Annotated in this window: 109 protein-coding genes and 1 pseudogene; 44 read left to right on the top strand and 66 right to left on the bottom strand. The window is 33.0% G+C overall.

Features of this window, described 5'->3' with window-relative positions; all coding sequences use genetic code 11:
- Positions 1-53: 53 nt before the first annotated feature.
- Complete coding sequence (locus MVE07_RS03170; RefSeq protein WP_297453879.1) at positions 54-419, bottom strand: hypothetical protein; 366 nt, start codon at positions 417-419, stop codon at positions 54-56.
- Between the two features lie 164 nt (positions 420-583).
- Here MVE07_RS03170 and MVE07_RS03165 point away from each other — a divergent pair, with 164 nt between their 5' ends.
- From MVE07_RS03165 to MVE07_RS03135, 7 genes are all read left to right on the top strand, one after another.
- Positions 584-1,864: a replication-associated recombination protein A gene (locus tag MVE07_RS03165; RefSeq protein WP_297453876.1), complete on the top strand. Its 1,281-nt coding sequence runs from the start codon at positions 584-586 to the stop codon at positions 1,862-1,864.
- A 32-nt stretch (positions 1,865-1,896) separates the two neighbouring features.
- Positions 1,897-2,259 (top strand): NifB/NifX family molybdenum-iron cluster-binding protein, encoded by a 363-nt coding sequence (locus tag MVE07_RS03160; RefSeq protein ID WP_297453873.1) that lies wholly within the window; start codon positions 1,897-1,899, stop codon positions 2,257-2,259.
- A gap of 72 nt (positions 2,260-2,331) precedes the next feature.
- Positions 2,332-4,827 carry an adenosylcobalamin-dependent ribonucleoside-diphosphate reductase gene (locus tag MVE07_RS03155; protein WP_297453871.1) on the top strand — a complete coding sequence of 832 codons (2,496 nt, stop codon included), beginning with the start codon at positions 2,332-2,334 and terminating at the stop codon, positions 4,825-4,827.
- Entirely contained in the window at positions 4,824-5,378 is a 555-nt protein-coding gene (locus MVE07_RS03150; RefSeq protein WP_297453868.1) for a cob(I)yrinic acid a,c-diamide adenosyltransferase, read from the top strand. The genes MVE07_RS03155 and MVE07_RS03150 overlap by 4 nt, the downstream gene beginning before the upstream one ends.
- A 101-nt stretch (positions 5,379-5,479) precedes the next feature.
- Positions 5,480-5,689 carry a hypothetical protein gene (locus MVE07_RS03145; RefSeq protein ID WP_297453865.1) on the top strand — a complete coding sequence of 70 codons (210 nt, stop codon included), beginning with the start codon at positions 5,480-5,482 and terminating at the stop codon, positions 5,687-5,689.
- A gap of 28 nt (positions 5,690-5,717) precedes the next feature.
- Entirely contained in the window at positions 5,718-9,953 is a 4,236-nt protein-coding gene (locus MVE07_RS03140; RefSeq protein ID WP_297453862.1) for an RHS repeat-associated core domain-containing protein, read from the top strand.
- Positions 9,954-10,479: 526 nt separating this feature from the next.
- Positions 10,480-11,031 carry a hypothetical protein gene (locus tag MVE07_RS03135; RefSeq protein WP_297453859.1) on the top strand — a complete coding sequence of 184 codons (552 nt, stop codon included), beginning with the start codon at positions 10,480-10,482 and terminating at the stop codon, positions 11,029-11,031.
- 37 nt (positions 11,032-11,068) lie between these two features.
- On the opposite strand, the gene MVE07_RS03130 is transcribed toward MVE07_RS03135, so the two are convergent.
- On the bottom strand, positions 11,069-11,344 hold the full coding sequence (locus tag MVE07_RS03130; RefSeq protein ID WP_297453858.1) for a hypothetical protein: 276 nt from the start codon (positions 11,342-11,344) through the stop codon (positions 11,069-11,071).
- Positions 11,345-13,440: 2,096 nt separating this feature from the next.
- On the opposite strand from MVE07_RS03130, the gene MVE07_RS03125 reads away from it, so the two are divergent.
- On the top strand, positions 13,441-14,079 hold the full coding sequence (locus MVE07_RS03125; protein ID WP_297453855.1) for a hypothetical protein: 639 nt from the start codon (positions 13,441-13,443) through the stop codon (positions 14,077-14,079).
- 3 nt (positions 14,080-14,082) lie between these two features.
- Positions 14,083-15,903, top strand: a complete 1,821-nt coding sequence (locus MVE07_RS03120) for a DUF255 domain-containing protein (RefSeq protein WP_297453852.1) — start codon at positions 14,083-14,085, stop codon at positions 15,901-15,903.
- Here the strand turns inward: MVE07_RS03120 and MVE07_RS03115 are convergent.
- From MVE07_RS03115 to MVE07_RS03085, 7 genes are all read right to left on the bottom strand, one after another.
- Positions 15,887-16,729, bottom strand: a complete 843-nt coding sequence (locus MVE07_RS03115) for a tetratricopeptide repeat protein (protein ID WP_297453849.1) — start codon at positions 16,727-16,729, stop codon at positions 15,887-15,889. The genes MVE07_RS03120 and MVE07_RS03115 overlap by 17 nt on opposite strands.
- Positions 16,730-16,790: 61 nt before the next feature.
- Complete coding sequence (gene pgsA, locus MVE07_RS03110) at positions 16,791-17,339, bottom strand: CDP-diacylglycerol--glycerol-3-phosphate 3-phosphatidyltransferase (RefSeq protein WP_297453846.1); 549 nt, start codon at positions 17,337-17,339, stop codon at positions 16,791-16,793.
- A gap of 1 nt (position 17,340) precedes the next feature.
- The gene (gene rfaE2, locus MVE07_RS03105; RefSeq protein ID WP_297453844.1) at positions 17,341-17,796 is read right to left on the bottom strand and encodes a D-glycero-beta-D-manno-heptose 1-phosphate adenylyltransferase; all 456 of its coding nucleotides are present in this window, start codon (positions 17,794-17,796) and stop codon (positions 17,341-17,343) included.
- Positions 17,797-18,096: a hypothetical protein gene (locus MVE07_RS03100; RefSeq protein WP_297453842.1), complete on the bottom strand. Its 300-nt coding sequence runs from the start codon at positions 18,094-18,096 to the stop codon at positions 17,797-17,799.
- Positions 18,097-18,170: 74 nt separating this feature from the next.
- Positions 18,171-18,500: a LysR family transcriptional regulator gene (locus tag MVE07_RS03095; protein WP_297453839.1), complete on the bottom strand. Its 330-nt coding sequence runs from the start codon at positions 18,498-18,500 to the stop codon at positions 18,171-18,173.
- The gene (locus MVE07_RS03090) at positions 18,501-19,283 is read right to left on the bottom strand and encodes an A24 family peptidase (RefSeq protein WP_297453836.1); all 783 of its coding nucleotides are present in this window, start codon (positions 19,281-19,283) and stop codon (positions 18,501-18,503) included.
- 2 nt (positions 19,284-19,285) lie between these two features.
- Entirely contained in the window at positions 19,286-19,615 is a 330-nt protein-coding gene (locus tag MVE07_RS03085) for an ATP synthase subunit I (RefSeq protein ID WP_297453833.1), read from the bottom strand.
- Positions 19,616-19,776: 161 nt separating this feature from the next.
- Between MVE07_RS03085 and MVE07_RS03080 the strand changes: the two genes are divergently transcribed.
- Positions 19,777-20,256: a TraR/DksA family transcriptional regulator gene (locus MVE07_RS03080; protein WP_297453830.1), complete on the top strand. Its 480-nt coding sequence runs from the start codon at positions 19,777-19,779 to the stop codon at positions 20,254-20,256.
- Complete coding sequence (gene gatA, locus MVE07_RS03075) at positions 20,253-21,710, top strand: Asp-tRNA(Asn)/Glu-tRNA(Gln) amidotransferase subunit GatA (protein WP_297453828.1); 1,458 nt, start codon at positions 20,253-20,255, stop codon at positions 21,708-21,710. Before MVE07_RS03080 ends, gatA begins: the two co-directional genes overlap by 4 nt.
- Before the next feature lie 6 nt (positions 21,711-21,716).
- Here gatA and MVE07_RS03070 read toward each other — a convergent pair whose 3' ends face one another.
- The 4 genes from MVE07_RS03070 to MVE07_RS03055 are packed head-to-tail and all read right to left on the bottom strand — an operon-like array spanning position 21,717 to position 26,594.
- Positions 21,717-23,366 (bottom strand): methyl-accepting chemotaxis protein, encoded by a 1,650-nt coding sequence (locus tag MVE07_RS03070; protein WP_297453826.1) that lies wholly within the window; start codon positions 23,364-23,366, stop codon positions 21,717-21,719.
- A gap of 50 nt (positions 23,367-23,416) precedes the next feature.
- Positions 23,417-24,643 carry an ABC transporter permease gene (locus MVE07_RS03065; RefSeq protein WP_297453823.1) on the bottom strand — a complete coding sequence of 409 codons (1,227 nt, stop codon included), beginning with the start codon at positions 24,641-24,643 and terminating at the stop codon, positions 23,417-23,419.
- Complete coding sequence (locus tag MVE07_RS03060) at positions 24,640-25,851, bottom strand: ABC transporter permease (RefSeq protein ID WP_297453820.1); 1,212 nt, start codon at positions 25,849-25,851, stop codon at positions 24,640-24,642. Before MVE07_RS03060 ends, MVE07_RS03065 begins: the two co-directional genes overlap by 4 nt.
- Positions 25,851-26,594 carry an energy transducer TonB gene (locus tag MVE07_RS03055; protein WP_297453817.1) on the bottom strand — a complete coding sequence of 248 codons (744 nt, stop codon included), beginning with the start codon at positions 26,592-26,594 and terminating at the stop codon, positions 25,851-25,853. The genes MVE07_RS03060 and MVE07_RS03055 overlap by 1 nt, the downstream gene beginning before the upstream one ends.
- A 39-nt stretch (positions 26,595-26,633) precedes the next feature.
- On the opposite strand from MVE07_RS03055, the gene MVE07_RS03050 reads away from it, so the two are divergent.
- On the top strand, positions 26,634-27,632 hold the full coding sequence (locus MVE07_RS03050) for an NAD(P)H-dependent glycerol-3-phosphate dehydrogenase (protein WP_297453814.1): 999 nt from the start codon (positions 26,634-26,636) through the stop codon (positions 27,630-27,632).
- Here the strand turns inward: MVE07_RS03050 and MVE07_RS03045 are convergent.
- The 10 genes from MVE07_RS03045 to MVE07_RS03000 all read right to left on the bottom strand — a co-directional run bounded on the left by MVE07_RS03045 (position 27,629) and on the right by MVE07_RS03000 (position 38,728).
- Positions 27,629-28,165: a hypothetical protein gene (locus MVE07_RS03045; protein ID WP_297453811.1), complete on the bottom strand. Its 537-nt coding sequence runs from the start codon at positions 28,163-28,165 to the stop codon at positions 27,629-27,631. The two genes, MVE07_RS03050 and MVE07_RS03045, sit on opposite strands and share 4 nt — an antisense overlap.
- Before the next feature lie 100 nt (positions 28,166-28,265).
- Positions 28,266-29,693 (bottom strand): CsgG/HfaB family protein, encoded by a 1,428-nt coding sequence (locus MVE07_RS03040; RefSeq protein WP_297453809.1) that lies wholly within the window; start codon positions 29,691-29,693, stop codon positions 28,266-28,268.
- A 68-nt stretch (positions 29,694-29,761) separates the two neighbouring features.
- Positions 29,762-30,184: a hypothetical protein gene (locus tag MVE07_RS03035; RefSeq protein ID WP_297453806.1), complete on the bottom strand. Its 423-nt coding sequence runs from the start codon at positions 30,182-30,184 to the stop codon at positions 29,762-29,764.
- Positions 30,174-31,052 (bottom strand): ROK family protein, encoded by an 879-nt coding sequence (locus MVE07_RS03030; protein ID WP_297453803.1) that lies wholly within the window; start codon positions 31,050-31,052, stop codon positions 30,174-30,176. The genes MVE07_RS03035 and MVE07_RS03030 overlap by 11 nt, the downstream gene beginning before the upstream one ends.
- The gene (locus MVE07_RS03025; RefSeq protein ID WP_297453801.1) at positions 31,049-31,567 is read right to left on the bottom strand and encodes a type 1 glutamine amidotransferase domain-containing protein; all 519 of its coding nucleotides are present in this window, start codon (positions 31,565-31,567) and stop codon (positions 31,049-31,051) included. The genes MVE07_RS03030 and MVE07_RS03025 overlap by 4 nt, the downstream gene beginning before the upstream one ends.
- Positions 31,568-31,578: 11 nt before the next feature.
- Positions 31,579-33,891, bottom strand: coding sequence for an endonuclease MutS2 (locus tag MVE07_RS03020; protein WP_297453923.1), 2,313 nt, complete (start codon positions 33,889-33,891; stop codon positions 31,579-31,581).
- A gap of 78 nt (positions 33,892-33,969) precedes the next feature.
- Entirely contained in the window at positions 33,970-35,352 is a 1,383-nt protein-coding gene (locus tag MVE07_RS03015; protein WP_297453798.1) for a sigma-54 dependent transcriptional regulator, read from the bottom strand.
- Position 35,353: 1 nt separating this feature from the next.
- Positions 35,354-37,300 (bottom strand): ATP-binding protein, encoded by a 1,947-nt coding sequence (locus tag MVE07_RS03010; RefSeq protein ID WP_297453795.1) that lies wholly within the window; start codon positions 37,298-37,300, stop codon positions 35,354-35,356.
- 81 nt (positions 37,301-37,381) lie between these two features.
- A complete protein-coding gene (locus MVE07_RS03005; protein WP_297453792.1) occupies positions 37,382-37,894 on the bottom strand; it encodes a FliM/FliN family flagellar motor switch protein in 513 nt (170 codons plus the stop codon).
- Positions 37,895-37,981: 87 nt separating this feature from the next.
- Positions 37,982-38,728, bottom strand: a complete 747-nt coding sequence (locus tag MVE07_RS03000; RefSeq protein WP_297453790.1) for a hypothetical protein — start codon at positions 38,726-38,728, stop codon at positions 37,982-37,984.
- Positions 38,729-38,789: 61 nt separating this feature from the next.
- Between MVE07_RS03000 and MVE07_RS02995 the strand changes: the two genes are divergently transcribed.
- Complete coding sequence (locus MVE07_RS02995) at positions 38,790-39,938, top strand: anthranilate synthase component I family protein (RefSeq protein WP_297453788.1); 1,149 nt, start codon at positions 38,790-38,792, stop codon at positions 39,936-39,938.
- On the opposite strand, the gene MVE07_RS02990 is transcribed toward MVE07_RS02995, so the two are convergent.
- Positions 39,918-40,796 carry a tyrosine-type recombinase/integrase gene (locus MVE07_RS02990; protein WP_297453786.1) on the bottom strand — a complete coding sequence of 293 codons (879 nt, stop codon included), beginning with the start codon at positions 40,794-40,796 and terminating at the stop codon, positions 39,918-39,920. The two genes, MVE07_RS02995 and MVE07_RS02990, sit on opposite strands and share 21 nt — an antisense overlap.
- Positions 40,797-40,861: 65 nt before the next feature.
- Between MVE07_RS02990 and MVE07_RS02985 the strand changes: the two genes are divergently transcribed.
- A complete protein-coding gene (locus MVE07_RS02985; protein ID WP_297453784.1) occupies positions 40,862-41,401 on the top strand; it encodes a Uma2 family endonuclease in 540 nt (179 codons plus the stop codon).
- Here MVE07_RS02985 and MVE07_RS02980 read toward each other — a convergent pair whose 3' ends face one another.
- On the bottom strand, positions 41,402-41,974 hold the full coding sequence (locus MVE07_RS02980; RefSeq protein ID WP_297453783.1) for a UbiX family flavin prenyltransferase: 573 nt from the start codon (positions 41,972-41,974) through the stop codon (positions 41,402-41,404).
- Between the two features lie 139 nt (positions 41,975-42,113).
- Here MVE07_RS02980 and MVE07_RS02975 point away from each other — a divergent pair, with 139 nt between their 5' ends.
- Positions 42,114-42,617 (top strand): DedA family protein, encoded by a 504-nt coding sequence (locus MVE07_RS02975; protein ID WP_297453782.1) that lies wholly within the window; start codon positions 42,114-42,116, stop codon positions 42,615-42,617.
- On the opposite strand, the gene MVE07_RS02970 is transcribed toward MVE07_RS02975, so the two are convergent.
- From MVE07_RS02970 to leuS, 3 genes are read right to left on the bottom strand one after another with little or no spacing between them, the layout of a single operon-like run.
- On the bottom strand, positions 42,618-43,052 hold the full coding sequence (locus tag MVE07_RS02970) for a universal stress protein (RefSeq protein ID WP_297453780.1): 435 nt from the start codon (positions 43,050-43,052) through the stop codon (positions 42,618-42,620).
- Between the two features lie 60 nt (positions 43,053-43,112).
- A complete protein-coding gene (locus MVE07_RS02965) occupies positions 43,113-43,940 on the bottom strand; it encodes a hypothetical protein (protein WP_297453778.1) in 828 nt (275 codons plus the stop codon).
- An 18-nt stretch (positions 43,941-43,958) separates the two neighbouring features.
- Positions 43,959-46,643: a leucine--tRNA ligase gene (gene leuS / locus MVE07_RS02960; RefSeq protein ID WP_297453776.1), complete on the bottom strand. Its 2,685-nt coding sequence runs from the start codon at positions 46,641-46,643 to the stop codon at positions 43,959-43,961.
- 91 nt (positions 46,644-46,734) lie between these two features.
- Here leuS and MVE07_RS02955 point away from each other — a divergent pair, with 91 nt between their 5' ends.
- Entirely contained in the window at positions 46,735-47,532 is a 798-nt protein-coding gene (locus tag MVE07_RS02955) for a hypothetical protein (RefSeq protein WP_297453774.1), read from the top strand.
- Positions 47,532-48,359, top strand: coding sequence for a 16S rRNA (cytidine(1402)-2'-O)-methyltransferase (gene rsmI, locus MVE07_RS02950; protein WP_297453772.1), 828 nt, complete (start codon positions 47,532-47,534; stop codon positions 48,357-48,359). Before MVE07_RS02955 ends, rsmI begins: the two co-directional genes overlap by 1 nt.
- A 7-nt stretch (positions 48,360-48,366) precedes the next feature.
- On the opposite strand, the gene MVE07_RS02945 is transcribed toward rsmI, so the two are convergent.
- The 9 genes from MVE07_RS02945 to cysS form a co-directional block, all read right to left on the bottom strand.
- Positions 48,367-49,566 (bottom strand): AAA family ATPase, encoded by a 1,200-nt coding sequence (locus MVE07_RS02945; protein WP_297453762.1) that lies wholly within the window; start codon positions 49,564-49,566, stop codon positions 48,367-48,369.
- A 159-nt stretch (positions 49,567-49,725) separates the two neighbouring features.
- The gene (locus MVE07_RS02940) at positions 49,726-52,983 is read right to left on the bottom strand and encodes an efflux RND transporter permease subunit (protein WP_297453759.1); all 3,258 of its coding nucleotides are present in this window, start codon (positions 52,981-52,983) and stop codon (positions 49,726-49,728) included.
- Positions 52,984-53,008: 25 nt separating this feature from the next.
- Entirely contained in the window at positions 53,009-54,175 is a 1,167-nt protein-coding gene (locus MVE07_RS02935) for an efflux RND transporter periplasmic adaptor subunit (RefSeq protein ID WP_297453756.1), read from the bottom strand.
- A complete protein-coding gene (locus MVE07_RS02930) occupies positions 54,175-55,569 on the bottom strand; it encodes a TolC family protein (protein ID WP_297453753.1) in 1,395 nt (464 codons plus the stop codon). The genes MVE07_RS02935 and MVE07_RS02930 overlap by 1 nt, the downstream gene beginning before the upstream one ends.
- A gap of 108 nt (positions 55,570-55,677) precedes the next feature.
- Positions 55,678-56,361: a Crp/Fnr family transcriptional regulator gene (locus tag MVE07_RS02925; protein ID WP_297453750.1), complete on the bottom strand. Its 684-nt coding sequence runs from the start codon at positions 56,359-56,361 to the stop codon at positions 55,678-55,680.
- Positions 56,362-56,376: 15 nt separating this feature from the next.
- Positions 56,377-57,927 (bottom strand): MlaD family protein, encoded by a 1,551-nt coding sequence (locus tag MVE07_RS02920; RefSeq protein WP_297453748.1) that lies wholly within the window; start codon positions 57,925-57,927, stop codon positions 56,377-56,379.
- Between the two features lie 14 nt (positions 57,928-57,941).
- Positions 57,942-58,937: a 3-dehydroquinate synthase II gene (locus MVE07_RS02915; protein WP_297453745.1), complete on the bottom strand. Its 996-nt coding sequence runs from the start codon at positions 58,935-58,937 to the stop codon at positions 57,942-57,944.
- A gap of 32 nt (positions 58,938-58,969) precedes the next feature.
- Positions 58,970-59,644 (bottom strand): class I SAM-dependent methyltransferase, encoded by a 675-nt coding sequence (locus tag MVE07_RS02910; RefSeq protein WP_297453741.1) that lies wholly within the window; start codon positions 59,642-59,644, stop codon positions 58,970-58,972.
- Position 59,645: 1 nt separating this feature from the next.
- Complete coding sequence (gene cysS, locus MVE07_RS02905) at positions 59,646-61,109, bottom strand: cysteine--tRNA ligase (protein WP_297453737.1); 1,464 nt, start codon at positions 61,107-61,109, stop codon at positions 59,646-59,648.
- A gap of 84 nt (positions 61,110-61,193) precedes the next feature.
- Between cysS and MVE07_RS02900 the strand changes: the two genes are divergently transcribed.
- The 4 genes from MVE07_RS02900 to MVE07_RS02885 are packed head-to-tail and all read left to right on the top strand — an operon-like array spanning position 61,194 to position 65,725.
- Entirely contained in the window at positions 61,194-61,667 is a 474-nt protein-coding gene (locus tag MVE07_RS02900) for a BCAM0308 family protein (RefSeq protein ID WP_297453735.1), read from the top strand.
- A complete protein-coding gene (locus MVE07_RS02895) occupies positions 61,668-63,638 on the top strand; it encodes a hydantoinase/oxoprolinase family protein (RefSeq protein ID WP_297453732.1) in 1,971 nt (656 codons plus the stop codon).
- Complete coding sequence (locus MVE07_RS02890; protein ID WP_297453729.1) at positions 63,639-64,160, top strand: DUF3592 domain-containing protein; 522 nt, start codon at positions 63,639-63,641, stop codon at positions 64,158-64,160. It begins immediately after the preceding gene.
- A gap of 2 nt (positions 64,161-64,162) precedes the next feature.
- Positions 64,163-65,725, top strand: coding sequence for a hydantoinase B/oxoprolinase family protein (locus MVE07_RS02885; RefSeq protein WP_297453727.1), 1,563 nt, complete (start codon positions 64,163-64,165; stop codon positions 65,723-65,725).
- Here MVE07_RS02885 and MVE07_RS02880 read toward each other — a convergent pair.
- Positions 65,715-66,278, bottom strand: a complete 564-nt coding sequence (locus tag MVE07_RS02880) for a peptidylprolyl isomerase (RefSeq protein ID WP_345781538.1) — start codon at positions 66,276-66,278, stop codon at positions 65,715-65,717. The two genes, MVE07_RS02885 and MVE07_RS02880, sit on opposite strands and share 11 nt — an antisense overlap.
- A 72-nt stretch (positions 66,279-66,350) precedes the next feature.
- Between MVE07_RS02880 and radC the strand changes: the two genes are divergently transcribed.
- From radC to MVE07_RS02855, 5 genes are all read left to right on the top strand, one after another.
- Complete coding sequence (gene radC / locus MVE07_RS02875; RefSeq protein ID WP_297453721.1) at positions 66,351-67,052, top strand: DNA repair protein RadC; 702 nt, start codon at positions 66,351-66,353, stop codon at positions 67,050-67,052.
- Between the two features lie 45 nt (positions 67,053-67,097).
- Positions 67,098-67,577, top strand: coding sequence for a fasciclin domain-containing protein (locus MVE07_RS02870; protein ID WP_297453719.1), 480 nt, complete (start codon positions 67,098-67,100; stop codon positions 67,575-67,577).
- Positions 67,578-67,774: 197 nt separating this feature from the next.
- On the top strand, positions 67,775-70,585 hold the full coding sequence (locus tag MVE07_RS02865) for a hypothetical protein (protein WP_297453717.1): 2,811 nt from the start codon (positions 67,775-67,777) through the stop codon (positions 70,583-70,585).
- Positions 70,586-70,598: 13 nt separating this feature from the next.
- Complete coding sequence (locus MVE07_RS02860; RefSeq protein WP_297453715.1) at positions 70,599-72,095, top strand: hypothetical protein; 1,497 nt, start codon at positions 70,599-70,601, stop codon at positions 72,093-72,095.
- 229 nt (positions 72,096-72,324) lie between these two features.
- Positions 72,325-73,638 (top strand): hypothetical protein, encoded by a 1,314-nt coding sequence (locus tag MVE07_RS02855; RefSeq protein ID WP_297453713.1) that lies wholly within the window; start codon positions 72,325-72,327, stop codon positions 73,636-73,638.
- Here MVE07_RS02855 and fabZ read toward each other — a convergent pair.
- From fabZ to MVE07_RS02840, 3 genes are read right to left on the bottom strand one after another with little or no spacing between them, the layout of a single operon-like run.
- A complete protein-coding gene (gene fabZ / locus MVE07_RS02850; protein ID WP_297453711.1) occupies positions 73,625-74,074 on the bottom strand; it encodes a 3-hydroxyacyl-ACP dehydratase FabZ in 450 nt (149 codons plus the stop codon). The genes MVE07_RS02855 and fabZ overlap by 14 nt on opposite strands.
- A 12-nt stretch (positions 74,075-74,086) precedes the next feature.
- Positions 74,087-74,950, bottom strand: coding sequence for a UbiA-like polyprenyltransferase (locus MVE07_RS02845; RefSeq protein ID WP_297453708.1), 864 nt, complete (start codon positions 74,948-74,950; stop codon positions 74,087-74,089).
- Positions 74,943-75,737, bottom strand: a complete 795-nt coding sequence (locus tag MVE07_RS02840; protein WP_297453705.1) for an HAD hydrolase-like protein — start codon at positions 75,735-75,737, stop codon at positions 74,943-74,945. Before MVE07_RS02840 ends, MVE07_RS02845 begins: the two co-directional genes overlap by 8 nt.
- A gap of 83 nt (positions 75,738-75,820) precedes the next feature.
- On the opposite strand from MVE07_RS02840, the gene MVE07_RS02835 reads away from it, so the two are divergent.
- The 3 genes from MVE07_RS02835 to MVE07_RS02825 are packed head-to-tail and all read left to right on the top strand — an operon-like array spanning position 75,821 to position 78,189.
- Positions 75,821-77,233 carry a Do family serine endopeptidase gene (locus tag MVE07_RS02835; protein WP_297453702.1) on the top strand — a complete coding sequence of 471 codons (1,413 nt, stop codon included), beginning with the start codon at positions 75,821-75,823 and terminating at the stop codon, positions 77,231-77,233.
- Positions 77,234-77,276: 43 nt separating this feature from the next.
- Entirely contained in the window at positions 77,277-77,906 is a 630-nt protein-coding gene (gene nadD / locus MVE07_RS02830) for a nicotinate (nicotinamide) nucleotide adenylyltransferase (RefSeq protein WP_297453699.1), read from the top strand.
- A 4-nt stretch (positions 77,907-77,910) separates the two neighbouring features.
- Entirely contained in the window at positions 77,911-78,189 is a 279-nt protein-coding gene (locus MVE07_RS02825; protein WP_297453697.1) for an ATP-dependent Clp protease adaptor ClpS, read from the top strand.
- Here MVE07_RS02825 and MVE07_RS02820 read toward each other — a convergent pair.
- From MVE07_RS02820 to MVE07_RS02800, 5 genes are all read right to left on the bottom strand, one after another.
- Positions 78,186-78,971, bottom strand: a complete 786-nt coding sequence (locus tag MVE07_RS02820; protein WP_297453695.1) for a hypothetical protein — start codon at positions 78,969-78,971, stop codon at positions 78,186-78,188. The two genes, MVE07_RS02825 and MVE07_RS02820, sit on opposite strands and share 4 nt — an antisense overlap.
- Positions 78,958-79,503 carry a hypothetical protein gene (locus tag MVE07_RS02815; RefSeq protein WP_297453692.1) on the bottom strand — a complete coding sequence of 182 codons (546 nt, stop codon included), beginning with the start codon at positions 79,501-79,503 and terminating at the stop codon, positions 78,958-78,960. Before MVE07_RS02815 ends, MVE07_RS02820 begins: the two co-directional genes overlap by 14 nt.
- Positions 79,504-79,651: 148 nt before the next feature.
- Positions 79,652-79,780 (bottom strand): hypothetical protein, encoded by a 129-nt coding sequence (locus tag MVE07_RS02810; protein ID WP_297453688.1) that lies wholly within the window; start codon positions 79,778-79,780, stop codon positions 79,652-79,654.
- Positions 79,781-79,805: 25 nt separating this feature from the next.
- On the bottom strand, positions 79,806-81,230 hold the full coding sequence (locus tag MVE07_RS02805; RefSeq protein WP_297453685.1) for an FAD-dependent oxidoreductase: 1,425 nt from the start codon (positions 81,228-81,230) through the stop codon (positions 79,806-79,808).
- A gap of 123 nt (positions 81,231-81,353) precedes the next feature.
- Complete coding sequence (locus MVE07_RS02800) at positions 81,354-82,562, bottom strand: glycosyltransferase (protein ID WP_297453682.1); 1,209 nt, start codon at positions 82,560-82,562, stop codon at positions 81,354-81,356.
- A gap of 94 nt (positions 82,563-82,656) precedes the next feature.
- Here MVE07_RS02800 and MVE07_RS02795 point away from each other — a divergent pair, with 94 nt between their 5' ends.
- From MVE07_RS02795 to MVE07_RS02770, 6 genes are all read left to right on the top strand, one after another.
- Positions 82,657-84,186: a glycosyltransferase family 2 protein gene (locus MVE07_RS02795; RefSeq protein WP_297453679.1), complete on the top strand. Its 1,530-nt coding sequence runs from the start codon at positions 82,657-82,659 to the stop codon at positions 84,184-84,186.
- A 6-nt stretch (positions 84,187-84,192) separates the two neighbouring features.
- Positions 84,193-85,053, top strand: coding sequence for a flagellin (locus tag MVE07_RS02790; RefSeq protein WP_297453675.1), 861 nt, complete (start codon positions 84,193-84,195; stop codon positions 85,051-85,053).
- 96 nt (positions 85,054-85,149) lie between these two features.
- On the top strand, positions 85,150-85,527 hold the full coding sequence (locus MVE07_RS02785) for a flagellar protein FlaG (RefSeq protein ID WP_297453672.1): 378 nt from the start codon (positions 85,150-85,152) through the stop codon (positions 85,525-85,527).
- Positions 85,528-85,530: 3 nt separating this feature from the next.
- On the top strand, positions 85,531-86,856 hold the full coding sequence (gene fliD, locus MVE07_RS02780) for a flagellar filament capping protein FliD (protein WP_297453669.1): 1,326 nt from the start codon (positions 85,531-85,533) through the stop codon (positions 86,854-86,856).
- Positions 86,857-86,866: 10 nt separating this feature from the next.
- Positions 86,867-87,226, top strand: a complete 360-nt coding sequence (fliS, locus tag MVE07_RS02775) for a flagellar export chaperone FliS (RefSeq protein WP_297453666.1) — start codon at positions 86,867-86,869, stop codon at positions 87,224-87,226.
- The gene (locus MVE07_RS02770; protein WP_297453662.1) at positions 87,208-87,456 is read left to right on the top strand and encodes a hypothetical protein; all 249 of its coding nucleotides are present in this window, start codon (positions 87,208-87,210) and stop codon (positions 87,454-87,456) included. The genes fliS and MVE07_RS02770 overlap by 19 nt, the downstream gene beginning before the upstream one ends.
- Here MVE07_RS02770 and MVE07_RS02765 read toward each other — a convergent pair whose 3' ends face one another.
- The 5 genes from MVE07_RS02765 to MVE07_RS02745 all read right to left on the bottom strand — a co-directional run bounded on the left by MVE07_RS02765 (position 87,457) and on the right by MVE07_RS02745 (position 94,879).
- Complete coding sequence (locus tag MVE07_RS02765) at positions 87,457-88,404, bottom strand: flagellar hook protein (RefSeq protein ID WP_297453659.1); 948 nt, start codon at positions 88,402-88,404, stop codon at positions 87,457-87,459.
- Between the two features lie 66 nt (positions 88,405-88,470).
- A complete protein-coding gene (gene flgK / locus MVE07_RS02760; protein WP_297453657.1) occupies positions 88,471-89,931 on the bottom strand; it encodes a flagellar hook-associated protein FlgK in 1,461 nt (486 codons plus the stop codon).
- 63 nt (positions 89,932-89,994) lie between these two features.
- Positions 89,995-90,366: a hypothetical protein gene (locus MVE07_RS02755; protein ID WP_297453654.1), complete on the bottom strand. Its 372-nt coding sequence runs from the start codon at positions 90,364-90,366 to the stop codon at positions 89,995-89,997.
- Positions 90,367-90,458: 92 nt separating this feature from the next.
- Positions 90,459-91,736: an ATP-binding protein gene (locus tag MVE07_RS02750; RefSeq protein ID WP_297453652.1), complete on the bottom strand. Its 1,278-nt coding sequence runs from the start codon at positions 91,734-91,736 to the stop codon at positions 90,459-90,461.
- 83 nt (positions 91,737-91,819) lie between these two features.
- Positions 91,820-94,879 (bottom strand): CusA/CzcA family heavy metal efflux RND transporter, encoded by a 3,060-nt coding sequence (locus tag MVE07_RS02745; RefSeq protein ID WP_297453649.1) that lies wholly within the window; start codon positions 94,877-94,879, stop codon positions 91,820-91,822.
- 32 nt (positions 94,880-94,911) lie between these two features.
- Here MVE07_RS02745 and MVE07_RS02740 point away from each other — a divergent pair, with 32 nt between their 5' ends.
- Together MVE07_RS02740 and MVE07_RS02735 are read left to right on the top strand one after the other, a co-directional pair.
- A complete protein-coding gene (locus MVE07_RS02740; protein ID WP_297453646.1) occupies positions 94,912-95,145 on the top strand; it encodes a hypothetical protein in 234 nt (77 codons plus the stop codon).
- Positions 95,138-95,260 carry a hypothetical protein gene (locus tag MVE07_RS02735; RefSeq protein WP_297453643.1) on the top strand — a complete coding sequence of 41 codons (123 nt, stop codon included), beginning with the start codon at positions 95,138-95,140 and terminating at the stop codon, positions 95,258-95,260. The genes MVE07_RS02740 and MVE07_RS02735 overlap by 8 nt, the downstream gene beginning before the upstream one ends.
- Here the strand turns inward: MVE07_RS02735 and MVE07_RS02730 are convergent, their stop codons facing one another.
- From MVE07_RS02730 to MVE07_RS02705, 6 genes are read right to left on the bottom strand one after another with little or no spacing between them, the layout of a single operon-like run.
- Positions 95,261-96,328, bottom strand: a complete 1,068-nt coding sequence (locus MVE07_RS02730) for an efflux RND transporter periplasmic adaptor subunit (protein WP_297453640.1) — start codon at positions 96,326-96,328, stop codon at positions 95,261-95,263. It abuts the gene before it with no gap.
- Positions 96,328-97,509, bottom strand: a complete 1,182-nt coding sequence (locus MVE07_RS02725; protein ID WP_297453637.1) for a TolC family protein — start codon at positions 97,507-97,509, stop codon at positions 96,328-96,330. The genes MVE07_RS02730 and MVE07_RS02725 overlap by 1 nt, the downstream gene beginning before the upstream one ends.
- A gap of 57 nt (positions 97,510-97,566) precedes the next feature.
- Positions 97,567-97,872 (bottom strand): hypothetical protein, encoded by a 306-nt coding sequence (locus MVE07_RS02720; RefSeq protein WP_297453634.1) that lies wholly within the window; start codon positions 97,870-97,872, stop codon positions 97,567-97,569.
- A gap of 54 nt (positions 97,873-97,926) precedes the next feature.
- Positions 97,927-98,883 carry a magnesium/cobalt transporter CorA gene (corA, locus tag MVE07_RS02715; protein WP_297453628.1) on the bottom strand — a complete coding sequence of 319 codons (957 nt, stop codon included), beginning with the start codon at positions 98,881-98,883 and terminating at the stop codon, positions 97,927-97,929.
- A 14-nt stretch (positions 98,884-98,897) separates the two neighbouring features.
- Positions 98,898-99,665 carry a R.Pab1 family restriction endonuclease gene (locus MVE07_RS02710; RefSeq protein ID WP_297453625.1) on the bottom strand — a complete coding sequence of 256 codons (768 nt, stop codon included), beginning with the start codon at positions 99,663-99,665 and terminating at the stop codon, positions 98,898-98,900.
- Positions 99,662-100,828 (bottom strand): Eco57I restriction-modification methylase domain-containing protein, encoded by a 1,167-nt coding sequence (locus MVE07_RS02705; protein WP_297453621.1) that lies wholly within the window; start codon positions 100,826-100,828, stop codon positions 99,662-99,664. The genes MVE07_RS02710 and MVE07_RS02705 overlap by 4 nt, the downstream gene beginning before the upstream one ends.
- A 171-nt stretch (positions 100,829-100,999) precedes the next feature.
- Here MVE07_RS02705 and MVE07_RS02700 point away from each other — a divergent pair, with 171 nt between their 5' ends.
- From MVE07_RS02700 to MVE07_RS02685, 4 genes are read left to right on the top strand one after another with little or no spacing between them, the layout of a single operon-like run.
- A complete protein-coding gene (locus MVE07_RS02700) occupies positions 101,000-101,590 on the top strand; it encodes an HNH endonuclease (protein ID WP_297453618.1) in 591 nt (196 codons plus the stop codon).
- Positions 101,583-102,827 carry an epoxyqueuosine reductase QueH gene (locus tag MVE07_RS02695; protein WP_297453615.1) on the top strand — a complete coding sequence of 415 codons (1,245 nt, stop codon included), beginning with the start codon at positions 101,583-101,585 and terminating at the stop codon, positions 102,825-102,827. Before MVE07_RS02700 ends, MVE07_RS02695 begins: the two co-directional genes overlap by 8 nt.
- 40 nt (positions 102,828-102,867) lie before the next feature.
- Entirely contained in the window at positions 102,868-103,596 is a 729-nt protein-coding gene (locus tag MVE07_RS02690; protein ID WP_297453613.1) for a helix-turn-helix domain-containing protein, read from the top strand.
- Positions 103,593-104,261 (top strand): N-glycosylase/DNA lyase, encoded by a 669-nt coding sequence (locus MVE07_RS02685; protein WP_297453611.1) that lies wholly within the window; start codon positions 103,593-103,595, stop codon positions 104,259-104,261. The genes MVE07_RS02690 and MVE07_RS02685 overlap by 4 nt, the downstream gene beginning before the upstream one ends.
- On the opposite strand, the gene MVE07_RS02680 is transcribed toward MVE07_RS02685, so the two are convergent.
- The 7 genes from MVE07_RS02680 to MVE07_RS02650 all read right to left on the bottom strand — a co-directional run bounded on the left by MVE07_RS02680 (position 104,262) and on the right by MVE07_RS02650 (position 111,634).
- Entirely contained in the window at positions 104,262-106,187 is a 1,926-nt protein-coding gene (locus tag MVE07_RS02680) for an ATP-binding protein (protein ID WP_297453609.1), read from the bottom strand.
- Positions 106,184-106,510 (bottom strand): response regulator, encoded by a 327-nt coding sequence (locus MVE07_RS02675; RefSeq protein WP_297453607.1) that lies wholly within the window; start codon positions 106,508-106,510, stop codon positions 106,184-106,186. The genes MVE07_RS02680 and MVE07_RS02675 overlap by 4 nt, the downstream gene beginning before the upstream one ends.
- Entirely contained in the window at positions 106,507-106,932 is a 426-nt protein-coding gene (locus tag MVE07_RS02670; protein WP_297453605.1) for a hypothetical protein, read from the bottom strand. Before MVE07_RS02670 ends, MVE07_RS02675 begins: the two co-directional genes overlap by 4 nt.
- The gene (locus MVE07_RS02665) at positions 106,932-107,927 is read right to left on the bottom strand and encodes a hypothetical protein (RefSeq protein WP_297453603.1); all 996 of its coding nucleotides are present in this window, start codon (positions 107,925-107,927) and stop codon (positions 106,932-106,934) included. The genes MVE07_RS02670 and MVE07_RS02665 overlap by 1 nt, the downstream gene beginning before the upstream one ends.
- Before the next feature lie 82 nt (positions 107,928-108,009).
- Positions 108,010-109,749, bottom strand: a complete 1,740-nt coding sequence (locus tag MVE07_RS02660; RefSeq protein ID WP_297453601.1) for a hypothetical protein — start codon at positions 109,747-109,749, stop codon at positions 108,010-108,012.
- 120 nt (positions 109,750-109,869) lie between these two features.
- Positions 109,870-111,189: a sigma-54 dependent transcriptional regulator gene (locus MVE07_RS02655; protein WP_297453599.1), complete on the bottom strand. Its 1,320-nt coding sequence runs from the start codon at positions 111,187-111,189 to the stop codon at positions 109,870-109,872.
- Positions 111,182-111,634: a hypothetical protein gene (locus MVE07_RS02650; RefSeq protein WP_297453597.1), complete on the bottom strand. Its 453-nt coding sequence runs from the start codon at positions 111,632-111,634 to the stop codon at positions 111,182-111,184. Before MVE07_RS02650 ends, MVE07_RS02655 begins: the two co-directional genes overlap by 8 nt.
- Positions 111,635-111,697: 63 nt before the next feature.
- On the opposite strand from MVE07_RS02650, the gene rsmG reads away from it, so the two are divergent.
- The 3 genes from rsmG (at position 111,698) to MVE07_RS02635 (ending at position 114,179) form a co-directional block, all read left to right on the top strand.
- Positions 111,698-112,303 carry a 16S rRNA (guanine(527)-N(7))-methyltransferase RsmG gene (rsmG, locus tag MVE07_RS02645; RefSeq protein ID WP_297453595.1) on the top strand — a complete coding sequence of 202 codons (606 nt, stop codon included), beginning with the start codon at positions 111,698-111,700 and terminating at the stop codon, positions 112,301-112,303.
- Positions 112,304-112,422: 119 nt separating this feature from the next.
- On the top strand, positions 112,423-113,394 hold the full coding sequence (gene moaA, locus MVE07_RS02640) for a GTP 3',8-cyclase MoaA (protein ID WP_297453593.1): 972 nt from the start codon (positions 112,423-112,425) through the stop codon (positions 113,392-113,394).
- 32 nt (positions 113,395-113,426) lie between these two features.
- Positions 113,427-114,179 carry a glycosyltransferase family 2 protein gene (locus MVE07_RS02635; RefSeq protein WP_297453591.1) on the top strand — a complete coding sequence of 251 codons (753 nt, stop codon included), beginning with the start codon at positions 113,427-113,429 and terminating at the stop codon, positions 114,177-114,179.
- Here the strand turns inward: MVE07_RS02635 and MVE07_RS02630 are convergent.
- Both MVE07_RS02630 and MVE07_RS02625 read right to left on the bottom strand, forming a co-directional pair.
- Entirely contained in the window at positions 114,165-115,049 is an 885-nt protein-coding gene (locus MVE07_RS02630) for a glycosyltransferase family 2 protein (RefSeq protein WP_297453588.1), read from the bottom strand. The genes MVE07_RS02635 and MVE07_RS02630 overlap by 15 nt on opposite strands.
- Before the next feature lies 1 nt (position 115,050).
- A pseudogene (locus tag MVE07_RS02625) lies at positions 115,051-115,343 on the bottom strand (O-methyltransferase); the annotation flags it as partial.

Raw genomic sequence — 115,343 nt, 5'->3', positions numbered from 1 at the left:
TTATATATGCAAATTCTCGGCGATGTCAAGAATAAAAAAGCTTAAAATTTACCCTATATCTTGCTTCTGATAAAATTTGTAGTCTTTAAAGCACTTAATAAAAATACAATGCCTCCAACCAGTGTATAAAGAATCTTATGGCACAAAAACGGGAATAGATCTATATCTTTTATAAGATTAACCAATAGATATAAGAAAACCCATACATCAATTGCAAATAGCATAAAATATAAAACATTTTGTAAAGGGAATTCCCTATTCTTTATCAATAACAAAGCACCGACTGTATTTAAAACGCCAAAAAGAAAACTTGCCGGATTAAAATTAACAACGCCTAACCATATTGCCATGCTAAAAATAACCAAATAAAATACCGAAATCACAGCAAAGGCAACAAGCAGTTCTTTATATACTCTCATCTTCTCCCATGGTTTATATTAAGACAACAGATTGTCTTTAAAATTTATAGTTTTATAAATATAATTTCGGAAAATAAGCAAAAAATTTCAGATAAAAAGACAAACCCTTGAAGAAAGCCTCAAATAGTTTATTATTTAAAAAACCTTCTTTTAACTGAGGCAAAATGAGTAGAACTCCACCACTAAGTGAAAGATTACGACCTGAGAAAATATCGGAAATAATAGGTCAGGAAGAAATCATCGGAGAAGGAAAACTCCTGAGACAAATGATAAAATCAGGAAATCTTAAATCTATGATTTTATGGGGCCCTCCCGGGACTGGAAAAACAACCCTTGCCAGAGTAATAGCAAAAGAGACAAACTGCCAATTCTTTGAACTTAATGCAATATCATCGGGAGTTCAGGATATAAGAAAAGTTATAGAAGAAAGCAAGAAAAATCCTCTGTTTTCAAAAGGAACAATCCTATTCATAGATGAAATACACAGATTTAATAAAGGACAGCAGGAAGCCTTATTATCTGCAGTAGAAAAAGGAGAAATTATTCTGATAGGTGCCACAACAGAAAATCCATCCTTTAGCCTTGTTTCTCCTCTACTCTCCAGATGTCATATATTCCAGCTTAAACCCCTTTCCTATGAAGCGCTGGAAAATCTAATAGACAGAGCTTTAAAACAGGATAAAATCCTATCTAAACGGGATATTAAAATTCCTGATAAAAAACTACTGATAAATCTATCCGGTGGAGATGCAAGGGTTTTGTTAAATGCTATAGAAACTGCAGTTAACATAATAGAAAAAGACCCTGTAATAATAGATAAAAACCTTATAAAACAAATTTTTTCCAGACCAAATTTACTTTACGACAGAAATCAGGATATTCATTACAGTCTGATATCTGCATTTATAAAAAGTATCAGAGGTTCAGACCCTGACGCAGCAGTATATTATCTGGCTAAAATGCTTGAAGGAGGAGAAGACCCTGTATTTATTGCAAGAAGGCTTGTTATTCTTGCAAGCGAGGATATAGGAAACGCAGAGCCCTATGCTCTTACCCTTGCAACAAGCTGTTTAACAGCAGTAGAAAAAATTGGAATGCCGGAAGCACAGATTATTCTATCCCAGACAGCTACATATCTTGCCAGCTGTCCAAAAAGCAACGCAGCATATAAAGCTATAAAAGAAGCTATAAAAGATGTTAGACAAAATCCGAATATTCCTGTTCCCCTTCATCTTATAAATCCTTCAACAAAACTAATGAAAAAGTTCAGATACGGAAAGGATTACAAATATCCCCATGACTATCCTGAAAATTTTGTGGTGCAAAGCTACCTTCCAACTGAACTAAAAAATAAGCAATATTATCTTCCAACTGAAAATGGTCGTGAAAAAAAGATTAAAGAAAGACTAAAAAATCTGTGGAAAGGAATTAAAAAATATATATAATATGGTTAGCAAATACTAACCGGAGGATACCAATGAAAATAGCAATGCCTGTAAAACCAAAAGGAGATGATTATGTCCTGTCAACTGCTTATGGAAAAGCAAAATTTTTCCTAATCTATGATACAGATATACAGGAAGCTAAAATAATTGAAAATAAAGCCTTAAACGGCAAAGGAATTGCACAGGATTTAGCTGCTGAGCATGTTGATGTGGTAATTACTAATCACATAGGTGGTGGAGCATATAATGCCCTTGTTGAAAAAGGGATAAAAGCCTATTTCACAAAAGATAAAAATCAAAGCTATAAAAAAATCATTCAAGACTTTCTCCAAAATAAACTAAATGAGATTACTCCCCAAAACTTTTATCTAATACCACAGCATCATCATCACTAAAACAAAAATCCCCCTGCATTTTGAAAAAATCTAACTAAATTTATGGATATAACCCTTTTGCAGGGGGTTGTTATGATTAAAAAAATAATCAAAAGGGACGGTAGAGCAGTAGATTTCAATCCTGAAAAAATCACAAACGCCATTTTCAAAGCAATGATTTCTGTAGGTAAACCGGACAGGGAACTTGCAGAAAAACTGACCCAGAAGGTTGTCCAAAAACTCCAGAAAACCCTAAAAAAGAACCAAATTCCAACAGTTGAACAAGTTCAAGATGTTGTTGAACAGATTTTAATTGAGGCAAATTTAGCTAAAGTAGCAAAAGCATATATACTCTACCGTCAAAAAAGGGCAGAAATCAGAAAAGAAAAACAGAAAATACTGAATAAAGATAAATTAGATGAGATAGATAAAAGATTTGATGTGAATGCCTTGAGAGTCCTTGCAGCACGGTATCTTTCCAGAGATAGAGAAGGTAATATTATAGAAAGCCCCAAACAGATGTTTGAAAGAGTAGCAATAAACACTGCGATACCATCGATACTTTACGACCCCCAAATTTTTTCTTTGAAAAGACTTCCCAAAAAACAAAAAAATGAAAATATTGACCCGGAAAAACTTGCAGGGAAGCTCAAAATCGGTCAATACAGCTTAAATAAATACCACATAGAATCACTTATAAGGGTTTATAACAGGCTTAACAAAAACAGACACATGAAAAAGCCTTTATTCCAGATTATAAAAATGATTCAGGATGGAAAACTTGATAAATACGAAGAAGAAATTAAGGAATACTTTGATATTATGACCAGCAAAAAATTCATGCCCAATACCCCTGTCCTTGTTAATTTTGGTAATCCACTTGGAATGGGAATGGCCTGTTTTGTTCTGGATATAGAAGATAGCATTGTATCTATTATGGAAACATTAAAAAGAGCTGCACTGATTTTTAAGGCAGGGGGAGGTTGCGGATACAATTTCTCCAAACTAAGACCAAAAGGGGATTATATCAGCACAACCCACGGAAGAAGTTCAGGGCCTATAGCCTTTATGACGTTATACGATAAAATGACAGATGTTATAAAACAGGGGGGAGTCCGGAGAGGAGCCAATATGGGCATCCTTAATTCTGACCATCCTGATGTTGAGGAGTTCATAACAGCAAAAAAAGGAAACAAGCAGCTAACCAATTTTAATATCTCTGTTTTTTTAAAAGAGGATTTCTGGGAGTATTACGAAAAAAACAAACCTTATCCACTTATAAATCCAAGGGATGGGAAAGTCTGGAAATATGTTAATCCCAGAACACTATTTGATATGATTGTTTATCAAGGATGGGAATCAGCTGAACCTGGCCTGTTATTTGATGACAATATCAACAAATACAACCCCCTCATAAAAGCATTTGGCAGAATATATGCAACAAATCCCTGTGGAGAAGTGGTTTTATATCCAAATGAAAGCTGTGATTTAGGTTCACTTAATCTATGGGCTTTTATAAAAGAAGAATACCACGACGGAAAAAGAAAGGTTTATTTTGACTGGGAGGACTTCAAAAAAAGCATAAGAACAGCCACAAGATTATTAGATAATGTCCTTGATGTGAATAAATACCCTTTTCCTGAAATTGAAAAAATGACTCTGAAAAACAGAAAAATTGGTCTTGGAATTATGGGTCTTGCAGATATGCTTTTTGAACTTGAAATTCCGTATAACAGCGAAGAAGGTAGAAAATGGATGGAAAAGGTGATGGAATACGTTAATTACTACTCTAAAGAGGAATCTATAGAAAGGGCAAAAACAAGGGGTAAATTCTCAACATACAGAAAAAGCTTTTACCCTGAAGGAAAAATGCCAATAAAAGGATTTGAGGAAAGAGAAAGCTGGAATTTGGACTGGGATAAACTGGTCAAAAAAATAAAAAAACACGGCCTTAGAAATGCATTTACAACAGTGGTTGCACCTACAGGCTCAATAAGCATGATAGCAGGAACATCTTCAGGAATAGAACCTGTTTTCAGTCTGGTATATGAGAAAAAGGTTAGTCTGGGAACATTTTATTATGTTGACCCTGTTTTTGAAAAAATAATGGAAAAGGAAGGCCTATATGATGACAATCTGCTAAAAGATGTTTCAGCTAATAAAGGAAGTATACAGCAAATAAAATATATACCGGACAAATGGAAAAGAATATTTGTTACCGCCCTTGATATCTCAGCAGAAGACCATGTCAGAGCCCTTGCTGCAATCCAGAAATGGACAGATTCCTCTGTATCAAAAACAATAAACTTCCCAGAACATGCAACAGCTGAAAATATGAGAAAAGCTTATTTACTTGCACACTCCCTTGGCTGCAAAGGATTAACCGTCTACAGATATAAATCAATAAAAGGTGTTTATATTCCCGGAGAAGAGGAGGAAAAGGAAGAAAAACCCCAATCTGTTAAAATAGAAGAAACCAAAGGAAATGAAGAAAAAATAGAAAAATGCCCTATATGTGGCACACCGCTAATCAAGTCTGAAGGATGTAAAAAATGTCCGGTATGTGGATGGAGTGTGTGTGAGCTATGATTTATATATTTACAGGAAACGGAAAAGGTAAAACCACAGCGGCCATTGGAACAGGTATTAGAGCTGTTGGTGCAGGTTTCAAGGTTTTAATGGTTCAATTTATGAAAGTCAAAGAACTTTCATCAGAATACAATGTTTTGAGCAAACTGGAAAATTTTGATATAGAAAGCTTCGGTAGAAAGGGATTTTATCTTCCACAAGAAGAGCTGGAAAAAAATCCTGAGCTTAAAGAAAAAGGTTTTAAACCCTTTTCAAAAATTGATTACCAGATGGCAAATGATGGAATAGAATTTGTGATTAACGCAGTAATAAATCAAACCCATGATGTAATTATAATGGATGAACTCTGCGTGGCTTTAAACTACAAACTAATAGAAGAAAACAGAGTTGAAAACTTCCTGAAGGAATATAAAAATAATTTTCATTTTATAATTACCGGTAGATACTGCCCTGACTGGCTTATGGAAATAGCAGACCTGATAACAGAGATGAGAGAAATAAAACATCCTTTTCACAAAGGTATCCCCGCCCAAAAAGGCCTTGATTATTGATTTATAATATCTGGTTTAAAATTTATTACCAATACTTGACAACATATAATCAATAGTTATAGTTTAATAGTAAAGTTGTCTCCTGCAGGGGAGGGAAGGTTATGTATAAAAAAATCATCCTGCTGACAATGTTATTTATATCGGCATCCTTTATCTCCTGTGGAACTGATTTCTTTGAAGATAAATATTCCTACGATAACCAAGATAGACTACAAAAAGAAAATTATATAAATGCCTTAGAAAAAAAGAACATAGAGTATATCTACGATAACAATGGCAATATTATTGAAATCCGTATGAATACTGATTAGTTATCTAAAGTTACAGGAGGGAGGGACGATGAAAAGGTTCTTTCCTTTACTATTTGTAATTTTTGCCATCTTTTTTAAATTTTCCTATTCAACAGAGTTTTCAGGAGCATACATAAACTATCCTGATAATATCATAAAGAAAATAGATATCCTGTTTGAAAAAGGGAAATTCCCAGAAGCAGAAGCCATAATAAATAAAATCCTGACACATCCGGAAGAATATACATCTGACGAGGTTGCTTTTGCTAATCTACGTAAAGGTTTAATTTACAAATACAAATGGGATTTTGATAATGCTATATACCATTACAAAAAAGCAATGGAAATCTCCAGCAACACAAAAATAATCAATGATGCTAAAACTCATCTTGCCAGTGTTTATTTCTATATGGGACGTATAGATGATGCTGAAAAATTAATTCAAGAAGTTCTAAAAAATACAAACGATGAAAGACAGATTAAATTTTGTAATTATTGGCTCAGATATATAAAAAGAATAAAAGAGTATGAAAAAAATTTTGGACCTGTAGCTTTTGCATGTGGAAAAGGTTCTTTACTGGCAGTAGTAGAAAAACTTAATTTACCTATAGTATGGGAAGAAATTGTTGAGCTATCTGTAAACAATAAAGGTCTTAGTCTTGCACAACTTAAAAACTTTCTTGAAAAGAAAGGAGTTCACGTAAGAATTGTAAAAGCTTCAACAAAAGATTTAACCAAAACTAAAAAGCCTAAAATTGTTCTACTGAAAAACAAACATTATGTCGTTTTCTTAGGAAGAAAAGGTGCTGACATAGCATACATAGACCCTGCAAAAGGGAAAAGAGTTTTAGTAGAAAATATAAAACTATTTAAAGAAAAATTTACCGGATATGCTTTAGTTTTTGATAATGGCAAATATAGTGAAGTTAGTCAGGAGCTTGCAAATAGCCTTTTTGGTGCTTACTGCTGGTGCTGTCCACCAGGAGAGCTTGGAGGTCCCGAAGACAATAAAAATACCGAGTATGACAAAACCAAATGTGGAACCTCTATGGGACTACCGGCTATTTTAACAAATACAGCAACTTTAAACCTGGTCATTTCAGACGTAGATTTTAGATACAAACATTTTGGAATAGATTTCACCCTTAAAAGAACTTATAATGCAGATTCTCCTCATGTTTCTATATTTGGTAAAGGATGGAGCTGGTATTATGGAACAAGGCTTAGGAAAACACCTTCAGGAGAAATTGACTGGTATACCCCAACAGGAAGAATAGTTCATTTTTATTATGACCAGACAAATAATACATTTATACCAGAATATGGAGTCACCGATGAACTCAGAAAAGAAGGAAATCAGTATGTCCTTTATAGAAAAATAGACAGAATATACTGGATTTTTGATGAAATTGGAAAATTAGTTGAAATTAGAGATAGAAATGGGAACTACATAAAATTTGAGTATGAAGATGATAGTATCCCATTTAAGCCTGTAAGAATTATAGACTCCTCTGGAAGAGAAATTTCAATAGAATACAATGACCAGGGATTAGTCAGTGCAATATCTACTTTTAATGGAATAACAATATCTTATGAGTATGATTCCAAAGGACATCTTATAAAAAATATAGACGCTTATGGAACGGTAATAGAATATCAATATGATGACAAAGGATATCTTGTTGGACTTAAACTTCCTAACGGGACTTATAAATTCAACTATTACACAACGTGGGAAGGTTATGCATTAACTGCAATAGAACTACCTAACGGAAAAATCAAAAAATATAGAACATGGAGAAGTGATTACAACACAAGAATAGATTATCCAGATGGAACATGGGTTTCTTACTGGAATATATATCCCGGTTGGACCGAAGAAATATTTAATGAAAAAGGAAGAATAGCCTTATTTGGCTATAATTCAGATGGACTGAGAAGTATATTTGTTGATGCAAAAGGAAACAGAACTGAGTTAAGCTATGATGAAAAAGGGAATATAACCAAAATACAATATCCAGATGGCAGTTATGAAGAATTTTCTTATAATGAATATGACTTTCCAACAAGGTTTAAAGACAGAAATGGCAATGAATACATATTTACTTATAATAGCAACGGTAATCTGACCTCAATACAATATCCGGATGGTTCTCAAAAACAGATTATCTATAACGATAAAGGTTTAGTAGAAAAAGTCATACTTCCTGAAAATAGAACTGTAAGCATACAATATGATGATTTCGGTTATCCTTCTGAAATTACACTTCCAAGCGGAAGAAAATGGAAGTTCAAATATAGTAATATTGGCGATTTATTAGAGGTAACAGACCCTCAAGGAAATAAATATGAATACAGCTACGATACCCTAAGGAGAGTTACCCAGATTAAAGACCCTGAAGGAAATATTTATTCTTTTGAATACAATCATAAAAACTTAGTCAGATATATTGACCCTTTAGGAAAGGAAACAACTTATACCTATAATCCATTAGATTTACTTGTGCAGGTTTGTAAGGAAGGCAATTGCTACTCTTACGAAAAAAATGAGATAGGAAGAATAACAGGTTTTATAGATTACAACGGAAATAAATGGAAATTTTTGAGAGATATAGCCGGTTATCCTGCAGGTCTACAAGACCCATTAAACAACACAATAAAAAAAGATTATGACAATAATTTCAGACTTACTTCTATAACGCTCCCTAATGGAGAAAAGATAACCTATGAGTATGACATTTCAGGCAGATTAACAAAAATCAACTATCCAGATGGTAGTTATAAAGAATTCCAGTATGATTTCAACGGAAATATAATAAAAGCCGAGAATCCAGACTCATCTATAGAAATAGAATATGACGTTCTAAACAGACCTATAAAACTGACAGAGAAAACATTAAACCTATCAGTTTCTTATAAATATTCACCTGGTGGATTTGTGGAATCTATAAATTATCCAGGGAACTTTGAAGTTAGGTATGATTATGATAAAGATGGCAATGTAGAACAGATAAAATTCAAAAAGGGGAAAATTAGATATAAATATAACAAAAGAGGTTTACTTAAAAAGATTAAATTCAAAGGAATTAAAATTAAGTATAAATATGATAAACGTGGATTAGTCAGTAAAATTAAAATTTTAGGACATAGGTTTGGAAAAATATACATAAAATACGAACGTGATGATATGGGAAGAGTTATAAAACAAGAACATATAGGAACTATTGGAAATCTTAATACTATAAAACCTTTTATTTTTAGAAATGCGGTATATGATTCTGCCTCTCAGCTTACAAGCTTAGAAACAGATTCAGGTCAGGAAAACTTGGAATATGATTCCCTGGGAAATCTTATTTTATGGGAAAGTAATTCTGGGAGGAAAGAACTTGTTTATAACTACGACAACAAACTGAAAGCTGTAAAAATCGGCAACAAAGAAATAAAATTTTCATACAACCCATTAGATTACAGATTAAAGAAGGAAACAAATAACCAGGTTTATGAGTATTTCTACGGAGTAGATGGGAATTTACTATATGAGAGAATATTCCAGATAGGAAATCTCAAAGAAGAAAGATATTATGTTTATATCCCTGGGAAACTGGATAGGCCTGTTGCAATGGTAATAAAGAAAGGGAACAGATACAAAACTTACTATTACATACATAATCATCAAGGTTCGGTGATAGCCGTTGCTGATAATAAAGGTAAAATTGTAAATTTCTATGACTACTGGCCAGATGGAAATATCAGAAATATAGATGAAAAAATAGAACAACCTTTCTTATATACTGGAGCATATTACGACAGAGAAACAGGCCTATACTACTTAAGAACCAGATATTATTCTCCACAGCTCAGAAGATTTATTCAGAGAGACCCCATACTCTTTGAAGGAGGGATTAACCTTTATGGCTATACAGGCTGTGATTTTGTGAATTATGGAGATTGGTGGGGTTTATTTGGAACAGAAAGCTGCCAAATTTATGAAGATGCTTGTAAAGAAACGGGAGATTTTTATCCATGTCGTGTAGCCTCCTTTTTCTGTCCTCTATTTAGAAAACTCGGTTTCTGGAAAGTTACTGATGAATGGGAAAATTGCGTCAGAGCTTGCTTACAAATTTTTTATAAGATAGAGTGTGAAAAAAACAACGGTAATATAACAGCAATAATAATGTATACCTCTGAACATGGATATTGTTTCTTACATTGTATTAATACAGAAAATCCTTTTGATTTTTTTGGAAGTCCTTTACCTGATTTTGATGTGAAATGGAGAAAATAGTATATATGAGAAAATTTAGAGAGCTCATATATTTATACAATGAGTTATATATAAGATACATATTATATGTTCATTTTATATTAGTTGTTTTAGGTTTTATATCTTTCTTTTATTTTTTTATATCAAATCCTTATGCAAAGTTTAGAATTTTCAGTTGGTATATTCTACAGGGCGGGTTCGTGCTTTCTTTAATAATGCTTTGTTTTCTAAATCTAAATTCCAAGTTTACTTATTATGCATGTAAATTTCTGTCCATAGAAAGGGGGCTTTTTTATATTCTCACATTTATCATTCCTTTGGATCCTATAGCAGTAATACTCTTTATCGAAGGGATTCCAATAATGGATTCTTATTATAAACTAATTTCTTTATTACTGAATTCGGACGCATCAAAATACATGATAATTCTTACTTTGATAATAAACTATGTAATAGCATTAATTCTTTTATATGGAGAGAATGAATACTTTAAGACTCTACAAAAAAATGATTACAATTAAAAATGTTTATTTGAGGAATAATTATTGTGGATACATTTAAGTATATTAACGAATTTATAGAATATGGACATAAGACTTTAGAAAGCTTGCACAAATTTGCTGTGGATATGGAAAGGGAAAATTTGTTAAATAATTTACAAAATATTTATTTAAATTATTCCAATTTTAGTGCATATGCTCTTTTTATTCTTACAGATAAAAAACTTTTAAAAGCAACATTTTACGAAATAAAAAAGCATGAATTTACAAAAGAAGTATATAAACCTGACAATTTTTATGTATTCTTAAGGGAAATAGATGAAATTTTTAATACAGCTATAAATAAGCCTGAAATTTTAGGATCCTTCTTTGGTTTAGAGTTCGAATTATTTCATAATAATACTGGTGCTTTAACAGCAAATGCTGGAGATATTTATGAGGAATTATACAGAATTTTTATTATTAAAAATAAACATATAGCTGAATTTGAAGTATCTTTAGAACATATACTATATAATCATGATACTTTTCTTAAATTGGAAATTAAAAAATATATTATATTTTTGTCTTTTTATGTTAATCTTTTTGACCAAAAATAGTAATTTTTTATGAATATACAGGCTGTGATTTTGTGAATTATGGGGATTGGGAAGGAAGGTTATTTGGTCCACCTATGGGACCTCCTATTTGTGAACAATTAGGAGCATGTGGATGTGAAGAACCTAATACTGGATGTGAAATAGAATTTGCAGATATAACCAGATGTTTAGCTAAAATGGCAACAGAGAGATGGAGACAAGCTGCTTCTTGTATTGAGTTATGCACAGGTGCAATATTAGTGCGCGGAAGAATAAAGAATCTTAATATTTCGTGTGGTTTATGTATCGGTGCAGGTATTTTTCTTATTAACAATTGTATTTCACCAAATATCAAATGTAAACAATGAAGAAAAAATGAAGAAAAAGATGGAAATTATCGAACTATTTATTGCCTTCACGATGATATTTTATTATATGGACTTGTTAATTCAAGGTATTAGTTATTTATCAAAATCTAACAATAGTAAACACTTTATGTTTGTTGATATTATTCTTTATATCGCCTTTTCCTTACCTTTTTTAAATATAGTAGATAAATATTTAGGTTTGATAAAAAGTTTAATTCTTTTCCTGATACCTACTTCATTAGCATTAATACTGTTATATTTAAATCCACACATAACTAACAAGTTGATTATAACTATTTTTTATATTACTTTCATAACCGGAATTATTGCTTTGATTTATCTTTTTGTTAAGATACCTATCTGGATAACGAAAAAAACAGAGTGAATTTATTTACAAAATAAGAATTATTATGTTGTTATCTTTTAGGAGGGAGGCTTGTTATTATTAATTTTTCAGATTTTTGAGTTACTGGTTTCCTTGTTTCAAACACTTAGAGGAGTGTCTCTTCTCTCTATACATCCAGTAACTATTTTTATTTTATTAATCCTTTGGAATACATTAAAATAAAGACAAACCTCAAATTGATTCTCAAATGATGTTATATATAACCGCTGTTTTTACATATTTAGATTCCTTCTACATAAGAGCTTCCAAAGATGAAATTTCATTCCTTGTAACTGTCTCTCTTGCATTTTTTATCGTTTTTAAAAATTTTTATAAATTAAAAACTGATTATATCTATATCCTGGCTATTACTATATTATTTTTACTTATCAATTTATTGGCAGATTCCTTTGCCATATTTAAACCTGAAATTTTAAACGGAAAAATCAATTTCATAAACATGACAGAATATATCTTTATAGAATTAATAAGTTTTTTGTTTTATGGAGAAAGAAAAATAACTACCTATTTAAAGTTTTTCCTTAATATGTAGGAGAATAACATGCATAAATTAATAAAATCCTTCTTTAAGATTTATGCTAAATATGTGAATAAAATACATCTTACTTTAATTTTAATCGGGTTTTCCGATGTTCTTTATCTATATGTTTTTAAGCTAAGAAATTTTTCAAAATTTATGCAAACTCCTCCTTTCATAGAAAGTATAATAATGATTCCTGTTTTACTGGTATGTATTTTTAAGAAAAATAGAATCTTCTGTAAGATAGCTTCTGTAGAACGATTTATATTTTATATAATAGTTTTTATTATTCCATTTCCTCTTAATCCAGCCGGTCTTCTCTTTGCGGAAGGTTCACCTTTGATTAAAAGTTTCATGTTTGTGATAACTAATCTAACAAAATTACTTTCCAGTCTATCAGATATTACTTATTGGAATTTGATATTTATTCTATACCTCCTATTACTTTTAATTTTAAATTATAGCATTATGACTTTGCTCATGTTGGCCGAAAAACAAGTATTGAAAAGCATACAATAGCCATTAAAAATTGAAAAATGAAATTAAGTGAAAACTTGATGAGATTAATTATGGGATGGACAGAAAATATAAATTTTTAATTTTGATGGCTTTGTTTTTGTTTTTTTTCTTCACCCTAATTGTGCTTCCTGACAATATTTGTATAAATTTTGCAGGTTCTATTTTATGTGCACTGATTTTCATAATAAATTTGTTTCCGTTTTGGAAAAAAGCGAACAAAATAGAGAAATTATTTTTAATTTATGCATTTTTTATGGCATTTGTTGTAATTGGATTTTTTATTTATCATTTAATAAAAAATTGCAGGTAACCCTGGAGGAAACAAAATATACAGACTAAAGTATCCAAAATGGTATATTTATATTTTTGGGCTTATTTATATAGGCCTTACTATCAATTTTTTTCTTATACAAAGGCATAATAAATGTTTATCATTTTTTATTTATTCATTTATTTTGCTTATTATTAACATAGTTAGTGTGTATAACTTAAAATCTATTTATAAGCATCTTAATAATCTTGAGAGAATAATTAGCTTTATATGGAGCCTTGGCTTTTTGACACTGCTTTTAATTTTTACTAAAAGTTTTATGGGGTGTATTTTAAAATAAAAAACAATGATAAAAATAGAAAAAGATACAGTTTTAAGTAAAATTCAGGATTTTGTTTCTTATGTATATTTTCTTAGCTATCCATATAACAAAATCTCCATTTCTTATGAAGAAACAATTAAAGAAAATATCATCCATATTAGGGCTAAATCTATTGGTTTTATTAATGCTTTAGCATGGATTATCAGGTTAAATATTCCAAAAATTTTTGTCGCAGAAATTAAAGATAACGAACCTTTAAGAGGATGTTTAAATACAATTTGTAACTGCTTAGATGTCAAAAGCATAGAACCTGATTATGTAGTATATCTCTTAAAAAAGAAAAATTACTTAAAACTCATCTCCAAATTAATGCCTTATGGTTTTTTAGATAAATTTCCACTTGAATTATATAATTTAGTGATACTACATCCACAAGAAAATTTAAAAAATATTGAAATAAAAGAAATTATCTCAAATCTTTTTGATAACAAAAATTTTTCAGACTATCTAAACAACCACAAACTTGATTTTGTAATATACCTGCATGATTACATCTTGCATTTATGGCTGTCTCAAGACTCACAAACAGCAATAAGATTGAAAAATTTAGTTGAGAAATACATTAATAACTTAAAAACAATTGCAAAAAATGATATTTTATAGACCATGAATAAAATTATATTTTTTCTTTTACTTTTTATCTCCATAGCTTTTGGGTCAGAGATTAGATGGCTTTCCTTTGAGGAAGGTCTGAAAAAGGCAAAGCAGGAGAATAAGCTCATATTAATGGATATCTATGCCCAGTGGTGCCACTGGTGCAATGTGATAGAAAATACAACATACAGAGACCCAAGGGTTATCAAACTAATTGAAAAATATTACATACCTGTTAGGGTAGATGCAGAAAAAAGACCTGAAATTAACAAAAAATACAATCAGGGTGGCCTTCCATCAACGTTAATACTGGACAAGAACGGAAATATTGTATGGGGTGGAATTTATGTATCCCCTGATGAGATGGTTAATCTGCTGAACTATTTTAGAACCCTATCTCCTCAAGAAATACAGGAACTTGTAAAAGAAAACCAAAAACGAATGCAGCGACATCAAAAAAGATTTTTGAAAAAAATCCGTCCCAAAAAACCATCCCAGAAATATATCAAAAAAACCTTTAAATCTGTAAAGCTTAGATTTGACTGGGACAACGGCGGATTTTATGGCCACCCAAAATTCCCTGAAGAAGAACTTCCACACTTTTTGATGCTTTATTCTTTATTTTTCAACAACAACGAAGCCAAAAAAATGCTGGACAAAACCCTTGAAGGATATATGAAACTTATAGACCCTGTAGAAGGGGGAATTTATAGGTATAGCGTAAATGAATTCTGGACACAGCCCCATTATGAAAAGCTCCTGAAAGACCAGGCAGACCTTTCAACAATGTTTTTTGATGCTTATGCATTTACATCAAACAAAAAATATCTAAAAGCAGCCCTATCACTTGTGGATTTTGCTGTAAACAGACTTTATGACACTAAAAAAGGCTTTTTTTATAACTCTCAGGGTGCAGACATAATAGATGAACACGGCACGCTGCTAATGACAGGAGAAGACTATTTTGTTTTAGACAAAGAAGAAAGAGAAGAAGTCGTCAAAAAACTGGGTTATGCCCCAAATATTGAAGAAGTTGTGTATTTTAGAACAAATGCCCTTATCTCAAAGGCTTTATTTTATGCTTATGCATTTACTAAAAATCCCAATTATCTGAACATAGCTGAAAAAATTCTTGGAAATATACTGAAAAAAGGCTGGACAGAAAAGGGAATTATATACTCTCCCCATATAAAAAAATATTTTCTCAACTCAAATGTTTACACACTGGAAGTCCTCTTGACTGCATACCAGATAACTGGGAACAAACAGTATCTCAAAAAGGCAGAGGAGTTATTCAAGATCTTGGATAAATACTATTTTTCAAAAAAAATAAATCTGTTTACAGATATGGCAGATGTAGGGCTGAACTACAACAGGATTTCTTTTATTGATAATATAGTTGTTTTAAATAGGAGATTATCTATAGCTCTTTATCAGCTTGCATCATTTACCGGGGGTATGAATTATGCAGATATATATCGGAAAATCATTTCACATTTGCCATCTAATATAAACCTGAATACTGCAATTGGATTTATGCTTGAGCTTTATCCACCAACAGTAGTTCATATAATCGGAGATAAAAAGGATAAAAACAGATTTATTCTTTCCTCATTTATCGTTTTTCCTTACTGGAACTATACCCAATTTATAGATAAAAAAGATAAAAAAATGCTATCAAAAATTGAGTATCCAGCAAAAAAAGAAACAACTGCCTATTTATGCAATATAGATACTTGCTTCTTTGAGATTAAAAAACCTGGGGATATTAAAAAGCAGGTTTTCAGGGTATTTTCCAGCTACAAAAATTCTATTTTTATTCAAAAGTATTAGTTTTCATATAAAGATCACAAGGGAACCCAGAATTTCCCATCAGTTGAACTTTAGCTTCTATTGGTAAGCTTACTTTATGCGTATGAATATCTATCTCTAAAGGAACAGGTGTCCAGCCTGTATAACCACCCATTCTATTTCTGGCATTTACCTTTACACATGCTTTCCAGAAATAACGACAGGAGCTTTTATCTGGACCTTTACACTCATAGGCTTTCTTAGGTGGATATTTAAACTTTATCTTTGGTTCCGGGTCAATAAATATTTCCGCATCATAAAAATAATCTTTTACAAGTTTTTTCCAGTTTTTAGGATATTCTCCGTAATCTACTTTCTTTAATTCTTCTAGAGTCGGCTTATATTTAGGTATTTTCTTCAAATCATCGCATCCTTGGTAATACCCAAGATTACATGCTTTATCTAAATACTTCCACGCAGTTTTTAAATTAGATTTTGCCATGTATATTGAGCCAATATTATAACAACCAACTCCAAGATTTAAATCACATGCTTTCTGGAAATATTTCATGTATAAATCTTTGTTCTTTTGTTGGTCTAATCTGTAATAAATGATACCTACCAAATTGCAACTTTCGGCATCATTTAAATTACATGCCTTGTCATAATACTGGAGAGCTAGATTTACATTTTTAGGAACTCCATATCCGTTGTAATACATGTTCCCAAGATTACGACAGCCTACTGCATTATTATTTCCACAGGCTATTTCGTTCTGCTGTTTAATTTGGGCATAATCTACCATAGGAGCACAGGATAAAATAGCTGAAGAAAATCCAGCTGCCAGAAAAACAAATAACTTTTTCATTTACTTTCTCTCTTATTTAGTTCATTAATAATTCTAAATGAACTATAGGAAGAAATCTTTCTCATTTTATATATGGATTATTTAATTGTTGTATTCCATCATAAGTATATGTAATAGTTGAAAGCACTGTAAAAAATGCAGCGGTATATATACAGCATTTAACCGCAAGTTCAGGAATCTGGATAATGTTTGCCACCAGCACGACCACAACAGAAAGAATCTGGAAAAATGTTGTTGCTTTCCCAAAAATAGAAGGTCTAACATCAAGGTATCCCTTCAGCAAATATATCAATGCACTTCCAAGAAGAATATAAATATCTCTGCTAATCACAATCACCACAAACCAGTAAGGAAATCTAACAGGCAGGTCAGAGGTGTATATAAAAACAAAACTACTTATTAATAAGGCTTTATCTGCAATAGGGTCTAAGATTTTTCCCAGTGTGGTTATCTGATTAAATTTTCTGGCCACAAAACCATCAAGGGCATCTGTGATACCTGCCACAATAAAAGTAATTAAAGCATACAGCGGTTTTCCATAACCTAAAAAGATTATAAAAACAGGAATAAGAAATATCCTTAAAACAGTTATATAGTTTGCAATACTCAATTTATTTTCCTGATTTTCTGGCTTTTTCTATTATTTTAGTAGTTGATATATCATAAACAAAATCAATAGTCTTTACCTCTCCCCCATAGGATTTAACAAAATCTGCACCAACAATATTTTCAATACTCCAATCTCCACCTTTTACAAGAACATCAGGTTTTATCTCCTTTATAAGCCTTTCAGGTGTATCCTCTTCAAAAATAATAACCAGATCAACTGGCTTTAATGCCTCTAAAACTCTTTTTCTATGTTCCTGAATATTTACAGGCCTATCTTTTCCTTTTATTCTTCTGATAGATTCATCACTGTTTAGCCCCACCACAAGCACATCTCCAAGGGCTTTTGCCTTCTCCAGATAATCCACATGGCCGGCATGGATAATATCAAAACAACCATTTGTAAAAACAATCTTTTTGCCTTCTTTTTTCCATCTGTTAATTATTTCCATATAATCCATTTATTTTCCCTCTACAGCTTTTTTGGTAGGTAAGAGCAGTAAATATCCCAGTAAAAAAACAGGATACGAAATAATAAGATAAATACCGTTATCTCTGACAAGAGAATAAATAAAGCCTATAATCAGCGGAATTTCCCCAAAAACCAGCATCACAAAATAGAAGTTTTTTTCATATACGTATCTTACTTGCTTTACAAAAAATATAATCGCAGGCACAAGGGAAATAACTCCGAGCACAACATAATCTATCATCGAAAACTCAACAGGATGAACATTTTTCCCTCTAAAAATAATTATCAATAAAGCGATATAAAATAGTGAAAAATACAGAGAAGCAAAGTAAAATCGCCTTAGTTGAAAAAGTTTTTCTGACATCATTTTGATAGCTTTCTGGATAATTTTTCAAATTCTTTATTTATTTTTTCAAATTCAGAAAGGAGTTTTTTTGCCTCTTCTGTTAATCTGGTTCCGCCACCACCTTTGCCGCCTCTCTGGGTTTCCACCAGTTTTATCCCCAGTCTATTTTCCATTGTTTTCAAAAAACTCCATGCTTTTTTATAAGACATACCTACTGCTTTTGCAGCCTTTGCAATGGAACCGGTTTTCTCTATCTCTCTGAGGAGTTTATCCCGTCCCAATCCCATAACAATATCCTTATCCTTTTCAAGCCATATCTTGTATCTAATTTTATATCCTTTAGCCATTTATCCACCAAAATACCAGCTTTTTATGGTTTCACCAAAGAACAGGTAAATTACAGCTGCAAGTGCCAAAAATGGCCCAAATGGAATTTCAAATTTGCCTTTATCCTCACTTTTTGAAAGATAAGCCCCTAAAATTCCAACAACAGCCCCCAGCAAAGAACCAAAAAATATTGTAAACAAAGAACCAAACCAGCCTATATATGTTCCTACAAAGGCCATCATTTTAACATCACCCATTCCAAGCCCTTCAATACCTCTAAATTTCAGGTAAAAGTAGGCTATACCAAATAAAAATCCTGCACCGACAGCAGCACCAATTAATGCATCTATCCAGCTAAAATCTGTTCTGAAAAATGAATAAACAATTCCTGATACAAATCCTATAAAATTAATCTCATCCGGAATGATTTTAAAATCAATATCTATAAATGTAATGGCTATCATCAATGCCAGAAAAAGGAAGATAAATATATAATCAACAGAGACACCTGTTTTCCAGAATGCTGCTACAGAAGCAATACCTGTTAAAATTTCAACAAAAGGATACCTTAGACTAATTTTACTGCCGCAATATCTACATCTACCTTTTAGCACAAGATAAGATAGCACAGGAATATTGTCATACCACTTTATTTTCTGGCCACAGCTTGGACAGAAGGAAAAAGCTGGACTGGCAACAGACTTGCCCCTCGGCAATCTATATATAACCACATTAAGAAAACTCCCCACAATAAGCCCAAAAATAAAAGCAGCAAACAGATAAAAATAAAACAGATTTTCCATTTTTATTTATTTTCTAAATTATTTTCTTCTTGTGATAACTTTTCGGCTTCTTCTTCAACTTCTTTTTTAAGCTGGGTTCCTACTTTTACAAGGAAATATATCTGGAACACTGTAAAACCTATCATAACAGAGATTACTCCCCCTATTCCTGCAAGACTTCCGATTAAAACGGCAACAATAGGTATGGGAAGCCTGATTATCATACTTCTGAGGACTTTACCTTTATCTGTGCCAAAATTATTAACACTTTTAAACAGATGGGTAAAATAAAAAAAGCTTGCAATAAGCCCTAAAATAAAAAGTGGAAAATAAAAAAGAACCTCTATTGACATATACCTCTCCAGTTTGGGATAACTGGCCAATATTCTATCATATCAGAAGGTATAAATCCTATTTTCCATTGGAAATACCCAAAAATCAGACATAACTTATAAAAACAGGTTTTTTATAAAAATTTTTTGTAAAATAACATTAAAAGATAAGGAGGGCAAAAATGGCTGTAAGTCCCTATGTTGCTGATAAGAAAAAATTGGAAAAATTCAGAAAATTACTTCTTCAGGAAAAGAAAAGAATTTTAGATAGGGTTTTCCAGAAGGAAGATATAATCAAGAAAATGACAGAAGAAGGTCTTACGATACCTGAAGAACTTGATGATTATGCAAGAATAGATTACACAGAGTTTATACTTTCTGAACTTGAGGATATAGAAATTGAAATTCTTCAGGAAATAGACAAAGCATTACAAAGAATGGAAGAAGGGACTTATGGACTGTGTGAGGTTTGCGGAAAGCCTATTGAAGAGAAAAGGCTTGAAGCACTTCCCTGGACAACTCTCTGTATTGAACATGCTGCAGAAGCAGAAAAAACAAGGGATTTAATAGACCACAGATATACTGTTTATCTTAGAGAAAGCCTTATTCCTTATTACGAACCTTTAGAGGAAGATGTAAAAGAGGAAGGAGAGGATAAATGAGTCTGTGGAAAAAAAGCCTTACTGAACTTTCTAATGCAGTAAAAAATAAAGAAGTTAAACCTTCTGAGATTTTAGAAGCTTTTTTAAATAGGACACAGCAAGTGGAACCTGAAATTAAATCTTACGTTACAAATCTAATTGACAAAGCCTATGAAGAGGCGAAGAAAAAAGATGAAGAATTATTAAAATTAGATGAAATTCCGGATTTGTTTGGACTTCCAATAGCCATTAAGGACAACATAATAACAAAGGATATCAGAACAACATGTTCCTCAAAAATACTTGAAAACTTTGTTCCACCTTATAACGCAACTGTAATAGAAAAACTAAACGAGCAAGGATATATTATCACAGGTAAAACAAATCTTGATGAGTTCGCAATGGGTTCTTCCACAGAAAACTCTGCATTCTTCACCACCAGAAACCCATGGGATTATGAAAGAGTTCCAGGAGGCTCCTCAGGTGGTTCAGCTGCAGCAGTTGGTGCCGGAATAGTTCCTGCAGCCCTTGGTTCTGACACAGGAGGTTCCATAAGACAGCCTGCAGCTTTTTGTGGAGTTGTAGGACTAAAACCCACTTATGGAAGGGTTTCCAGATACGGACTGGTAGCATTTGCATCTTCCCTTGACCAAATTGGTCCAATTACCAGAACTGTTGAAGACGCAGCAGTGCTTATGAACATTATATCTGGATGGGACAGGAGAGACAGCACATCTTCAAAACAGGAAGTTCCAGATTTTACTTCATATATTGGCAAAGATATAAAAGGTTTGAAAATTGGTGTTCCAAAAGAATTTTTTGTTGAAGGATTAGATCCCCAGGTTAAAGAAACAGTTGAAAATGCCATAAAACAACTGGAAAAAGAAGGGGCAATTATTGAACAGGTATCACTGCCTACAACAAGATATGCAATTGAGGCCTATTATATAATTGCACCTTCTGAAGCATCATCTAATCTTGCTAGATACGATGGTGTTAGATACGGATACAGAACTTCAGATTATAAAGACCTTGAAGAGATGTATTCTAAAACAAGGGATGAAGGTTTTGGTGCTGAGGTTAAAAGAAGAATAATGCTGGGAACTTACTCCTTATCTTCCGGATATTACGATGCCTATTATCTAAAAGCCCAAAAGGTAAGAACACTTATTTATCAAGAATTTATGGATGTATTTGAAAAGGTTGACCTTCTTGCAACCCCAACAACACCGGACGTTGCATTTAAAATAGGAGAAAAAGTTTCTGACCCACTTCAGATGTATCTATCTGATATATTCACAGTTTCAGTTAATATGGCAGGTGTTCCGGGGATAAGTATTCCTTGTGGATTCAAAGATGGTTTACCTGTTGGTCTTCAGCTAATAGGAAAACCTTTTGATGAAGGAACATTGCTTCAGGTTGCCCATTATTACGAAAGAATGAATGATTTTTATAAAAAATTCCCTGGGGAATAGGAAATCCTATTCCCTGTCTAATTTAAATTTTTTAACCTCTTTCTGAACCTTTTCTGCTGTTTCATACATTTCTTTTATTTCTTCTGTTATATACTGGTTTTCCTGTGTTGTTTTATGGGAAATCTCTGATATTTTCTCTATATTCTGGTGCATTTTGGATATATGTTCAGACTGGATTTGAATTGCCTTTGCAATCTCATCCATTAAACCTGCCATATGGTCGTAGTTTTTAGCCATCTGGGTGTATCCGGTATGGGTCTTTTCAAGGGAATTACGGGATTTTTTGATATTTTCAAATACTTCATCAATCATATTTTGAACCTGTTTAGCAAAATTAGATGTATTTTCTGCCAGCTGCCTCACTTCATCTGCAACAACAACAAATCCTTTTCCAAATTCACCTGCCCTTGCAGCTTCTATAGCAGCGTTTAAAGCAAGGAGATTTGTTTGATTTGCTATATCAAGAATATTTTTGGTCATAGATTTTATATTTTCTCCGGCTTCTATTAGTATTTCTATGTATTTTTCTAACTCTTTTATGTTTTGTTCTCCTTTATTTATTTCATCTTTTATCTGGATACCAAGTTTTTGCGCTTTTTCTGCATTTTTGGATATTGCCTCAATTCTTTCCTTTATCTCATTTATAGAATTTCTAATTTCCTGTATATTTTTATCCTCTTCTTTTATATCATCCGAAATTTTTATTATCTGGTCTGTGATTTTTTCAAGTTCGGCTAAAATTGAACCAAAGCCTTTGAGGGTGATCTGAAGTGTTCCTGCCAGAGATTGAATGCTTTTGTTAATATTCTGACGAAGGATTTCAAATTCTCCCTCCATTTTTCTGTTTATTCTTTTTGTCAAATCAGCTTCTGATAAAGCCTGCATTACTTTTTTTATTTCATCAAAATTTTGATTTAACTCCTCCATAAAATTATTAAATTCAATTGCTGTTTGCCCTGCCTCATCTTTAAGATTTGTGTTTATCCTTGCTGAAAAATCTCCTTTTATTGCCTTGCCCATAGCAGTTTTAAGTTTTTCAAAAATATCAACATATCTGCCAATAAATCTATACATATACAAGCCTGCCAGAATGAAGATAATAGCTGAAGATAGTAAAATCAACTTAGTTGTTGAAAAGGCAAAAGCCCTAACATCAGAAATGTCTGTAACTATACTTATAGCTCCTAAAACTTCCCCTTCATTAACCTGATGGCACTGAAGACAATTTATCTTTCCATGGGAGGTGGCTATATACGGAATAGTTATTCTGTATTTGACTGTATCCATATTTTCTATTAGTTTTCTCTGGATTTTTCCTGTCTGAATCGCCTTTAAATCAAGTTCATCCTTTGGAGCTTCGTAGCTGTTTCCTTTTCCAAACTGTCTTATAACAGGTTCACCTCTTATAATCCAGAGTTTATCTATTCCATGTATATTTCTTATCTGATCTAAAAAATAATGCCTCATGTTCATCGTTCCTGTCATCATATGAGCTGTAAGACCGCTTTTTACCAGTTCTGCTACTATTCTTCCTGTTTTGTCTGCGTTATGGATACCATATTTTCTAAAGAAAAAGGCATTTATGGCTATAGTAAAACCAAGGATGAGCACCAGAATGATTACAATCCTGATTATAAATTTTTTTCTAAGAGTCATAGCAACCCCACCGGAGTTTTTTTTAATAATCGGTATTTATTTAGAAATTTTCAAATTCTTTTTAAAGCCTGAACAGGTTTTATGGTAGAAGCCCGATAAGCAGGGTATATTCCTGCTAAAACTCCTGTGATAATTGAAAGGGCAAATGAGAATAATATCCAGCTATAAGATATAGCCACAGGTAAATTAAAGACTGTAAATACTAACAGGGATAAGGCTGTCCCAATTATTGCTCCTAAAAAGCTTCCTGTAATTGAGATAAAGGCAGATTCAAGGATAAACTGCAGCATAATATCTATTTTCTTTGCCCCGACAGCTCTTCTTATGCCTATTTCTTCTATTCTCTCATTTATTATTAAAATCATTATAGACAGAATTCCTATTCCTCCTATAACAAAAGATATAACAGCAGAAACACCACCTAATATGCTGAATATATGCATAGCCTGCGTTTCCATCCTCATATAATCATCTGGAGAAAGAACAGTAAAATCATCTTTATCCGATGGTTTTAGATGATGTCTTTTTCTGAGAAGTTCTTTTATTTTTTCTTTTACATAGGGGATATTTTCCTTTCTATCAACTTGAACATAGATAGTATTTATATAATCAACATTCGCCAGTCTTCTCATTGCAGTTTTTAAAGGAGTGTATATAAGACTATCCTGGTCTTCTCCCGATATATCTGCTCCTTTTTCTTCCATAACACCTATTACTTTACAGGGAACCCTGAATATTAGTAGTGTCTTGCCTATAGGAGTTTCATTTTTAAAAAAATCTTTTGCTATCTTATAACCTAAGACTATTACTTTTTCTCCTGTTTTTTCTTCTTTGGGAGTGTAAAATCTACCTTTCCAGATTTTTATATTCCTTACCTCAGGGTATTCTCTTCCCACACCTATAATAGTTGCAAAAATAGTTGTTCCACCTCTTCTAATAGGATAAGAAATCTGAAAAGAAGGTAAAGCCTTTACCACATGGTCTATCTGTTGTTTTATTGCTATTGCATCTGATATTTTCAGAGTTGTTGCAGTAGATATTGTTCTGGATATATTCCTGAAAACTCTTATTTTCCCAGCTTTCACCACAACAAGATTTTTACCAAACTTTTCAACCTCAAGTTTGCTTTTTTCTTTTAGGGAATCAGATATGGAAACCATCATAATAAGGGCAAAAGTTCCAAAACCCACTCCAAGAATAGACAAAATAGATCTTGCCTTGTATTCTTTGAAAATCCTTGATATTACGGCAAGTAAAAGCAAAAATTTATCTATCATCCCCGGATTGCCTCAATTGGATTAAGATTAGCTGCTTTCATTGCAGGACTAAGTGCAGACACTACTCCAACTATTACAGATACTATTACCGCTGCTATAAAGGCTATAACCGAAAACTTTATTGGGAACTGGGCTATATGTGTAAGCATTTTTGCACCGACAATGGCAAGTCCAAATCCTATAACCGCACCGAATATGGTTATTATTACAGCTTCAAATAAAAACTGGAATAAGATATCCCCTTTTTTTGCCCCGATAGCCCTTCTTATCCCTATCTCTTTTTTTCTTTCATTTACAGAAAGCAAGAAAAGATTTGCCAGAACAAAACCACCAACAGTTAGAGAAATAGCTGAGGATAATCCAAGAAACAATACCAGTGTTCCTGTTAAGCTAACAAGAAATCTAATTATTTCTGTAGGCGAAAGAATAAAAAAATCATCATTTTCATCAGGTTTAAGATGATGCCTGTAGCGGAGTATCTGTCTTATTTTTTCAACCAGTCTATCAACAGGTGCACCTTTTATAAACTTTATTCTTATGGCATCAACATAGGTAAAGTCATGGTTTATCTTAGCCATAACCGTTGTATAAGGCATTAAAACCCTGTCATCCAGATTTCTACCTGTAGGTGTTGTTCCCCTTTTTGATAACAGTCCTACAACTTTACATGGCAGCCTGTTTACCAGTATCATTTTACCTACAGGGTCTTCTTTTCCAAACAGTTCTTCTTTTATATAAAGTCCGATAACACAGATATTTTGCTTTGTTTTAATTTCCTTTTTATTGAAAAATCTTCCTTCTATCAGATACCAGTTCCATGCTTCTTCATACTGGTCAGAAACACCGTAAATTTTTGTGGTTGTTATATTACCCCGGTAATAAACTGAACCATCTACAAACAAAATAGGCATTATCAGTTTTATCTCCGGTATAGCCTGTTTAAGTGCTTTTAGGTCTGATATTGTAAGGGTTTTTTTCCTGTGTCTGATTCCTCTCTCTTCCCGAGAACCGCTGAAGATAATAATACTTTCTGGACCAAAAACATCAATTATTTCATAGGCTTTATTGTAAGAACCTTCAACAGCGGCCACAATAATAGAAAGTGAGGCTATTCCTAAAGCTATACCGAGTAAAGAAAAAAATGTTCTTAGTTTATAAGCTTTAACGGCTATAAATGACTGATTAAATATTCTAAGTAGTCTTTTCATCAGGATGATGGTTTAAATCTGATTGTGGTTATTGCCCATTCTTCTTTGTTTTCCTTTATCTCATTGAATTTCCAGCTTTGAACGTATCTTTTTATAATCTGGTCTATTTTATTGTTTCCTGTAGTTTCAAGGAGAACTACTTTTGATACTGTTCCATCTTTGTTTATCCACAGTTTTACCCTTACAGGTGGTGGTGGAACCTTTGCTTTAATCAGGGGAGGTGGAGGCCTGTATATCAGTTTTCTACCGATAGCTGTTCCTGTTGCTGTTTTATCTACTTTGGATAATTCTGTTCCAAATGTTGGATTAAACTCTCCCTTTGTTATAGCTCTGAACTCTTTTATCTCTCCTGTTTCCACAGGAATATCAGAAAAATCTCCTGTGTCCATTTCATTTTCAGGAAGGGATATCTCCTCTTCTGGTAAAGTTGCAACTTCGGGGAGTTCAGGCGTTATTGCAGGCACTGCAGGTTTTGGGGCTACTTTTTTGCCTTTGGCAATTTTTTGTTTTTGGGGTTTTTTGACTGTTTCTTTTTTTACTTTTTTCTTTACTACCCTTTTCTTTTCCGGAGGTTTTATCTGTATGTATTTAATCTTTACCTGTTTTTGCTTAATCGGCTGAACATTTGCCGTCCAGAATCCAAGTAAATACAGAAAAACAATATTGACAACAAATCCTATCAGTAGTGAAATAATAAGTAATTTCTTATTTAGATAGCTTTTTTGAGGAAAATAGATATCCATAGCTATATTTTATGACAGAGGAAAAGTGCAGGCAAGGATATGGATTTTAAGAATTTAACAGTTTTAGGTTCAGGAAGCTGGGGAACAGCACTTGCACAGGCATTTGCAAGCAGGTTTGAAAATATTTTTATTTGGGGAAGAAATCAACAAATAATAGACGAAATAAATAAAAACCATTCCAACACAAAATATCTACCTGCTGTTGCCTTAAAAGAAAATATACAGGGAACCACAGACCTGAAATTTGCCTTTGACAAAGGAGATATTGTAATTGTAGCTATCCCAACCCAGTTTATCAGGCAAACATTGGAGCGGATAGATTATACAGTTGATAAACCGGTCATCTCAGCTTCAAAAGGAATAGAGATAGAAAGTCTTAAACTTATATCAGATGTAATTGCTGAAACTATTAAAATAAACAAAAAACTGGTTTTTGCTTTGTCCGGACCATCATTTGCAAAAGAAGTAGCTGCAGGCCTTCCAACAGCTGTGACCCTTGCAGGAGATTTAGAAATAGGAGAAAAACTTCAGTCTATTTTGAATACAGAAAATTTTAGGCTGTATTTAAATGAGGATATAATAGGCGTTCAGATTGGCGGTGCAGTCAAAAATGTTATAGCCATTGCAACAGGTGCAAGTGATGGGCTGGGTCTTGGGAATAATGCCCGTGCAGGTCTTATAACCAGAGGCCTCTATGAGATGACAAAAGTGGCAAAAGTATTCGGTGGCAAACCTGAGACTTTATACGGCCTTTCAGGTATGGGTGACCTTGTTTTAACTGCAACAGGGGATTTATCAAGGAACAGAACATTTGGTAAACTACTTGGTAAAGGTCTTTCTGTTGAAAAAGCTCTTCAGGAAGTTGGACAGGTAGTTGAAGGTATAAAAACCGTTAAAGCCTTAAAAAAAATAATGGAAAAAGAAAATATAGAACTTCCTATCTCAGACGTGGTTTATAGGGTAATATATGAAAACCTTTCTCCTATTGAAGCTGTGAAAATACTTATGAACAGACAACCAAAAAAAGAGGAACTTTAGATAATTTTTTCCTTTTTGGCAATTGTAAACAGGAGATATCCTATTCCACCTCCTACAAACACGAAAAACAAAATAAATCCATAAGGAGCATATTTTAGGATATTATTGATTAATTTCTGTTCTAATTTTTCTGATTTTTCTACCTCTTTGAGATAGTTCTGATATTCCTGTAATGTAGCTGTAAGCTGTTTTTGTAAATATTCATCTTCAGCCTTGAGGGATTTTTTTATAAAGTTATGCATAACATAGTAATAAACTTCCCTGTTATATGCCTCTGAATAACCTAATTTCTCAAATCCTTTTCTTGGGTCAACAGCTTTGTATCTATCATCAAGTTTATCGTAATATATCAGACCAATACGAAGGTCTGGATATTCTTCTTTTAGTTTTTTAGAAAGGTAGTTATTTTTATCAAGAGTGTTTAGTTGCTGCACTAAACTACCTATAAAGTGAGCTTTTTGCTTTTCTTCAGTATTACAACCGTATAAAAAAGTTAAAAATATTCCTACAATTAGAAGTATTTTTTTCATCATACAGATAATTTAATGCCAGTTTTTGAAATAAAAAATGGGTTTTGTCAGAGTCTTGATGAGTTTAAGGAAAGCCCCTTAAAAAAAAGGGGCTTAAAATCTCCTATTTTTCTATTTTGTAGATTTTTATATTATCTATATAAAATTCAGGTCCGGCTTCTATGCAAAAATAACCTGCTTTTTGCATACCTTTGTCATTGTCTACTATATCTATAATAGGCGTATTATTTGCATATACTTTGATATTACCATCTTTTAAAACTATCTTGACATGAGTCCATCCATTAATAGGTTCCACACCTTTTACTGAATTCTCACCAATTTTCATTTCTGTATTACCTGCTACTTTTTTAACATTAGCATACCCAATCTGATTTACTTCAATTTTATATGCTATAAAAGGTTGTTTGTGCACCCTTAACAGAAAGTTTACTGTTTCATCTTTATAGATTTTATTTTGAGCCCTAAAATCAGCCTCAAATACCAGATTTTTCAAGGAAAGATTCTCATTACATGCTATTCCTCCACGGGGCTCTAAAAATAGAACCTTTGTTATAGCTTTATTTATCCCTACAGATGTTGAAACACTACCTTTTCTACCTTTAAAGTTACCAAAAGGTAATGCCTGTCCTACACCGTAACTTTCAAAGTCTTCAGAGAAAACAAGTTTAAGATTTGATGCTGGTTTTTGTGTTGCTTGAGTTGCTGCTGTGGCTCCTGCACCAGCACCGGCAGTAGCTGCTCCTGTCGTCTGTGCTGTAGGTTTAACAGGAAGTCCTTTTGCATTGTATCTGTAATAGCTTTCAGGAACATACTTTTCTATCGCTTTAACTGCATTGTCTATAAGCACCATTACAGCCTTTTCCATAGGTGTGTTTTTGTATACTTCAAGACCTCCCCCCAGAGGTATTGTCCCTAGCAATCCCCCTCCAAGTCCTCCTACATTAAAACTTGAAGCTTTTCCTTCAACCCTTGTTGAATTTATTATTCTTCCTGTTCTTACATCTATAAGTCTAATGACAAGCGCTATATATGCATCTTCTTTTCCAAGTTTAACTCCACCAAGAATAGGAATTTTAGGAATAAGACCACCAATACCACCTTTTATTCCCCCTGCATTTGGTTCAAAAGCAACAATTGAACCGACAACAAGTATATCAGCACCTTCCAACATTCCCGGTTGTGGGGCTTTTCCCGGTTGAACCAGACCGGACTGACCAAGTTCAAGCTCTTCTTTTATAGCTCCCAGACCTTCCCCTCTTTCAAGAACAATAAATTTTCCTGTCTTTACAAGGGCATCAACAAGCATATCCCTGATACCTTCTCCTATACGGCCACTACATTTAGCTGCTTTACATTTGAAGGTTGCAACAGCAATTCTTGCTTTTGGCCCCTCGTATTTTACAGCTTCATTAAGATTTTGTTCAGTTGTTTGAACTGATGTTGTTGACACTCCTGCACATCCTGTTAAGTAAGCCACAAAACCGATAAATAAAGTCAAAATTGAGATTTTTTTAATCAGATTAATCATAATTTTTCCTCCTTAACCCTGTCCTATCAATAAATTTACTGATTTTTTAATAAAAGGCAATAAGGTTTTTAGCCTATAACAGAAAATATAGAGGCTATATTTTTGAAAAAATCCTGTTGATGAATTTTTATTGAGTTGTTCTGAAGAAGAGCTGATAACTCAGGATTCATCCCGATTTTAAATAACAAATCTGGATTTTCAATCTCCCAGATATATCCTTCATCATATGGCTCAAGGATATATTCATCATTTATTTTGAGAATATCATCTGTAAAACTAAAATTCAGACTTATATCTCCTGTGTTTCTGTATATAACCAGCTCCAGATTTAATTTATCCTGAAAATCTACAGCTATACTTTTAATCTCAACATAACCATCATTTATATTGAATTTTACCTTATCCCATATCTGTATCTGGAATTGGGGATAGTCAATAAGAATAGATATATTGTTTCCCAGTCTGTTAAAAACCAGATTTTTAACTTCCATATCTCTCCTCTGCAAGTGCTAATGCTCCAAATGCTCCGCTGTATTCCCCAAGTTCTGCTTTTTTTATCCGGCAGGAGGCAAAGGGAATCGAAAATGCTATTTTTTTCAGATTTGCCACTGCCATATCTATAACTGCAGGATAGTTTTCCGGGATACCTCCACCAATAACAACAAAATCGGGGTTAAATATATGAAGAATATTCATAAGACCAATTGATAAATATTCTGAAAATTCTTCCAAAGCCTTCATTGCATTAGTATTTCCTTCATTTGCAAGAAGAATAATTTCTGAAGACTCAAGTTTTTTGTCTGTGTGGAAAAAATAAAATCTCTCAAGTCCGTAGGAAGATACATAAGCCTCTAAGCAGCCTTTTCTTCCGCAATGGCATTCCCAACCGTTTATATCAATGGTTGTATGGCCTATCTCCATTGCTGTCCCTGAAACGCCATCAACAAGCTTTCCATTAATAACAAGACCACCGCCCAGCCCTGTTCCAAGGGTTAGGCATACTACTACTTTTCCGTTTTTGGCAGCTCCATATTTATATTCACCGAAAGCTGCTGCCGAGGCATCATTTTCCACTATAACAGGAATTTTAAATTTATCTTCTACTAAGGATTTAAGATTAATTCCTTCAAGAAATTTAAGGTTAGGGGAATCTTCTAATTTTCCGGTTTCCTTGTTTACAAGGCCTGCAACACCAATCCCAATTGCTTTTGGATGAAAATTTTTAATCAGTTCTTCTATTTGGGACAGAATACTATCTATGTTTCTTTCTGTGGGAACTTTTCCCTTTTTTATATCCTGTCCTGCCTTTCCACAGTATTTTATAAATGTTCCACCTATATCTATTCCTAATATACTCATACCCTTTCTCTAAGCATTGCTGTCATTATTTTTAACATTTCAGGCATGGCTTTAGGGTCTGTGGCTGTAATTAGGTTCCCATCAACCTCAACAGGCTTTCCTGTATATATTGCACCTGCATTCTGGATATCGTCTTTTATTGAGAAAAATCCTGTAACCCTTTTCCCTTTTATTATTCCGGCAGAGATTAAAGCCCATGGACCGTGACATATTGCACCTACAATTTTTCCTGCTTCATACATTTTTCTGATAAATTCAATTGTTTCTTTATCTCTTCTAAATCTATCAGGGGCATATCCCCCGGGAATAAAGACTGCTATATATTCATTTACAGTATCAGGATCAACTCTATGGGAGGAATGAAAGACTAAACCTTTTTTACCTTTAAACTCTCCAACTCTTGGTGCAAGAACATCAACAATATATCCTTCTTCTTTAAACCTGTAAAAAGGATATATGAACTCAACATCTTCTACAAAATCCTCAAGTAAAATAGCAACTTTTTTTCCATCCATGGCTATTCCTCCTATTGTATATGGGCTATTGTAACACCCATTCCTCCTTCATTATAAGGGGCATCTTCGTAGCTTATTTTATATGGCAGTGTATCCAAATACTCCCTAACTGCTTTTCTCAGTATACCAGAACCATAACCATGTATTATTCTAACTGTCGAAAAGCCTTCTGTTATAGCCCTATCTATAAACTGCTCCAATTCTTTTATTGCCTCTTCTTTTGTTTTTCCAATCAGTTTAATCTCAGGCTTAAATGAACTATTCTTTTTTCTACTAAAATTAAATTTAACTTCTGTTTTTTTCTTTTTCTCTACTTTCTCAAGGTCTGATTTTTTTGTCCATATTTTTATACCGTTAAAGTTTACATGGACTTTGTTCTCTCTTACAGATATAACCTCTCCTACAGTGCCTTTCCCTTTTAGACGAACAAAATCTCCTATATCTATATCCTGAGAAATTTCTTCTTCCTGCTCTTTTAGAGGCAAATTTTTATGCTCTTTTAAAAACTGCTCAAGATTTTTTCCGGATTTTGTTGTTTTTAATTCCTGTAGTATCTGATATCCTTCTTCTCTAAGCTGTTTTAGATAATCTTCAGCCTCTTTTTTTACAGTTTCCCATCTTTTTTCTTTTTCTTTTTGAAGTTCTTTTAGGAGTCTGTCGTATTTTTCCTTTTGCTCTGATAAGCTATTTTTTAGCTGTTCAAGTTCCTTTAATTCCTCTTCATATTTTGCCTTATAAACTTCAAGCTCTTGAATTGCCTTTTCAAGTTGGAGGAATGTTTCATCTATATATTTCCTTGCAATATCCAGAACCTCTTCATTAATTCCAAGTTTTTCTGCAATATAGAATGCCATACTTTCTCCGACAGAGTTGTAGTGAAGGGTATATGTTGGTGAAAGTGTTTCTTTATCAAATCCCACCGAAGCAACTTCAAAATAATCATCAGAAAGGGCAAAAATCTTAATCTGTTTGAAATGGGTTGTTGCCATTACATAGGCATTTAATTCTTCTATTTTATGAAGTATTCCAATACCTATTGCTGCACCTTCATCCGGGTCAGTTCCAGGAATAAGCTCATCAAGGAGTAAAAGGCTTTTCTCTCCGGCTTGCTGGAGTATTTCTTTGATATTTTTTATATGGGCTGAAAATGTGGATAAATTCTGCTCTATTGACTGCATATCTCCGATATCTGCAAATACCCCTTCAAATACAGGAATTTCACTTTCTTCCTCTGCAGGAACAGGAATTCCGGATTGCACCAGTAATGCTGATAAGCCTGCTGTTTTAAGGGCTATTGTTTTTCCTCCAGTGTTGGGCCCCGTAATGATTAAACCTTTTTTCTTTTCTCCTAATCTAAGATCTATTGGTTTAAATTCTTTTCCCATAAACAAAAATATAGGATGTCTGACCTGTTTTAAGTCCATCCTATCCTTAAGCTTTGGAAATACACAGCTGAACTCTCTGCTGTATTTTCCTATTGTGTAAAGAAAATCAAATTCTATAATAGCCTGATATGTCCTTGAAATGTGCTGATATTTATCCCTGAGTATATCTGTTATAAATTTCAAGATTTTCCTTATCTCAATATGTTCCTGCAATTTCAGGTCTGAGAGCTTATTATTTAGCTCTACAACGCCAACAGGCTCAAGATATACCGTCTGTCCGGAAGATGACCTGTCCTGAATAATACCCTGAATTTTTCCTGCAAAATTATGCTTAACAGGAATAACATATCTATCCCTTCTTATTGTGATAATCCTATCCTGCAGAACATCTGCAAATTTTGAGTTATTTAATAGCTTTTCAAGAATTGTTGTGATTTGTTTTTCAACCTCTTTTATATTCTTTCTGATGTTATAAAGGTCTCTACTGGCTGAGTCCTTTATCATTCCTGATGGGTCTATGCTATCTGTAATAATTCTTTCCATTTCCCGTGAAGAATAAAGGTCTTTGTATATAATTTGTAGTTGCTGGGTTTCTTTTATGTAAGGGGATAAAAAGTTTTTTATATCCCTTGATATTTTTAGAATACTGCCTATATCCAGTATTTCCTGTGGAGAGAGAATACTCTCTTCTATTGAAAGTAGTTCAAGGGCAGTATCCACTTCAGGAAATTCAGAAAGTGGAAAATATCCTGCATGATTAAGAATATTTAAAAATTCCTGTGTTCTGGTAATTCTGTTTTCTACAGGATATTTATCTGTTGCAGGTTTTAGTCCTTTTATTTTCTCTTTTGTTTTTTCATTTGGGGTAAGTTGTGATAGATAATCAAGGAATTTAAAATATTCCAGTGTTTTCAGGTCTTCTGTTCTTTGTTGAACCATTGTTTTCAAATTTTTCCATAACCTCCAATAATTTATAACTGACAGAAAAATAGTATCTTTTGAGATAAATTTCAATAGCTATTTTCTGTATTTTGCAGGGTCTACATTATATTTTTTTAGTAATTTTTGCAGGGATTGTCTTTCTATATTTGCCATTCTAGCGGCTTTTGAGATATTTCCATTTGTCATAGAAAGCAAAACCCCGAGATATGTTTTCATAAATTTTTCCATATACTGTTTTTTAGCTTCTGAGTAACTTAACGGGAATTCCGAAGTACCTTTTATTTCAGGGTCTATATTCTTAATATCTATAGGTTGTCCCGGTTCAGTTAGCATACAGGCTTTATATATCATATTTTCCAGCTGCCTAACATTTCCCGGCCAGTCATACTCAACTAATATTTTTAGAGCCTGCGGAGTTATTCCCTTTACATCTCTGTTATATTTTTCATTAAATTTCTGGATAAAATACTCAACAAGTAGTGGAATATCATCTTTCCTTTCTCTAAGCGGCGGAATTTCTATTTTGAAACCACCTATTCTAAAATACAGGTCTTCTCTGAATTCTCCCTTTTTGACCATCTCTTCCAGATTTCTATTTGTGGCAGCAACTATACGAACATCTATTTTTCTTGTCTTTTCCTCACCAATTCTTCTAACTTCTTTTGTTTCCAGAAATCTCAGGAATTTGGCCTGCATATCATAGGGTATTTCTCCTATCTCATCTAAAAATAATGTTCCACCGTTAGCCTTTTCTATTAACCCTGCACTGTCTTTATTAGCCCCTGTAAATGCACCTTTTTTATATCCGAAAAATTCAGCTTCCATAAGCTCAGGTGATATATTTGCACAGTTTACAGGGATAAATGGCTTGTCCTTTCTGGGACTAAGTTTATGAATAGCTTTTGCTACAAGCTCTTTTCCTACGCCACTTTCACCATAAATCAAAACAGTATTATCAAACAAAGCTATCTTTTTAATAAACTCAATTATATTTTGCATTAATGGATTTCTTGTAATGATAAAATCAACCTCGGCTTTAACAACTTCAAGCTCTTCTTTAAGCCTTTGATTTTCTTTAAGAATCTGGGCTTTTTCAACAGCTTCCTGTATTAATTTCCAAACAGATGGGTCATTAAAATCAACAGGTTTTGTAAGATAGTGAAACGCTCCTTCCTTCATACATTCAACAGCATTCTGTATAGTGCCATAAGCTGTCATTACAATAAAACTTGTTATTTTATTAAAAGTTCGGAGTTTTTTTAAAAATTCCTCCCCTGTCATTTCAGGCATACGCATATCAGATATAATCAGGTCATATAATTCCTGCTTTGCTTTTTCCAGTCCTTCCACAGCACTGTTTGCAGTATCTACAGAATAGCCTTCGTCTTCTAATATTATCTGAAATGAAGTAAGAATATCTTCTTCATCATCTACCAGAAGAATTTTACCCTTTTCCATATTAGTCCTCTGCCAAAGGTAGTTTTACAATAAATTCTGTTCCTTCATTTTCCTGACTTCTTACTTCAATCTCTCCTCTATGGTCTTTAATTATTTTACTTACAACAGAAAGACCAAGACCTGTTCCTTTTTCTTTTGTGGTAAAAAATGGGTCAAATATATGTTCTATCATATCTTCGGGAATTCCAGGACCGTAATCCTTTATAGATATAACGGCATAATGTTCATTTTTACTGAGTTTTATATCTATTTTTCCTTCATTGTTCATCGCTTCTATTGAGTTCATTAACAGGTTGATAAATACTCTCTGAAGCGCAGTTGCATCTCCATAGGTATAGATGTTTTTGTTTAATCTTTTGCTGATTTTTACTTTTCTTTTTAAATTTTCAGGCAAGGCAAGGTCAAGAGCGGAGAGTAGAATTTCCCTTAAATCCACCTTTTCTATTTTGTAATAAGAAGGCTTGGCATAGTTTAATAATCTTGTGATAATATCTGACGCCCTTTGACTATTTTTTTCTATTTTCTCAGAAAGCTGGATTATTCTGTTATCATTAAGAGTCTTCGCCCTTTTCTTAATTGCAAAAGCTGAAGCTGCAATAGCTGCCAGTGGATTTTTAATATCATGGGATAAACCTGCTGCCATCTTACCAATAACTGCATGTTTTTCTGTCTCAAGAAGCTGTGCTTCTAATTTTTCTTTCTCAGTTATATCTTCAATAATTAGAACAATATTTTCAGGATCTTCAAAATCTCCTGATATCAGGGGAAGGGCTTTTACCCTATAAATTGAACCTTTTTTACTGATTGATGAAAGCACTGTATCTATTGTTTTTCTTTTCTGGATTACCTCCTTGAAATCCTTTTCAAGGGGCTGTAACTCAGGTATTAGGCTAAATATATCTGTATCTGGCTTTTGTCCCACTATGTTTATCAGGGCTTTATTGGCCTTTTCAATTCTAAAATCTTTATTTACAATGGCAATTCCAATATCCACAGATTCAAATGTTTTTTCAAGTAGTTCTTGAAGCTTATTAATCTCTCTAAAGTAGATTGTTTTTGTTATGGATATAGCAACAGAGTTCGCATAAGTGGATAAATATTCTATCTCTTTGGGCATTATGCCTTCTTTTTTATATACCCCTAAGACTCCTAATTTCCCTTTATCACTTTTTAGAGGAAGGAAAATATGTTTTTCATCCGGTGAGATTGTTATTTTTTCAATACTCTGGAATTTGTCACTTAAATAAGAATTTATATTTGGGAAAAATCCACTTTTTCTATAAATATTTTCCTCCCCTGTATCCACATAAACAACAACACCTGAATATCCCAAGTTATGTAATCCTTCAACAACCCTTTCAGCAATATCCTCTATTTTTGATGGTGAGAGGGTATAGTTACTTAGCTTAAAGATTTCCTTTAGTTTTTTGTATGTTATTTTAAGTTCATCATCAAGCTGAGCATACTGTTTTTGAATTTCACTGTTTATAGCCCTATCAACAAAATCTCTATATCTTCTTTTTTCTTTCTCAAGTTCAATATAAAGTTTTTGGACACTCTCTTTTATAAAGAACAAAGCAAATAAAATATTCAAAATATAAAAAACTTGATGACTTATTGGATAACTAAAGGCAACAGATAGAACAATCAAACCCCATAAGATAGTATCCGTTCTACTGTAATTTTTTTTGAACAAAAGGGGAAAAGCAGCAAATGGAACAACAAAATTCAGATATTCAGGCTTATAAAAAAAAATTCCCAGATAGGCAGCAAAAACCATTAAGTAGTATATAGATACATATCCCTTTAACTTCCAGCTTTTGTCAGAAAAAATATGTAGAAAAATAAAGTAAAAATACAGAATAAAAAGTGAGTTAAGCAGATTATGGTTTAACGGAAAGCTACTTAGGACAAAAATTGCAACAAGGGTAAAAAAACTACCTGCCAAATACTTAACATTCTTTAATCCTTTTTCTAAAAAAACAACCCCTATCAGAAAGGTAAGCCACGAAAATAACAATGCCTGCATTTATAGATATAACTCTGAAATCTTTAGTTTATATTTGTCTTCAATCTTTTTTAGTGTACCTTTACCTATAATATTTCCATTTACAAGGAGTTCAACATCCATTTCTTTATTCTTGGATAAAAGAATTTCTGAAGTTTCACCTAATTTGTCTATCTCAGATAGAGGTATTTTTTTGTTAAACAATCTTATGACCACAGGTAAAGATATCTGTGGTGATACTTGCTTTACAGAAGGTTGTTCTTTTTTTACCGGTTTAGCTTGTATATCAGGAAGTCTAACTACTATTCCATTTTCAAAATATTCATCGGGAGTTTTTATATTAAATGCTTTATCTCCAGGTTTAAGTTCTATAGTTTCAAGAACTTCTGTTTGAGGGTTTTCCGAACCAAATACCTCTTCAAACAGTTTCTCTCCCCAGTTAGAACCTTTAGAAAAAAGGAGCTTTACCAGCAGTTCTCCTTTAATAAAAAGAGTGTTTTTTCCGTCTGTTACAGCAAAATAAGATTCATTCAAAACTTGAGGAGTTTCTATATCTATAACCTGAATATCATCTACATCATTTGATAAAAATCTAATTATTGTATCTTTAATGATGGCCTCCTACCTTATTTGCTTTATAAATTCAGGTGTTATCTCTATTTCCTGACCGGAATTGAGCATATCTACAGAAATATTAATAGGTTTTGAAACAACTTCAAATGAAACTGGAAGCATATCCTTTAATTTCTTAACTTTCTTCTTCCCAATTGTTGTAGGCGGGGAAAAAACAAACGGTGATATATCAACAGCATCAACCATTGTTTTTTCAATTAACAAACTTATTTGGGTTGTTTTCCCTTTTATATCAAGTTTATATTCCAGTTTTACAAATTCATCTTCATAAAACTGGATAACAGGTCTATTTATTTTTCTAAAAGTGAAAGGAAAATCATTTTTTAGCTGGGAAACCATTACATCAGATAAATTATCAAGAAAACTTTGAATATTAAATTTATCATTCAATAGCTTATTCACATCAAAATTAAGATGCTGGTTTATTATATCCTCAATACTTTCAGAAGCACATACATATAGTCTGTATTTCTTTTCAACATCATATCCATTTATATAAAAGTTCTTCTCCGAAATTTGATTACCTACATACGAATTAAATGAAATAATATTAAACTGGACAGGGATATTTGATATTAAAAAGTTTTTCAAAGCATATTTATACTTATACGCCAGAAATTTATACTCTTCTTCAATTTTTAAAGAAGGTGTAGTATAATCTTTCTCTGCTTGAGGAGAGCTATAAACTTCTCTAAAGAGGGCGTCTAACTCCTCTTTAGAAACCTTGTATTTCATCATCCCCCTCTTAGAAAATTCCTTAATTATAATTATATATGATTTTTTATAGGAAGGAAGGGTGAAAATAGAATTTTTTTCAGATAAAGAAAAATGGCTTTCCGGGTATAAATATATAACCATAAATAAACCCGTATATAGGGCTATTTATAAAAGTAATATATTAATCATTAATAATAAAATTATAAAAACAACCAATCCTTTACCAATACTTGAAAAACTTATCCTGAAAAACAAACTCTTTGCAGCAGGTTTTATCTCCTATGATTACAAAAAGCATTTATTCCCTGAAAAATCCCATAAGAAAGATGATATCGGATTACCTGAAATTTACATGATCTTTTTCAAAAATTTTGAACCTCAACTAAAAAAAGAAAAAAAACACTCCTCACTAATAAAAAAGATAAAATTCCCAGACAAAAACAGATTTATCAAAATGGTTCAAAAGGCCAAGAAATACATATCAGAGGGAGATATCTATCAGGTAAATCTCTCACACAGAATAGAAATAGACGGATTTTTCAACATCGATAAAATATTTAGAAATCTAATTAAATACCAACCTGCTCCTTATTTGATGCATATACAGGAAAAGAATTTTTCCCTGATATCAGGTTCAATGGAGCTTTTTCTGGAAAAAACAGGTAAAAAAATATACACAAAACCTATAAAAGGGACCCGTCCTGTCGGGAAAAATTACTACAACGAGCTTTTAAACTCAGAAAAGGAAAGAGCAGAAAATTTAATGATAACAGACCTTATGAGAAATGACCTTGGGAGAATAGCCGTTGCTGGCTCCGTTCATGTTGAGAAACTATTTGATATTGAGGAATATAATTCCTTGCTGCAGATGGTCTCCACTATATCTGCGGAAATAAATGAAAATACACTGTTTAGCCATATAATAAAAAATACTTTTCCTCCCGGTTCTGTGACAGGTGCACCTAAAAAAAGAGCAATCGAGATTATTGATGAACTTGAGGAACACAGAAGAGGAGTTTATTGTGGAATAACATTTTTAATCAAACCTAATCTTGATTTTGTATCCAGCGTAGCCATCAGACAAAGTATATTCAAAAAAAACAAAACCTATGTCTATATAGGAAGCGGAATAGTAGCCGATTCTGACCCAGAAAGCGAGTATCAGGAAACAATTTTAAAGGCAAAAGCAAATTTGCACGCAATGGGATTAAAACTTGATATTCTCTGAAAGGGCTTTTGTGGCTTTTAAAAGCTGCTTTTGACCAACTTTTGCATATCTTGCAGTTGTAATAGGAGAAGCATGGCCTAAAAGCTCCTGAATAATCCTCAATTCAGCCCCGGATTGCAATGCAATAGTTGCAGCTGTATGCCTGAGTTTGTGGGGATGTAAGGATAAACCGGCTCTTTTACCGATATTTACAATCATCTTCCAAAGAGAATAGTAAGAAATAGGAAATACCTGTGGTGAATTATTAAACTTCAGATACTCTATAAACAATTTCATAGGCTCTCCTGTTATTGGGACTTCCCGTTCTTTATCCCCTTTTCCTGTAACCCTGATATACATAATATCTTCTTCAGAAAAATCTGTGTTATAAATAGCATCAACATTAAAAATCTTTCCCTCTTTTTCCAGCAAAATATTATCCCGTTTTATCCCAAGCAGTTCAGATGCCCTAAGCCCTGTTGTAAGCATAATAACCACAATAACCCTTTCTGTTAATGTTTTTGTTGCATTTATAACTTTTTTAATTTCTTCATGGGAAAGGGCTGAAGGTATTTTCTGGGATATTTTCGGTCTATGGGAGCGAGTTATTGGAGAAGAGCTTACTATCTCTAAATCTATTAAATACTCAAAAAATGAGTTTATACATGCAAGTTTTCTTGCTATTGTTGAGGATTTTTTCTTATGGGATTGGAGAACCATTCTGAATTTTGCAATATCAGCCTTTGTTACTTTTTCTACGTCCTTATCCCCAACAATCTGAGCAAACTGTTTAAGGTCAGACCTGTAGTTTTTGATAGTATGCGGTGACTTATCAGATATATAAGACAAAAACAGCTCAACACATTCAGAAATTTTCACCTTGCTAAACCACCTTTAAATATTAAAATTTATAATACCATTAAAAAAATTTTTTGAGGATTTAAATGGGTATAGAAGCAAAACATTTACCCAGATATACGGTAGATGATTATAGGCAATGGGAAGGGGATTGGGAACTTATAGAGGGAACTGCCTATGCTATGGCACCGTCTCCTTTAGGAAAACACCAAAAAGTTGCCTTTGAAATAGGAAGACAGATAGCAAACCAACTGGAAAAATGCAATAAAAACTGTAAAGTTTACCCTGAACTTGACTGGATTATATCCGAAGATACTGTAGTCAGACCTGATTTAATAGTAATATGCAAAGATATAGAGGAATACTTAAAGGAAACCCCTGAAATAGTTGTTGAGGTGGTTTCAAAATCAACGGCATACAAAGATGAACATATAAAATTTGAGATATACGAAAGGGAAAAAGTTCCATTTTATATTCTGGCTTATCCGGATATTAAAAAGGTAAGGGTTTTCCAGCTTGTAAATGGAAAATTTGATAAATATTTTGATGGTGAAGATGGTTTTCTTGAAATTAGTTTAAAAAATGGTTGTAAGGCAAAAATAGATATAAAAGAACTTTTTGCATAATTACCCTTGCCATCTTTTATATAAATTGTGCTTTATCCCAAAACTATCCAGAACCTTCCCAACAACAAAATCAATCATATCTTCTATTGTTTGAGGCTTATGATAAAATCCCGGAGAAGCTACAGAAACAATAGCCCCTGCCTGTGTAATCCTTTCCATATTCTGTAAATGTATAAGAGACAAAGGCATTTCTCTAATAAGCAAATAAAGTTTTTTCCTTTCTTTTAAAGCAACATCACAAACTCTATGAATTAGATTGCTGGATATTCCATTTGCAATAGCCCCTAATGTTCCAGTTGAACAGGGAGCAACGATAACCCCTTCTGTTTGCACAAGTTTAGAGCCGCTTGCCACAGGGGCGTATATCTGATTTTGGGAGAAAAAAATACAGTTTTCAGGCAACTTTCTTAAAAATTCTTCCTTTGAAATATCCAATTCCTTTTCCATAACTGTAAATGCACTATTTGAAACAATAAGATTTACCGTAAAGTTTTCAGATAATACTTCGAGCAACCTGAGCCCATAAACAGTTCCACTTGCCCCAGTGATACACAAAACTATTTCCTTTTCCATACTGGAATAATACATATTTTTGAGTTGTATATCAATGGGATATAATAAATCTGATATATATAAGGGGGTAATATAAATAGAAAACTTAGAGCAATTTCTTCAACATTACGGATATATTGCCGTATTTGTAGGCACATTTTTGGAGGGTGAATTATTTTTACTGGTTGTAGGGTTTTTTATAAAAATGAAACTCCTTAATCCATATATTTCCCTTATATCTGCTATGGCAGGCGCTTTTTCCCATGAGCTTTTATATTTCTTCGCAGGGAAATGGAAAGGCCGCCAGATTTTATTACGAAACAGACATACCCGTAAAGAATACCGAAGGGCAAAAAAACTTTTGCAAAAATACGGTGTGCTATCAATTTTTATAATCAGATTTTTATATGGAATGAGAATTGTCCCTATGATGCTTATGGGTGCAACCGGATTTGGCACCGGAAAGTTTATATTCTTTAATCTAATATCTCTTTTCTTCTGGGCAGTAATATATCTATCTATTGGATACTTTTTTGGAAAAGCAGCAGAGCATTTCTTTGGGCAGGCAAAGGAATACTACTTTGCGGCAGTAGCATTCCTTATTCTTGTTCTATTTGTTGTTCTAATATATCCCAAATTAATTGACAAATGGAAAAAAGCTTAATTATTTAACAACTAAAACAGACTGATTTGCATATTTAACAAGGTTTCCGGCTGTTGTTCCAAGAAGCATTCTTTTAAATCCACCAACACCCCTATGTCCAACAACAATCAGGTCACAGCCGTTGTCATCTGCATAAGCCATTAACTCTTCTGCAGGTTCCCCTTCAAGAACTTTAGTGATTGCCTCAATACCATTTTGTTCAGCAAATTCTTTTGCTTCTTTTAGATATTTTTCTTCTTTTGTTAATTCCTCTTTTTCATACTCTTCTATTTCTTCAGGAGGAATATAATCTATAGCAGCAAATTCGAAAGGCCTTACAACACCTACAATATGCAGCTCACTCTCGCAGCTTTTTGCCAGTTCAACGGCTTTGTTAAGTGCTTTTTTACTTGCTTCAGAGCCATCATAACCGATGAGTATTTTTTTATAAGCCATTTCTGCTCCTCCTTAGATAGATAGACCTTATCTTTAGTTTATCATAGTGTTATGTAATCTTTAAAACAATCCCTGAACAGATTTCTCAAATTCCGTTTTTTCTTCTGCTGTTCTGTAAGCAAGGGCATAAAAATTTGACATAAAAAACAGCATATATAGATATATAAAAGAAAAAACAATAGAGATGTATAAATAATCTAGAATTAACAAGGCACTAAATTCATTTTCATCCAGTTTTGCCATGGCAGGAAATACAGGAATGAGAGAAATGAAAAATATGATACCTATGACTAAAAACACTAAAAAAGCTTTCAAAGAAAGAATAAAATACTTCAGATTGAAAATTACCTTTTTCAATTCAGAAGGAAAAACAAAAGCAAACATTGCTTTAAAGGCATCTTCAAAAGTTTCAGACTTTAAAGCAACCTTACCTATAATGTATGGGTACATATAAAAAATAATTGAAATAATGATTAAAAACGGCAGCATATACAATGCATCATAAAAATCTATATTACCTCCTGTTGCACCTTTAAGAGCAAGGAAAAATATAGGAAGAAAGGTCAAAATAAAAGAAATAACCATAATAATAATAAACCCGAGAAAAACAGCGGAAGCTTTAACTATTTCATCAAAAAGAAGTTTTTTAAATTCCAGTGAAGCCAATTTATTCTTATATTCCTGTCGTGAAGAACTTTCGTCAAAAATTTTTGCTATCTTCAAAGATACTGAAAAAAATACAATTTCTATCAGTATAGTAATATTTCCAATAATAGGAATAAAAGATATTATTGTTGTTCCAAACAATAGAAAAAATAAACTCCAGAATAATTTGGGTATACCAATAACAGAAAAAGCCCAGCTCCATGTTTCCTTAAAATTTTTCATCCCCCTCCCCTTTCCTGTTTACTTGACAACTATATTCAAAATTTTTCCTTTTATAAAGATAACCTTAACTATATTTTTACCTTCTGTCCATTTTTTGACATTTTCATTTTCAAAAGCAATATTTTTGACGGTTTCTTCATCTGCATCTGCAGGAACAGTTATTTTAGCTCTAACTTTACCGTTAATCTGGACAGGTATCTCTTTTGTTTTTTCTATTAAAGCCTCTTCATCTGGCTCAGGGAATTTTTGTTCAATTGTATAACCGGTATTCCCAATTATTCTCCACAGTTCGTCTGCAATAAACGGTGTAAAAGGGGAAAGCATCAAAATTAGATTTTCTATCGCTTCTTTTAACAGCTTTTTATTTTCTCCCTTATATGAAGTAAGTTCATTCATAAGCTCCATAATAGCTGCTATTGCAGTATTAAACTGGTATTCTCTGGTTATATCATCATTTACTTTTTTGATTGTCTGGTGGAGTTTTCTTCTAAGCTTCTGGTCTTCTTCTGATAGATTTTTAAAGTCTTCTTTTGAATAAGATACGCCTTTTATTTCTTCTGCTCTGTCATTTACAAAATTCCACACCCTTCTTAAAAACCTATGTGCTCCTTCTATACCGCTATCTGTCCATGCAAAGCTATTTTGAGGTGGTGCAGCAAATAGAGTATATAACCTGACTGTATCAGCCCCGTATTTTGCTATCATCTCATCAGGGTCAACTGTGTTATGTTTTGATTTGGACATTTTGTCTGCTTTTCCGTATTCCTCCTCAAGCTCTTTGAGTTTTTCCATAGGTAGCCCGAGTTTCTCAAAGAGTAACGTGGCATTATCGTTTATTGTTAAATGGTTTTCCTCAAGCCACTGTTTTATGGTTTTATCATCTGTTTTGTCTATATTATATTTGGCGAAAAGCTCTGTTAGAGTTGAATTCTCGGTGAGCCCTAATATCTCAAGGAGTTTTTCTATCTTTATCCATTTTTTTAGAACCATTCCCTGAGTTAAAAGCTGGGTAAATGGCTCTTTAACATCTACAAGTCCTATTTCTTTCAGGAATTTTGTGAAAAATCTTGAATAAAGAAGGTGAAGAACTGCATGCTCAATACCACCTATATATAGGTCAACAGGCATCCAGTAGTCTGCCTTTTCTTTATCAAATGGTGCTTTGTAATTATGAGGGTCACAGTATCTAAGGAAATACCATGAGCTATCTATAAATGTGTCCATTGTGTCTGTTTCTCTTCTTGCTGGCTTTCCACATTTTGGACAGGTTGTATTTACAAACTCTTCAACCTTTTCCAGTGGATTACCCATTCCTGTAAACTCAACATTTTCAGGAAGAACTACAGGAAGGTCTTTTTCTGGAACAGGGACTATTCCACAATCATCACAGTATATAACAGGAATTGGTGTTCCCCAGTATCTCTGTCTTGATATATTCCAGTCTCTAAGCCTGAAGTTTATAGTTTTTTCTCCTATGCCTTTTTTTTCAAGCTCCTGAGTGATTTTTTCTTTTGCTTCTTCTGAGGTTAATCCATCAAATCCATTGGAGTTGATTAAAATACCTTCTTCTGTAAACGCCTCTTTTTCGTAATCCCGTTCTCCTTCAACAGGCTTTATAACAGGTTTTATAGGAATACCGTATTTTTTAGCAAACTCGTGGTCTCTTTCATCATGAGCAGGAACAGCCATAATTGCTCCTGTTCCATATCCCCATAGGATATAGTTTGCTATCCATATTGGAACCTTTTCATTTGTTAATGGGTTTATGGCATATCTACCTGTGAAGACACCCTCTTTTTCATCAACGATGTTTCTGTCTCTTGTGGACATTGAGAGATATTTATTTACAAATGCTTCAACTTCTTCTTCATATTCTGTGCCTTTTGCAAGTTCTATTGCAAGGGGGTGTTCTGGGGCTAAAGCCATAAATGTAACACCAAAAATGGTGTCTGGTCTTGTGGTGAATACCTCTAAAACAGAGGTTGAGTCCTCTATTGGAAATCTAATTGTTGCACCAATAGACTTTCCTATCCAGTTCTTCTGCATCGTAAGAACAGCTTCAGGCCACTTTCCCTTTAGCTCCTCAAGGTCATCAAGAAGAACCTCAGCATAATCTGTTATTCTAAGAAACCATGAAGGTATTTCCTTTTGAACAACAGGGGTATCACATCTCCAGCATCTTCCCTCTATAACCTGCTCATTTGCAAGAACAGTCATATCATGGGGGCACCAGTTAACAACTGCCGATTTTCTGTAAGCTATGCCTTTTTCAAGCATTTTAAGGAAAATCCACTGGTTCCATCTGTAGTATTCTGGAGAGCAGGTTGTTACCTCCCTATCCCAGTCATAAGAAAAACCAAGCCTTTTAAGCTCTTTTCTCATATAATCAATATTTTCATAAGTCCATTTTGCAGGATGGACGCCGCTTTTTATTGCTGCATTTTCAGCAGGCATTCCAAAAGCATCCCATCCCATAGGGTGAAGGGTGTTTTTACCTTTCATTCTAAGGTATCTATTTACAACATCACCAATAGCATAGTTTCTAACGTGTCCCATATGAATTCTTCCTGAAGGATAAGGGAACATCTCAAGGACATAGAATTTTTCTTTATCTGGCTTTTCTTCTGTTTTAAATACATTGTTTTCTTCCCATTCTTTAAGAAGTTTTTCTTCTATCTGGGAAAAGTTGTATTCTCTGCTCAAAGAAAGTCCTCCTGACAATTATTTAGCCAATAAGATATTATAAAATATTTGTTATATTATTATCTTCAAATAACTATGGCGAGGTGAGAAATTGAAAAAAATTCTGGTTGTGTTTCTGTGTATATTCTCAATTACTTTCGCAGATACCCTGATTTTAACTAAAGGCAAATATGCAACATACATTCAAGAAGAAGAGTTTATGGTAGCTCAGGGAGAAAATCTGATTGGCCCGATTTCTATTCTTCCTATTGCAGATTACAATGCAATTAAAATATCTACAACAGGTGGTTCAACAATCAGCAGCTACATTCTGGAAAAAACTTCTCTAAACTGGAAAAAAAATCTCATAGGAAAACATGTAACAATTGAAGGAGAAGGCAGAATAATCAGAGGAGATGTTATCTCAATTAACGGCAAATACATAACAATAAACTCTAAAAAAGGATTTATAGTTACAACTCTACCTGAATTTCCTTCCAGAATATCCTCACCTGAAAGATGGGAAGAACTTTTCTCCCCTCAAATAACATTAAAAGTAAACTCAAATGAAGCAAAATCTGAAACATTCAAAATAAAGTATCCAATTCAGGGGATAAGCTGGAAAGTTCATTATATTCTTGATATAAGAGACGGGAAAAAATATTTAACAGGATATCTAATCATAGATAACAATACTGTAGTTGATTTTAGAAAAATAAATCTTATTATCTGGGAAATGAAAAATAAAAAATTTTCTGAAATATCTATACCTCCACACACAGAAAAAAGGATAAAAATATTACAAAGAGAAGTTAATCAGCGTATAAATGGTCTCATAAACGGAGAAGTTTCCGTTTATAAAAACGGTATATTTATCAAAAACACAACTTTATCTGCTGTCCTTCCATAATGGGAACGCTTTATGTTGTTGCAACACCAATAGGAAATCTAAAAGATATAACATTTAGAGCTATTGAAGTCTTAAAATCAGTAAATATTATAGCCTGTGAGGATACAAGGATAACCCACAGGCTACTTACCCATTACTCAATTACAGGAAAAAAACTTATTTCTTACCACGAACATAATGAAGAAGAAACAGCAAAAAAACTTGTTTCTTTGCTGGAGAAGGAAGATATAGCTCTTGTATCTGACGCCGGCACTCCCTGCATATCTGACCCAGGATACAGAGTGGTAAAACTGGCTTGGGAAAAAGGTTATCAGGTTGTTCCGATACCGGGAGCATTTGCAGGTGCTGTGGCATTATCAGCTTCAGGACTTCCGACAGATAGATTTTTGTTTGAAGGATTCCTGCCTAACAAAAAAGAAAAAAAACTAAAAAGGCTTCAGGAGCTTATAAATATAGGAATAACGTTTATACTGTATGAAAGTCCTAAAAGGGTTTTGAACACACTACAAAATATTAACGAACTTGCTCCTGAATCCGATGTTGTTGTAGCAAAAGAACTTACAAAAATCCATGAAAAATTCTTCAGAGGCAAACCTGCACAGGTTATACAGGAATTAAGCTCAAAAGAGGAATACCTGAAAGGTGAATTTGTTATAATATGCCATCCTGTTGTAGAAAAACAGATTGATATCGAGGAAATAGAAAAAACAATAAAAGAACTTATTTCTCAAGGATTAAAAGCTAAAGAGATAGCCAAAACAATTTCCCAGCAATACAAAATCCCTAAAAACCAGGCTTATCAAATAGTGATAAATATACCAAGATGACTTTTAGTTAATACAAAAATCCAAACAACCACAACGGTATTCTGTTTTTTGTTCCAACTTCTATATCATCTATTATCAAAAAGCTATTTTTTAGATTTTTTATCTGAGTTTGTTTTTTATTTTTTCCTCCTATCTCAAATATATATTTTCCATCAATCCTAATATCACCCTTTTTAGGATATTCAATCTGATGGTCTTCCCGAAGCATTGAAATTATAAATGTTTCTCTTATTGTTCCGATTTTAGGATTTTCACAATAACAATAATTCAGATTTGTGTTGTTCATATATATTTTTTCAGGTTTGGTAAAAATACTATCTCCTTTTTGAGAAGATTTTAAAATAAACAGAATATCTCCTCTATGTAGATAATCTATATATTTGTATAAAGTAACTCGGTTTATCTCTATTTTCTGAGCCAATTTGGATAAATTAAGTTCGTAAGGTTCTGAAACACATATCAGTTTTACTAACTTTTTTAACTTAATTAAGTTTTCAATTTCAATGTTAAAAACAAAAGGCAGATCCGTTTCTATTACTGTATTTATGATTTGTTCCAGTTTTATGTAATAAGTTTCTGGATTTTCAAAATAGAATGGATAAAAACCTTTTTGCAAGTATTCTTTCCAATACTCAAGGGGCTTTATGATTTTTGAAATTTCATAAGAAATATCAATATGATTCTCTAAAATTTCTTTAAGAGTATAGCTTTTAAATGAAACTCCAAGTTTTAATTCTAAAAACTCTCTATAAGACAGACCATTTACTTTATAAATTGCAGCCCTTCTGCTTAAATCACTTTTGGAGTGTTCCAATCTGATAGCTGAGGAACCTGAAAATAAAACTTTCAGATTTAAAAAATCATAAATTTGCTTTAAATGTTTTTCAAAATCTTTATATTTATGAATCTCATCTATTACTAAGACTTTTCCTCCAACACTTTCAAAATATTTTGCGAACTCAAATAGAGAAATATCACTGAATTCTATACTGTCTGCTGATATATAAAGTTTTTTTGAAATCGGAAGCTTATTTTCTTTGAGATATTGTAAAAGAAATGTTGTTTTCCCAACTCCTCTTGCCCCGATAATACCAATTAATTTATCGTTTAGATTTATTTTTTTATAAAAATACCTTTTATAGCTAATATCAAATCTGGCAAGTAAACTTATAAATCTTTCCTGAAATAAACTAAAAATGTTTTCCATAATAAACAAATTATATCAAATTTTGTTTAATATAATAAACAATTTGATAATGGGTCAGAAAGCAGATATTTTTTCCTGAAAGTATTTGGGGAACAAATTTAAAAATTTATATACGAAATTTTAAACAAAAATAAAAGGGGCGAAGACGCCCCTATATGATTATTTTTCTGGTTTTTCATCAATTGGAACAGCAGGTGCCATACCAAGTGTAAGTGCTCTTTTTCTTTCTATCATGTAATACAGAACTGGAACAACAACCAGTGTAATCAGGGTTGAAGCACCTGTTCCAAATATCAGAGCAATAGCAAGACCATTAAATATCGGGTCAAATATAATAACAAAAGCACCAACGATAATCGCAGCAGCTGTCAATAGAATTGGCCTTGTTCTAACTATACCAGCTTCAAGAAGCGCTTCTTCAACAGAGTATCCCTCTTTTAGCTTATCTTCTGCAAACTGAACAAGCAGTATAGAGTTCCTGAGAATAATACCTGCAAGGGCTATAAATCCAATCATAGAAGTTGCTGTAAAGAATGCTCCCATAAGCCAGTGTCCCGGGATTATACCAACCAGTGTAAATGGAATTGGAGACATTATTACTGCAGGCATTCTAAATGAACCAAACCATCCAACCAGAAGCATATACAGAACTACAATTGCAACTGCAAAAGCAATTCCCATATCCCTGAATGTTTCATATGTTATCTGCCATTCTCCGTCCCATTTTACATAGTATTTGTCTTCTATTTCAGGTTGATGGGTTAAGAGCTCTGTAATTCCTTTCCCATCAGGAGTTTTAATCTCTTTTATCTTATCCCACAGGTCTATAATTGGATAAACTGGAGAACCGACAGAATCATTAACATTAGCAATTACATAAACCACTTTTTGCAGATTTTTCCTGTAAATATCGTGTTGTGTGCTGCCTTTTTCTACTTTAACAAATGTTCCAATTGGAATACCACCTTTTGGTGTTGGTATTTTCATCGCAAGTAATTTTTCAAGTGATGTTCTACTTTTATCATCAAGTCTAACAAATAATTTGACAGGTTCTATATCTTTATCTGAATACAGGAGACCGACATCGTATCCTGCAAGTGCAACTCTCATTGTTTTAACTATTATTTCTTCGTTCAAGTGATACTGTTTGACCTTTTCCCTATCTATTTTCAGGATATATTCCCTCTGAGGTAGATTTGCGTATATTCCTACATCAATAATTCCCGGTGTTTGTTCAAATATTTTCTTTATTTTATGTGCAATTTTTAACTGCTCATTATAATCTGGACCATATACCTCAGCCACTATCGGAGAAAGCACCGGTGGTCCCGGTGGAGGTTCCACAACAGCCACATATTTTGCACCGTTTGCTTTGGCAATTTTTGCTATATCATCTCTTATTCTTTCTGCTATTTCGTGGGACTGGGCTTTTCTTTCATGTTTTCCAATAAGATTTACCTTTATCATTGCATAGTAAGGTGCTTTTCTTAGATAGTAGTGCCTTGCAAGACCGTTAAAATCAAATGGTGCAGGAACTCCTGCATATATTACATAGTTTTCCACTTCCGACACATTTTTGACATAATCAGCAAGCTTTTTAGCTACGGTATATGTAGTTTCCAGAGTTGTTCCTTCTGGCATATCAAGGACAATAAACAGTTCACTTTTGTTATCATAAGGTAGCATTTTTACAAGAACGGCTCTTTTAACAATCATTCCAACAGATATCAGAAGTAACAATCCCATTACACCGAGGAATATCCATCTTTTTAAACGGCTTTTAAATAAGGGCATATAGATTTTTTCAAATAACTTTGCTAAAACTCCTGCTGTCTCCTCTTCCTCTTTCTCAAGGTCTCTCGGAGTAAGTTCTTCTACTTCATGTTTAAGCCATCTTATTGCAAGATACGGTGTCAGGATAAATGCAACAAGCATAGAAAAGAACATCGCAACAGAAGAGTTAACAGGTATAGGTCTCATGTAAGGGCCCATCATACCTGTAACAAAAGCCATAGGAAGCAGAGCAACAATAACTGCAAATGTTGCAAGGATTGTTGGGTTACCAACCTCATCTGTTGCAACGACAGCCGCTTCATCAGGCGGAAGTTTCCGCATCTCAAGCCATCTGTGTATGTTTTCCAGAACAACAATAGAGTTATCAACCAGAATACCGATTGAGAATATAAGTGCAAATAATGTAACCCTGTTTAGTGAGTATCCATAAAGCTCACTGAGGAACAGTGCTATTGCCAGTGTAACAGGAATAGTAACTGCAACTATAAGGGACTCTCTCCATCCAAGTGTTACAGCAATCAGCAGAACAATAGAAAATGTTGCTATTAAAAGGTGTTCAATCAGCTCATTAGCCTTTTCTGTAGCCGTTTCACCGTAGTTTCTTGTTACTTTTACATGAACATCTTTTGGTAGATATTTTTCCTGGATTTCTTTCAGTTTATGGAGAATGTCTTCTGCGACAAAAACAGCGTTACTTCCTGTTTTCTTTGCTATAGCAAGGGTTACAGCATTATAAATCTTATGTCTATCTCCTTCTCCCTGAACTCCGTATCCAAACTCAACATAATTTGTAGGTTCTCCTTCCCCTTCAAATACCTTTGCAACATCTTTTATAAAGATTGGTTTGTTGTTGTAAACCCCAATAACTACATTTTTAACATCCTCAACTGTTTTAAGAAACTGCCCTGTCCTTACCTTTACTTTGTAATTATTCTCATCAATTTCCCCTGAAGGCAGTGTAAAGTTAGCCTGTTGCAGTGCCTGAACTACTTGAGGAAGCATTATATGATATGCGTTAAGTTTAGCCTGGTCAAAATATATATTTATTGTTTTTGGTTTGGAACCTATTATTGTGGTTTCTGTTACATTTGTTAACTGCTTAAGTTCATCTTCAACCTGTTCAACAAATCTTCTAAGTTCATAAGAACTATATTTGTCACTGTAAAATGTCAGAGCAAGAATAGGAACATCATCAATTGATTTTGGTTTTACAATAGGTCGCATTGTGCCTGGAGGCATTCTATACATATTAGAATTTAACTTACTATAAAGCCTTACCAGTGCATCTTCAGGATCTGTTCCAACATAAAATCTAACTGTGGTTATTCCAAACCCATCTCCTGCGTAAGAATAAACATACTCAACACCAGAAACTTCCCACATTATTTTTTCAAGTGGCTTTGTGATTAGCTTGTCAACTTCTTTTGCCTGCTTACCCGGTGCAGGAACCATAATATCAATCATAGGAACAACAATTTGAGGTTCCTCATCCCTTGGAGTTGTTAAAACTGCAAAAAGTCCCATTAGCAGTGATGCTAAAACAAGTAAAGGTGTAAGAGGTGAATTGATAAAAGCCTTAGCTATCTTTCCGGCAAGCCCGTATTGTTTCTTTATCTTATCCATTTATTTTCCTCCGCTACTAAGTGGTTTAACGAACTTTGCAACCTTCACAAGCTTTATCAACTTCACTTGCAACAATAACATCACCGGGTTTTAATCCAGAAATAACTTCCACTTTTCCATCTATTTCTTCTCCAAGCTTTACGAAAGCTATATGTGCAATGCCATCTTTATCTACTTTGTAAACGGCATCAAGCTGTCCCCAATGGAATACTGCTGTTTTTGGTATAAGAATTTTTTCTTCTTTTGAAACAGGTATTTTTACCTTTCCATACATTCCGGGCTTTAAATCTGGGTCATGGGGAAGTTCTGCTTTTATAGTGAATGTCCTGTTCATAGGGTCAACACTATTGCTTTTTTCCACAACTTTTGCTTTATAAGTTTTTCCTATAGTTTCCACTGAAACTGTGATCTCATCTCCAATATTTACTTTGTTTATAAGGCTTTCATCTATCATAGACATGAATTTTAGATTTTTATCTCCAATGATAAATATTGGCATTCCGGGAGCTGCCATATCTCCAACATCATTCATCTTTTTGATAATCACACCATCAAATGGTGCTTTAACATAAGCATAACCTTTCATAATTTGTGCATATTTAAGTTTTGCCCTTACCTGTTTTTCCTTTGCATCAAGTTGTTTTAGCTTTGCTTTAATGGCATCAACCTGTGCCTTTGCACCTATCATTTTTGTTTCAATCTCTTCAAATTGTTGTTTTGAAACTGCATTTTCTTTATACAGATTTTTAAATCTTTCATAGGTTCTTTTTGCAAACTCGTATCCAGCCTGTGCAGCCTTTAGACCTGCTTTTGCTTCTTCCCTTGCTTTAGAAAGCTCTTCAAGTCCTGCATAGGCTTCTTTTATATTTTGATTAATCTCACTATCATCTAAAACTGCTAATAATTGTCCTTTCTTAACAAAATCTCCTTCTTTAACATTTATTTTGAGGATTTTTGCCATCAGTTTTGTTGCAACTTTTGCTGTGTTATTGGATATCACCGAACCATCAACCTGATATACCTGTCCAACTTCCTGTGGCTGGACAACCATTGTTGGAACCTGAACCACCTTTTTAGCTTCTTCTTCTGCATATCCAGGCTCAACTCTTGGTGTAAGGAAGCCCCCAAGCCAGAGGATGAAAATAGTAATAGGTATAACGAAAAACACCACAAATTTGACTACGCTTTTCATTATTTATCTCCTCCGTTATTTTCTTTTTTTAACTGGCCTGCCTGATATTTAAGTTCCAGAAGGGATATATTCGCATCATAAGTAGCCTTTGCCTTTTCAAATTTTATCTTGTCATACATTGTTTGGGTATCAAGCAGGTCTATCATTGATGCAAGCTGATTTTTATATCTTTTTTCTGTAATTTTAAGAACCTCTTCTGCATATTTGACATTATCTTCTGCAGCTTTAAGTCTATCCAATGCTGTCATATAATCTTTGTATGCTTTATACACACTGAATTTTATATACTCCTCAAAACCTTTTTTCAGGTTTGCATACTTTCTGTAAGTTTCCTTTGCAGCTCTGTATCTGTTATATGCCTGAAAACCATCAAAAATCTTCCAGTTAAGAGCTATTCCAAGGGTAAATCCTGTTCCATCTGTGCCAAACGGAGAATATCTATCATCCATTTGATAATATCCAAATGCTCCAATTGTTGGGAGCATATCTCCCTTTTGGAATGCTGCATATCTTTTTGCATTTTCAACTCTTGTTCTAAGGGCTATAAGGTCTGGTCTTGAAGAAATAGCAACCTTTTCCCAGAACTGAAGGTCTTTTGGTTGCTCTTTTAATTCAAGCTGACCTACCACGTCAATCTGTCCCGGGTCTTCGTTATCTATTCCCATTGCAAGTAACAATCCTCTTTTAGCTACCATATATTGATTTTCTGCTTCTGTTATTTTGCTTTTTACCTTTGAAAGATAAACTTTAGCCCTGAGAACATCTGCATATATTGCAAGACCGTTGTTATACATTGTTTCAGCAGTTTTATAATGCTTTTCCATGCTTTTGTAAGCTTGCTTTGCTAATTTTATAGCTTCCTTTGCAAGTAAAGCACCGTAATATGCTTTAGTGACATCATAAATAACTTTCTGTTTTGTTCTTTCTAAATCAAATTTTGATGCCTGAAACTCTTTTTCTCTCATCTGAATACCGGTTCCTATCTTTCCACCTGCCCATATAGGAAGTTGAAACTGGATTTTTGTTTGCCAGTTGTTCCATTCCGGATAATGCGGAGGTTGAAACATAGGCATACCGAACATAGTATTCATTGAAGTCATATCTACATATTTTGAAGAACTCATCATTGTTAGTCTGTGCTGGTTGAGCTCATTCATCATCGCCCAGCCAGGAATATTAGTTCTCATAAACATTTCACTGAATGTGATTGTTGGCCATCTTAAACCTTTTGTTGCCAGATATTCAAGCTCTTTGCTTTTCAACTGGCGCTGGGATGCTTTAAGTTCATAGTTTCTTTGAAGAGCAATATCTATTGCTTCTTTTAGGGTTAATTCCTTTGCATATCCGGTGATGACAACCGAAATGAGAGCAAGTAATATACCGAGTCTCCTCATTTTTCACCTCTCTTATTATTTTCCGGAAATATAATAAGAATATTAGAATATTATTATATTCTGAAAAGTTAAGATTTTCAAGAACAGGATTAGAGCAGAATATTTCCCTCAGGCAATCAAATCTTCCAGATAGTCAGGGTCTAGTATCTCTATTTTTCCCCTTTCTGTGTTAACTATTCCTTCTTTTTTCCATTTACTCATTATTCTTATGGCTGTTTCAACTGTAGTTCCGGTCATCTCTGCAATATCCTGTCTGGTTATAGGAGCTTCTATAACTATTTTTCCATCAACCTCTTTTCCTATTTTTTTGGAAAGTTCTAAAAGCAGATTAGCAATTCTTCCTTCAACCTTTTCTGCTGCAAGACTTTTAAGCCTATCATAGGCTTCAAGTAGCATTTTACTTGCATCACATGTAATCTTAATTGCGAGGGCAGGATAAAGATTTAAAAGTTTCAGAAAATCTTTGTTTGATATATATAAAACTTTTGTATCTACAAGCGCTTGAGCTGTATATGTGCTTTCTGGTCTACTCTCCCCAACTACAAGCCAGCCAAATACCTCTTTAGGTGTAACAAGCCTGAGAATAACTGTCTTTCCGTCAGCTGTTTCTTTTATTAGCTTTACAATTCCTTCAATAACAATGTATATCCCCGGTTCTTCATCCCCTTCAAAAAATATATATTCATTCTTTTTATACTCTTTTAAATGGAAATATTTTGATATCTCTGCTAAGTCCTCTTCCGGTATACCTTCTAACAGTGGCACATTTTTCAGAAAATTTTCTTTATCCATTTAAATCCTCTTCTATTAAGGTTTTGGCATACTTCCCAGTAAATATTTTATATCATTATCTCTGAACATAAATCCACCACCAATATAAATACCCATTACATCACTATTCAGGAGGTCAGAACCTCCAAGTCTAACGAATATTGGATAACTGGGCATCTTATATTGAAAATAAATATCCAGTTGCGGATTATCAATATCCTTGTTATTTTTTAGATATTTCCTGTCAAAGTTATAAAGGTCTGCTTTTACAACCAGATTTCTATTTAAATAAAGGTCTGCACCTGCTGCACCTGTTGAGTCTTTAAGACCTCCTCTTATCCATAAGCTTGATTTCCATATATCAATAAGCCTGTGGGCATACTGGACATCAAACAGAATTCCATAATTCCTTTCAACTTCTTCTCTTGTTCCTGAATTGTCTGTATATTCTTTCCTTTTTGTGACTGTTCCATTGCTATTGGTAAGAAGCCCTGCGTATATATAGCTATTACTACTTGGGGCAAACTTTCCTGCTATTCCGGCTTTTGAATCCTCGTTTCCTGTGTGCTTTTCCGCATAAAGCATAATATCAAGCTGAGATTTGTTTACAACTGCAAATGGTTTTGCAAACTCCTTAATTCCGGAGTTTGCATTTTCATAAAGACTATCATCATTAACCAGTTTTCCCAATGTTCCTTTTCCTTCGTCTATTTTTGCCAGAATTCTGTCTAATTTTTCAGAGGCTTCTTTTATCTTTTTAATTGCGACTTTTATATCCTCCCTGTTTTCTCCAACAGTGCCTTTTATTGTTTCTGCTGCCGCTCCAATTTCATCAAGAACTTTTGGTGTTTTCTCTTTTAGAGCAACTGAAGTTTCTTTTAGATTTTTAATCAGCTCTCTGATATCTTCTCTGTTTTCTCCTGTTATAGATTCCAGATTTGTTGCTATTCTGTCTATTTTTTGAATAAGTGGTGGAAGTTCTTTCCTAAGACTATCGGTAATGGCAACTATATTGTCTATTGCCTGTTTAACCCCTTTTCTATTTTCAACCACCATTTCGTCAGCATGTTTAGCAAGGATTTTAATATTTTCAACCATTTCTTTAAGATTTCCATTTCCAAGGGCATCATTCAGATTATCCACTAGTTTCCCTATTTTTTTGGCTATATCCTGGACAGATGCAAAAGCCTCTTCTGTAGATGCATAAACCTGCGCGTTTGTAATCTCTCCTCCTTCCGCCAACTCTCCGGCATCTGGAGTCCCAGGGTCTATGTATATATACTTATCTCCCATCAATCCAAGTGTTCGGACATAGGCTTTAGCGTTTTTATAAATGGGGATGCTTTTCCTGATACCGATTGTTACCTTTATCTTTCCTTTATCAAACTCTATCTTTTCTACCCTACCGACTTTAACACCTTTTACCTGAACATCAGCTCCCTGAGATAATCCTTCAACAGCATCAAAATAAATCACATATTCCTTGGTTGACACTCCGAACTCTTTACCACTGAATGTTATTATTAAATAACCTGCTATAGCAGAAATAATTAAAACAAAAAGCCCCACCCTAAAGGCTGTGTTCATAATAGCACCTTAAATTATTTTTCTAAAATTGTTTCTTCTACTTTCATACCAAAGTGTCTGCCTGCTTCTTCTACATATCCTAAAATTTCATCTCCTTCCTTAAGGTCAACAACGGATACTAATGAACCATCCCCTTTAACCAGTCTGATTGTTTCAGCATTTTGCAGGACAGCACTCAGTTTTTTACCCTGATACTCTGCTTCCACAAGAAGCATAGGTCTTCTTTCTATTTTTGCCCTTCCAACAACAACAGCCCTTCCATTTCCTTCTATATCATAAGCCATAACTTCTTTTCCTGCTTCCAGTTCACATAGATAGACAGTTTTTCCACCGGGAACTCTGGTATACATATGCACTGCACCGGCATTAACCCTAAAAGGTCTTGATGCAACATAAGGACTTTCTTCTGTTTCTGCATGGACAAAAATCATACCTGCAGAAGAATTACCGACAAGCATACCTTCCCCTCTTTTAAACAGGGAGGTGGTATCAACTGCAACCCTATCCCCCATTCCAACTGGAATAATTGCTGTAACTTTGGCTTTTACCAGTTCTATTTTTTCGGTAGTTTCTTTTATTACATTGGCAACTTTTTTAATCTCATTCAAGTCTTTTGTTTCGAGGACAACGCCTTTAACTCCTTTTTCCAGTATTCCAACGGCAATACCTGCCTCATCTGCATTTTTTACCACTGCGTAGATATTTTCTGACTGGGCTATCAGGTTCTCCAGAGGGATAATCGTCCAGTCTGTTGTTTTCACTATGACTTTTTTCCCTGATTTGGCCAGCTGGGCAGCCCTTTCTTCATCTTTTTTATCATTTATAACCACAAGAACAAAATCGTCTGACAAATTCCCATTTTTATCAATTGTTATAAAATTAACCCTTCCCAGCTTCTTGGCTTCTTTTAATTTGTCTTCCGGAACAATGATATAATCAGCACCACTTTCAATTGCTGTTGTGATTATTGTTTTGTCGTAATCTGAAGCATCTACTATGAACTCTTTCATCTTCTGACCCCGTTTTTTAATTAATTATAATATCAGTTTTCCTTTTTAAATACAGCAATGACTACCATACCACCAAATTTTGTTGTTATATATTCTTTTTTAAATGAATACTTTCTAAAAAGTGTTTCCAATTCCTCTGGTTTTCTGGAATTCAAAACACTTTCCATAAAATAGTCATATTCTTCTTTTGTAAATATCCTTTGTCCAAGAGGTCTAAATACTTTATTGGCGAAGAAGAATATTGAGTTAAATATTATCTTGTGTGGCTTTGATATATCCAGTATTGATACATAACCTCCTTTTTTTAAAACTCTGCTAAATTCTGGAATTGCTTTTTCAGCATCAAGATGTCTGAAAACAAGGGACATTAGAATAGAATCAACACTATTATTTTTAAAAGGCATTTTGTATGCAGAGGCTTTTACAAGGGCGGTATTTGTATCTTTGAGTTTTTCTTTTGCCTTTAAAAGCATATTCTGGGATACATCAACTCCGATGGTAAAGGTTTGAGGATAGAATTTTTTAATTTTTTTTATAACCTCTCCTGTTCCTGTCCCCAGATCAACAGAAATTTTGCCGACAGGTGTATTATCAACAAGTATATTCTGCCATTTATTTATAAGTCCAAATGTTACAGAAGACAAAAAAGCGTCGTAAGACTTGACGACGCTGTCAAATATCCTTTCAGCTATTTTTTCCTGAGCCATTTTATTTTTTCTTCCATTTTGTTCCAACAGGGGTATCTTCTATTATTATTCCCTGTTGCTGCAGTCTATCTCTAATCATATCTGCAATTTCAAAGTTTTTCTGTTTTCTGGCTATATTTCGAACTTCAAGTAGTGTTTCTATTAACTCTTCATCTATTGCCTCTTCTTTTTTCTCTACCTGAATCTGTTCAACCTCAACACAAGGTTGCAGGCTATCAAAAAGACCAAATATATCTTTTCCTATTTTATGAAGCACTTCTGCAGCCTCTTTGTATGAAGCAAGGGCTTTTTTAGATATTCCTCCTTCCTTCACTGCCTTGTCCTTAAGGATATTCATCTCTCTAACAAGACTAAACAATGCAGCCAGAGCCTCAGGTGTATTAAAATCATCGCTCATTGCAGCATAAAATCCCTGTTCAGCCTTTGCAATAGCATCATATAAATGGCCTTCAAAATCTGGATTTTCCGGCAGTTTTTCCAGTATTTCATACTCATCCATCGCATTTTTTAGTCTTTCGTAGGCCTTTTTGGTTTCTTCCATCTTTTCCCATGAAAAATCAAGGGGACTTCTGTAATGAACAGATAAAACCAGTAGTCTAAGAATATCCGGTTCATATTTAGAATAAATCTCTTTCAGGGTTATATAATTTCCGAGAGATTTGGACATTTTTTGGCCGTTAACTGTAACCAACCCGTTATGTATCCAGTATCTTGCAAATGGTTTCTCAGACAAAGCCTCTGCCTGAGCAAGCTCATTCTCATGGTGAGGGAATGTAAGGTCTAAACCTCCACCATGTATATCAATTGTTTCACCAAGATGTTTAAAAATCATTGCACAGCATTCTGTATGCCAGCCAGGTCTTCCTTTGCCCCATGGGCTATCCCATGCAGGTTCTCCTGCTTTTGATGCTTTCCAGAGTGCAAAATCAAGTGGGTCTTTTTTCTTTTCTCCAGGTTCTACCCTTGCACCTGCTATCAGCTCATCAACACTTCTTTTGGATAGCTTTCCGTAATCCTTAAATTTCCTAACAGAAAAATAAACATCCCCTTCAACTTCATAGGCATAGCCTTTATCTATAAGCTTCTGGATAAAATCTATAATATCGGGGATATGGGTTGTTACCCTTGGTTCAACATCTGCAGGCTCTATCCTGAAATTTTCAGCATCCTGAAAATACTCTTTTATATATCTGTCTGCTATTACTGTAAAAGGTAAGCATTCATTTTTTGCCCTGTTTATAATCTTGTCATCAACATCAGTGAAATTTCTGACAAACTTAACGTTGTATCCCAGATACCTGAGATACCTTCTTATCATATCAAAGACAATTAAACTTCTTCCGTGTCCTACGTGGTTAACATCGTAAACAGTAACACCACAGGTGTATATTTTGACTTCACCGGGATTTATAGGAACAAATTCTTCTTTTTGTCCTGAAAGGGTGTTATAAACCTTTAAACTCATGCCGCTCACCTCCAGTTGTTGTTATAATTATAACCCAATTCTATATTTAATAATGATAATAACCGTTTTTTAAGGAGGCCTGAAATGAACAACAGAAAAGACAGACTGCTGAAAGAGTATATACACGACCCATACTTTACTAAGGAAAAATATCATGACCCATCTGTGTGTGAAAGATGTGGAGTGGTTTTCCACGATGGTATTTTCCAGTGGATTGAGCCTCCACCTGCTAACGCTGAAAAAATGATATGTCCTGCATGTAGAAGAATTGAGGACAGATATGAAGGGGGAGTTGTTGTCCTTGAAGGAGAATTCCTTGCATCCCATAAAGATGAAATTCTAAATCTTATAAGAAATGTTGAAGAGGAAGAGATGGCATATAGACCCCTTGAAAGAATAATAGAAATAAATGATGAAGGAAATAAAATAACAATAACTACAACCTATGAACATCTTGCAAGGAGAATCGGAGAGGCTGTTCATAAAGCATACAAAGGAAAATTAAACTTCCAGTATCCTGAAGGAACAAAATATATAAGGGTTCACTGGGAAAGGTAAATGGTAATCATAGGGGTTGATACAGGGGGAACTTTTACAGATTTTATTTACAAAAAAGATGAAAAGTGGCATATTTACAAAACCCTGTCAACCCCTGAAAATCCTGCCATTGCTGTTTTAAAAGGAATAAAGCATATAGGCCAGGACAACAAAAAAGATATAACCCATGGTTCAACTGTCGCCACCAATGCCGTCCTTGAAAGGAAAGGAGCAAAAACAGCTTTCATCACAAATAAAGGTTTTGAAGATATCATCTATATAGGTAGACAAAACAGAAAAGAGCTTTATAACTTTTTTTACAGAAGACCTGAGCCTCTTGTTGAACAAAAACATTGCTACGGTATCAATTGCCGTGTAAACAGTAAAGGTGAGATTATTCAAGATATAAATGAAAAAGAAATAGAGCAGATTATCCAGCTGCTAAAACAGGAAAATATCCAGTCTGTAGCAGTTTCATTCTTATTTTCATTTTTAAATCCTGAACATGAAAAAATACTCAAAGAAAAACTTATTCAAAATGGCTTTTATGTAACGGTTTCTCATGAATTAATTCCAGAGTTCAGAGAGTATGAACGTTCCTCAACAGTTGTTATTAACTCTTATGTAATGCCTAAGATGAACTATTACATAAGCTATATACAGGAAAATCTATTACCGGAAGACCAGTTTAGGATAATCCAATCAAACGGTGGAGTAATTTCACCGGAGATCGCAAAAAAAGAACCGGTTAGAACAGTCTTATCAGGCCCTGCTGGTGGTGTGGTTGGAGCATACCACATAGGACGGCTAATAGGCCAGACCAGACTAATTACTTTTGATATGGGAGGAACATCAACAGATGTTTCTCTAATAGATGATCAGATACCATTTTCAACAGAATCTACAATATCGGATTTTCCTATAAAGGTTCCTGTTATCGATATTCACACGGTGGGTGCCGGTGGCGGTTCTATTGCATATCTGGACGAGGGTGGAGCTTTAAATGTAGGTCCTGAAAGTGCCGGTGCTGACCCGGGACCAATCTGCTATGGAAAAGGTGAAAAAATCACTGTCACAGATGCAAACCTTATCACAGGTCGCCTGCTTCCTGACTATTTCCTCGGTGGAAAAATGAAATTAGATTATGAGAGAACATACAAATACTTTGAAAAATACGCACAGGAATGGGATATTCCCGTTGAAAAACTCGCAGAAGGAGTTCTAACAATTGCCAATACAAAAATGGAAAATGCCATAAGAAAAATATCCATTGAAAGAGGTCATAACCCAAAAGATTTTGCACTTTTTGTCTATGGAGGGGCAGGAGGACTACATGCTGCATTTTTAGCAAAATCAATAGGTATCCCAAAGGTAATAATTCCTAAAAACCCGGGTATTTTCTCTGCTTTTGGAATGCTTTTGTCTGATATAGTGAAAGACTATTCCTTAACTGTTTTACTTGATGCCAAAGAGAATAGCTTTAGTCATTTAGACCAGCTTTTCGAAACCCTAAAGGAAAAAGCTATAACAGATTTAAAACAGGAAGGTATAGACCAGCAAAATATTAAAATCCAGAAAATCCTTGATATGAGATACAAAGGGCAATCTTTTGAGATATTTGTTCCGTTTTCAGAAAAGTTTATTGAGGATTTCCACAACATATATGAAAAAAATTACGGCTACAAAATGCCAGAAAAACCTGTTCAAATTGTAAATATCAGACTAAGGGCAACAGGCTACAAAGAAAAACCTGAAATAGAAAAAATCACAGAAGGAACAGCACAAATATCACAAGAAGCAGTAATAGACCATAGACCTGTTATTTTTGATGGCAAGGAGTATAAAACAGCCGTTTTAGACAGAGATAAACTACTTGCAAATAACGAAATTAATGGTCCAGCAATAATAGTTGAATATTCTTCAACAACGGTTGTGCCGCCTTTTGCAAAGGCTATAATAGATTTATACGGCAACATAATAATAGAGGTTTAAATGGAGGACAGAAAATTCTTGTTTCTGCCTTTTGGTTTTTGGGTAACAGTATTAGGACTTATAACCCTTTATCTTCTATACCGTTTAATCAGGATATATCTATGGCCTAAAACAGAAGGAATCATAATAAAATCCGAAATCCAGAAAGACAAAAGAACGATAGCCTATGACTACTACTATCCCCATATAGAATATAAATACACTGTAAACGGCAAAGAGTATATATCAGACAGAATTTTCCTTACAGAAATGGCATCTGACTATGAAACTATAAAAAAACTGGTTGAAAAATTCCCAGAAGGAAGTAAAGTCAAGGTTTATTACAATCCCTTTAATCCTTCTGATGCCGTTTTAAAAAGGAACTACCATACAGGAATGTTTATCCAGACACTTGTATTTTTCAGCATGCTGTCTGTTTTCCTTTATACACTGATATTTGAAATTATTTTTTACGGCTCAGATTTATCTGATTTAGCAAATATGGTAAAAAGCTGGCTCCATTCAATAATCTACGGAGAATAACTATGATAGATCCGATATTGCTGGAAGTTTTCAAAAATAGAACCTCAGCAATTGCAGAAGAAATGGGGGTTATTCTCCAGAGAACCTCTTACTCCCCAAATATAAAAGAAAGAAGGGATTTTTCCTGTGCAATTTTCAACAGCAAAGGAGAGCTAATAGCTCAGGCTGCACATATTCCTGTTCATCTGGGCTCAATGCCAATGTCTGTTTTGGAAACAATAAAATCTATTTCCTTTGAAGAAGGGGATATGGTTGTTCTAAACGACCCATACAAAGGAGGAACACACCTGCCTGACATAACACTAATTGCCCCTGTTTTTATAGACGGAAAGCTCCAGTTTTTTGTGGCAAACCGTGCCCACCATTCAGATATAGGTGGTGCTTCTCCTGGTTCAATGCCAATCTCTAACTCAATATTTCAGGAAGGATTTATCATTCCACCTGTAAAACTGGTTAAAAAAGGGCAGATTGATAAAGAGATTTTCAGTTTAATTAAAAATAATGTCAGAACTCCGGAGGAGAGAGAAGGAGATTTTAATGCTCAAATAATGGCAAATATAACAGGGATTAAAAGATTAAAAGAGCTTGTTCAGAAATACTCTCTAAAAACTGTAAATCTGTATATGAATGCTCTTCTTGACTACTCAGAAAAAATAATGAGAAACAAAATAAAAGAAATTCCCGACGGTGCTTATTCTTATGAAGACTACATGGAAGACGACGGACTTGGAAACACAGAGATAAAAATAGCAGTGGAAATCTCTATAAAAAATGATGAGGCTATAGTTGATTTTACAAAATCAGACCCACAAACAGAGGGCAGCATAAACGCAGTAAAAGCAATAACTATGTCTGCTGTTTATTATGTTTTCAGGTCTTTGTTGTCTTCTGATGTTCCAACAAATGCCGGTTGTTTCAAACCAATAAAAGTGATTACCAGAAAAGGCACAATTGTTGATTGCACTCATCCAGCAGCTGTATCTGCAGGAAATGTTGAAACCTCACAAAGAATTGTTGATGTGGTTTTAGGTGCTTTATCAAAAGCTATACCGGAAGAAATACCTGCAGCAAGTCAGGGAACAATGAACAACATAACCATTGGTGGAATAAATCCTGAAACAGATCAATCTTTTACATATTACGAAACCATCGGCGGCGGAATGGGTGCTTCTGTCAAAACAGACGGGGAAAGTGCTATCCAGTCCCACATGACAAACACCCTTAACACTCCTGTTGAGGCTCTGGAGTTTGAGTATCCATTTCAGGTTGTCAGATATTCCATAAGAAAAAACTCAGGTGGAAATGGCTTCCATAGAGGTGGAGACGGAATTATCAGAGAAATAAAACTCCTTGCAGATGCACAGGTAACAGTCATATCAGAAAGAAGAAAAATAGCTCCTTACGGTTTATTTGGAGGAGAAGCGGGAGAAACAGGTAAAAATATAGTCATAAAAAATGGTAAAGAAGAAATAAAACCATCAAAATTTTCAGAAAAATTGCAAGCAGGTGATATAATCAGAATTGAAACCCCCGGCGGCGGGGGATATGGAAATCCTACTTCTTAGCAGGTTTCACAATTTCTATTTTTTCTATAATAACAGGCTTAACAGGAACATTCATCATCCAGCCAATATTCACCACAGGAAGTTCAGCAATTTCATCAACAACATCCATTCCTTTTATGACCTTCCCAAAAACTGTATATCCCCATTTTTGTGGATTTTTTCCATAATCCAAATATGTATTATCAGCAAGATTTATAAAAAACTGGGTGTTTGCACTATGGGGGTCAGAAGTTCTTGCCATAGCTATAGTTCCTCTAACATTGGACAGACCATTGTTTGATTCATTTTTAATTGGAGGATGGGTGGGCTTTTTATAATTTAAATCCTTATCAAACCCTCCCCCCTGAATAACAAACCCTTTCACAACCCTATGGAAAATAGTTCCATTATAAAATCCTTCTTTAACATAGGTAAGAAAATTTTTAACTGTTAAAGGTGCTTTATCAGGATAAAGTTCCACATAAATATCACCCATATTTGTTTTAATAACAACAACCGGATTTTCCCTGGCATGGGAGAATCCTATAATTCCAATCACAAAAGCCAAAACCATAAATATTTTTTTCATCTTCCTCTCCATAATGGTATTTTTATATAAAATTTATATCAAAAATTGGGGGAGCGGATGAAATTTGAAAAATATATATACAAAAAAAGAATAAAAGACCTCCCGGAAGAGCTTATGCCAAGGGAGAAAGCTCTTAAATATGGCCTTTCTTCATTATCAGATGCAGAACTACTGGCACTTTCTCTTGGACAGGGAACAAAGGAACTTAATGTTCTTGGACTTGCGGACCTGCTCCTAAAAAAATTCAAAGGTTTATCCTCAATGAAAAATATAACCCTTGAACAGCTTACAGAAATAAAAGGTATAGGCAAAGTAAAAGCACTCCAAATCCTGTCAATATTTGAAATTCTAAAAAGAATAGAGCATCAAGAAGAAAACACTATATTTTCTACTCCGGAAGATGTATATTCCCACGTAAAATGGCTATCCAGAGAAAAGAAAGAACAAATGCTTGTTTTATACACAAACACAATGAACCAGCTACTGGGAGAAGAAACAGTCGCTTTAGGAACAATAAATGTAGTATCTGTCAGACCACGGGACATTTTCCAACCAGCCTTTAAATACAATGCTTATGGAATAATTCTTGTTCATAATCACCCTGAAGGTCCTCCGTATCCTTCACAAGAGGATATAGAATTTACAAAGCTTATACACCGCTTATCCCTTGAAATTGGATTTGAACTCTTAGACCACATAATTGTCGGGAAAAAAGATTTTTATTCATTTGCCCGTGAAGGAAAACTTGATAATATCTAAAAAATAATTTATTTTGTTAGTAAAAACTAACCGGAGGGCCAGAAGATGAAAAAATGGAAACCACCTGCCGAAGGATTACCAAATATATATGATAGACTGGTAGAAGGACTTGCTTATCCACACTTTTTTCAACTTATACATATTGCCGGATATGAAGATTATCTGAGAGAAGGAGCTTTGACATTATTCGTTCCTGTTGAAAATACAATTGATTATATATCACCGGAAACCCTTGCTATAGTAGAAAAAGCTCTCAAAGATGAAAAACTTGCAAAAGAAATTCTTGAAAATCATATAGTAGAGGAACCTATAACATTAAAAGAAATGCTTGATATAAAAGAATTAACAACTCTGAGCGGTATAAAAATTTCCGTTGACGTAGAATGCCATATTAGAGAAGATTATGAATTCTTAATTGATAACGCTTGCTATGTAAATGCAAAAATCCAAAATAACAAAATTGAAACAGCAAATATAGTCTGCTATAACGGTTTTATTCATACCATTAAAGGTATAATCATTTAAATAAATTATCTTCTCTTCCGTTCCAGAGATTGATTTTATGTCTCTGGAATTTCTCTACTATTGCACATTAAATTCCTAAAGAATTTCTAAAAAATTTCTACATAAAAAAATATTTTTGTATAATTAGTTATAAAACACAGAAAAATAATAATAAAAATATAAAATTTCTGATATTCAAATAAGAGGGAGGATTTATCATGCGAAAGCATTTGTTCCGGTATTCTCTGTCTGCAGGTATTTTAACTGCATCAATTTTTGTTTCCTCCTGCTTTGATAGTTCAAATGGAGGAAGAGTTAGCATTCCAAAAACAGAACCACCTACGCAAGAAGAAGAAAATACAATAACCCAGGCTACCATAAGTGGTTCTGTCGATAGTGGAGGGATTAATACTCAGGCTGTGGGGGATGCTAAACCAGCCTTAATTACCGCACTGTCTATTGACAAAAATGGAAAAGAAATTGGAAAATCGAATACTATTGAAAACAATGGCTATTTTGGAGTTAGCGTTCCTATCTCAAAAGATGGCGGGAAAATAGTAATATCCGTAAATAAAGATGGATTTACACAGGGAACTCAAACAATTGAATATAGTTCCCCAGACGATGTTAGAAATTTGAATATAGTTATTCCTATAAAACCTGTTGAAAAACAGCTCGTAAATTTAGGAAATATTAATTTGGCCTCGGTAAATAATAACTCCGTAAGAATCAGATTTTATAAAGATTCTAATGGAAAAATAAAATCACAGGTTGTTCGCGAAATATCTACCCAATCTCAAGAAAATACTGTGATGGAACTGGCCATTCCAGTTTCAAAACTACAGGCAAACAATTCCTCAGTTGTTGAAATCTCTTATAAAGGATTTACCCCATCAAACCCTGAAGATTACAAAAACTTTCCTGGAGAAGAGTATGCAGGAGGTGGAAAGCTTATTTCCTTTGGATTTGATTGGCTTGATATAAAAGACCCAACAACAGGAAACAATCCTTTAGCACAAGGAAATATTTCACCACAGCTGGCAAAAAAAGATTTAGGAGAATATTTCAGGATTTATAGGTCTGTTGATTGTGATCAGCTCAGAAAACTGAAAAAAAGTCTGGGAACACTTGATATTGACCCTCATAAAGAAGGTATCCAGTATGTATTCTATGCTTTTGACAGGGAATCAGGTAACTGGTTAAAAGCCGGAGAAGGTGTATTTGTAAATGGTTCAACAGCTTATTATGAAATAGGTGAAGATAATGACAAAATAGATACTGCCTGGGACTATATTATCAAAAATGGTTGTATAAATGATGACTCTTGTTCACAAAACTCCAGTAGTTCAGCCTGTGTAGATGTAGATAATGACGGAACTCCCGAAGATGTTAGTTGTTCCGGTAACAATATAATCACAGACGAAAATCAAATATGCGCTTCAGGTGGAAAAACTTATGTAGTAGTAAGCTCAACTAATCCATATCTTAGCTGGAAAAATTTAGACTATATAAAACCTGCCAGCAAAATTTTAGAATGTGAAATAACTGTTAAGGATGAAGACGGTAATCCTGTGGCAACAAATATTTATGTAGAACCTGATAATAATAACTGTATATCCGCATGGTATGGTGTTTCATCTGCAAAAGGAAAAGCAGATGCTAACGTTTTAAAATTCTGCGATCCTCCAAAAGGAACAGTAAATGTATTTAATCCATATACTCGTCAGTATATATCAAATACAAAAGAAATTACATTTGGGCCGGGATGTAAAATTACTTTAACACTAAAAAATCCTTATAAATGTATGGTAGAAGGAAAAGTTGTTTCTCAAGATACAGGTTCTGGTAGAAAAAATGTTGGTATCCAACTCAAAAACGACCAGTTAGAATTTTATGCCTATACAACAACAGACCAGAATGGAGAATTTATTCAAGCTGTTCCATGTAATGCAGATATTCAGTTATACGCCTATGATAAATCTCTACAATTTAACGTTAATGGTGTATTAGAAAGTAATGAAACACAGGATAATGGAAAGAACGTAATTCTTAAAGATATAAAAATAATAAATATCAAACCAAACGGTTACGGAGAAGTCCTATCAAAAATTATTAAAGCCGGTAGTGATATAAACACCAGAATATACGGATGGGACCCTGATGGAAATTATCCTATTAACTATACAATTACTCTTAAGCTTAACGGAACAACTGTTAAAACTGTAAACGGACAACTTTTCGGTTCTGAAGAAAATGTAAAAATATCAACAAATGATATATCTAATGACGGCATATATAAACTTTATTTATCACTGGAAGATTCCGAAGGTGGTAAAAGTCAAGAGATCTACATGGGAAGTGTTCAAATCTATGTGAACAATGCAGCACCCCAAATATTAAGCTTCTATACAAATCCAAAAACTGCAGTAAGTACCGCCATTGATATTAATGTAATTGGTTCTGCTTATGATTTAGAAGGAGAAAATCTTACATACACAATTTCTTATGACTGTGAAGGAAACGGTCAATATAATCAACTTGCAACAGGTTCAGGACAAGGAAACATAAAATTTGATAAGAAATTCAACATACCAAACAATGCAACAGAGTGTAAACTCAAACTTGAAGTTAACGATACAGCAGGAAACACATCAATTAGAAAGTATGTATTAAAAGTTAAAGATGAACCTCCTGTAGTTTATATCTCAGCTTATCCGGAACATCCAAATGAAAATGATTCCAGAGTTTATGTAGATACTTCCATATACGAACCGGATGGTCAAAGATATACCTGCGAATGGTATGTAAACGGAAACAAAATACAGGATAATGACCCTGTGTATGAATTTGAATTTGGAGACAAATGTGAAGGTATAATCATACACCTCGACCAGATGAATCCTAAACCTAAAACTGGCGACGAATTTAATGTAAAAATTGAAGTAACCGATGAAACAGGAAACAAAGTAGATAAAGAAATCACTATCGATTATGGAAAATCTGCAAATATAAACATAGGAATACAATAAGGAGGGAGTAATTATGAGAAATCAAATAAAAAAATTAGCTCTGGCTGCCATTATGGTAGCCCCTCTTTCATATATGGCTTGTGTTGGTTCAGATTCCAACACTTCCCAAAACTCCTCACAGCCAAAAACAGCATCTTTACACCTCGCTATAAAATTTAATGATTCTCAACCCAATTCACAGCATATATCAAATGAAATTAATTGTATTGAATATTCAATAGATAGTGGAAATCAATGGATTGATGGAACAATAACTAAAAATAATCCGGTTGTAAATCTTCCAAATCTCCACGTTGGGCAAAATTATATGTATTTAGGATTTTATTCTGGCAATCCAGAAGATGGAAGATGCAATGGAGCTTTATTATCATCAATGCGCTTAGAACTAAATCTTAAAGAAAATGATAATACTTTCAACATTCCGTTTATAGCTTATACAAAATGGAAATTAAAAACTCCTATTACATTCAACAAACTTAAAAAAGATGCAAAAGAAACAGTTGACTCTTTTATCATAAATTCAGACATGATCAATTACGATTCCAGATATGACGTTGCTCCTGCATCGGTAGATGAAACTAAGCCGGCTTATCCCCAAAGCTATCATATATTATGGGAAGGAAACAATTTATATATCGGCAATAACGAGTGTGCAAACCAGGAAAATAGAGATAAGTTCTGTTTCCTAAGATATGATCTTCAATATATACTCCAATTGATTGGACCCGGTGATTCAAATATAGCTCCAAATGCAATAGAATCTAATGAGTTTGAACTTGAACCATACACAGACAGTAGCGGAAATAAATGGAAAAGAATCGTTTTTATCTACGGCAAAAACCCAACCTATGAACCTTACCAAAATTTTGACAAAAAATTATATAACCTCCCTAACGATGAATTTTCATTAACACAAGGAGATGGCACAGATGTCGTTAATGAGCTTGATACAGTTTATAAAACAACAGCTCTTGATGGTGAAGAAATTAAAGGAACAATTATAGAAGTAGCTACAAATACATCTGATTATTTTGAAGATTACACCTGTGCATGGGATCCGGATTTCCAGAATACATTTCCTTGTCCACAAAGAATTCAGGAAGAAAGTATTAAAGTTGCCGTATCCAGCACTCTGAAAAATCAAGTTAGCGCCCAGTCTAAAGATGCAAATGATTGTTATATGGATACCAGAATAAATGAAACACGTTATTGGGTAGAACATTCCATGCAATATGCACAGTGTGAATCAAATGCACAAGGAATAAAAGCCCAGATAGTCACTTATTATTCAGACAGATGTGATTATAATCTTGATGGAGTAATAGATGAAAAAGATGACACAAATGAAGACGGACAGATAAATTGGAAAGATAGCCTTCCAATATTTGTAAAAATGCATTCAGAAGGAACATTAAATATCTGTCTGTATCCATTTGAAGCAAATGCAAATGAACTTTCTCAAGATGAAAAAAATATATTAAAACAATATGGTTCAAGGGCATTATATTAAAGGTATATTCAGGAACAGAGAGTTTTCTCTGTTCCTGTTTCTTTTTTTAAGTGGAATAATCCTAAGAATAATTACTTACCAATACCTAAATTCTCTAACATTTCACTGTTTTCCACCTAATAAAGATGAAGATTTTTACTATTTTATAGGCAAGTTCATAAAAGAAAACTTCTTCCTTTATTCAAATGAAGTTTTTTACTATTCTCCTTTTTATGCATATTTAACATCAATGCTTAGACCTGAATTACTCAGAATAATAAATATTCTCACAGGTTCTTCTACTCCTATTGCTATTTATTTATCTGCGAAATTTTTCTTTAAAAAACCGATACCTTTGATACTTTCTTTAATAGTTTTGTTTCTTGATATTTTTATCATATATGATGTCCACATCTTAAAAACATCACTGGGAATTTTTTTTATAACATGGGGATTTGTTTTTTATTTATATTTATACAGCCTAAAAAGTAAAAATCTGATATTTCCTGTTATCCTGGGAATTTTCTTTGCACTGGCATCATTAATCTATATAAACTTTTTACCTGTAGTTTTAGGTCTCATTATCTATTTATTTGTAAAAAATAAAAAATTTGCCATTATATCCTTAATTCCTGTTATTATAACCATTTCTTTAACAGCACTCCGAAATTACATAATTTCCAAAGATTTTGTTATGGTCAGTGCAATTGGAGGAATACATTTTTATATTGGTAATTCCAAATATGCTACAGGTGGCTATCAATCTATACCAGGCATAAGGGCATCAGCCTTTGGGCATTACTTTGATGGTAGAAATGTGGCAGAAAAGGAAATAGGAAAAAAACTAAAGCCATCTCAGGTAAATAAATTTTGGATGAAAAAAGCATTAAATGATATTATTTCTTATCCAAAAAGGTGGTTATTACTGGAAATCAAAAAACTATTTCTTACATTCCACAACTATGATATACCCAATAACATAAACAAAAACTATCTAAAATCTAAAGTTCCCCTTTTAAAACTCTCTACAACCTTTGGGATTATAACCTTTCTAGGATTATCAGGCTTTATTTTCTCTATAAGAAAAAAAGACTTTTTACCTGTCCATATATTTTTCGTAGCCTATCTTTTAACAGTGCTTTTGTTTTTTGTAACAGATAGATACAGACTTCCCTTATTCCTACCTCTTATTCTTTATACAGGTATTCTATTTGAAACAATTTCCCAAAAAAATTTAAAAGCAAAAATTTTATCTATATTTGCAATGATGTTTTTTGCTTTATGGGTCTTCTGGCCTATCAATTATTCCCAAAATTATTCACAAATCATATTAGAAGAAAAATATTCATCAAAATTATGTGAAATTAGGAAAAAAGAAAAAAATACTCAAAATCCTAAAAAGCTAAGTTATTTATATCTACAGGAAGCTTACTTATATCTGAATTTAAAAGGTTATGAACAGGCTTTGTTTTTAACAGATAAAGCAATAAAGCTAAATCCCCATAATATACAGGCAAAGCAAATCAATAGATTTTGCTACAAAATAATATTTAATCTTTTTTAAGGGCTGCCATTAAAACTGCCTCACAGACTATTTTGTCATCTACTTTTGCGACAGCTTTTATTTTACCCATACTTTTTTTAATGTTTATCCCTTCTATCTCAAAAATAATCTGGTCTCCAGGAACAACAGGCTTTCTAAACTTGGCATTTTCAATACCGGCAAATAATACCGTAAAATCCCCTTCTATTCCTTCTGCCTGTGCCTTTTTTATCATCAGATAAGCGCCCGCCTGCGCCATAGCTTCTATGATTAAAACTCCTGGCATTACAGGAAAATGGGGAAAATGTCCATTAAAAAATTCTTCATTTATGGTAACATTTTTAAGGGCTTTTACCTTAAGATTTTCAATATCTAACTCCAAAATTCTATCTATCAATAAGAATGGATATCTATGGGGAAGAACTTTTTTTATCTCCTGAACATCGGCAAAAGACATCTCAAACCCTCCTTATAATGTTATTTTTAGATAAACATCTAAAATAACAAACACCATATAAAGTATACTGATATATCCGTTAATTGTAAAAAATGCCACATTTATTTTGGATAAGTCATTTTCCTTGATTAAGGAATGCTCATAAATCAAAGCCCCGGTCAATATCAAGAGACCGATATAATATATAAGTCCCAATCCTGCAAAATATCCTGTAAGCAATAAAAATATAAACGTCAAAATATGAAAAATTCTCGCAAATAAAATTGCCTTTTTAACACCAAATCTGGCAGGTATAGAATGAATTCCCATTTTTCTATCAAATTCTATATCTTGCAAAGCATAAAAAATATCAAATCCTGCCACCCAGAATGCCATACCAAGTCCTAAAAATACAGTTGATATCTCAACTCTACCTTCCAGAGCTATAGAAACAGCAATTGGAATAATAAAATAAACAGCTCCCAGTATCAGATGAACAAAATTTGTCCATCGTTTACCAAGGGGATAGATAATCAAAAGGGCTATAGCAACAGGAGATAGATAAAAGGCTAGTTTATTAAGTTGATAGGCAGCAAAAACAAGAACTCCAGAAGAAACAATTGCAAGTGCAAGAATTTCTCCGGCTTTTACTGCACCTGAAGCAGAAGCCCAATCTTTTGTCCTTGGATTTAGCTTATCAAACGGTAAATCAAAAAATCTGTTAAATGCCATTCCTGCTGTTCTTCCGGCAACAGCAGCAACTATAATCCAAAAAATTTTATCCCATGAAGGCAGCCCTTTTTCTACGATAAAAACAGCAGCAAGAACAAAAGGAATTGCAAATATAGTATGTTCAAACTTTATTAGGTCTGCATAAAGTTTTATCTTTTTAATCAATAAATTCAATCCTCCCAATAAGTTCTGTAAGGGAATTAACAACTAAATCTATTTTCATATCTTCAGGTATGTCCTCAACGGTATACTTACCGGTAGTTACAAAAATAGTTTTCAGCCCAAGTTTTTGATAACCTCCAAGGTCTACAAATATATCATCACTAATAATAGCCAGATTTTCCGGTTCAATACCAATTTTCTCAAAAATAACTTTGTTATACTCTTCTCCACCTTTCCCAAAATGTTTAAAATCTTCATTACACTGACAGGCAGTAGCAAACATTTTTGCAACCGTTCCTACCCCGGGGAACAAAAGACCATCATCATCTTTTGAGATAATATTTTTATTTAATGCATAAAGTTTTGCCTTTTTCTTTTTTAAAGCTGTTGTGGCTATTTTTATTTTTTGAAAATTAAGGTTTTTATCTAATCCAACCAGAACAGCATCTACCTGATAGTCATTAAGCACATCAAAACTTTTCTCTATAAAAAACTTTTTTACAGCATCCGAACCTAAAATAAATAAGCTTTTCATATTCTCTTTTTTCAAAACTTCAGGAGCAACAACCAGCGGAGAAACAATATTGGAACTATCTATTTCAAAACCATGTTTTTGCATTCTTTTTGCAATTTCTTCAGGTGGATATCTGGAATTACTTGTTGCAATTACAAATGGGATATTTTCTTTTTTCAAATAACTGATAAACTCAATAGCCCCATTGATAGGAGAAAAATTTTCATCTTTTGTAAGAACACCATCTAAATCTATTAAAAACCCTTTTATCCTCATAAAAGTATTATAATTGCTTTCACTGCAATTTCACAATACAAGCTTAATTTAAGTTCAAAATAACATAAAAGGAGGATTAATAAATGAAAAGAGTTTTGTCTCCTGCTTTGCTTCTGCTACTTTTATTTCAACTTTCATTTGCAACATCTTTAATGCAACAGCTCGAGCAGGAAAGAATTCAACTGGTGGAAAGGGTTTCACCAGGGGTAGCCACAATTTTCACAATAAAAGAAGTAAAAATTGCTAATCCTTTTGCCGGTAGTCCTTTTGGGGATTTCTTTGGTATTCCAAATGTGCCTGAATTTAAACAAAGACAGGAAGGTCTCGGTTCAGGATTTATTGTAAAAGTAGACAAAGAAAAGAAAAAAGTTTATCTCCTTACAAACAACCATGTTGTTGAAAATGCTCAAAATATAAAAGTTCAATTCAAAAACGGCGTAGTTCTTGACGCAAAAATTGTTGGAACAGATAAGCTTAGTGATGTTGCATTAATTGCTGTTCCGTTTAAAGAAGGAATAGAAAAATTTGCAGAAGAACATGTTCTAAAGCTGGGAGATTCAGATAAACTTAAACCAGGTATGACAGTTATTGCAATTGGTAGCCCACTTGGACTTAAAGGAACTGTAACGATGGGAATAGTTTCTGCACTAAACAGAGAAATGCCTGGACACCCAGGAGAAGGATTTATTCAGACAGATGCAGCAATAAATCCTGGAAACTCAGGAGGACCTCTTATAAACCTAAACGGAGAAGTTATCGGAATAAACACAGCTATTATAATGGGTGCACAGGGACTTGGTTTTGCAGTTCCAATTAATCAGGCAAAATGGGTTATGGAGCAAGTTCTAAAATTCGGAAAAGTAAAAAGAAGTAAAATTGGTGTTGTTATACAACCATTAACCCCTGAACTGGCAAAACATTTCGGTGTTAAAAAAGGTATTCTCGTAGCCCAAGTTATGAAAGGAGGACCAGCTGACAAAGCTGGAATAAAACCAGGAGATGTTATAGTAGCTGTTAATGATAAACCTGTTAGCAAAATAATAGAACTCCAAAAATACATAATGAGAAACCCCCCAGGAACAAAACTTAGAATAACAGTAATCAGAAACGGTAAAAAACTTGACTTTACTGTAAAAACAGCTCCATGGGAAGAAGAAACAGAAGTATCTGAAGGCACACTGCAAGAAATGGAAGCCAAATATGGACTTATCGTAAGAGACATAACTCCAGAGCTTGTAGAAAAATACAGAATTCCAAAAGTTCCTTACGGTGTTCTGGTTTTAGGGGTAAAATACGGCTCAGTAGCTGATGAAGCAGGAATAAGAACAGGTGATGTAATTCTCACAGTAAACAGAAAACCGGTTAAAACTGCCAGAGATTTCTGGAAAGAAATTAAGAAAGCCGAGAAAAAAGGAGAAGACAGTGTGTTATTATTTGTCAGAAGAGGAGATACAACTATTTACACAGTAATGCCTATACTTAGAAGTAAAAAATAAAACTCTGGCCTCCCGTAACGGGAGGCTTTATAATATTCAAATTATGATTGGATTATACGGTGGAAGTTTTGACCCTGTTCATATAGGACATTTAAGAATAGCTGAGGATATAAGAGAATATTTTTCATTTGAAAAAATTATTTTCATTCCTGCATATCATTCTCCTTTGAAACACCCAAGCAAAGCGCCTCCCCAGGATAGACTAAATATGCTACAAATAGCCACTGAAGATAATCCCTATTTTGATATTGATGACATAGAGATTAAGAGAAAAGGTAAATCATATACTATTGATACAATAAAAATTTACAGAGAAAAACTCGGTTATTATCCATTTTTCATAGTTGGGACAGACGCATTTTTAACTCTGGATAAATGGAAAAGCCCTGAAGAACTCATCAAAAACACTAATTTTATTGTGGTTGGTAGAGGAAAAGACACCCTTGAAGCAATAAAAAATTTTCTTAAAAATAAATTTCCGGAAATTGAACTAAAAACAGATAACCAGCTTAATCCTGAAAATCCTGGTAAAGTGCATTTTTTCAGTAGCAGAAGAATTGATGTATCCTCTACAGAAATTAGAAGTAGAATAAAAACAGGAAAATCTATCAAATATCTTGTCTTACCACAGGTAGAAAAATATATTTTAAATAAAAAACTATATAGGGGCTGAGAGTATGGGCATAGGATTTGAGACAGACATACAGGAAAAGAAAAAAACGGAGATTGGAATTCCAGCAAAAGTAGTAGTTTACAATGACGACTGGCATACGTTTGAAGAAGTAATCTATCAAATAATGAAGGCTACAAAATGTGATCTTGCAACAGCAGAAGCTTTAACATGGGAAATTCATACAAAAGGAAAAGCTGTTGTATTTGAAGGTGATTTAGAAGAAGCCCTTTATGTCCAAAATGTTCTTGAAGAAATAGACCTGTCTGTGGAGGTTGTTATTTAATCAAGTAAAGACTTTTTACCTACAGCTTTTACTTCTTCTTTTTCATTTAACTCATTAATAAAATCTTTAAAACCATTTATAAACTCCTTAGTCTCTAACATCCTTTTAATTTCCAGTTTCTGCTTATGAAGACGTGAAGCCATAACACCCCACATCGTAAGAAATAAAGTTTGAGAAATAAATAGAAAAGACAAAAGAAAATTACCGAGGTGAAAACTTACGTTTGAAGCAACACTAAAAGTAAGATCAGCAAGACTCTTTTTACTTCCTGGTACTGTTATCAGTGTAAAGCTTATAAGTAAAAAAGTTACTCCAACTATCAAAGAGTACAAAATAAATGATAATATTTTAAAGTCCTCTATCCTGTATTTATAGTATTCAATTATCTCTTTCATCAGTTTTACAAACTCCGAAAAAGATGAACTTATAGTTGCTCTTTCAATATTAGTGCCCAAATTCAATTTTTCAATTATCTCATTTTGTCTATTCTCCAAATTAGATAAATTACTGCTTATTTTAGAAATTGAAGAATAACTTATTAAAGATTCATTAAACAAAAACATAACTGCACCTATAAAGAAAATAATAACCTGTTCAGCTCCTACTAATCTATCAACTTTTGAAGGATTCACTCTCAAGAAAATGGTCAATAAGAGAGAAAGGATAAAAACAATAATTACAAATTTCCAAAAATGGTTTTCAAAATTAAACTTGTTTCTAACTAATTTGTTGAGTTTTTGAATATAGGAGGAGTTTTCTTTTATTTTTTCAGGATTTATCAAACTTTACTTCCTCACCCCTCTCAAAGTATTTATCAAACACCTGTTTAAACAAATCATGAGTCTCCTCATCCCCGTAATTGACGATAGCTCTTGTAGTTAAGTCGTTTAATTTTTCATCTAATTCATATCTAACACCTTTCTTATCATTAAGGATAAAATTTATGTATTTTTGTTGTTTTTCTACAAACAATTTTGGTTTATCTTCTTTTAATACTTTTTTCACAAAAATATTTTTGGGGAATCTATTTTTTAGATCTTTGAGAAATTCATTATTAGATATATCGTTATAAGATAATATATATATTTTCCCTCCCTTTTTTAGAAAGTTAATAAGAGTAGTATCTAAGAGTCTATAAAATTTATCCTTAAATTCGTCTGTAAGAATGTATATATTTTTACTTGCATATCTAATTAATTCTTCTATAACCAAAACCGCATGATCAACAGAAGAATTATCTATGTCTATGTTTTCTTCTTTTTTTGCAGCTTTTCTTACAAAATCAATATACCATTTTTCTAAGGATTTTTTCATTGCCCTCTCAATTCAAACAGTGTTTTATTTTTTAGTGATAATAGTATTAGCATAACTTTTTATCCATTTTCAAGAACTATATATAGTGTGTAAATTTTTTAAATACTATATGTTGATAAAAGCTCCGCTTAAAGCGGAGCTTTTATCGTTAATGAACCTTTTTGACTAATTTGTTAAAATGCAGTCCTAAAACTACAAATCTCATTAATTGAACTGCAAGATTTTTTCTATACTTCCACATTTTTTCCATCATTTCTCTTTTTTTATCAGTAGCCATATCTAATCCCTCCATTACTTTTTAATTAAGGTATAAGTTTCCAGCCTGGTTTAGCCTGGAGTTTGTATAGGAATGCATGGTGTAAGAACCATTTGAACCATGCACCTGCAAGTCCAATTTCTGCCACACAGTTATCAAGGTCTCTACCATATTCTGGGAATGCAGCCCTGTTTCTTGCAACAGGATAGATAGCAATAGTAACAGCCTCACCAGTTAAAAGGTGATGTTTCAGTGAAGCCACACAAAGACCTGGTGTTTCTGCCATTGATGCTGTGTGAGATGGTTCTCTTCCCTCAATCATATCAACTATATTCAGTGCTGCAGCTTTACCTGAAAGCTCAGCTGTATAACCTGTTCTTGGTGGAGCCGGTGCTATCGGAGAACCATCTGGAGCTTGAGATGGTCTTGATAATGGTCCTGGAGGTGCGAATGCAATACCTGCTGCGAATACATTTTTATAAATTGGGTTTTGGTATGTTCTTGGCCAGTCTGGACCATCAAGCTCATCATAAGGTTTGCCATAAACAGCATCAACTTTTACAAAACCTGCAGGGTTACATACTTTGTCTGTTATATCATTTCCATCTTTGTCTATCCATTTAATAGGTTGAGCTTTGAATTGAGGTATTAACATTGCAAAATCGTATTCAATTTCATTTTCATTTCCATCAACATCAATTGTGTATATTTTGTTTTCATCAACCTGTTTAACGTGAGATTTAATCTGCCATTTGATTCCATATTTTTCAAACAAGAAAGTTACCATTTCTTCACCGGTAAAGATTTCACCGCCGTGTTTCATCTCAAGGCCATCAATACCAAAATCTCCTAACGCAGGTTCGTTAGATAGCCAGAGGATTTCTGCTCTATCTCTTAATCCTCTGTCAACAAGGTCATTGTGAACGTTTGAGATATACTCAAATGCGGCACCTTGACATGTAGCAGCACCGTGCCCTGTTCCAATAACTATTTTTACCTTGTCTCCCTTTTCCATTCTTTGAACAAGCTCAAGATAAGCAGCTGCTGCTTTTGTTGCGTGTGGAGGTGTACAAATTGAGTGTGTATATCCTTTGTCTGGTCCAAGTCCCGGGGTTCCTTCAAAGTTCAGGTAAGGACCTGTAGCCATGATAATGTAATCATAGTCTACATTTTTTGTTTCTCCGTTCGGAAGTTCAACAACAACATACTGTTCATCTGGATGAACTTCTTTTGCTACACCATGAACAAGATTAATTCCTACCTTGTCGTAAACAGGTTTTAAGTCAAATTGAACCTGGTCAGCTGTCATTTGACCAACACCAACCCATACAAGCGAAGGAATATAAGTGAATTTTGGAACACGGGTAATAACTGTGATATCATGATTGCCCTTACCCTTAAGGGCATCAGATAAAATGAGAGCCGCATAATGCCCGGCAAATCCTGCCCCTACTACCACAACCTTTGCCATAATTAATCCTCCATTGATATTTGGTCTTATATCAAATTATAAACCTAATTGTTAAATATTTAAATTGATTTACATTAATAAGTTTAGATTTATAAGTGCCGGTTAACAATAACTAACCTAACGTCAAGATAATAATCTACGGACTAATTTCTCAACTTTTTCTTTTTTTCCTATCTTATTAGCAACATCAAGAAGATTATATAAAATGTCTTCATCCAGGGGATTCATAGTTACCGCTTTATAAAGCAGTTTATAAGCTGTATGAAACTCTCCTTTTAGTGCATACACTACTCCTAATATGTTATAAATAGGTGCACCTTGATAAACAGATAAGATATCAGAAGAAGAAACAAGAATATCTCCGGCTTTCCCTTCTTCAACTGCAAGTTCTAATTCTTTTACAAGTTTACTGATATTATCTATATTTTCTATAATCTCCTGAACATCCTGCTCAGTCAATCCTTGCTCTGTTGATGTTATTGATTTTGCTTTATCAAAAAATCCCATCATTACAAGTGTATTGATAAGTTTTTTCAAAGAAACCTGATTATGAAAAGACAAAATAGCTTTTCTGTAATATTCTGAGGCGTTATAAAAATCAAAATAGTTAAAAAGCTTATCCCCTATCATTGTATATGCAGTAGAATATGCAAGATTCTCATTTTTATCCCAGCTTAAAGAAGGAAATATCTCTTTTTTCCAATCATAAATGCTTAATGCCTCTCTCAAAGCTTTACTTCTAAAAGAAGTATCAATAAAAGTTTCTCTAAGATTAAAGGTTATAAATGTAAATTCTGCCAGCTTTAACCTTAGATTTTTTAAGTTCTTATATAAAAACTCATAGAACTCGTAATCTTCATACTCTTCATTAAATCTCCCTAATCTATCAAAAATAGATTTTTTAGTAACAACACCCCATTCAGGTATTTCATTTTCAAGTGTCAAAGCCTGTATAAGTGCATCTTCTGTTTCATAATAATCAGAAAAATTCCTTATATCTTCTTCATCCTCTATCTTTATTATTTCATTTGCATAAAAAATATCAGCATCAGGGTTGTCTTCTATATCATCAATAAATTCTTCTATAGATGTATCTTCAAGCTCATTATCAGAAGATAACCAGAGAATATAATCCTGTGAACTTTCATCAATAAGTTGATTTCTTATTACAGCTTTATTATCAGAATTGATATCTACTATTCTTATTTTAGGGTGAACTATTGCTGTATCTGGATCAGTAATAATAATTTCTTCAACTTCAGACAAATCATTTTCCAGCAGGGTTTTTATTGTTTTGTCAGGGGATTTGCCTATTATACAAACTGTGAGCATATTAGCCTCCGTAAATAAATTTATATAGATTATATTCGGTATTATTAATACTAAAGTTAGAAAATAACGAAAATTAATAAAAAAGAGGTTATCAATGGCACTAAATATATCTGCGTGTATCATAGCTAAAAATGAGGAAAAAAACCTTCCAAGACTGCTGGAAAGTCTAAAAGGCAAATTTGATGAGATTATCCTTGTTGATACAGGTTCAACAGATAGAACAGTCGATATAGCAAAACAATATGGATGTAAAATTTACCATAGAAAATGGCAGGGATTTGCAGATGCACGAAACTATGCAGTTTCAAAAGCATCAGGGGAATGGATATGGCATTTTGATGCAGACTTTGAATTGGAAGAGGAAGAGTGGAGGAAGGCTTTATATTATCTAAATAACATTCCAGAAGATATTTTAGCTGTCAATATACTTATTAAAAATATAGGTGACAACTTAGAAAGTGCAGGTATTTCCTCTAATACTTTTATACATCGGAACAATCCCAAAGTGAAGTGGATAGGAAAAGTTCATGAAACATTGAATGTTTCAGAAAGCTATGGAATACCTGTTTTTGTAAAGCATTACGGTTTCCAAGATTCTGCTGTTTTAAGAAAAAAAGCTTTGCGTAATATAAAGTTATTAAGGCAAGAACTAAAAGAATTAGACAAAAGTTCTAAACAATACCATATAAAACTTTTTTATTTAGTGCAATCTTACGCAGTTCTATCTTCCTATGATGCTAAATATACTAAACAGGTTATAAAGTATGCTACGAAATTTATAAATGAAATCACAGACGAAACCCGATTTTTTGATATTTATGTATATGTTTATTTGATAGAAGCCCTTTTAAAAGAAGAAAGATATGATGAAGCTCTTAAAAAAGTCAAAGAAGCTCAAAATATTTTCACAGATTATTTGGATATTGTATTCCTCGAGGGTAAAACATATTTAGAACTAAAAAACTACAATAGAGCTGTGGAATCTTTCCTCAAATTTATAACGTTAACAGATCAACATCTTAAAAATCCTTTTATATTGTCAAAAGGGCATTCATTTGTATCAGATAAATTATTAAATCTTCCTTATTACATTGAGAATATAATTCCTGAAACCGTAAAAAAATCTGACCAATATAACTTAGGAAAATTGATAGACCTATGGAAGAAAAGAAAAGGAGAGTATTTAGGAATCCTAATAGTAACTACAGCCAAGGAATTAAACCAAGATATCTCTAAATTTTTAAATAAATTTGTAAATCTATATAATAACTCTCCAAAAGCATTATCCTTTGCTTTATTATATGCAGAACATATGGGATATATAAATATAAAGAATAAAATTATTAAAAGACTACAAAAAGTAGATCCTCAAAATAGTTTGCTATATTATTTTTCAGGCAAAGAAGCCTTAGAAAAAGGAAAATATGAAACTGCTTTTAAAGATTTAATAACATATTTTCGAAAAACAAAAGATCTTAATATAATTCCTAAAATACGGGAATGCTTGATAAATCTTAATTTGAAAGAAGAACTTAAAAAATTTGATGAGGAAATTAATAATCTTACTAAAAAATTAAAAACCACCTCCGATAATAAAACTCAACAAAAACAAAATCGGAGGTAATCAGTCATGGCACTGAGAATTAACTACAACTTTCAGGCAGACTTTACTCATGCCAACCTATTAAGAACTGAACATAATATGAACAAATCACTTGAAAGGTTGGCTACAGGTTACAGAATTAACAGAGCTGCCGATGATGCAGCAGGTCTCTACATTGCAGATCAGCTAAAAACCTATGTAGTATCACTTGAACAAGGAACAAGAAATGCTGCTGATGGTGTAAGTATCGCCCAAATTGCACAGGGTTCCCTCTCTGAAGTTTACAACATCCTAAACGACATTAAAGCTAAAACAATTCAGGCAGCTAACGATTCAAATGATTCAACTGCAAGGCAGCAAATTCAACAGGATATCAATAATCTTGTAGATACTATCAGTAAAATTTTCAAAGATACAGAATTCAATGGGGTTAACTTATTCTCTTCTGGGGCAGTAGTAAGTTTTACAATTCACTATGGTGGAAGAAAAGACCAAGAATTAAAAATTACTGGAGATAAAGCAGGAGCAACTGCAGGAACATCTGCCACACAAGCATCTAGCGTTGTAATTGGTAGCACAACTTATACAATTGATGTTACAACACAAACAAAAGCTAATGCTTCTGTAAAAGTAGTTGATGACCTTATCAAAGCAGTTGACAACCTTGCTGCTAAATTTGGTTCTTATCAGATTGAACTTGAAAAAATTATTAATAACAACAACACACAAAGAGTTAATGTTTCTGAAGCTGAATCTCGTATTAGAAACGTTGACTTTGCTAAAGAAATGTCTGAATTCACAAGAAATCAAATACTCATGCAATCTGGTACAGCTATGCTTGCACAAGCAAATCAACTTCCTCAACTTGTTTTACAATTACTCAGATAATATCTTTAATAGAGGGGGAGTTTTTCTCCCCTTCTTTATAAATATCTGCCAATGTGCAGGTATTTATAAAGAAAAAACTAAATACGGGGAAAAGCCATGGATATCAAAAATGTTAATAATGTTATGGATAAGTCCCTTGTGGAAGGTCAGACTTTAGATCGAACTCGAGCGAAAGAAATAAATAATTCTCCCGCTGAACAAGTTACCAAACAACAACAAGAAGAACTAAAGAATAGTTTACAAAAACTGGATAAAAAGCAATTAGAAGACTTATTCAAAGATATAAAAGAAAAATTTGATTATATGAACAAGTATTTAAAAATAGAGATAGACAAAGACCTTCATGAACCTGTAATTAAAATAATGGATAAACAAACAAATAAAGTCATAAGGCAGATTCCTCCTGAATATGTCCTTGAACTTGCCAAAAGGATAGATGAACTGGTAGGGCTTTTAATCAAAAAAGAGGTTTAAATCATGGCCGGCGAAATTTATTTAAGTAATCTTACAGGTGGATTTGATTATCAACAGATTTTAGATAGCATAAAAGCACTAAAAAGCCAGCAGATATATCTACTTCAATCAAGAGAAAACCAGATAAAACAAAAGAAATCTGCCTTATCAGATTACGCAAAAATAGTTAATGACTTTAAAAACTATTTTAATAAAGTAACAGACCTTTTTGAACTTGATAAGAAAAAAGTTAGCGTTTCAGATGACAACATCATAGATGTAATAGTAACAGATGATACTAAGCTTATACCTTCAACTATAGACGTTCAGGTAAATCAGCTTGCCAAAAATGATGTATGGCTTACCAATGGAGGTGTATCTGACCAAAATGCTGCCATATCTTCTCTCACTTCCGGAACTCTCAGTATTATCTATCAGGGCAATACAATAAATATTTCTTACGACAACACAATGTCCCTTAAAGATATAGTTTCACAGATAAACTCAACTGCTGCAGACAATGATATGAATATATCTGCTTCAATATTCTATGATGGTTCCCAATACAGACTTCTTATACAAGGCAAAGACACAGGAAGTGATAATACGGTAAGTATATCTGATTCAGGAAACCTATCCTCAACATTAGGAAACTTCTATCATGCACAAACTGCCCAAAATGCCCAGATCAGTATATATGGCCAAACTATAGAAAGTGCAGACAACTCCTTTGAAAATGTTATTGCAGGACTAACAATAAATGTAAAATCCACATCTTCTTCTCCTGTAAACATAAATATCCAACAGGATTTTGAACCTTTTATGAATGACTTTCAAAAAATGATTGATAAATATAACGAGTTAGTGGATTTTATCAAAAATAATACAGGAGAAAATGGACTACTATCCGATGAAATATCAACTCTACAATCTGTAAGGTCTGGAATCTTTAACAGATTTGACCCTTTATTTGAACTTGGTATTCTAAGTGTTGATAAAGACACTGGCCATATATCCATAGACAGCACAAAACTAAAAGATATGCTATATACAGATGAAGACACTGTAAAAAATAAAATTTCCCAGCTTAAAGACAATATGTATGATTTTCTTCTATATATCACCGGTTCAGATAGCCCTATTAAACTCAAACAAAAAAGTTACGATAAACAGATACAGAGTATTGAAGAATCCATAGAACTGCAGAAAAAAAGAATTGATGAAGAAATAAAATCATTAAAAATGCAATTTGTAGCACTGCAACAGCTTATAGCGCAAATGCAGGATATAAGACAAAGAATAACTGCTACTTTTGGTAATGTTTCTCTATTAAATCCAAATCAACAATAGGAGTTGAACGATGACAAACCCATATGACGTTTACCTGAAAACAGATATATCGACTGCATCTCCGGTTAAACAGGTTGTTATGCTTTATGATAAAGCAATTGCCTGTTTAAAGGCAGCTATAGAAGATATCAAAAATAACGATATTAAATCAAAAGTAAATAATATTAACAGGGCTACAGAAATAATCCTTGCTCTGAACTCTTCTCTTGATATGGAAAAAGGCGGGGAAATTGCCAAGAACTTAAGAGAACTTTATGAATTTTCTTACGGTAAAATCCTTGAAGCCCATGCCAGAAATGATACACAGCTTCTACAAGACATTGTGGAAATCTTAGAAAAACTGAGAGAAGGTTGGGAGGGAATATCATAGATTTAAAACATTTATTTGACCAGATATTTCTGGCACTTGAAAATGATGATTACAAAAAAATCCAACAGCTCTCGAAACAACTTCAGGGGATAGATGTTTCCGATCTATCCCCTGAAGAAGCAAAAGAAATAGTCCAGAAAATAAACCAGATAGAAAAAATAGCAGCAGAAAAACAAAAAAATATCATCTCAGCTATTGAAAAAAAGATGAATATGAAAAAATACCGCTAATTATTTGTAGAATTTCAACAGACTTAAATCCTTATTTTGCATTATTGAAGCAATAGTTGCTTCATATGCAGTTTTAGCCTTTTCAAGCTCAGAAATGGTTCCTGCATAATCTGCATCTTCAAGTTTAGAAACAAGCTCAGAAAAGTTCACCCTAAGGGTTTCATTTTGCTGTTTAAGATTATCAGCTATCCTGACTTGTTCACCCAACATTGACCTATGTTGAAGAATTTCTTTCATTCCTATATCAAAAGCTTCTATCACAGATACATTTCCATAAGAATGTCCATCTATCTGAACATTTATATAATCTGCAGGATTATCTAATCTTGATAAATCTCCTGAATCTATTATGTCTATAATCTTATCAATTACTTCTACAAGAAGCATTTTATTACTGGTTTCATTAACTCCCAGATATTCCTTACCATTAAATGTTGTATTAAGTTCAACTCCCTTTGATACAGGAACCGTAGTTTCAACAAGTTCTCCCACATAACTACCATCAGAAGCAAATGGGTCTGTCTGGGATTTCACACCACCGAATAATCTCGTATCTCCAACCTGAACATTAGCTTGATTAAGTATATAATCTCTCATTGATTTAAAGAAATCCCTGAGAATTTCAGCATCATCAGCATCAAGAACACCTATATTATGAAGTCTTATTATTTCTACTTTGGTTTCCCTTGCCGCCTCTATTATATTAGCAAGGGTGCTCTCTGCCACATCAAGCTGTGTTTTAACCCTGTCAATATTCCTGTTGTAAGTATCTATATTCTCAATAAGTTTTTTAAATCTTAATGACCTGACATTATCTACAGTATTATCGGACGGAGAAAGGATTTTCTTTCCTGATGCAAGTTGTCTTGTATATTTCTCTATATCCTTTTCCCTTATCCTGTCATATTTAATAAATGTATCAAAGAAAGATATATCAGGAATTCTCATCTTCCTCACCTATTTTGTTTCAAAATTTGAGTTTATTATCGGTAATTATAATTTATTTTTTAATAACTACTTAACAAGGTTCAACACTGTTTGCAATAGCTCATCTGTAACATTTATTATACGGGCAGATGCTTCATATGCCCTTTGAAGTTTTGTCAGATTAATCAGTTCTTCATCTATATTAACCCCGGATTTTTCCTTTATCTTTTGGTCTATAGCATTAAGCATAAAACTACTGTCATCAGTTAAGTTTTTAACATGGGAAAGCTCCGTTGAGATAGGAGTAACCATTTCTGAACCATAAAACTCATGGAAGGATTTTTCTTTTATCAAATTGTAGTTGTTTACATTATTAAGGGTGTATGTAATTCCTCCAATGGTAATTGAACCATCGGATAAAAGGTCAGTTTCTTCGGAAGCTGTTAATACCCCGTTTATATCATCTTTTAGTTTTATTATTTTTTTAATATTTGTATTATCAGAGTTTGTATAAGCAGGGTCAGATGCAGCTGCTATCTGCTTTGGGTCTGTTATATTAAGAATAATATTTCCTGCATTTATATTTGTTTCTGAACTTTCAGGGTCAATTCCAAAGAAATCTATATTATTGTTTCCGTTCAGGTCATATCCTTGTCTGTGTTGCTTATTAACCACAAGGGCAAGTGTTGCTGTAAAGTCATTTAGCTGATTTATGGCTTCATTAACTTTTTTAATTCCTTTCATATAACCGCCTATTTTCCCATTTCCAAGAATATCTGAGATATTATTTCCTCTAACTCTAACCACAGGGTTGTTATTTTCATCTGTGTCATAGGTTACCTTTGCCGCCTGGTCAAACACCAGAAGGTCAAAGCCCTTAGCTGTAAAAAGGTCAACGGTATTATCATCATTTATTCTTGTTTTAACATCAATTAATGAGGATATTTCTTTTACAAGTCTGTCCCTTTCATCTAAAAACTCATTTAGCCTGACTTCATCGTGGAAATAGAACTTTATGTTTTTATTTACATAAGCAAGCTGATTTAACAGGTCATTTAATTTTCCGATACTGTCCTTTATTGAAAGTGAAGTTTTTTCTTTTATATTTTGCAATGTTTCATAGCTATTTCTAATTCTGCCTACAAGTGCCTGTGCCTTTGACATTACTGAGTATCTTGCCGCAAGATCATCTGGATTAACTGCAACATCATTAAAGGAATTAAAAAAATCGTTTAGTTCACTTGCAAGTCCCGAATCATGAATATCATTGTATATATCCTCAATCTGCTGAAGGATATCCTGATAGTTCTCGTATCCGGCTTTTTGATTGTTTGTGGCAATATATCTACCGAAAAGAGATTTATCAAAAATCCTTTCTATTTTTTTCAGATAAACACTGCTTGCAGGCAAGTCAGCAAGATGATTTACCCTTCTTGAATATCCTTCAGAATACATATTGGTCATATTTTTATTTACATTATCCATTGCTCTCTTATGGGTAAGGAGTGATTGTCCTGCAATAGACAGAGAAAAAAATAGAGAAGACATTTCATTACCTCAATTTTCAGGGTTTTATATAGATATTATCGGCAGTATGAAAAATTTTTCTACTTATTGAAATCTTTTGAGTTCCTCTTTATCTATCTTTTCCTGTTTTTCAAAAATTTCCGTGTTTTTCTTTTCTATGTAATCTTGTTTTTTATAAACATAATAGAAAGTTGTCACATAACCAACAAAAGCGCAGCTATGGAAAACCACCTGAACTGGACTAAGGAGACCTTCATCAAAAACAAGGGATAGTATTTCAGAGACTACAGCTGATAAAAATATAAAGAAGAATGTTATTCCATATAGAATAGTAACTTTTCTGTTAATCAAGTAATCTTCATAAGTGTAATATTTAGACAGGGACTTTTTGGCTGTTTCTTCGGTGGTAATCTCTTCTTCAACAGGTGTGTCAACAGGTTTTGTAGCCTCTGCCATTAGCTCGCTCCTTGATTTATTTGCCCTGTCTGGAAAGCCTTTGAAAAATATCAAATCTTCTGTGTTTTATTTTAAAATCTGAGACAAAAAAGTCAAGATTTACTGACTAACCATTTCCATAATGGTGTCAGATGAATTTTTAAAGAATTAGTAGTAATTGTTTCTTCTTTCTCAGATGTTATCAAATATGACTCTTTTATTCCGAAATACTTCATACCTTCTTCTAAGGCAGTTAATTCTCTTTTTAAAGTTTCTTTACTGGATATATCATAACTTACATTTATAAGAAGTTTTTCTTGAGGAACGTAAAAATCAACCTCTTTTTTTTGTTTAAAGTAATAAATCTCTTTATACTTCCTTCTTAAATTTATAAAAACCAGATTTTCATATAATTTAGAGAAATCCGGAGAAAATGAAGTGTTGAATATATAATTGAATCCATTATCTACAATAAATACTTTTTTAGGGTTCCTTGCTTCTTCTTTTACAGAACTTTTAAATACTGCTGTTGTAAATGCTACATAAGCATCATTTAGATACTCAAAATACTCAAACAGTGTATCTTTAGATAGCTTATAACCCATTGATTTGAAATCATTATATAGTTTATTGAAACTTATCAGAGTAGCCGGATTTGAAAATATATACTTAATTAGTAGCTTTAATAAGGAAAGATTTTTAACATGGTATCTCTCTATAATATCTCTATAGACTACTAAATCGACATAATCCCTGAGAATTCTAATCTGGATATCCTCGTTTTCTTCCAAAACAACCTCAGGAAAACCACCTTTTATAAGATATTCATTAAATGCACTTTTTATAAAGGATAAACTTTTTGAAGAATACAGATTACACTCTATATTCTTAAAATCCAAAAATTCTTTAAAGCTAAGAGGAAAGATTTCATAACTAATCGTCCTTCCCCTTAAAGAAGTTGCTATCTCTTTTGATAGTAGTTTTGAAGAAGAACCTGTTATATATATTTGGGTGTTCAACGAGTCGTAAATTCTTCTTACAAACTTCTCCCAGTATTCAACTTCCTGGACTTCATCTAAAAAAATGTATATTTTTTCATCTCTTTTTTGTGGAAAAAGCTCAAAATAAGCCTCTATTAGTTCATCAAGGTTTTTATAGGTAATACCAATCAATCTATCATCTTCAAAGTTTACATAGATAATGTTTTCCTTTAGTCCTTTTTCTCTAAGTTTATTTATTAAGTCAAATAATATATATGTTTTCCCACTTCTTCTTACTCCAATTAAAGAAACTATTTTTTTTGTATTAAGGGGAATATTATAATCTCTCCTTAATACCTCTAAATCCCTTTCCATAAAGTCAGTTATTAATTTTTTAAAAAGTTCCTTCATTTTATCCCTCTAAACAGGGATAAAAATACAATATTTTATCCTTCTTGACAAGGATAAAGGGAACCATTACGGTTCCCTAAATTTTAGCTAAATCTTTTGTAGACAAATCTATAAACAACAGGCAGCAGTATTAGTGTCAAAAATGTGGAACTGAATATTCCACCAATAACCACAACAGCAATCGGTTTTTGGATTTCTGAACCGATATCATTTGTAAACAAAATAGGCACAAGACCTAAAGATGCTGCTGTAGCTGTTATGAGAATAGGTCTAAGCCTTAATGTTGTAGCCTTTTGTATGGCGGTATCTATATCCTTTCCTTCGTCTAATACCTGCCTTATATATGAAACCAGAACCACACCGTTTAGGGTTGCTATACCGAAGACAGCAATAAATCCAATAGATGCAGGAACAGACAGATTAAAGCCTGATATATAAAGTGCCAGAATTCCTCCGATTGTGGCAAAAGGAACATTAAGCATTATCAAAAATGCGTCTCTTATTGAGTTGTAGTTTATAAAAAGCAGCAGGAATATAAGTGCTATTGCCACAGGAACAATTATCGCCAGTTTTTTCATTGCCCTTTCCTGATTTTCAAACTGACCTGCAAAGCGGATAAAATAGCCTTCAGGTAGTTTTATTTCTTTGTGGAGTTTCTCCCTTAATTCTTTTATAAATCCTCCTAAATCTCTTCCTTCTATATTTAACTGGACAAGGGCATATCTTAATCCATTTTCATGTCTTATTTTGAAAAATCCTTCTACCACTTTTACATCTGCTATGTCCTTTAGATATAGAAGTGTCCCATCTTCTTTTTTGTAAACGGGTATATTCTTGATTTTTTCTATATCGCTTAAATCCTTTCCTGAAATTTTTACAAAGATAGGATAGCTTATAAGCCCGTCCCTATACTCATTTACTTCTGCACCTGCCATGTATTTTCCAACGAGGGAAAGAATATCTCCTATATGTAAACCATATTTATAAAGAATTTCCCTTTTAGGAACTATCTGGAGCTGTAATTTCCCTGTCTGTGCCTCTGTTTCAACATCTACAGCCCCTTTGGTATTTTTTGCAATTTCTTCCACCTTATAGGCTATTTCATTTATTTTTTTTAAATCATCTCCAAATATTTTTATAGCCACTGTTGCTTTTACTCCAGATAGCAGCTCTTCTATCCTCATTGCTATAGGCTGGGTAAATATAATCCCTGCAACTGGCAGGTCTTTTAATTTTTCCCTTAAGGCTTCTTTAAACTCTTCCTTTGAGGAAAACTCTTTCCACTGATTATAAGGTTTAAGAAGTATCCATGTTTCCATATAGTTAACATCCTGAACTTCTCCTTTTTCTGCTCTACCAATTGTTGTAAAAACCTTTTGGACTATGCTAAAAGACTTTGCCTGATTTTCTATGTATCTGGCTACTTTTTCTGATTGGTCTAATGAGATATTCGGATCTAAATAAACTTCCAGTAAAACAGCCCCTTCATCAAGTTCAGGGGTAAACTCTGTTCCTATCTTGCTAAGCAGATAAAGGCTGCCGCCAAATACAACTGCTGTAGCAATAAATAAAATAGCTCCTATCTTAAAGGCAAATCTTAAAACTTTGTGATAAACCTTCTCAATAAAATCCATTACTATATTTTTCTCAGAACCACCTTTTAATCCAAAATAAGCAAGCACAGGCATAGCAACTAAAGCAATAATCAAAGAAGATATAAGGGCAAAGATTATTGTTAATGCAAGGGGCTTAAAATATTTACCTTCAACAGATTCAAAACTAAAAATAGGCAGGAAAACAACAATTATAATTAAAATAGCAAAAACGACAGGTCTGATAATCTCCTGAACAGAAAGCTTTATAACCTCTAATTTGAACCTTTTGTCTCCTTCTTCATTATGGCTTAAATGCCTGAAAATATTTTCAATAACAACAACTGTTGCATCTGCAAACAGACCAAGTCCAATCGCAAGACCACCAAGGGACATAAGATTTGCAGTAAGACCAAACTGTTTCATAAGGATAAATGAAATAAGCAATGTAAAAGGAATAGACAGGATAACCAGAACAGCTGCTCTGATATTTCCAAGAAATATAACCATCGCAATAGATACCAGAACAATACCTTCAATCAGTGCCTTTTCTATGGTGAATAACGCCTTTTCTGTAAGATAAGACTGGTCGTATAAGAGCTTTATCTGGACGCCTTCAGGTAGAACTTCTTCATTTATTCTTTTTATCTCTTTTCTAAGCTTTTCAACTATTTCCTGTGTGTTTGTTCCTATCCTTTTGAGAACTATATTCCCTTGAACTTCCCTTCCGTTAAGGGTAAATGCACCTCTCCTTTGGGGCACCTCATCTTCCTTAACAATCGCCACATCTTTTATTCTGACAACCTGTCCATTAACTACTTTTACAGGAATATTTTGTATATCCTTAATAGATGTAATACTACCAACTGCCCTTATGACCAAATCTCCTTCTGCTGTTTTTGTGTATCCTCCGCCAGCCAAGCCTCCATTTTTATCAATTGCCGTAAAAATATCATCAATAGTTAGCTTATATTTAAGAAGTTTTTCTAAATCTGGATAAACAATGAATGCCTTGTCTGGTCCCCATTGAACAATGTCTTCAACACCATTGATTGATTTTAGAAGTGGTCTTATAGTCCATTCCTGAATGGTTTTAAGGTCTGTTAATGAGTATTTCCCTGAGTTGTCTACAAGTGCATACAGCAAAACATTTCCAAGACCAGAAGAGTTTGGCCCCATTATTGGGGTAATCCCTTCAGGTAATTTAGATTGAGCCTCAGGTAGTTTTTCCATAACAAGTCGCCTATCAAAATAAATATCTGTTCCATCTTTGAAAAATATCGCTACATAAGACAGTCCTGCTATGCTGACACTTCTAACCTTTTCTACATCCTTAATTCCACTCATCACAGTTTCTATTTTTTTGGTTATCAGTGCTTCCACTTCCTCTGCCGAGTATCCTGGAGCTTCTGTGAATATATTCACCTGCGTCGGCGTTGGGTCTGGAAATGTATCAACGGGAATTGTTTTAAATGCATAATATCCATAGGCTAAAGCCCCTATTAACAAAAATAGGACTATCAATCTATACTTAAGTATTAAACCTATCATTTTTAACCTCCAAAAGTGTTAAAATACTTTTTATGAAAAACTTTAAATATGAAGAACTTAAAGAAATAAGAAGAGGATTTGGAGTTTTATTTATACTTGTTCTTACATACTTAGGTAATTTATTAAAAGGATATGTGAAAAACTCTTCTCCCAATGATAAAGAAAATTTTTTGGTTCTCGGAACTTTTTTATTTTTGACTGCTTTGTTTATTGGACTATTTTTAATTACTATAACCATTTGGAAAAAAGGAGAAGAAAATGGATAGCATGTTATTTTCCATACTTTTAGCGCTGGTTTTAATGGCCTTGATTTTTGCAACCCTTCCATTATGGATGCCCAAATTAGTAAACTGGCTGGAAAAGAAAGAAAAACACTCATAACTACTCCTCTGCTTCTCCGAAGAATTTAGATTTTAGATGTATCGCACCTTGAACAACTATTTTTTGACCTTCCTGTAAACCTGACAAAATCTGATAGTAGCCATTTATCCTTTCTCCTATCCTAACTTCAACAGGTTTAAAGTTGTTTTCTTTATATTCCACAAAAACAAAGTGCTTCCCTTCATTTTCAACAACAGCAGAGGCAGGAACAAACAGTCCTTTGATTTTTCTTAAGGGAATTTTTACATCAACATACATATTTGGCTTTAGAATATGGTTATGATTATCTGCTATTATTCTGACATTTACCATTTTCGTTTCAGGGTCAACCTGTTTACTTACATAATCAACAATTCCAGAAATTTTTCCTATTTGGGATATAACCTGTGCCTTAGCTCCTTTCTTTATAAAAGGTGTATCTTCCACAGGAACTGCTGCGATTACCCATAATCTTTTATCTGAATAAATCCTGAAAAGCATTTTATCTATATCAACACTATCTCCAAGAACCACATTCTGGTCGGTTATATAGCCATTTATTTTTGACCTGAGAATGAGGAAACCGTCGCTAACCTCTCCGTAAACTCTGAGGCTGTCTTGTAATGCCTTTAGATTTGCCTTTGCATTTTCATAATTAATTTTTGAGCTATAAAATCGGGTATATGTTATAAGCTTTTTGTCGTATAGCTGCTTTTCCTTTTCATACAGCTTTTTCAGGGTTTCATACTTGACTCTGGCCTGATTTATCTGGGTTGTGATTTTAGCTATTTCCGGAGAGTAAACATAGGCAAGAATCTGTCCTTTTTTAACTGTATCCCCCTTTTTTACCAAAAGCTTTTTTACTATTCCATCAACAGGGGAATAAATCTTTTGAACAAGAGTTAAATCCTCTTTTACTATGGCAGGATATTTTTTGATTAAATCTATAGCTTTTTCGTGAACAGCAGTGGTCTTTATTCCTAGAACCTTCTGGATTTTTGGTGGAATTTCATTACTTTCAGATACTATATTTTCCTCTTCAGCAAAGGCTAAACCAAATATAAGAAGAAATAATATTAATCCTCTCATTATCTAATACCTCCAATTTTTATAAATTCTCCATAAAGTTTGTGTAGCTGGTAATAAAGCTGCGCTTTGTATAAAAGGGTCTGATAATACTGTTTTCTGATTGAAGACAGATCAAGGTATGTGATTGTTCCTTCTTTGTATCCTGATAAGGCAAGCTGTAAGCTTTGTTTAATCTTGTCTATGGCAGTGCTATCAAGCTTTTTAATCTGGTCTGTTAAAACTTTATACTGACCTGAAATGCTTTTTATCTGTGCTTGATACTGGAGTTTATACTGTTTTTCTTTTGCTATAAGCTGCTTTTTTCTGTTTACAGCAGAAATTATTTCTCCCTGATTTCTGTAAAAAACAGGAATAGAAAAGGATATTCCTATCCCAAACTCATATTTGCCAAGTTCTTCTGCATCTTCTTCTGCTACTAAACCGATTGATATTTGAGGTTTTGCAAGGACTTTTTGCCTTTTTATCTCTTCATCATAAGATTTAATCAAAAGTTTGTAGTAGCTTATTAAAGGAAGCTTACTTATGGATATATCTTTCAAAGACCTAAGCTGATACAGGTCTCCTTCTATTTTTTGTGGGTTTATTCCTGCAATTGCAAACAGATAACTTTCTCTGGCATGTTTTTCTGATTTTAGTTTCTGTATTTCAAGCTGGATAAGGGAAATATCTTTTTCTGTCCGCAAAACATCTATTAACAGTGCATCTCCAAGGTCATATTTTTCTTTTATAAAAGAATAAAGCTTTTGCAGGTTCTCAAGTTCTTTTTGTTTTATTTTTATCTGCTGGTCTAAAAACAGAATTTCATAAAAAATCTGGTATATTTGACCGGCGAGAATATTTTTCTGTTGCTGGAAAAAATATTCCTGTGCTTTTTTCTGGAGAACTGCCGATTTTATGGCAAAATCTTTTTCTCCCCATAGTCTAAGTTGCTGACTCAAGGAAAATGATGTTAGAGCAAAACCGCTTTCTGTTTGGGAAACAAGTCTACCAAACTCAATATCAATCTCAGGATTATATGTCCTTTTGGCAGAAAGGATTTTACCATCATAAGCTTTTTTCTGATATTCATAGCTTTTTAGATATGGACTGTTTTTAAAGGCTTGCAGCAAAATATCCTCATAGGTTGCAGCATAGCTAAAACTAATTATTAATAGGAATACAACATAAAATCTGGAAAACATACTAAACCTCCTAAAATGGTTTTGAAAAAAGACAGAATAAGGCCGTAAAAATTTTGATTAAGAAAGGGTTGGAGGTTTAAAGATTTCTTGGGGAGACTCTTGTGGATTTAAATTTGGAAGGATAAAAAATGGTTTTTCTGGAAATTCTATTTCTTTAATTTCAAAATTTTCAACAAATAAATATTTCAGATGCAAATTTTGGTGAATATCGCATAATGGGTCTTTATTCTTATGTGTGTCATAGAAGGATTTTAGACTTTCTACTTTTTGCATACATGGATCTATTTTATAAAAAACAAACTCATGAAAAACATTAAAGGAAAACCCTATTAGCAAGATAATCGCCACTAATTTTTTGAACATATTGTTAATTTAGCAGATTTATCTTCGTTTTGCTAATGGTTTATCTCATAAAAGTTATAGCCAGCCTTTTCTTTTAAAGATATAAAGTGGAATTAATGCTGAAATTATCATAAGAAGCAATGCAAAAGGATAACCATATTTCCATGCAAGTTCAGGCATATGTTGAAAGTTCATACCATAAATACTTGCTATCAGTGTAGGAGGCAGGAATATAACAGACATAATTGTGAATATTTTTATAACCTGGTTCTGCTGGATATTAAGTAACCCTAAAAATGTGTTTTGCAGGTAATCAAGTCTTTCAAAATTAAAGGTAGTGTATTCAATCAATGAATTAACATCTTTTATCATTATCCTTAATTCTTCCCTTACCTCACGGGGAACTTTGTAAGATTTGAGCAACGAGGATAATATTCTCTGTTTATCAATCAGGTTTTCCCTGATTGTCATATTCATTTCTTCAAAATAAGAGATAGACTCAAGGATTTCTTCTGTTATATCAATTCCTGTAAAGATAATCTTACTAAGTTTGCTTATCTCTCTGGTTATGAACTCAAGAGTGTCCGCATCTGTATCTATCCTAATTTCAAGCAGTCCTGCAAATATGTAATAACCATCTTCGTAGGCACTTGGGTTCATCATAAGCTTTTTAACAAGCTCTTTGAAAGTTTTAAGCTCCCTGTATCTAACTGTTATCAGATGGTGTTTTTTCAGGATAAATGTTACAGTTTCATTGAAAGGGGTTTCTCCTTCACTGGTTATCAGATAATAGGCATTGATTGTTATGCTTTCTTCATCCTCAAAATATCTGGAACTGATTTCTATCTCTGTGATTTCCTGTTTGGATGGAAATTCAACCTCAAACTCCTTTGATACCCATTCTATTTCCTCGTCAGTAGGAGAAATCATATCAATCCACAGAACCTTTTCAGGATGTTTACACTTTCTTGAAAGGTCTTCTATGCTTTCAATCCTTATAGTTTGTTCTTCTCTAATAAATAATCTAATCATGATATTTTATGATACTACTTTATAACCTTTAAAATCTCTAAAATGTCATGCTTGTGATTTTTAGAAAGCATTCCAAAAATTTTAAAACTATCTATAATAACGAAAGCTTTATCTTTATCAAGTTCAAAGTAAACTTTTTCATTTTTTTCTGCTTTTCTCCCAATTATGCTGTTTCCATTTTGGTCTTTTAAGTAAGAGACAGGAAAACAAATATAGACCATCGGTTGTATGCCTATTGCCTTTTGTTTTTCTCTTATGGTAATTTCGGCAATTATAAAAAAGCCATTATCAAAATCATATATTAAATGAGGATATTTAATTTCACTTTCTAAAAATTCCATTTCATTAAAAGTTTTACGAATAGGATTGGACTTATATATTTTATAGCTGTTTTCTATTAATTTACTTTCAGGGATATTTTTGATTTTTATCTCCAAAGTATCTATATCTTGTTTGGAAATTACACCCATTTCATAAAAATAATATAAATACTCGCTCAACTCGTATAAGACTTTTTTCTTCCCATTGTATGCTTTGAAGGTTAAGTCATTTCTATCTTTTAATCTTGAAAAATCTGCCTTACTTGAATTTAGTTCTGCATCGTATCCAATTTGCCACTCAACATACATATTAGGATTAAAAACTTTTTGCCTTGTGGCTACAGGAACACCAAAATCTGTATAGCTTTGCCTTTCTTTAATTCGTATCTTTCCTGTAGGTTGGGTTAAAGGAATTTCTATAATAATTTTTTGGTTCCTATAATCAACAGAAGATATTTTCATTTTTTCTCCTTTATAGGAATAAAATGGCCTTTTAATAACTCCTTGAAATATTTTAAGATAAAAGTTTCATCTTTAGGATGAATTTTGGAATTAGAATAATGCTTTTTTAAAAATGGATATTTTTTTAATGCATAGCTTATAAAGTAGTCTTTATATCTCCTGAATAATTGTGTATCAATTAAAATATCTAAATTGCCAAAGTAATAGGGAACATGTCTTATAAAATCCTTGAAAATATCAACATAAATGTAATAATCCAGTTTATCTATATCTACTTTAACTGCATTTGCAATAGGTTTTTCTATAAATGTTTTATTCCTTTTCAATGCATTTATATCCCTTAATGTATAAAAAAGTATATCTCCTTCTTTAATTTTTATATTTTTCTTAGGGTATTTATTTATAAAATCTCCTATATACTCAAAATCACTAAGTTTGAAAGTTTTACCTTCAATAGTCTTAAAATTGAAATTCTTTATATATTCATAATCCATTCCATTATTTTCTTTTCTTTTATACAAGGCGATTACAATAGGGAATTCAGAAGATTTTGAAGTCTGATTAAAGTATTTACTACTAATTATTAAACTATCTACTATTATATAGTTTTCTCTAAAATTTTTTAACAAGTTGAAATTTGCCTTTTTAATTAAATAAGACAAAGGATGAAGGACACAAATATAATCTGCTTTTAGGTAATCAAATGCTCTCAAAAAAGATATACCTATGTCCCTAGTCTTAAGTTTCTCATTCACTCCAAAATTTAATTTTTTTAGTCTTTTCTTAGCTTGGGAGGTAATATCGTTATAGGGTGGATTACCTATGACAATTAATTTTTTTTCTTCATCTATACCATAAGCAGTTCTATTGAAAACCTCTAAAAAATTATAGTTATAGTAAGCAACATCTTTTGTATTATTCTTTGCAATTTCTAATGCTTTAGAGTCTATATCATTACCGATTTTCTTTGCCTTTGTTTCTTTTGATAAAAAAACTCCATAACCACAAGCAGGGTCAAAGACAACTGTTTCTTTATCAATATATGGTTCTATAAAATCCCAAACCGTATCAACATAAATAGGGGAGGTATAAAATGCACCTTTATTGATAAGGTTGATTTTATCCAAATGGGAAGGTAATGCTTGGTAATTATTATTTATCATAACGTTTCTATTTTATCACAGAGAAAAATCCCATAAAATCTTTCACCTTTCTATATAAATTTCCATAGGATAGGAAAATTTATTCTAAATAACCCTTTACTGCAAATATAATGTCTATTATATTTATTATTGCAATATACAAAATTTAAATATTGCAAAATAGAGGTGAAAATGAGTGAAATAATCTATCAGTTTGGGGATGAAATCCTGAAAAAAATAGATGGCTTTGAAAATTACGCCGTTAGCAACAAAGGTTATGTCTACAAAGGCCTGAAATATGGGCTTTTACCTGAAAAGTATAAAGAATTCCGGATAAAGCCATTTAAAAATAAACAGGGTTTTTTGCAAGTTCAGCTCAGTAATAAAGGGAAAAGAAAAGTTTTATACGTTCACAGGCTTGTTGCCCAGTATTTTGTCCCTAATCCTGAAAATTATAAATATGTGGTTCATATAGATGGAAATAGAGAAAACAACAAAGTTTCCAATCTAAAATGGAGTCCTTATCCGGAAAAAAAGGAAATGGATTATCAGGAAATATTTGATTTATACGCCCAGGGATATTCCATTTATAAAATCTCAAAACAGACAGGATTAAGTCCCCAAAAAATAATGAAAATATTAGGCAAAAAGGATATATTAAGTATATCTGTATCCTCTGAGCTAAAGGAAAAGCTTGTTCAGGAGGCAAAGGAAAAAGGCATAACCTTAAATAAACTGATTGAAGAAATACTAAACAAATATATAGGAGAAAAAAATGGATAAAATTTTGGTTCATATATGCTGCGGAGTAGATGCGATTTATGCACTGCAAAAAATAAAAGAAGAGTTTCCAAATTCATATATAGAGGGGTATTTCTACGACCCTAATATACACCCAGAGGAAGAATACGAACTTAGATGGGTAGAAACCCAAAGGGTATGTAATCAGCTTGGAATAAACTGTGAAAAAGCTGAGTATGATATCCAGAACTGGTTAACAGCAGTTAAAGGACTGGAAAATGAACCAGAAAGAGGAGCAAGATGCACAGTTTGCCACGATGTCAGACTGGAGAAAACAGCACAAAGAGCAAAAGAAAAAGGGTTTAATAAAATCACAACCGTTCTTATGATGAGTCCTAAAAAGGATTTTCAGGTTTTAAAATCTGTAGGTGAGAAAGTAGCTTCCCAGTATGGTCTTGAGTTTGTAGCTATAGATTTCCGTAAAGGTGGCGGCGTTGAAAAGATGAACAAGCTATCCAAAGAAAGCCAGCTATACCACCAGAATTACTGTGGGTGTATGTTTGCCCTATTCCAGCAAAGAAAAGGTGAGTTTGTGGAAGAACTGGTTAGCTTCGGTAAAGGAAGACTTCCAGGTAGCAGAGAAGAACTACTTTTTATAAAACAAATAAGAACCTTTGCAGAAGAACTGGGGCTACCCTGCACAGAAAAAGATTTTGATTTTATGAACTGGCGTTTAATATCTTCTGTGATGAAAGTTAATAAACAACATGTTTTCCACACGGTTTTATGGGGTTCCCATTCAATAAAAGGAATACTTAGAGCAAAAATCAGCGACATAGTAGAGTTGGAAGATAAAAGGGTATGCTTCTTAAGCAAATCAAATACACAGATATGGGTCTTAAACTCTTCTCTAAAAGAAATCCCCCTTGAAAAACCAAGGAATTTTACACATCCAATTTTTGTTGTAGGAAATGAAACCCAGCTAAATATAGGTGATAAAGTTGAACTGCAGTTAAAAACTAAATTTGATGAAAACGGGAAATCCCAAAACCTGTATATAGGGGAAGACACAGCAACAGAATTTATAGATTTCTGGAGTGATACTCTACCGGATGGTTCATACGGATGTAATATAGAAAAAATTAAAAATGAATTAATAAAACATAAAGTAGATATAAAAAATGGAAAACTTCAGATAAGAATATTCGGAGCACATACAATCGGACAGTTAGGTAAGAAGACTTTACAGGAAAAAAGTTTGAATTTAAGTTATTATTAATGTTATACTTTTTCATATCACTAACTTAGGGTTTAAAATATTGATTGACCTCATTCAAGCATCTAAAATTTGCAAAGATGAGAGGGAAAAGAGAGGTCTATCCAGAAAAGACCTTCACAAAATCACGAAACTACCTGTTGACATCATAAGAAGATTAGAAGAAGATGAAAATTACCTTAAAAAAGAACCATACGCCTATTTCCAGATGAAAGTCCTTTTGAACTATTTTGGTATAGATGAGGAGCTTTCAAGGGAAATCTCACCGGAAGAACCAAAAAAAGAAAGGGAAGAAATAGTAGAATATCAGCCAAAAAGTTCCTTTCTTAAATTCTTTAAAGGTGTTTTTGGAGCATTAATACTTGTTTTATTCACAGCCCTGTCATTTTCATTTAAAGAAAAAGATGAAGACAATTTTGCATCATTTTTATCCCTTCTAAATTCAACCCCTGAGGAAAACGCCAAACCACAGAAAAATCCTGATAGAAATATAAAAAATATTAAAAACATCCACCTGAAAGCAAAAAATTATGTGTGGATTACAGCCTATATAGACGGTAAAGAAAAAGTAATAAAACTAAGAAAAGGTCAATCTATAAAACTAAAATTCAATAAAAAGATTAAATTTGAAACTATAGGGAATGCGAATAATCTTGTTATTATCTTTGATAACAGAAAAGTTGCCCTTAATCAAAAAATAATCCATAATCTTTTTGTTGATAACGAAGGAGTCTTCTATAATGGATACAATCTGGCACAGGAAGAAAGTTGATACCTGCTAAAGAAGAAATAGAAAAAGCAAAACAGGAAGTAGAAAAATACGTTAATCAAAGAATATCAGAATTTAAAAACCTGAAAGAAAAAAATCTAACAACATTTGATTTTAGACCTTTTGTAGATATTGAACCTTACCAGGCTGATATATTCTCAGAGGCTTGTTTTTGTATTTTGACTGCTAATTCTTCTGCAGTAATGGGAATAAAAATCCAAAAGGAAGTAGGTATTGAAGGATTTAAAGAGTATCCTTTTGAAAAATTATTTGAGATTATCAGAAAAAAAGGACATAGGTTTGCAGCCCAAAGGGCAGAAAGAATTATAAAACTCAGAAGTCAGGAAGATTTTTTACTTGAGATTGCAAAAGAAAAAAATGGCAAAGAAGCAAGAGAAAAACTGGTAAAAGCCATATACGGTTATGGATACAAAGAGGCCAGCCATTTTTTAAGAAATATAGGATTTGATGATGTTGCTATTATAGACAGGCATATATCCAGATTTTTGTTTGAAAAAGGCCTTGTCCAGCCAAGAAAAACTATAACCAAAAAAGTTTATCTTGAATGCGAGGAAGCCCTTGAAAAAATTGCCGCAGATATGGGTCTAACCCAGGCAGAACTTGACCTGTATATCTTTTACATCAAAACAGGTAAAGTTTTGAAGTAACTAAGAAATATAAAAAATAAACTCTGAACCTTTTCCTATACCTTCGCTTTTAACTTTTATTTCTCCACCTAACAGATAGACATATTCCTTGGTAATAGCAAGTCCAAGACCTGTTCCCTTATATTTCTTCTGTAAAGGATTTTCAAGCTGGGTAAAATTTTTAAATATTTTTGGAATGTCCTCCTCCCTAATACCTATTCCTGTATCCTTTACAGAAAAAAACACTTTATTTCCTTCTGTCCAGACGGAAACCTTTATACTTCCTTTCTCTGTAAATTTGACAGCATTAGAAAGTAGGTTAATCAAAACCTGTTTTAATAGTTTTTTATCAGTATAGACTTCAATATTCCTATCCGGAAAAACAAGCTCAAGATTCTTCCCATCTGATAGAGGTTTTATTATCTGTTTAATTTCTTCAAATAGTTCTTTTACATTAAATTTTTCTTTATTTATTTTTACGGCACCGGCTTCTATTTTTGCATACTCAAGAATATCATTTATTATTTCAAGGAGATGTTTTCCTGAAGTTTCTATACTATTTAATGCTTCCTTTTTAGTTTTGTCCTTTTCTTCCATTTTTAAAAATTGGGAAAATCCTATTATGCTATTTAACGGAGTCCTCAGTTCATGAGACATATTTGATATAAACGCTGATTTTGCCTTTGAGGCTTCCTGAGATTTATTCAAAAGTTCTACTTTTTCTATAAGTAAACCTATAAGATTTCCTATTGATACAAAAAACTTCTTTTCTTCTTCGGAAATTTTTCTTTTTGTTTCAAAAACAAGATAACCTTTAACCTTTTCCGTTTCAATTTTTACTGAAAATGGTTTTTCTTTTTCTAAAAAACTTACTTTTGTATCACTGAAAAATTTCTTTAGTTCCTCAACAGCAACATTAAGCACTTCTTTTTCATTTTGCAAAGTTGTAATTTTACTGAAAATTTCAATAAGATTACTAAAAAGTTCAAGTCTTTTTCTATTTTCCTCTTTTATAGTATTTAGGGCTTTTTCTATTTCTGAAAGCATATAGTTAAATGCTTTTGATAAAATGGCTATTTCGTCATCTCCATGATAAAAAAACCTCTTTGAATAGTTTTTGGTTCTTACAACATCTTCCATTGTATTAGCAATTTTTTTCATAGGATTTACAAGCTTTTTTGATAGATAAAAAGCAAGAAAGACTATTAATCCAAAACCACTAAAAAACACAAGGAAAAAGAAATTTTCAACCTTTTTTAAAGGGAAGAAAGCTATATTTTTATTTATCCTAGATACAAGAAACCAGTTTTTCAAAGGTTTTTCTTTGAATTTCTCAAAAATATAAAGGTATTTGTCATTTTCATAGTTATATTTTTGGGGAATATTTTTTATAAACCCAATATTTTGATTTGTTTTAGGGTCAAAAACAGAAAGTGATGCTATAGAACTGGAAAAAAGAAAATATTTCAAATTTTCAGGAGATAAGGTGTATATTATTTTCCCTATTTTTTCCTTGTGAAAAGACGCATATATATCAAAAGATATAGAAATATTTTTATTTTCTATATACTTTGAAATACTTTTTCCGAAACTTCCTTCTCTGGTAGAAGCAATAACATTACCTTTCTTATCCACAACAAATATATCGCCTTTTATCCTATAGTTTCTTTTTATCTGGTCTAAAAATATCTGTATTCTTTTATCCATATCACCTGTAACAATATCGTCCATAATCTGAGCTTTTGACCAGAAAAGGAGATTTTTACTTATGGAAGAAAAGTAGTCTTCTATATTTTTCTTAACAAGCTCTATATTTTGTATTTGCTGATTTTTTATATTTTCTTTAAGGAGATTTTCACCATACCTAAAAATAAAACATCCTGTTATTCCGTAAGGTAGAAGCCCTAAAAAAAGCAATGCTAATAATATTTTTGTTCTGATACTCATCTTAATTTCTCTTTTATTTTTGTTATCAGCCTGTTTATATCAATGGGTTTTAAAATATAGTCTACGTCTTCTTCATTATCTTCTGAAGCTGTTAGGAAAATAATAGGAATATTTTTGTCTTTTATCTTCTTGTAGACTTCATAGCCATTAATATCAGGCATCATAACATCAAGTAAAATAAGGTCTGGATTTTCTTTCAGGACTTTTTCTATACCTTCTTTCCCTGTTTTTGCTTCTACAACAGATAAATTTTCCTTTTGAAGAATCAGTTTAAGTAAGAACCTATTATGTGCATCATCATCTATAATCAGAACTTTTTTCATCTTTTTGCCCTGATAATACATAAAATTTTTAAGCTTTTATCTAAATATTCTTTAGTAAGGTATCCTATGGAACCTTTCACGCTTTTTAGAAAATTTCTCATAGCTTTTTCTGATTTTAAAACAAGAGGCGGAGTAATCCCTTCATAATATCTTTGGTTCCAGTAAATACTAAGTTCATCTTCATCCATCTTTAGAACATATCTGTTAAATAGCTTTCTCAGTTTGTTATTTGCCGGTAGATTTACAGGGATAATTTTTATATTATTTGAAAAAATCTTTTCTTTCAGGTAAGCGAACTTAATATCTCTACAACTAAGCCTTAAGCCTGATTGCTTTCCCGAAACTACATAAATAGTAATTTCTTCACTGTAAGAATTATTACTCCATATTAAAAAGATAAAAATAAAAATTAATTTTCTCATCAGAACAACAAAGCAAAGGATAGTCTTATGTAGTCATTTTTCCTTTCATAAAGTTGATACTCGGCTTTCATAGATATGTTAAATCTAGGCTTAAAATTTAATGTAAAAGTCCATATATCCACACGATGTTTATCCGAACTATCATAAAGTCCATCTTTCCTGAAAATGAAATATGTTTTATTGAATACTCTTCTTGCTACCTGGACATAGTATGTGATTTTCCCGTGTTCTTTGTGTCTGACATTACCCTTTTTCCTTTCATTTGCATAATAAACCTCTGAAGATAGATAATAATTTTTCAATTTTGTTTTTCCATACACACCTAAAAATTTATATTTTTCATTTACATTATCTGCATCAAGAATTACACCGTTTAATCCTATCTTTTTGTTTATATCAAATATTTTTTCCAACTGGAAACCAACCATATCATCTGTTTTTATGTTGTTATAAGAGGCATTTATACCCTTTCCCTTTTGAATAAAAAAGTCATATCTGAGGCTTTCCAGAAAAGGAAGATATCCATTCAGGTTTAAACCTGTTGTAAACATTGGGAAAAAAAATGTTGAGACTAAAGGGTCGGATGCTGTCCATTTTAAAGCATCTATATGAATTTTATTCCATATACCAAGGGGTGTTAAAAATCTACCAATCTTAAAATTAAGAAATTCATTATAGTAATAGTTCACATAAAGCCTTTCTATTTCAGGTTCTATGTGCCAGTATCTATTTTTTTCCGTGCTTGAGGATACATATACATCATCAGCTTCCAGTTCGGAAAATATTGAAAATCTGTTTAAACTTATTCTGGTTAAAAATGCCAGATCATCCAGCTTAAAAGAATGTTTACTATTTTTTTTCCAGTAATTTAAAGATATATATCCACCAAACCAGAAATATCTACCCAGATTTAAACCTCTACCAAATTTGTAAGAAATATCTTCTGCATAGGCAAGCGTATAAAAAAACAAAAATAAAAAAAGAAATCTTTTCATTACTGTCTTTTATAAAATTGATAATAATGATAATTATATATTTTTTTCTAAAAAGGGGCAGGTGGGAAGCCCCTCTGTGAATTTAATCCCCATTAGGACCATTATGGCAGTCATAACAGCTGACTGCGTGTCCTGTATTGAAAGTTTTTGTTCCCCATTCTGTATTGAAGGATTTTGAGGTTTTTACTTCAGAAAGTTCCGAGCCTCTTAGATTTGTTCCGTGGCACGCTTTACACATATTGTATCCGTTCTTTTCCACGTATCCACCGTGTTTATCTACCCATGCCTGTCCTATTGTATGCATACCGTGAGGACCTTCATCCGCAGTTAAAGGAACTTGATTTTTATGGCATACTGCACATTCTCTGAGTGTTCCTTTATATCCCTGAAGTGCCTGTATCTGAACATTGTCTTTTGCTAAGCTTGAAGGATATATTGCATGTGGAGAACCATGACAAGTTTCACATTGAAGACCTCCATGACCTTTACTGAATCTGTAAAGGGATTTTCCAGGTATAGGAGTGTCTGGTTGTGTCGCAAATCTATTATCAACAACTGTTCTTAACGAACCACCTATTATGTCGTTTTGGAAAACCGTTTTGTATCTATGTCCTCCTTGATGACATTGCTGACATTTGGGCATATCAAACCATCCTTCCCTTGAAGAACTTCCAACATCTGCCATTGTTCCATGGCAATATTGACACTCAACATGGGCATTACCCATAGCGCCTCTTAGACACTGGGTTTGTGAACCGGGGTGACACATATAACAGGCATTTCTTCCTGTCTTTCCTGTATTTGCTACTGGTCTGGCATGTTTTGAGTGTATTGCCTGGGTTAATGGAGGCACACCGTTAATACCTGAACCCGGTAAAGCATTTGATTTATGACAGGCTGCACATAAAACAGGTGTTCCATTTCTTGCAGTTTGTTCTAAAGAAGATTGATAATAATATCCTTTATTTGCAAGCTGATTAAGCATATTTTGAGAGATTTTGTGTTTTTCATCGTGTTTTCTCAGTATATTCCAGCGATAATCCTTTTCTGGATTCGGGTCATTAACAGGTTGAGAAGGTAAAGCCTCTGTATTACCTGAATTAGAACCATGACAGGCAATACATGTCATTTCATCACTTACAGGCATTACTGTTGTAGTCTCTGCAAGGACATTCCCATTTAAATCTTGCGCAACAACTTTAACAAGAGGATATTCATCTTTTGTTCCGTTATCATCATAGGGAGTTGCCGGTATTCCTTCTGCTTGGAATATGTTATATTTACTCAGAAAACTCATCTTATAGGGTATAGTGCTCGCCATGTGGAAACCTTTTAAACCCACATCCGGCTGGAGATTAACACCAAAAAGGCTCTGAACATAATCCCAGAAATTTGTTTTTCCAACGCTTGTTGAGTTTATAGTGCCATCTGAATCAGCCTGAGCCTGATAAAAAACTTTAACAGAGGTATCTGAAAGTTTTTCAGGTTCATGACCTCTTCTAATTACATGAGCATTAATCGTATTAAAAGGAGGCAAAATAGAAAAAACAGAAAAATCTTTATCTATACAGTGCATTCCAAGGTCATTCCATGCAACTACGATATAATCTCCTGTTGCCGGAGTTGTGTTTCCACCACCGGTATTCCCACCATTGTTATCATTTTCCCCACCATTATCTCCATCATATGTATTATGTTTGTGTTCATCCTCTCCATTAAATACTACATTTCCAGAATCACTTCCACTACCACCGCCTCCTCCGCAGGAAACGAACATGGAAGCTATTAAAACCATACACCCTGCCATGAGCTTTTTTTTCATAGCTTTCCTCCCGTAAGTTTTTTGGGAAAATTAACGCAAGAGATGTTCCAAATGAAAATTTATTGTTTTTCAATGACTTTCTTGAATTCAGGATTTACAGATGTATCTTTTTGATACAGTTTAGAAAGAGATATTATATTTCTTTATATATCTGTATATCTGAGCTCTCGTAAGCCCTGAAATTCGTGAAGCCTTTGATATATTACCTTTTGTTTTCTCAAGCAGTTTTTCTATATACCTTTTTTCAAATTCTTCCTTTGCATCCCGAAATTTTTTCAGATTATCAACCGTTGAAGATTTTTTAAAAATTTTTCTAATGGTATTTCCGGAGGTTGTTAAAAGTAATCTCTCAATGGTGTTTTCAAGTTCACGAACATTTCCAGGCCAATCATAATTCAATAGGTCTTCTTCTGCCTTTTTAGACAAAGTTTTTGGCTTTATTCCATATTTCAGGGAATATTTTTTTATAAAAAACTGTGCAAGGGGAATTATATCTTCCTTCCTTTTTCGTAAAGGAGGAATATTAACTTTTATCACATTTAACCTGTAATATAGGTCTTCTCTAAATGCTCCTATTTTTACAAGTTTTTCCAAATTCTTGTTAGTAGCTGCTATAAAACGAACATTTATTTTCTTTGATTTATTGCTTCCAAGAGGTTTTATTTCTTGCTCTTGAATAACCCTTAAAAGTTTAACCTGCAAATTAAGTGGTAACTCCCCAATCTCATCTAAGAATAATGTCCCTCCATTGGCCTCTTCTATCAGACCTTTTTTATCAAAATCTGCCCCTGTAAATGCACCTTTTTGGTATCCAAACAACTCAGCCTCAAGTAAATTTTCCGGTATCGCTCCACAATTTATTGCAATAAAAGATTTCTTTGCCCTCTTACTATGTTTATGAATGAATCTTGCTATTACCTCTTTCCCTGTCCCGCTTTCTCCTGTTATTAAAACAGTAGCATCAAAAGGTGCCACTTTTTTTGCGGTTTCAATAATATCTCTCATTTTTTTACTTTCTACGATAATTTCATCTGAAATAATATCTTTTAAATTTTTAATCTCTTCCTTGAGAGAAGTTATCTCAAAGGCTTGATTAATTACATGTTTCAGCTCTTCATAATTTATAGGTTTTGTTATGTAATGGAGTGCTCCTATTTTTATTGCTTTAACTGCGTCTTCTATTTGACCATAGGCTGTCATAAGAATTATAGGCATTTCCGGATATTGTTCTTTTACTATTTCTATGAATTCTAAACCTGTTATTTCAGGCATTTGCTGGTCGACTATAATAAGGTCTATTTCTTCACTGGAAATTATATCAAGGGCTTTTAATGGAGAATTTTCAGTTTTTACCAGGAAACTCTCATTTTTTAGCTTTATTCTCATAAGGGATAAAATATCCTTATCATCATCTACAATTAGTATTTTCCTCTTAATCATCACTTTCCTTCTGTATCATTTTTATACAGTTTAATTTAAAGAAATATTCTGTTAAGTAAAGCAAGTATCCGGAAATTTTGTCTTCCGGTATTCTGTTTATTTGCAGAACATCATTTTCCATGTAAAAATCAACACCTAAAAATTTTAAATTTTCCAAAGCCCTTTTCAAAGCATTGGGATAACCATTAATGTATCTTTTTGATACAGTCTTTTCAAAAAAGTCGTAAAGGTCTATTTTTTCTTTTTTATTCAGCGTTTCAAGAACTATTAAATTATCAATAAGAACTTTAAGCAATTCTATGTTTGATTTTAATATTCTGAACGCTTCCTGCCTTTCTTTATTTGACAATTCATTTTCTGATAATAATTCTGAGGCAGTCTCTATTTTAAAAAACAAATTGTTTATCTCATGTTTTAAAGCATTTAATCTAAAATTTTTATCCAAGTTTATCCTCGTAAATGGATTTTCTTGATATAGTATTATGTAAAAAGGTTATTAGGCAAGGAAATGATACAAAAACTAAAAGAGTTGGCAGAAAAAAACGGGATATATCTTAATGAAGAGCAGCTAAAGAAGTTTGAGAAATATCTGGAATTACTATCTAAATGGAACAGGGTTTATAATCTCACATCAATAAGAAAAAAAGAGGAAATAATAACAAAGCATTTTTTAGATAGTTTTACCCTTGTTAAAGTTTTTGAAAGGACAGGTATATCTGTAGAAGGTAAAAAAATAGCTGACCTTGGTTCAGGTGGAGGATTTCCCGGAGTTCCTATTAAGATATATTATGGGGATAAAATTGATATGTATCTGATTGAGGCTGTTCAGAAAAAATGTATATTTCTGGAAATGCTTGGAAGGGAGCTTGAGCTGGATTATAAGGTGTTGTGCGACAGGGCAGAGAATATAGACCAAAAATTTGATATCGTTCTGAGCCGTGCCACAGGAGATGTTTTTGATGTTTTAAAATGGGGAAAAGACCTGTTAAAAGAAGATGGCTATCTGATTATTATGAAAGGCAAAAAAGTTGAGGAAGAGTTAAAGCCATATACCCTATCTATGAAATTTGCAGGACTACCGGAGAGAAAGTTCGTAATTATCCAGAAATCCTGATTGAGCTATATCAATGCTTTCTCCTCAAAATAATTTCATATTAAAAACCGTTATTTCTTTCTTGTAATAATGAAATTTTTGTTATATCTTAAAAGTAATAACGGTTAAGGAGATTAAAGATGTTGCAGGAAATAACATACCTGAGGGTTTCTGTTACAGATAAATGCAATCTTAAGTGTTTTTACTGTCGTCCTGACAACTCAGAGTTCGTTCCCCATGAAGAAATCTTGAGATATGAAGAAATAGCCAGACTTGTAAAGGCAATGACAAAATATGGCCTGAAAAAAGTTCGTATAACCGGCGGCGAACCTCTGGTAAGACCACAACTGGAAGAACTGGTTAGAATGCTAAGGGAAATTCCGGAAATAAAAGATATATCCCTCACCACAAACGGAATTACACTTGCAAAACATGCAGAAGAGCTTAGAAAAGCAGGTTTAGATAGACTGAATATTTCCATAGACAGCCTAAAACCAGACCTATTTTATCAGATAACAAAAGGCAAACTTGAGGATGTCCTTGAAGGCATAAAAGTCTCAAAAGAACTGGGATACGACCCCATAAAAGTAAATGCAGTTATTGTAAAAGGTTTAAACGAAGATGAGGCATTGGATTTTGTTGAGTTTGGAGCAGAATACGGAGTAGAAGTCAGATTTATTGAGATGATGCCAATAGGCGGAGAACTTATAAACTGGTCAGAAGAAAAGGTCAAACCCCTTGATGAAATAAAACAAAAAATAGAAGAGAAATATGGAAAGCTAATTCCTTCAATTTCCATAGGAAGCGGTGCAGCAAGGGTTTATAAAGTGCCTAAGTTAAACACAAAAATAGGATTTATCACCCCTATGTCAAATCCTTTCTGCGATGGATGTTCTAAACTAAGACTAACTGCAGAAGGACATATAAAGCTATGTCTCAGAACAGATGAGGAGATAGATGCAAAACCTGTTATTAGAAATGGAACAGATGAAGAACTAGACAGATTTATCAAAAAAGTTCTTATTGAGAAGGAAATCTCAAATCAGAAAATCATAAAATCAGGCTATGCATTCTCAGATTGCAGAAGAATAATGACAAGTATAGGAGGATAGGATATACTATTTGAAAAAAAGCAAGAGGTTTTATGCTTTCTGTAGTTATTGTTGCTAAGAACGAAGAAGACAGAATAGAAAGAGCTCTTAAAAGTGTATCTGATTTAGCCTCAGAAATAATACTGGTTGATTCAGGTTCTACTGATAAAACAGTTGAAATTGCCAAAAAATACGGTGCCAAAGTATTTTTTCGTGAATGGAAAAACTATGGCGACCAAGTTGATTATGCAATAAAGCTGGTAAGCCAGCCATGGTTATTTGTCCTTGATGCAGATGAGGAAGTATCACCAGAGTTAAAAAAATCAATTCAAGAAGCAATAAAAAATCCTACTGCAGATTGTTATATGGTAAACAGAAGAACATATTATCTTGGGAAATTCCTGAATTACTCATGGTATCCTGAATGGAGATTAAGACTTTTTAAAAAAGGAAAGGTTGAGTATGAGAGAAAAGTCCACGCCAAACCTATATGCAAAGGAAGCATAGGTAAACTTAAAGGGGACTTATATCACTATTCATTTAGGAGTTTAAAAGAACAATTTGATAAAACAGTTAGATTTGCCCAACAATCAGCAGACCTAATGTATTCACAGGGAAAAAAATTCCATGCCTATAATCTAATCTTAAATCCTATAGCATATTTTATTAAATTTTATTTTATTAAAAGAGGCTTCCTTGACGGCACAAGGGGGTTAATCATTGCCCTTTCTGGAAGTATGTATGCCTTTATGAAATATGCATTTTTATATGAGAAATATATCAAAGAAAAATCAGGAAAAAAATAATCTATCTATTCTAAAGCCTCTTTTTAAAAAGGTAATTAAAAATCTACCATCAGAAATAAGAGAAGGTTTTGCTTTAAGTGCTTTAAATAAAAAGCTATATCCTGTTTTAAAATCACCAAACTTAAAAGCCACTTCAGAAATATGAAAATAAAAATTTCCCCTATAGTTTACAGGAATTTTGTCTTTATAATCTTCATAAAGCTTTAATGTATATTTATAAAAATTACTACTTTTACTCATTCGTGTAGGAGCTGAATGCTCTCTTATGAGGACTGTATCTGTGTCCGCAATAACAATTTTTTGGCCAGATAATCTTGCTCTAAAAAAAAGTTCAATATCTTCACGGAATTTATACTCTGGGTTATAAAAAATAAATGTATTTTTTTTAAAAGCAGTTGCCGAAGGAAAGCCAATTTTAGAAGAAAATACAATGTAATCAATATTTTCTGGGATTTTACTTTTTGATTTTCTTTTTATCTTTCCTGTTTCATCTATAAACGTTCTTGGCCTTGCAAAAACTATATCTGGATTTTGACTTTCAAAGATTTTTAGAATTTCTTCTATATGATTTTCTTTCCATAAATCATCGGCATCCAAAAAGAATAGATAATTTCCTGAAGCTAATTTAGCCCCAATATTCCCAGATATATTTCTTCCTTGATTTTTTTGATTTCTCGTATATTTGATTTTTCCGTTATCTATCAAGTCTTCAAAATTCTCATAAATAACTTTTTCCGAATTGTCCTGTGAGGCATCATTCACAATAATAATCTCTGTGTCCTTAAAAGTCTGATTTAATATGGAGTTTATAGATTGAACAACATATTTTTCGCCATTATAAACGGGAATTACAACACTAACTTGAGGCATTTTATCTCCTTATACCGACCAATATTCCATCTCTAATCGGAAGAATAACCGAAAAATAATTTTCAAACATATATTTGTTAAACTGGTCTAATATTTTAGCCTTTTTATGCTGTGGTTCAAACAATACTTTTCCTTGGAACAGAACATTATCAGCTATCACCATTCCATCTGGAGAAAGATTTTTTTCTAGAGTTTTTATTGCTTCTATATATTTTGCCTTTTCTAAATCCAGAAAAAGTATATCAATATTTTGGTATTCCTGCCCTATTTCAGTAGCATCTACGACTCTAAATT

Origin of the sequence: Persephonella sp. (genome assembly GCF_027023985.1) — a bacterium.
Lineage (GTDB): Bacteria > Aquificota > Aquificia > Aquificales > Hydrogenothermaceae > Persephonella_A.
Note: the sequence above shows the minus strand (reverse complement) of the source record. Positions and strands in the feature narration are given on the sequence as shown.

What these genes read in the sequence shown, in the direction of transcription:
- MVE07_RS03170 (WP_297453879.1), bottom strand. Translation starts at nt 419, where the DNA reads ATGAGAGTATATAAAGAACTGCTTGTTGCCTTTGCTGTGATTTCGGTA.
- MVE07_RS03165 (WP_297453876.1), top strand. Translation starts at nt 584, where the DNA reads ATGAGTAGAACTCCACCACTAAGTGAAAGATTACGACCTGAGAAAATA.
- MVE07_RS03160 (WP_297453873.1), top strand. Translation starts at nt 1,897, where the DNA reads ATGAAAATAGCAATGCCTGTAAAACCAAAAGGAGATGATTATGTCCTG.
- MVE07_RS03155 (WP_297453871.1), top strand. Translation starts at nt 2,332, where the DNA reads ATGATTAAAAAAATAATCAAAAGGGACGGTAGAGCAGTAGATTTCAAT.
- MVE07_RS03150 (WP_297453868.1), top strand. Translation starts at nt 4,824, where the DNA reads ATGATTTATATATTTACAGGAAACGGAAAAGGTAAAACCACAGCGGCC.
- MVE07_RS03145 (WP_297453865.1), top strand. Translation starts at nt 5,480, where the DNA reads ATGTATAAAAAAATCATCCTGCTGACAATGTTATTTATATCGGCATCC.
- MVE07_RS03140 (WP_297453862.1), top strand. Translation starts at nt 5,718, where the DNA reads ATGAAAAGGTTCTTTCCTTTACTATTTGTAATTTTTGCCATCTTTTTT.
- MVE07_RS03125 (WP_297453855.1), top strand. Translation starts at nt 13,441, where the DNA reads ATGATAAAAATAGAAAAAGATACAGTTTTAAGTAAAATTCAGGATTTT.
- MVE07_RS03120 (WP_297453852.1), top strand. Translation starts at nt 14,083, where the DNA reads ATGAATAAAATTATATTTTTTCTTTTACTTTTTATCTCCATAGCTTTT.
- MVE07_RS03115 (WP_297453849.1), bottom strand. Translation starts at nt 16,729, where the DNA reads ATGAAAAAGTTATTTGTTTTTCTGGCAGCTGGATTTTCTTCAGCTATT.
- rfaE2 (WP_297453844.1), bottom strand. Translation starts at nt 17,796, where the DNA reads ATGGATTATATGGAAATAATTAACAGATGGAAAAAAGAAGGCAAAAAG.
- MVE07_RS03095 (WP_297453839.1), bottom strand. Translation starts at nt 18,500, where the DNA reads ATGGCTAAAGGATATAAAATTAGATACAAGATATGGCTTGAAAAGGAT.
- MVE07_RS03090 (WP_297453836.1), bottom strand. Translation starts at nt 19,283, where the DNA reads ATGGAAAATCTGTTTTATTTTTATCTGTTTGCTGCTTTTATTTTTGGG.
- MVE07_RS03085 (WP_297453833.1), bottom strand. Translation starts at nt 19,615, where the DNA reads ATGTCAATAGAGGTTCTTTTTTATTTTCCACTTTTTATTTTAGGGCTT.
- MVE07_RS03080 (WP_297453830.1), top strand. Translation starts at nt 19,777, where the DNA reads ATGGCTGTAAGTCCCTATGTTGCTGATAAGAAAAAATTGGAAAAATTC.
- gatA (WP_297453828.1), top strand. Translation starts at nt 20,253, where the DNA reads ATGAGTCTGTGGAAAAAAAGCCTTACTGAACTTTCTAATGCAGTAAAA.
- MVE07_RS03070 (WP_297453826.1), bottom strand. Translation starts at nt 23,366, where the DNA reads ATGACTCTTAGAAAAAAATTTATAATCAGGATTGTAATCATTCTGGTG.
- MVE07_RS03065 (WP_297453823.1), bottom strand. Translation starts at nt 24,643, where the DNA reads ATGATAGATAAATTTTTGCTTTTACTTGCCGTAATATCAAGGATTTTC.
- MVE07_RS03060 (WP_297453820.1), bottom strand. Translation starts at nt 25,851, where the DNA reads ATGAAAAGACTACTTAGAATATTTAATCAGTCATTTATAGCCGTTAAA.
- MVE07_RS03055 (WP_297453817.1), bottom strand. Translation starts at nt 26,594, where the DNA reads ATGGATATCTATTTTCCTCAAAAAAGCTATCTAAATAAGAAATTACTT.
- MVE07_RS03050 (WP_297453814.1), top strand. Translation starts at nt 26,634, where the DNA reads ATGGATTTTAAGAATTTAACAGTTTTAGGTTCAGGAAGCTGGGGAACA.
- MVE07_RS03045 (WP_297453811.1), bottom strand. Translation starts at nt 28,165, where the DNA reads ATGATGAAAAAAATACTTCTAATTGTAGGAATATTTTTAACTTTTTTA.
- MVE07_RS03040 (WP_297453809.1), bottom strand. Translation starts at nt 29,693, where the DNA reads ATGATTAATCTGATTAAAAAAATCTCAATTTTGACTTTATTTATCGGT.
- MVE07_RS03035 (WP_297453806.1), bottom strand. Translation starts at nt 30,184, where the DNA reads ATGGAAGTTAAAAATCTGGTTTTTAACAGACTGGGAAACAATATATCT.
- MVE07_RS03030 (WP_297453803.1), bottom strand. Translation starts at nt 31,052, where the DNA reads ATGAGTATATTAGGAATAGATATAGGTGGAACATTTATAAAATACTGT.
- MVE07_RS03025 (WP_297453801.1), bottom strand. Translation starts at nt 31,567, where the DNA reads ATGGATGGAAAAAAAGTTGCTATTTTACTTGAGGATTTTGTAGAAGAT.
- MVE07_RS03020 (WP_297453923.1), bottom strand. Translation starts at nt 33,891, where the DNA reads ATGGTTCAACAAAGAACAGAAGACCTGAAAACACTGGAATATTTTAAA.
- MVE07_RS03015 (WP_297453798.1), bottom strand. Translation starts at nt 35,352, where the DNA reads ATGGAAAAGGGTAAAATTCTTCTGGTAGATGATGAAGAAGATATTCTT.
- MVE07_RS03000 (WP_297453790.1), bottom strand. Translation starts at nt 38,728, where the DNA reads ATGAAATACAAGGTTTCTAAAGAGGAGTTAGACGCCCTCTTTAGAGAA.
- MVE07_RS02985 (WP_297453784.1), top strand. Translation starts at nt 40,862, where the DNA reads ATGGGTATAGAAGCAAAACATTTACCCAGATATACGGTAGATGATTAT.
- MVE07_RS02980 (WP_297453783.1), bottom strand. Translation starts at nt 41,974, where the DNA reads ATGGAAAAGGAAATAGTTTTGTGTATCACTGGGGCAAGTGGAACTGTT.
- MVE07_RS02970 (WP_297453780.1), bottom strand. Translation starts at nt 43,052, where the DNA reads ATGGCTTATAAAAAAATACTCATCGGTTATGATGGCTCTGAAGCAAGT.
- MVE07_RS02965 (WP_297453778.1), bottom strand. Translation starts at nt 43,940, where the DNA reads ATGAAAAATTTTAAGGAAACATGGAGCTGGGCTTTTTCTGTTATTGGT.
- rsmI (WP_297453772.1), top strand. Translation starts at nt 47,532, where the DNA reads ATGGGAACGCTTTATGTTGTTGCAACACCAATAGGAAATCTAAAAGAT.
- MVE07_RS02945 (WP_297453762.1), bottom strand. Translation starts at nt 49,566, where the DNA reads ATGGAAAACATTTTTAGTTTATTTCAGGAAAGATTTATAAGTTTACTT.
- MVE07_RS02940 (WP_297453759.1), bottom strand. Translation starts at nt 52,983, where the DNA reads ATGGATAAGATAAAGAAACAATACGGGCTTGCCGGAAAGATAGCTAAG.
- MVE07_RS02935 (WP_297453756.1), bottom strand. Translation starts at nt 54,175, where the DNA reads ATGAAAAGCGTAGTCAAATTTGTGGTGTTTTTCGTTATACCTATTACT.
- MVE07_RS02930 (WP_297453753.1), bottom strand. Translation starts at nt 55,569, where the DNA reads ATGAGGAGACTCGGTATATTACTTGCTCTCATTTCGGTTGTCATCACC.
- MVE07_RS02925 (WP_297453750.1), bottom strand. Translation starts at nt 56,361, where the DNA reads ATGGATAAAGAAAATTTTCTGAAAAATGTGCCACTGTTAGAAGGTATA.
- MVE07_RS02920 (WP_297453748.1), bottom strand. Translation starts at nt 57,927, where the DNA reads ATGAACACAGCCTTTAGGGTGGGGCTTTTTGTTTTAATTATTTCTGCT.
- MVE07_RS02915 (WP_297453745.1), bottom strand. Translation starts at nt 58,937, where the DNA reads ATGAAAGAGTTCATAGTAGATGCTTCAGATTACGACAAAACAATAATC.
- MVE07_RS02910 (WP_297453741.1), bottom strand. Translation starts at nt 59,644, where the DNA reads ATGGCTCAGGAAAAAATAGCTGAAAGGATATTTGACAGCGTCGTCAAG.
- cysS (WP_297453737.1), bottom strand. Translation starts at nt 61,109, where the DNA reads ATGAGTTTAAAGGTTTATAACACCCTTTCAGGACAAAAAGAAGAATTT.
- MVE07_RS02900 (WP_297453735.1), top strand. Translation starts at nt 61,194, where the DNA reads ATGAACAACAGAAAAGACAGACTGCTGAAAGAGTATATACACGACCCA.
- MVE07_RS02895 (WP_297453732.1), top strand. Translation starts at nt 61,668, where the DNA reads ATGGTAATCATAGGGGTTGATACAGGGGGAACTTTTACAGATTTTATT.
- MVE07_RS02890 (WP_297453729.1), top strand. Translation starts at nt 63,639, where the DNA reads ATGGAGGACAGAAAATTCTTGTTTCTGCCTTTTGGTTTTTGGGTAACA.
- MVE07_RS02885 (WP_297453727.1), top strand. Translation starts at nt 64,163, where the DNA reads ATGATAGATCCGATATTGCTGGAAGTTTTCAAAAATAGAACCTCAGCA.
- MVE07_RS02880 (WP_345781538.1), bottom strand. Translation starts at nt 66,278, where the DNA reads ATGGTTTTGGCTTTTGTGATTGGAATTATAGGATTCTCCCATGCCAGG.
- radC (WP_297453721.1), top strand. Translation starts at nt 66,351, where the DNA reads ATGAAATTTGAAAAATATATATACAAAAAAAGAATAAAAGACCTCCCG.
- MVE07_RS02870 (WP_297453719.1), top strand. Translation starts at nt 67,098, where the DNA reads ATGAAAAAATGGAAACCACCTGCCGAAGGATTACCAAATATATATGAT.
- MVE07_RS02865 (WP_297453717.1), top strand. Translation starts at nt 67,775, where the DNA reads ATGCGAAAGCATTTGTTCCGGTATTCTCTGTCTGCAGGTATTTTAACT.
- MVE07_RS02860 (WP_297453715.1), top strand. Translation starts at nt 70,599, where the DNA reads ATGAGAAATCAAATAAAAAAATTAGCTCTGGCTGCCATTATGGTAGCC.
- MVE07_RS02855 (WP_297453713.1), top strand. Translation starts at nt 72,325, where the DNA reads ATGCTTAGACCTGAATTACTCAGAATAATAAATATTCTCACAGGTTCT.
- fabZ (WP_297453711.1), bottom strand. Translation starts at nt 74,074, where the DNA reads ATGTCTTTTGCCGATGTTCAGGAGATAAAAAAAGTTCTTCCCCATAGA.
- MVE07_RS02840 (WP_297453705.1), bottom strand. Translation starts at nt 75,737, where the DNA reads ATGAGGATAAAAGGGTTTTTAATAGATTTAGATGGTGTTCTTACAAAA.
- MVE07_RS02835 (WP_297453702.1), top strand. Translation starts at nt 75,821, where the DNA reads ATGAAAAGAGTTTTGTCTCCTGCTTTGCTTCTGCTACTTTTATTTCAA.
- nadD (WP_297453699.1), top strand. Translation starts at nt 77,277, where the DNA reads ATGATTGGATTATACGGTGGAAGTTTTGACCCTGTTCATATAGGACAT.
- MVE07_RS02825 (WP_297453697.1), top strand. Translation starts at nt 77,911, where the DNA reads ATGGGCATAGGATTTGAGACAGACATACAGGAAAAGAAAAAAACGGAG.
- MVE07_RS02815 (WP_297453692.1), bottom strand. Translation starts at nt 79,503, where the DNA reads ATGAAAAAATCCTTAGAAAAATGGTATATTGATTTTGTAAGAAAAGCT.
- MVE07_RS02810 (WP_297453688.1), bottom strand. Translation starts at nt 79,780, where the DNA reads ATGGCTACTGATAAAAAAAGAGAAATGATGGAAAAAATGTGGAAGTAT.
- MVE07_RS02805 (WP_297453685.1), bottom strand. Translation starts at nt 81,230, where the DNA reads ATGGCAAAGGTTGTGGTAGTAGGGGCAGGATTTGCCGGGCATTATGCG.
- MVE07_RS02800 (WP_297453682.1), bottom strand. Translation starts at nt 82,562, where the DNA reads ATGCTCACAGTTTGTATAATAGGCAAATCCCCTGACAAAACAATAAAA.
- MVE07_RS02795 (WP_297453679.1), top strand. Translation starts at nt 82,657, where the DNA reads ATGGCACTAAATATATCTGCGTGTATCATAGCTAAAAATGAGGAAAAA.
- MVE07_RS02790 (WP_297453675.1), top strand. Translation starts at nt 84,193, where the DNA reads ATGGCACTGAGAATTAACTACAACTTTCAGGCAGACTTTACTCATGCC.
- MVE07_RS02785 (WP_297453672.1), top strand. Translation starts at nt 85,150, where the DNA reads ATGGATATCAAAAATGTTAATAATGTTATGGATAAGTCCCTTGTGGAA.
- fliD (WP_297453669.1), top strand. Translation starts at nt 85,531, where the DNA reads ATGGCCGGCGAAATTTATTTAAGTAATCTTACAGGTGGATTTGATTAT.
- fliS (WP_297453666.1), top strand. Translation starts at nt 86,867, where the DNA reads ATGACAAACCCATATGACGTTTACCTGAAAACAGATATATCGACTGCA.
- MVE07_RS02765 (WP_297453659.1), bottom strand. Translation starts at nt 88,404, where the DNA reads ATGAGAATTCCTGATATATCTTTCTTTGATACATTTATTAAATATGAC.
- flgK (WP_297453657.1), bottom strand. Translation starts at nt 89,931, where the DNA reads ATGTCTTCTCTATTTTTTTCTCTGTCTATTGCAGGACAATCACTCCTT.
- MVE07_RS02755 (WP_297453654.1), bottom strand. Translation starts at nt 90,366, where the DNA reads ATGGCAGAGGCTACAAAACCTGTTGACACACCTGTTGAAGAAGAGATT.
- MVE07_RS02750 (WP_297453652.1), bottom strand. Translation starts at nt 91,736, where the DNA reads ATGAAGGAACTTTTTAAAAAATTAATAACTGACTTTATGGAAAGGGAT.
- MVE07_RS02745 (WP_297453649.1), bottom strand. Translation starts at nt 94,879, where the DNA reads ATGATAGGTTTAATACTTAAGTATAGATTGATAGTCCTATTTTTGTTA.
- MVE07_RS02740 (WP_297453646.1), top strand. Translation starts at nt 94,912, where the DNA reads ATGAAAAACTTTAAATATGAAGAACTTAAAGAAATAAGAAGAGGATTT.
- MVE07_RS02735 (WP_297453643.1), top strand. Translation starts at nt 95,138, where the DNA reads ATGGATAGCATGTTATTTTCCATACTTTTAGCGCTGGTTTTAATGGCC.
- MVE07_RS02730 (WP_297453640.1), bottom strand. Translation starts at nt 96,328, where the DNA reads ATGAGAGGATTAATATTATTTCTTCTTATATTTGGTTTAGCCTTTGCT.
- MVE07_RS02725 (WP_297453637.1), bottom strand. Translation starts at nt 97,509, where the DNA reads ATGTTTTCCAGATTTTATGTTGTATTCCTATTAATAATTAGTTTTAGC.
- MVE07_RS02720 (WP_297453634.1), bottom strand. Translation starts at nt 97,872, where the DNA reads ATGTTCAAAAAATTAGTGGCGATTATCTTGCTAATAGGGTTTTCCTTT.
- corA (WP_297453628.1), bottom strand. Translation starts at nt 98,883, where the DNA reads ATGATTAGATTATTTATTAGAGAAGAACAAACTATAAGGATTGAAAGC.
- MVE07_RS02710 (WP_297453625.1), bottom strand. Translation starts at nt 99,665, where the DNA reads ATGAAAATATCTTCTGTTGATTATAGGAACCAAAAAATTATTATAGAA.
- MVE07_RS02705 (WP_297453621.1), bottom strand. Translation starts at nt 100,828, where the DNA reads ATGATAAATAATAATTACCAAGCATTACCTTCCCATTTGGATAAAATC.
- MVE07_RS02700 (WP_297453618.1), top strand. Translation starts at nt 101,000, where the DNA reads ATGAGTGAAATAATCTATCAGTTTGGGGATGAAATCCTGAAAAAAATA.
- MVE07_RS02695 (WP_297453615.1), top strand. Translation starts at nt 101,583, where the DNA reads ATGGATAAAATTTTGGTTCATATATGCTGCGGAGTAGATGCGATTTAT.
- MVE07_RS02680 (WP_297453609.1), bottom strand. Translation starts at nt 106,187, where the DNA reads ATGAGTATCAGAACAAAAATATTATTAGCATTGCTTTTTTTAGGGCTT.
- MVE07_RS02675 (WP_297453607.1), bottom strand. Translation starts at nt 106,510, where the DNA reads ATGAAAAAAGTTCTGATTATAGATGATGATGCACATAATAGGTTCTTA.
- MVE07_RS02670 (WP_297453605.1), bottom strand. Translation starts at nt 106,932, where the DNA reads ATGAGAAAATTAATTTTTATTTTTATCTTTTTAATATGGAGTAATAAT.
- MVE07_RS02665 (WP_297453603.1), bottom strand. Translation starts at nt 107,927, where the DNA reads ATGAAAAGATTTCTTTTTTTATTTTTGTTTTTTTATACGCTTGCCTAT.
- MVE07_RS02660 (WP_297453601.1), bottom strand. Translation starts at nt 109,749, where the DNA reads ATGAAAAAAAAGCTCATGGCAGGGTGTATGGTTTTAATAGCTTCCATG.
- MVE07_RS02655 (WP_297453599.1), bottom strand. Translation starts at nt 111,189, where the DNA reads ATGATTAAGAGGAAAATACTAATTGTAGATGATGATAAGGATATTTTA.
- rsmG (WP_297453595.1), top strand. Translation starts at nt 111,698, where the DNA reads ATGATACAAAAACTAAAAGAGTTGGCAGAAAAAAACGGGATATATCTT.
- moaA (WP_297453593.1), top strand. Translation starts at nt 112,423, where the DNA reads ATGTTGCAGGAAATAACATACCTGAGGGTTTCTGTTACAGATAAATGC.
- MVE07_RS02635 (WP_297453591.1), top strand. Translation starts at nt 113,427, where the DNA reads ATGCTTTCTGTAGTTATTGTTGCTAAGAACGAAGAAGACAGAATAGAA.
- MVE07_RS02630 (WP_297453588.1), bottom strand. Translation starts at nt 115,049, where the DNA reads ATGCCTCAAGTTAGTGTTGTAATTCCCGTTTATAATGGCGAAAAATAT.